The 115,343-nt window shown below is 57.4% G+C and carries 106 protein-coding genes and 3 pseudogenes (1 of these 109 running past the window's edge); 58 read left to right on the forward strand and 51 right to left on the reverse strand.

What is annotated here, in order from left to right:
* The 4 genes from B2S33_RS08725 to dnaA form a co-directional block, all read right to left on the reverse strand.
* A partial coding sequence (locus B2S33_RS08725; protein ID WP_288650169.1) for an ATP-binding protein occupies positions 1–828 on the reverse strand: 828 nt, incomplete at its 3' end.
* A gap of 4 nt (positions 829–832) precedes the next feature.
* Positions 833–1,936 carry a DNA replication/repair protein RecF gene (gene recF / locus B2S33_RS08730; protein ID WP_196128659.1) on the reverse strand — a complete coding sequence of 368 codons (1,104 nt, stop codon included), beginning with the start codon at positions 1,934–1,936 and terminating at the stop codon, positions 833–835.
* A 14-nt stretch (positions 1,937–1,950) separates the two neighbouring features.
* Positions 1,951–3,054: a DNA polymerase III subunit beta gene (dnaN, locus tag B2S33_RS08735; RefSeq protein WP_023532585.1), complete on the reverse strand. Its 1,104-nt coding sequence runs from the start codon at positions 3,052–3,054 to the stop codon at positions 1,951–1,953.
* A 40-nt stretch (positions 3,055–3,094) separates the two neighbouring features.
* Positions 3,095–4,621 (reverse strand): chromosomal replication initiator protein DnaA, encoded by a 1,527-nt coding sequence (dnaA, locus tag B2S33_RS08740; protein WP_288650170.1) that lies wholly within the window; start codon positions 4,619–4,621, stop codon positions 3,095–3,097.
* 598 nt (positions 4,622–5,219) lie between these two features.
* On the opposite strand from dnaA, the gene rpmH reads away from it, so the two are divergent.
* The 25 genes from rpmH (at position 5,220) to B2S33_RS21570 (ending at position 31,728) form a co-directional block, all read left to right on the forward strand.
* A complete protein-coding gene (gene rpmH, locus B2S33_RS08745) occupies positions 5,220–5,354 on the forward strand; it encodes a 50S ribosomal protein L34 (RefSeq protein ID WP_003253163.1) in 135 nt (44 codons plus the stop codon).
* 13 nt (positions 5,355–5,367) lie between these two features.
* Complete coding sequence (rnpA, locus tag B2S33_RS08750) at positions 5,368–5,772, forward strand: ribonuclease P protein component (RefSeq protein WP_027913306.1); 405 nt, start codon at positions 5,368–5,370, stop codon at positions 5,770–5,772.
* Positions 5,765–6,010, forward strand: coding sequence for a membrane protein insertion efficiency factor YidD (yidD, locus tag B2S33_RS08755; RefSeq protein WP_078477749.1), 246 nt, complete (start codon positions 5,765–5,767; stop codon positions 6,008–6,010). The genes rnpA and yidD overlap by 8 nt, the downstream gene beginning before the upstream one ends.
* Positions 6,011–6,012: 2 nt before the next feature.
* A complete protein-coding gene (yidC, locus tag B2S33_RS08760) occupies positions 6,013–7,701 on the forward strand; it encodes a membrane protein insertase YidC (RefSeq protein WP_028686811.1) in 1,689 nt (562 codons plus the stop codon).
* Between the two features lie 87 nt (positions 7,702–7,788).
* The gene (gene mnmE, locus B2S33_RS08765) at positions 7,789–9,159 is read left to right on the forward strand and encodes a tRNA uridine-5-carboxymethylaminomethyl(34) synthesis GTPase MnmE (RefSeq protein ID WP_288650171.1); all 1,371 of its coding nucleotides are present in this window, start codon (positions 7,789–7,791) and stop codon (positions 9,157–9,159) included.
* A 482-nt stretch (positions 9,160–9,641) separates the two neighbouring features.
* Positions 9,642–11,534, forward strand: a complete 1,893-nt coding sequence (mnmG, locus tag B2S33_RS08770) for a tRNA uridine-5-carboxymethylaminomethyl(34) synthesis enzyme MnmG (protein ID WP_145278754.1) — start codon at positions 9,642–9,644, stop codon at positions 11,532–11,534.
* The gene (gene rsmG / locus B2S33_RS08775) at positions 11,531–12,181 is read left to right on the forward strand and encodes a 16S rRNA (guanine(527)-N(7))-methyltransferase RsmG (protein ID WP_027913310.1); all 651 of its coding nucleotides are present in this window, start codon (positions 11,531–11,533) and stop codon (positions 12,179–12,181) included. Before mnmG ends, rsmG begins: the two co-directional genes overlap by 4 nt.
* An 18-nt stretch (positions 12,182–12,199) precedes the next feature.
* The gene (locus B2S33_RS08780; protein ID WP_023532809.1) at positions 12,200–12,991 is read left to right on the forward strand and encodes a ParA family protein; all 792 of its coding nucleotides are present in this window, start codon (positions 12,200–12,202) and stop codon (positions 12,989–12,991) included.
* 9 nt (positions 12,992–13,000) lie between these two features.
* On the forward strand, positions 13,001–13,873 hold the full coding sequence (locus B2S33_RS08785; protein WP_027913312.1) for a ParB/RepB/Spo0J family partition protein: 873 nt from the start codon (positions 13,001–13,003) through the stop codon (positions 13,871–13,873).
* A 148-nt stretch (positions 13,874–14,021) separates the two neighbouring features.
* The gene (locus B2S33_RS08790; RefSeq protein ID WP_023532288.1) at positions 14,022–14,429 is read left to right on the forward strand and encodes a F0F1 ATP synthase subunit I; all 408 of its coding nucleotides are present in this window, start codon (positions 14,022–14,024) and stop codon (positions 14,427–14,429) included.
* 16 nt (positions 14,430–14,445) lie between these two features.
* On the forward strand, positions 14,446–15,315 hold the full coding sequence (gene atpB / locus B2S33_RS08795; protein ID WP_023532311.1) for a F0F1 ATP synthase subunit A: 870 nt from the start codon (positions 14,446–14,448) through the stop codon (positions 15,313–15,315).
* Positions 15,316–15,460: 145 nt separating this feature from the next.
* Complete coding sequence (atpE, locus tag B2S33_RS08800) at positions 15,461–15,718, forward strand: F0F1 ATP synthase subunit C (RefSeq protein ID WP_003097235.1); 258 nt, start codon at positions 15,461–15,463, stop codon at positions 15,716–15,718.
* Positions 15,719–15,775: 57 nt separating this feature from the next.
* Complete coding sequence (locus B2S33_RS08805; RefSeq protein ID WP_011536505.1) at positions 15,776–16,246, forward strand: F0F1 ATP synthase subunit B; 471 nt, start codon at positions 15,776–15,778, stop codon at positions 16,244–16,246.
* A gap of 12 nt (positions 16,247–16,258) precedes the next feature.
* Complete coding sequence (locus B2S33_RS08810) at positions 16,259–16,795, forward strand: F0F1 ATP synthase subunit delta (RefSeq protein ID WP_023532623.1); 537 nt, start codon at positions 16,259–16,261, stop codon at positions 16,793–16,795.
* A gap of 21 nt (positions 16,796–16,816) precedes the next feature.
* A complete protein-coding gene (gene atpA, locus B2S33_RS08815; RefSeq protein WP_023532736.1) occupies positions 16,817–18,361 on the forward strand; it encodes a F0F1 ATP synthase subunit alpha in 1,545 nt (514 codons plus the stop codon).
* Between the two features lie 48 nt (positions 18,362–18,409).
* Positions 18,410–19,270, forward strand: a complete 861-nt coding sequence (atpG, locus tag B2S33_RS08820; RefSeq protein WP_023532742.1) for a F0F1 ATP synthase subunit gamma — start codon at positions 18,410–18,412, stop codon at positions 19,268–19,270.
* A 27-nt stretch (positions 19,271–19,297) separates the two neighbouring features.
* Positions 19,298–20,674: a F0F1 ATP synthase subunit beta gene (atpD, locus tag B2S33_RS08825; protein WP_023532615.1), complete on the forward strand. Its 1,377-nt coding sequence runs from the start codon at positions 19,298–19,300 to the stop codon at positions 20,672–20,674.
* Positions 20,675–20,718: 44 nt separating this feature from the next.
* On the forward strand, positions 20,719–21,138 hold the full coding sequence (locus B2S33_RS08830) for a F0F1 ATP synthase subunit epsilon (RefSeq protein WP_023532701.1): 420 nt from the start codon (positions 20,719–20,721) through the stop codon (positions 21,136–21,138).
* Positions 21,139–21,258: 120 nt separating this feature from the next.
* Positions 21,259–22,626, forward strand: coding sequence for a bifunctional UDP-N-acetylglucosamine diphosphorylase/glucosamine-1-phosphate N-acetyltransferase GlmU (gene glmU, locus B2S33_RS08835; RefSeq protein WP_280076440.1), 1,368 nt, complete (start codon positions 21,259–21,261; stop codon positions 22,624–22,626).
* 199 nt (positions 22,627–22,825) lie between these two features.
* Positions 22,826–23,599 (forward strand): DeoR/GlpR family DNA-binding transcription regulator, encoded by a 774-nt coding sequence (locus B2S33_RS08840; protein ID WP_288650172.1) that lies wholly within the window; start codon positions 22,826–22,828, stop codon positions 23,597–23,599.
* A 6-nt stretch (positions 23,600–23,605) separates the two neighbouring features.
* Positions 23,606–25,441, forward strand: coding sequence for a glutamine--fructose-6-phosphate transaminase (isomerizing) (gene glmS, locus B2S33_RS08845; RefSeq protein WP_145278762.1), 1,836 nt, complete (start codon positions 23,606–23,608; stop codon positions 25,439–25,441).
* A gap of 186 nt (positions 25,442–25,627) precedes the next feature.
* Complete coding sequence (locus tag B2S33_RS08850) at positions 25,628–26,542, forward strand: TnsA endonuclease N-terminal domain-containing protein (protein WP_100852561.1); 915 nt, start codon at positions 25,628–25,630, stop codon at positions 26,540–26,542.
* Positions 26,539–28,719, forward strand: a complete 2,181-nt coding sequence (locus B2S33_RS08855; RefSeq protein ID WP_100852560.1) for a Mu transposase C-terminal domain-containing protein — start codon at positions 26,539–26,541, stop codon at positions 28,717–28,719. The genes B2S33_RS08850 and B2S33_RS08855 overlap by 4 nt, the downstream gene beginning before the upstream one ends.
* Complete coding sequence (locus B2S33_RS08860; protein ID WP_100852559.1) at positions 28,719–30,176, forward strand: ATP-binding protein; 1,458 nt, start codon at positions 28,719–28,721, stop codon at positions 30,174–30,176. The genes B2S33_RS08855 and B2S33_RS08860 overlap by 1 nt, the downstream gene beginning before the upstream one ends.
* A gap of 19 nt (positions 30,177–30,195) precedes the next feature.
* Positions 30,196–31,728 (forward strand): TnsD family Tn7-like transposition protein, encoded by a 1,533-nt coding sequence (locus B2S33_RS21570; RefSeq protein ID WP_100852558.1) that lies wholly within the window; start codon positions 30,196–30,198, stop codon positions 31,726–31,728.
* Here B2S33_RS21570 and B2S33_RS08865 read toward each other — a convergent pair.
* Complete coding sequence (locus B2S33_RS08865; RefSeq protein WP_162497242.1) at positions 31,678–32,016, reverse strand: hypothetical protein; 339 nt, start codon at positions 32,014–32,016, stop codon at positions 31,678–31,680. The genes B2S33_RS21570 and B2S33_RS08865 overlap by 51 nt on opposite strands.
* A gap of 639 nt (positions 32,017–32,655) precedes the next feature.
* Positions 32,656–33,045: an antitoxin Xre-like helix-turn-helix domain-containing protein gene (locus B2S33_RS08870; protein ID WP_100852557.1), complete on the reverse strand. Its 390-nt coding sequence runs from the start codon at positions 33,043–33,045 to the stop codon at positions 32,656–32,658.
* Positions 33,046–33,327: 282 nt separating this feature from the next.
* Between B2S33_RS08870 and B2S33_RS08875 the strand changes: the two genes are divergently transcribed.
* The gene (locus tag B2S33_RS08875) at positions 33,328–36,306 is read left to right on the forward strand and encodes a TrlF family AAA-like ATPase (RefSeq protein ID WP_100852556.1); all 2,979 of its coding nucleotides are present in this window, start codon (positions 33,328–33,330) and stop codon (positions 36,304–36,306) included.
* 154 nt (positions 36,307–36,460) lie between these two features.
* Here B2S33_RS08875 and arsJ read toward each other — a convergent pair whose 3' ends face one another.
* Genes arsJ through B2S33_RS08915 form a run of 8 tightly spaced genes read right to left on the reverse strand, consistent with a single transcriptional unit; the run spans position 36,461 to position 42,324 of the window.
* Positions 36,461–37,693, reverse strand: coding sequence for an organoarsenical effux MFS transporter ArsJ (gene arsJ / locus B2S33_RS08880; protein ID WP_100852555.1), 1,233 nt, complete (start codon positions 37,691–37,693; stop codon positions 36,461–36,463).
* Between the two features lie 9 nt (positions 37,694–37,702).
* Positions 37,703–38,707, reverse strand: coding sequence for an ArsJ-associated glyceraldehyde-3-phosphate dehydrogenase (locus B2S33_RS08885; protein WP_100852554.1), 1,005 nt, complete (start codon positions 38,705–38,707; stop codon positions 37,703–37,705).
* Between the two features lie 32 nt (positions 38,708–38,739).
* Positions 38,740–39,243, reverse strand: a complete 504-nt coding sequence (locus B2S33_RS08890; protein ID WP_104963044.1) for a dual specificity protein phosphatase family protein — start codon at positions 39,241–39,243, stop codon at positions 38,740–38,742.
* A 12-nt stretch (positions 39,244–39,255) separates the two neighbouring features.
* Positions 39,256–39,972, reverse strand: a complete 717-nt coding sequence (gene arsH, locus B2S33_RS08895) for an arsenical resistance protein ArsH (RefSeq protein ID WP_100852552.1) — start codon at positions 39,970–39,972, stop codon at positions 39,256–39,258.
* 3 nt (positions 39,973–39,975) lie between these two features.
* Positions 39,976–41,037: an ACR3 family arsenite efflux transporter gene (arsB, locus tag B2S33_RS08900; protein ID WP_100852551.1), complete on the reverse strand. Its 1,062-nt coding sequence runs from the start codon at positions 41,035–41,037 to the stop codon at positions 39,976–39,978.
* Between the two features lie 18 nt (positions 41,038–41,055).
* The gene (locus B2S33_RS08905; protein WP_100852550.1) at positions 41,056–41,526 is read right to left on the reverse strand and encodes an arsenate reductase ArsC; all 471 of its coding nucleotides are present in this window, start codon (positions 41,524–41,526) and stop codon (positions 41,056–41,058) included.
* 19 nt (positions 41,527–41,545) lie between these two features.
* Complete coding sequence (locus B2S33_RS08910; protein ID WP_100852549.1) at positions 41,546–41,902, reverse strand: metalloregulator ArsR/SmtB family transcription factor; 357 nt, start codon at positions 41,900–41,902, stop codon at positions 41,546–41,548.
* Between the two features lie 8 nt (positions 41,903–41,910).
* Positions 41,911–42,324 carry an arsenate reductase ArsC gene (locus B2S33_RS08915; protein ID WP_100852548.1) on the reverse strand — a complete coding sequence of 138 codons (414 nt, stop codon included), beginning with the start codon at positions 42,322–42,324 and terminating at the stop codon, positions 41,911–41,913.
* Between the two features lie 115 nt (positions 42,325–42,439).
* On the opposite strand from B2S33_RS08915, the gene B2S33_RS08920 reads away from it, so the two are divergent.
* Positions 42,440–42,778 (forward strand): ArsR/SmtB family transcription factor, encoded by a 339-nt coding sequence (locus B2S33_RS08920; RefSeq protein ID WP_100852547.1) that lies wholly within the window; start codon positions 42,440–42,442, stop codon positions 42,776–42,778.
* Between the two features lie 42 nt (positions 42,779–42,820).
* Positions 42,821–43,864, forward strand: a pseudogene (locus tag B2S33_RS08925) (FAD-dependent oxidoreductase); the annotation flags it as partial.
* Here the strand turns inward: B2S33_RS08925 and B2S33_RS08930 are convergent.
* The 4 genes from B2S33_RS08930 to B2S33_RS08945 all read right to left on the reverse strand — a co-directional run bounded on the left by B2S33_RS08930 (position 43,839) and on the right by B2S33_RS08945 (position 47,697).
* Positions 43,839–44,363 carry an arsinothricin resistance N-acetyltransferase ArsN1 family A gene (locus B2S33_RS08930; protein ID WP_125921898.1) on the reverse strand — a complete coding sequence of 175 codons (525 nt, stop codon included), beginning with the start codon at positions 44,361–44,363 and terminating at the stop codon, positions 43,839–43,841. The pseudogene B2S33_RS08925 and the gene B2S33_RS08930 overlap by 26 nt on opposite strands.
* A 43-nt stretch (positions 44,364–44,406) precedes the next feature.
* Complete coding sequence (locus tag B2S33_RS08935; protein WP_100852545.1) at positions 44,407–44,904, reverse strand: MarR family winged helix-turn-helix transcriptional regulator; 498 nt, start codon at positions 44,902–44,904, stop codon at positions 44,407–44,409.
* Positions 44,905–45,300: 396 nt separating this feature from the next.
* Complete coding sequence (locus tag B2S33_RS08940) at positions 45,301–46,998, reverse strand: phosphoethanolamine transferase (RefSeq protein WP_104963042.1); 1,698 nt, start codon at positions 46,996–46,998, stop codon at positions 45,301–45,303.
* Positions 46,999–47,505: 507 nt separating this feature from the next.
* A complete protein-coding gene (locus B2S33_RS08945; protein WP_244891312.1) occupies positions 47,506–47,697 on the reverse strand; it encodes a hypothetical protein in 192 nt (63 codons plus the stop codon).
* Between B2S33_RS08945 and B2S33_RS08950 the strand changes: the two genes are divergently transcribed.
* The 3 genes from B2S33_RS08950 to B2S33_RS08960 all read left to right on the forward strand — a co-directional run bounded on the left by B2S33_RS08950 (position 47,635) and on the right by B2S33_RS08960 (position 49,304).
* Entirely contained in the window at positions 47,635–47,835 is a 201-nt protein-coding gene (locus B2S33_RS08950) for a zinc ribbon domain-containing protein (RefSeq protein WP_244891309.1), read from the forward strand. The genes B2S33_RS08945 and B2S33_RS08950 overlap by 63 nt on opposite strands.
* A gap of 55 nt (positions 47,836–47,890) precedes the next feature.
* Complete coding sequence (locus B2S33_RS08955) at positions 47,891–48,796, forward strand: cation diffusion facilitator family transporter (protein WP_094010862.1); 906 nt, start codon at positions 47,891–47,893, stop codon at positions 48,794–48,796.
* Positions 48,797–48,953: 157 nt separating this feature from the next.
* Positions 48,954–49,304: a DUF3147 family protein gene (locus tag B2S33_RS08960; RefSeq protein ID WP_094010861.1), complete on the forward strand. Its 351-nt coding sequence runs from the start codon at positions 48,954–48,956 to the stop codon at positions 49,302–49,304.
* A gap of 32 nt (positions 49,305–49,336) precedes the next feature.
* Here the strand turns inward: B2S33_RS08960 and B2S33_RS08965 are convergent, their stop codons facing one another.
* Entirely contained in the window at positions 49,337–49,663 is a 327-nt protein-coding gene (locus B2S33_RS08965; protein WP_094010860.1) for a DUF2790 domain-containing protein, read from the reverse strand.
* Between the two features lie 699 nt (positions 49,664–50,362).
* On the opposite strand from B2S33_RS08965, the gene B2S33_RS08970 reads away from it, so the two are divergent.
* A complete protein-coding gene (locus B2S33_RS08970) occupies positions 50,363–51,037 on the forward strand; it encodes a heavy metal response regulator transcription factor (RefSeq protein WP_094010859.1) in 675 nt (224 codons plus the stop codon).
* Complete coding sequence (locus B2S33_RS08975; protein WP_104963041.1) at positions 51,034–52,452, forward strand: heavy metal sensor histidine kinase; 1,419 nt, start codon at positions 51,034–51,036, stop codon at positions 52,450–52,452. Before B2S33_RS08970 ends, B2S33_RS08975 begins: the two co-directional genes overlap by 4 nt.
* Before the next feature lie 56 nt (positions 52,453–52,508).
* Here the strand turns inward: B2S33_RS08975 and B2S33_RS08980 are convergent, their stop codons facing one another.
* On the reverse strand, positions 52,509–53,096 hold the full coding sequence (locus B2S33_RS08980; protein WP_094010857.1) for a hypothetical protein: 588 nt from the start codon (positions 53,094–53,096) through the stop codon (positions 52,509–52,511).
* A 266-nt stretch (positions 53,097–53,362) separates the two neighbouring features.
* Between B2S33_RS08980 and B2S33_RS08985 the strand changes: the two genes are divergently transcribed.
* Positions 53,363–53,584: a hypothetical protein gene (locus B2S33_RS08985; RefSeq protein ID WP_094010856.1), complete on the forward strand. Its 222-nt coding sequence runs from the start codon at positions 53,363–53,365 to the stop codon at positions 53,582–53,584.
* 85 nt (positions 53,585–53,669) lie between these two features.
* On the opposite strand, the pseudogene B2S33_RS21480 reads toward B2S33_RS08985, so the two are convergent.
* The 6 genes and pseudogenes from B2S33_RS21480 to B2S33_RS09005 all read right to left on the reverse strand — a co-directional run.
* A pseudogene (locus tag B2S33_RS21480) lies at positions 53,670–54,127 on the reverse strand (phospholipid carrier-dependent glycosyltransferase); the annotation flags it as partial.
* Positions 54,128–54,129: 2 nt separating this feature from the next.
* Positions 54,130–54,318: pseudogene (locus B2S33_RS21485) on the reverse strand (hypothetical protein); the annotation flags it as partial.
* 206 nt (positions 54,319–54,524) lie between these two features.
* Entirely contained in the window at positions 54,525–54,848 is a 324-nt protein-coding gene (locus B2S33_RS08990) for a DUF2790 domain-containing protein (protein WP_094010855.1), read from the reverse strand.
* Positions 54,849–55,002: 154 nt separating this feature from the next.
* The gene (locus B2S33_RS08995) at positions 55,003–58,164 is read right to left on the reverse strand and encodes a CusA/CzcA family heavy metal efflux RND transporter (protein ID WP_094010854.1); all 3,162 of its coding nucleotides are present in this window, start codon (positions 58,162–58,164) and stop codon (positions 55,003–55,005) included.
* A gap of 24 nt (positions 58,165–58,188) precedes the next feature.
* The gene (locus B2S33_RS09000) at positions 58,189–59,469 is read right to left on the reverse strand and encodes an efflux RND transporter periplasmic adaptor subunit (protein ID WP_094010853.1); all 1,281 of its coding nucleotides are present in this window, start codon (positions 59,467–59,469) and stop codon (positions 58,189–58,191) included.
* A gap of 69 nt (positions 59,470–59,538) precedes the next feature.
* On the reverse strand, positions 59,539–60,810 hold the full coding sequence (locus B2S33_RS09005) for a TolC family protein (protein ID WP_104963040.1): 1,272 nt from the start codon (positions 60,808–60,810) through the stop codon (positions 59,539–59,541).
* Between the two features lie 402 nt (positions 60,811–61,212).
* Here B2S33_RS09005 and B2S33_RS09010 point away from each other — a divergent pair, with 402 nt between their 5' ends.
* The 3 genes from B2S33_RS09010 (at position 61,213) to B2S33_RS09020 (ending at position 64,471) form a co-directional block, all read left to right on the forward strand.
* Complete coding sequence (locus tag B2S33_RS09010; RefSeq protein WP_094010851.1) at positions 61,213–62,556, forward strand: OprD family porin; 1,344 nt, start codon at positions 61,213–61,215, stop codon at positions 62,554–62,556.
* Between the two features lie 489 nt (positions 62,557–63,045).
* A complete protein-coding gene (locus B2S33_RS09015; RefSeq protein WP_013974882.1) occupies positions 63,046–63,720 on the forward strand; it encodes a heavy metal response regulator transcription factor in 675 nt (224 codons plus the stop codon).
* A 355-nt stretch (positions 63,721–64,075) separates the two neighbouring features.
* On the forward strand, positions 64,076–64,471 hold the full coding sequence (locus tag B2S33_RS09020) for a hypothetical protein (RefSeq protein WP_230384856.1): 396 nt from the start codon (positions 64,076–64,078) through the stop codon (positions 64,469–64,471).
* Between the two features lie 582 nt (positions 64,472–65,053).
* Here the strand turns inward: B2S33_RS09020 and B2S33_RS09025 are convergent.
* From B2S33_RS09025 to B2S33_RS09060, 7 genes are all read right to left on the reverse strand, one after another.
* Complete coding sequence (locus B2S33_RS09025) at positions 65,054–65,380, reverse strand: four-helix bundle copper-binding protein (RefSeq protein ID WP_371928162.1); 327 nt, start codon at positions 65,378–65,380, stop codon at positions 65,054–65,056.
* A 159-nt stretch (positions 65,381–65,539) separates the two neighbouring features.
* Positions 65,540–65,893, reverse strand: coding sequence for a copper-binding protein (locus B2S33_RS09030; protein WP_094010849.1), 354 nt, complete (start codon positions 65,891–65,893; stop codon positions 65,540–65,542).
* Positions 65,890–69,048 carry an efflux RND transporter permease subunit gene (locus tag B2S33_RS09035; RefSeq protein WP_104963039.1) on the reverse strand — a complete coding sequence of 1,053 codons (3,159 nt, stop codon included), beginning with the start codon at positions 69,046–69,048 and terminating at the stop codon, positions 65,890–65,892. The genes B2S33_RS09030 and B2S33_RS09035 overlap by 4 nt, the downstream gene beginning before the upstream one ends.
* A complete protein-coding gene (locus B2S33_RS09040; RefSeq protein ID WP_100852537.1) occupies positions 69,045–70,508 on the reverse strand; it encodes an efflux RND transporter periplasmic adaptor subunit in 1,464 nt (487 codons plus the stop codon). Before B2S33_RS09040 ends, B2S33_RS09035 begins: the two co-directional genes overlap by 4 nt.
* Complete coding sequence (locus B2S33_RS09045) at positions 70,505–71,755, reverse strand: TolC family protein (protein WP_100852536.1); 1,251 nt, start codon at positions 71,753–71,755, stop codon at positions 70,505–70,507. Before B2S33_RS09045 ends, B2S33_RS09040 begins: the two co-directional genes overlap by 4 nt.
* Before the next feature lie 470 nt (positions 71,756–72,225).
* On the reverse strand, positions 72,226–73,632 hold the full coding sequence (locus tag B2S33_RS09055; protein WP_100852535.1) for a heavy metal sensor histidine kinase: 1,407 nt from the start codon (positions 73,630–73,632) through the stop codon (positions 72,226–72,228).
* The gene (locus tag B2S33_RS09060) at positions 73,632–74,309 is read right to left on the reverse strand and encodes a heavy metal response regulator transcription factor (protein ID WP_100852534.1); all 678 of its coding nucleotides are present in this window, start codon (positions 74,307–74,309) and stop codon (positions 73,632–73,634) included. Before B2S33_RS09060 ends, B2S33_RS09055 begins: the two co-directional genes overlap by 1 nt.
* A 165-nt stretch (positions 74,310–74,474) precedes the next feature.
* On the opposite strand from B2S33_RS09060, the gene B2S33_RS09065 reads away from it, so the two are divergent.
* From B2S33_RS09065 to B2S33_RS09090, 6 genes are all read left to right on the forward strand, one after another.
* A complete protein-coding gene (locus B2S33_RS09065; protein WP_100852533.1) occupies positions 74,475–74,681 on the forward strand; it encodes a co-regulatory protein PtrA N-terminal domain-containing protein in 207 nt (68 codons plus the stop codon).
* Between the two features lie 181 nt (positions 74,682–74,862).
* A complete protein-coding gene (locus B2S33_RS09070; RefSeq protein ID WP_100852532.1) occupies positions 74,863–76,728 on the forward strand; it encodes a copper resistance system multicopper oxidase in 1,866 nt (621 codons plus the stop codon).
* A gap of 14 nt (positions 76,729–76,742) precedes the next feature.
* Positions 76,743–77,018 (forward strand): hypothetical protein, encoded by a 276-nt coding sequence (locus B2S33_RS09075; RefSeq protein ID WP_100852698.1) that lies wholly within the window; start codon positions 76,743–76,745, stop codon positions 77,016–77,018.
* Positions 77,008–78,123 carry a copper resistance protein B gene (locus B2S33_RS09080; protein WP_104963038.1) on the forward strand — a complete coding sequence of 372 codons (1,116 nt, stop codon included), beginning with the start codon at positions 77,008–77,010 and terminating at the stop codon, positions 78,121–78,123. The genes B2S33_RS09075 and B2S33_RS09080 overlap by 11 nt, the downstream gene beginning before the upstream one ends.
* A 10-nt stretch (positions 78,124–78,133) precedes the next feature.
* On the forward strand, positions 78,134–78,916 hold the full coding sequence (locus tag B2S33_RS09085) for a c-type cytochrome (RefSeq protein ID WP_104963037.1): 783 nt from the start codon (positions 78,134–78,136) through the stop codon (positions 78,914–78,916).
* The gene (locus tag B2S33_RS09090; RefSeq protein ID WP_100852529.1) at positions 78,906–79,361 is read left to right on the forward strand and encodes a DUF411 domain-containing protein; all 456 of its coding nucleotides are present in this window, start codon (positions 78,906–78,908) and stop codon (positions 79,359–79,361) included. Before B2S33_RS09085 ends, B2S33_RS09090 begins: the two co-directional genes overlap by 11 nt.
* A gap of 105 nt (positions 79,362–79,466) precedes the next feature.
* Here the strand turns inward: B2S33_RS09090 and B2S33_RS09095 are convergent, their stop codons facing one another.
* Positions 79,467–79,655, reverse strand: a complete 189-nt coding sequence (locus B2S33_RS09095; protein ID WP_100852528.1) for an AbrB/MazE/SpoVT family DNA-binding domain-containing protein — start codon at positions 79,653–79,655, stop codon at positions 79,467–79,469.
* 133 nt (positions 79,656–79,788) lie between these two features.
* Positions 79,789–80,121: a DUF2790 domain-containing protein gene (locus tag B2S33_RS09100; protein ID WP_100852527.1), complete on the reverse strand. Its 333-nt coding sequence runs from the start codon at positions 80,119–80,121 to the stop codon at positions 79,789–79,791.
* Between the two features lie 667 nt (positions 80,122–80,788).
* Here B2S33_RS09100 and B2S33_RS09105 point away from each other — a divergent pair.
* Positions 80,789–82,840 carry a TonB-dependent receptor gene (locus B2S33_RS09105; protein WP_111475538.1) on the forward strand — a complete coding sequence of 684 codons (2,052 nt, stop codon included), beginning with the start codon at positions 80,789–80,791 and terminating at the stop codon, positions 82,838–82,840.
* A gap of 111 nt (positions 82,841–82,951) precedes the next feature.
* Complete coding sequence (gene cfaB / locus B2S33_RS09110) at positions 82,952–84,136, forward strand: C17 cyclopropane fatty acid synthase CfaB (RefSeq protein ID WP_128611072.1); 1,185 nt, start codon at positions 82,952–82,954, stop codon at positions 84,134–84,136.
* A gap of 67 nt (positions 84,137–84,203) precedes the next feature.
* On the opposite strand, the gene cls is transcribed toward cfaB, so the two are convergent.
* Positions 84,204–85,643 carry a cardiolipin synthase gene (gene cls, locus B2S33_RS09115; RefSeq protein ID WP_028686803.1) on the reverse strand — a complete coding sequence of 480 codons (1,440 nt, stop codon included), beginning with the start codon at positions 85,641–85,643 and terminating at the stop codon, positions 84,204–84,206.
* Between the two features lie 130 nt (positions 85,644–85,773).
* Here cls and B2S33_RS09120 point away from each other — a divergent pair, with 130 nt between their 5' ends.
* Positions 85,774–86,301, forward strand: coding sequence for a DUF3617 domain-containing protein (locus B2S33_RS09120; protein ID WP_027913319.1), 528 nt, complete (start codon positions 85,774–85,776; stop codon positions 86,299–86,301).
* On the opposite strand, the gene folE2 is transcribed toward B2S33_RS09120, so the two are convergent.
* Complete coding sequence (gene folE2, locus B2S33_RS09125) at positions 86,285–87,196, reverse strand: GTP cyclohydrolase FolE2 (RefSeq protein ID WP_145278765.1); 912 nt, start codon at positions 87,194–87,196, stop codon at positions 86,285–86,287. The two genes, B2S33_RS09120 and folE2, sit on opposite strands and share 17 nt — an antisense overlap.
* Positions 87,197–87,419: 223 nt before the next feature.
* Between folE2 and zigA the strand changes: the two genes are divergently transcribed.
* From zigA to B2S33_RS09140, 3 genes are read left to right on the forward strand one after another with little or no spacing between them, the layout of a single operon-like run.
* Complete coding sequence (gene zigA / locus B2S33_RS09130; protein WP_145278768.1) at positions 87,420–88,628, forward strand: zinc metallochaperone GTPase ZigA; 1,209 nt, start codon at positions 87,420–87,422, stop codon at positions 88,626–88,628.
* A 53-nt stretch (positions 88,629–88,681) separates the two neighbouring features.
* Positions 88,682–89,245 (forward strand): DUF1826 domain-containing protein, encoded by a 564-nt coding sequence (locus B2S33_RS09135; protein ID WP_042139011.1) that lies wholly within the window; start codon positions 88,682–88,684, stop codon positions 89,243–89,245.
* Positions 89,246–89,285: 40 nt separating this feature from the next.
* Positions 89,286–90,257, forward strand: coding sequence for a CobW family GTP-binding protein (locus B2S33_RS09140; RefSeq protein ID WP_288650175.1), 972 nt, complete (start codon positions 89,286–89,288; stop codon positions 90,255–90,257).
* Here the strand turns inward: B2S33_RS09140 and B2S33_RS09145 are convergent, their stop codons facing one another.
* Complete coding sequence (locus tag B2S33_RS09145; protein WP_110606333.1) at positions 90,258–90,650, reverse strand: DUF3301 domain-containing protein; 393 nt, start codon at positions 90,648–90,650, stop codon at positions 90,258–90,260.
* Between the two features lie 119 nt (positions 90,651–90,769).
* Between B2S33_RS09145 and pdxY the strand changes: the two genes are divergently transcribed.
* A complete protein-coding gene (gene pdxY / locus B2S33_RS09150; RefSeq protein WP_028686797.1) occupies positions 90,770–91,642 on the forward strand; it encodes a pyridoxal kinase PdxY in 873 nt (290 codons plus the stop codon).
* Here pdxY and B2S33_RS09155 read toward each other — a convergent pair.
* Positions 91,639–92,124, reverse strand: coding sequence for an acyl-CoA thioesterase (locus B2S33_RS09155; RefSeq protein ID WP_023532667.1), 486 nt, complete (start codon positions 92,122–92,124; stop codon positions 91,639–91,641). The two genes, pdxY and B2S33_RS09155, sit on opposite strands and share 4 nt — an antisense overlap.
* Before the next feature lie 330 nt (positions 92,125–92,454).
* On the opposite strand from B2S33_RS09155, the gene B2S33_RS09160 reads away from it, so the two are divergent.
* Positions 92,455–94,215 carry a cation:proton antiporter gene (locus B2S33_RS09160; RefSeq protein WP_028686796.1) on the forward strand — a complete coding sequence of 587 codons (1,761 nt, stop codon included), beginning with the start codon at positions 92,455–92,457 and terminating at the stop codon, positions 94,213–94,215.
* Between the two features lie 76 nt (positions 94,216–94,291).
* On the opposite strand, the gene B2S33_RS09165 is transcribed toward B2S33_RS09160, so the two are convergent.
* The 5 genes from B2S33_RS09165 to zwf form a co-directional block, all read right to left on the reverse strand.
* Positions 94,292–94,699 carry an SMI1/KNR4 family protein gene (locus B2S33_RS09165; RefSeq protein WP_280076446.1) on the reverse strand — a complete coding sequence of 136 codons (408 nt, stop codon included), beginning with the start codon at positions 94,697–94,699 and terminating at the stop codon, positions 94,292–94,294.
* 280 nt (positions 94,700–94,979) lie between these two features.
* Positions 94,980–95,834, reverse strand: coding sequence for a Tim44 domain-containing protein (locus tag B2S33_RS09170; RefSeq protein WP_288650176.1), 855 nt, complete (start codon positions 95,832–95,834; stop codon positions 94,980–94,982).
* 166 nt (positions 95,835–96,000) lie between these two features.
* A complete protein-coding gene (uvrD, locus tag B2S33_RS09175; protein WP_059183518.1) occupies positions 96,001–98,187 on the reverse strand; it encodes a DNA helicase II in 2,187 nt (728 codons plus the stop codon).
* A 137-nt stretch (positions 98,188–98,324) separates the two neighbouring features.
* Complete coding sequence (locus B2S33_RS09180; protein WP_027913328.1) at positions 98,325–98,639, reverse strand: hypothetical protein; 315 nt, start codon at positions 98,637–98,639, stop codon at positions 98,325–98,327.
* Between the two features lie 82 nt (positions 98,640–98,721).
* On the reverse strand, positions 98,722–100,164 hold the full coding sequence (zwf, locus tag B2S33_RS09185) for a glucose-6-phosphate dehydrogenase (RefSeq protein ID WP_280077914.1): 1,443 nt from the start codon (positions 100,162–100,164) through the stop codon (positions 98,722–98,724).
* A 104-nt stretch (positions 100,165–100,268) separates the two neighbouring features.
* On the opposite strand from zwf, the gene hexR reads away from it, so the two are divergent.
* Positions 100,269–101,135 (forward strand): transcriptional regulator HexR, encoded by an 867-nt coding sequence (hexR, locus tag B2S33_RS09190; protein WP_023532857.1) that lies wholly within the window; start codon positions 100,269–100,271, stop codon positions 101,133–101,135.
* Between the two features lie 122 nt (positions 101,136–101,257).
* Entirely contained in the window at positions 101,258–101,476 is a 219-nt protein-coding gene (locus B2S33_RS09195; RefSeq protein ID WP_080992801.1) for a PA3496 family putative envelope integrity protein, read from the forward strand.
* On the opposite strand, the gene B2S33_RS09200 is transcribed toward B2S33_RS09195, so the two are convergent.
* Positions 101,418–102,380 (reverse strand): LysR family transcriptional regulator, encoded by a 963-nt coding sequence (locus B2S33_RS09200; protein ID WP_027913330.1) that lies wholly within the window; start codon positions 102,378–102,380, stop codon positions 101,418–101,420. The genes B2S33_RS09195 and B2S33_RS09200 overlap by 59 nt on opposite strands.
* Positions 102,381–102,570: 190 nt before the next feature.
* Between B2S33_RS09200 and B2S33_RS09205 the strand changes: the two genes are divergently transcribed.
* Together B2S33_RS09205 and oadA are read left to right on the forward strand one after the other, a co-directional pair.
* Entirely contained in the window at positions 102,571–103,986 is a 1,416-nt protein-coding gene (locus tag B2S33_RS09205) for an acetyl-CoA carboxylase biotin carboxylase subunit (RefSeq protein WP_288650177.1), read from the forward strand.
* Between the two features lie 97 nt (positions 103,987–104,083).
* Positions 104,084–105,892 (forward strand): sodium-extruding oxaloacetate decarboxylase subunit alpha, encoded by a 1,809-nt coding sequence (gene oadA / locus B2S33_RS09210; RefSeq protein ID WP_196110271.1) that lies wholly within the window; start codon positions 104,084–104,086, stop codon positions 105,890–105,892.
* Positions 105,893–105,948: 56 nt separating this feature from the next.
* Here the strand turns inward: oadA and B2S33_RS09215 are convergent, their stop codons facing one another.
* The gene (locus tag B2S33_RS09215) at positions 105,949–106,641 is read right to left on the reverse strand and encodes a GNAT family N-acetyltransferase (protein WP_242809954.1); all 693 of its coding nucleotides are present in this window, start codon (positions 106,639–106,641) and stop codon (positions 105,949–105,951) included.
* A 6-nt stretch (positions 106,642–106,647) separates the two neighbouring features.
* Positions 106,648–107,094: a GNAT family N-acetyltransferase gene (locus B2S33_RS09220; protein ID WP_027913334.1), complete on the reverse strand. Its 447-nt coding sequence runs from the start codon at positions 107,092–107,094 to the stop codon at positions 106,648–106,650.
* Between the two features lie 124 nt (positions 107,095–107,218).
* Between B2S33_RS09220 and B2S33_RS09225 the strand changes: the two genes are divergently transcribed.
* The gene (locus B2S33_RS09225; RefSeq protein WP_288650178.1) at positions 107,219–108,748 is read left to right on the forward strand and encodes a PLP-dependent aminotransferase family protein; all 1,530 of its coding nucleotides are present in this window, start codon (positions 107,219–107,221) and stop codon (positions 108,746–108,748) included.
* A 49-nt stretch (positions 108,749–108,797) separates the two neighbouring features.
* On the opposite strand, the gene B2S33_RS09230 is transcribed toward B2S33_RS09225, so the two are convergent.
* The 4 genes from B2S33_RS09230 to aspA form a co-directional block, all read right to left on the reverse strand.
* Complete coding sequence (locus tag B2S33_RS09230; RefSeq protein WP_288650179.1) at positions 108,798–109,901, reverse strand: polyamine ABC transporter substrate-binding protein; 1,104 nt, start codon at positions 109,899–109,901, stop codon at positions 108,798–108,800.
* On the reverse strand, positions 109,901–110,944 hold the full coding sequence (locus B2S33_RS09235) for a histone deacetylase family protein (RefSeq protein WP_027913337.1): 1,044 nt from the start codon (positions 110,942–110,944) through the stop codon (positions 109,901–109,903). The genes B2S33_RS09230 and B2S33_RS09235 overlap by 1 nt, the downstream gene beginning before the upstream one ends.
* Positions 110,945–111,091: 147 nt before the next feature.
* Positions 111,092–112,084 (reverse strand): AraC family transcriptional regulator, encoded by a 993-nt coding sequence (locus B2S33_RS09240; protein ID WP_028686789.1) that lies wholly within the window; start codon positions 112,082–112,084, stop codon positions 111,092–111,094.
* Positions 112,085–112,261: 177 nt separating this feature from the next.
* Entirely contained in the window at positions 112,262–113,686 is a 1,425-nt protein-coding gene (gene aspA / locus B2S33_RS09245; RefSeq protein ID WP_023532531.1) for an aspartate ammonia-lyase, read from the reverse strand.
* Positions 113,687–113,868: 182 nt separating this feature from the next.
* Between aspA and B2S33_RS09250 the strand changes: the two genes are divergently transcribed.
* Positions 113,869–114,786, forward strand: coding sequence for a LysR substrate-binding domain-containing protein (locus B2S33_RS09250; protein WP_027913339.1), 918 nt, complete (start codon positions 113,869–113,871; stop codon positions 114,784–114,786).
* Positions 114,787–115,043: 257 nt separating this feature from the next.
* A protein-coding gene (gene purE, locus B2S33_RS09255) for a 5-(carboxyamino)imidazole ribonucleotide mutase (RefSeq protein ID WP_023532690.1) crosses the window boundary here: on the forward strand, positions 115,044–115,343 show its 5' portion. 192 nt of this gene lie beyond the right edge of the window; only the first 300 of its 492 coding nucleotides appear in the window; its start codon is at positions 115,044–115,046; the stop codon falls past the right edge of the window.

Below are 115,343 nucleotides of genomic sequence, written 5' to 3' on the forward strand. Positions count from 1 at the left end.
CGGGATGTTGTTGGTAAAGCACAGCAGGTTCTCGTTGAAGCTGTCGTTCCACTGGAGAGCAACTTCTACACCCACACCGTCTTCGCGCTGTACGCTGAAGTGGAACACCTGGGCGTTCACCGGCGTCTTGTTGGTATTCAGGTATTCGACGAATGCCCGCAGGCCGCCTTCGTACTTGAAGAACTCTTCCTTACCACTGCGCTCGTCTTTCAGCAGAATGCCGACGCCCGAGTTCAGGAAAGACAGCTCACGAATACGCTTGGCCAGGATGTCCCAGCTGAAGTGAATATTCTTGAATGTCTCTGCGGACGGCTTGAAGTGAATGTGAGTACCGGTCGTCTCACTTTCACCGACGATGGCCATCGGCGCCTGAGGCACACCGTGGACGTACGTCTGTTCCCAGATCTTGCCGCTGCGACGCACCGTCAGTATCAGTTGCTCGGACAACGCGTTGACGACCGAAACGCCTACCCCGTGCAATCCACCGGATACCTTGTAGGAGTTGTCATCGAACTTACCGCCTGCGTGCAGCACAGTCATGATGACTTCTGCTGCCGAAACGCCTTCTTCTTTATGCACGTCGACCGGAATGCCACGGCCGTTGTCACGCACGCTAATGGATTCATCAGGGTGAATAATTACTGTGATGTCGTCGCAGTGGCCGGCCAGGGCTTCGTCGATGGAGTTGTCGACCACCTCGAAGACCATGTGGTGCAGGCCGCTACCATCATCGGTGTCGCCAATGTACATGCCGGGACGCTTGCGCACGGCATCCAAACCTTTTAGCACCTTGATGCTGGAGGAGTCGTACGTCTGATTTTCGCTCATGCCTTCACTCCCGATGGTCGTGGGTCTGGGTGATACGGCCTTGTTCCACGTGGAACAAAGCAACCGGCGTTTCCGTCTGCCAGCCTTCCCTCAATAATTCATGATCTACACAGGTGATGAATACCTGGCAGCGTAATTCTTCAAGCAAGCGACATAGTGCGCGGCGATGTTGCTCATCGAGTTCCGACGGCAAATCGTCCACAAGATAAATGCAGTGGCCGCGTCGTGCTTGGCCAACCAAATGACCTTGAGCTATCCGCAGTGCGCATACCACCAGTTTTTGCTGGCCGCGGGACAGGATGTCTGCTGCGTTGTTTGCAGCTAATCGAAGTCGCAAATCTGCACGTTGCGGACCCGCCTGCGTGTGTCCCATCTGCTGGTCACGAAGGAGGGAAGTAGCCAACACATCCTGCAGCTCCCGGTCTTTGTCCCAGCCTCGGTAATAGCTCAGGGTAAGACCGTCTAGCTCAAGCAACTCACTCAAAGTCTTTTCGAATACAGGCTTCAGGGCCTTGATGTATTCGCGGCGGTATTCATCTATTTCGGCGCTGGCCAGGCATAACTCCCGGTCCCAAGCGGCTTGCGAAGCTGGGTCAAGTGTACCATGCCGCAACCATGAGTTCCGCTGCCTGAGGGCCTTCTGCAGGCGTTGCCACGCGGGCATGAAGCGAGGTTCCACGTGGAACACGCCCCAGTCGAGAAACTGTCGCCTGATCTTCGGGGCGCCTTCGAGGAGTCGAAAGCTGTCTGGGTTGATGAGCTGTAATGGAAGCAATTCAGCAAGCTGTGCAGCGCTACGCGCATTCTGCCCATCGATCCTGATGGTGAAATCACCCTGCCGCTCGCGAGACACCCCAAGGTTACAGGTACCGCCTTCGGCAAGGAGCACCTCCCCGAATACCGTACAAGAGGCTTGCTCGTACTGGATTACCGGGTTCAAGCGAGTGCTGCGAAAGGATCTAGCCAGACCGAGTAGATGAACAGCTTCAAGAAGGCTTGTCTTGCCGCTCCCGTTATCGCCATAGAGCACGTTGATACGCGGGGAAGGGGAGAGCGTCACCGGGTGCAGGTTTCGCACCCCGGTGACGATGATACGCCTAAGTGACATTTGGCCTGCTTTGCTTACAGCCGCATCGGCATGACAACGTACGAAGAGTCGTCATTGCCTGCCTCCTGCAGCAGTGCACTGCTGTTGGAGTCCGACAAAATCAGGCGCACCTGCTCAGTGGTCATGACGCCCAGCACATCCAGCAGGTAGCTGACGTTGAAACCGATCTCAAGCGAGCTACCGTCGTAGTCGACGCTGATTTCTTCCTCAGCCTCTTCCTGCTCGGGGTTGTTGGCCTGGATCTTCAACTGGCCGGCAGCGAGCAACAAGCGAATCCCGCGGTACTTTTCGTTGGACAGGATCGCGGTGCGGCTGAACGCCTCGCGCAAAGCTTGGCGATCACCAATCACCAATTTGTCACCGCCTTTGGGCAGCACACGCTCGTAATCAGGGAATTTACCGTCGACGAGCTTGGAGGTGAATGTGAACTCACCCGTCGTTGCGCGGATATGGTGTTGCCCAAGAACGATGCTGACCATGCCTTCAGGCTCGGTCAGCAAGCGAGCAAGCTCCAGAATACCTTTGCGCGGCACGATCACCTGGTGGCGGTCGTCCTGTTCGATCGGTGCACTCATCGAGCACAATGCCAGGCGGTGGCCATCAGTGGAAACGGCACGCAGGGTATTGCGCGACACCTCCAGCAGCATACCGTTAAGGTAGTAACGCACGTCTTGCTGGGCCATGGCGAAGCTGGTGCGTTCGATCAATCGACGCAGTTTGCTTTGTTCCAGATTGCACGTGAGCGAGCCTGGCCCTTCTTCCACGGTCGGGAAATCATTGGCAGGCAACGTCGACAGTGTGAAGCGGCTACGCCCGGCCTTGACCAGCAGTTTTTGCTCATCGAGCTTGATGTCGATCAGCACGTCACTGGGCAGGCTTTTGCAGATGTCCATCAGCTTGCGTGCTGGGACAGTGATCTCGCCAGGCTCGGCAGGTTCTTCCAGTTGCACGCGGCCCACCAGTTCAACCTCAAGGTCGGTACCGGTCAGCGACAGTTGCTGGCCTTGAACGACCAGCAAAACATTTGAAAGCACCGGCAACGTCTGCCGGCGCTCGACGACACCTGCCACCAGTTGCAGAGGTTTGAGCAAGGCTTCGCGTTGAATCGTGAAATGCATGGTCTAGTCCCTTGCCTTCATATGGCTGCGCTGACGGCCCTCAGGTCGTCAGCGTGCGCAGCAGGTTCTTGTAGTCCTCGCGGATATCCGCGTCGGATTCTTTCAGTTCATTGATCTTTCGGCAGGCATGCAGCACGGTCGTGTGGTCGCGCCCACCAAACATGTCGCCGATTTCTGGCAAGCTGTGGTTGGTCAGCTCCTTGGAGAGCGCCATCGCCACCTGACGTGGACGAGCTACCGAACGGGACCGGCGTTTGGACAACAGATCGGAGATCTTGATCTTGTAGTACTCGGCCACCGTACGCTGGATGTTATCCACACTCACCAGCTTGTCTTGCAGTGCCAGAAGGTCCTTCAGGGATTCGCGGATCAACTCGATGGTGATGTCGCGCCCCATGAAGTGTGAATGGGCGATCACGCGCTTCAGGGCGCCCTCCAGCTCACGCACGTTCGACCGAATACGCTGAGCGATGAAGAAGGCCGCATCGTGCGGCAGTTCCACCTTGGCCTGATCGGCCTTCTTCATCAGGATCGCGACGCGCGTTTCCAGTTCCGGCGGCTCCACGGCAACCGTGAGGCCCCAGCCAAAGCGCGATTTCAAACGTTCCTCGAGCCCTTCGATTTCCTTGGGATATCGATCGGAGGTGAGGATCACCTGCTGGCCACCTTCGAGCAGTGCGTTGAAGGTGTGGAAAAACTCTTCCTGTGAACGCTCCTTGCGCGCAAAGAACTGAATGTCATCGATGAGCAGCGCATCGACCGAACGGTAGAAGCGCTTGAACTCGTTGATTGCATTGAGCTGAAGTGCCTTGACCATATCGGCGACGAAGCGCTCGGAATGCAGGTACACCACCTTGGCATTCGGGTTCTTTCTAAGCAGGTGGTTACCCACGGCATGCATAAGGTGGGTTTTACCCAAGCCCACACCGCCATAGAGAAACAGGGGGTTATAACCATGCTTGGGGTTGTCGGCAACCTGCCAGGCGGCGGCACGGGCCAGCTGGTTCGACTTGCCTTCTACAAATGTGTCGAACGTGAACGTGCGGTTCAGGTAGCTGGTGTGCTTGAGAGCACCTTCCACCTGCACCGTCCGCTGCTCTGTCCTACCCGCGGGGGCCTGAGCAGGTTCGGCCATGGCATCGAAGCTATCCCTCGAAGAAGGCTCGGCCACGTCGTTGGCGTTTGCAGGCGCGGGGTCGGACGAGGCCACTGGAGCGGGCTCGGACGGCGTGATGGAGGGGGCCTTGTGCGTCGTTTGCACCAGAGAGGCTGCCACAGCCGCGCTCACTGGGGCATTAGGTGCCGCACGGGGGGCAGAGCTGCGCCGGCTGCCGATCAGCAGCGACAACGCAGGGGCGATGCCCGTGCCTTTTTCTCCCAAAAGCTCAAGCAAACGCCCCAGGTACTTTTCATTGACCCAATCGAGAACGAAACGGTTAGGCGCATAGACGCGCAACTCGTCGCCTTCGGCTTCGACCTGTAACGGACGGATCCAGGTGTTGAATTGCTGGGCAGGCAGTTCATCGCGCAGAAGCTCCACGCACTGCTGCCAAAGTTCCACTGACACGGATATCCCCTGAGCTTGAAAGCCACGAAGGCTGAAACAAACGGCCATTGTACCGGGCACGCGCTCAGTTATCCACATGCGGACACGCCGGCATGTATGGCAGAACTGTCATTCAATGACCGAAACACCACTTATACGCTGTGCATAAACCCTGTGGATAACTAGCCATGAGGGCTATGCACAACCCAGTGAATCGACCTGTGCATAACCTGCATGTGTATAAATAGCCCTTTTATGCACAGCTTAAATTCAGCTCTAGAACAGTTGCAGCACGGCTTCCGAACAGGGTTTAAAAATGCTGCGAAGCCCTGGCTATGAGGCCTTCAGCACGTTATCCACAGAAAGTTATCCACTTAAGAGCATTAAGATCTTTAGAGAAGCTTTTTATATGTCTTTCTTATTTTTCATGTTGAGCAATGGTGTCCTGCCCAGCCTCATGGAGATGTCAGTGCCGCTAGCCAATCCTTACGCCCGTTCATCCCACACCTAAAGGAAAGGTTGGTTGGAAATTGACCTATGGGCTTGCTTTCTCTAGAATCGCCGGTCTCTTAAAAGGGGGCCATCCCGGCCCGTCGTCGACAAACCCAGGTAACACGCCATGAAACGTACTTTCCAACCAAGCACCATCAAGCGCGCGCGCACTCACGGTTTCCGTGCCCGTATGGCTACTAAGAACGGCCGCGCTGTTCTGTCGCGTCGTCGTGCCAAAGGCCGTAAGCGTCTGGCCATTTGATTTTTCGGCACAGGTGGTGAGTCAGGACTTCAGTCGGGAAAAGCGACTGCTTACACCCCGGCATTTCAAAGCGGTCTTCGACTCCCCAACCGGCAAGGTTCCAGGGAAAAACCTGCTGATCCTTGCTCGCGAGAACGGTCTGGATCACCCGCGCCTTGGCCTGGTGATTGGCAAGAAAAGCGTCAAGCTCGCCGTTCAACGCAACCGCCTCAAGCGCTTGATGCGCGATTCCTTTCGTCTGAACCAGCATTCACTTGCCGGATTGGATATCGTGATCGTCGCGCGCAAGGGATTGGGTGAGATAGAAAACCCGGAATTGCACCAACACTTCGGCAAACTCTGGAAGCGCCTGGCGCGTAGCCGACCGGCACCAGCAGTCTCCGCCGATCGCGCAGGGGTAAGCAGCCAAGATGCGTAAACTGGCACTCGTTCCGATCCAGTTTTACCGTTATGCCATTAGTCCTCTGATGGCCAGCCACTGCCGTTTCTACCCCAGTTGCTCTTGTTACGCCTACGAAGCCATCGAAAACCACGGCCTCTGGCGTGGTGGATGGCTAGCCGTTCGTCGCCTGGGGCGTTGTCATCCGTGGAACGACGGCGGTTTCGACCCCGTTCCACCCGCTCCTTCCTCCCGAACTTCTTCGATAGCCGAGTAATCATGGATATTAAACGCACGATCCTGATCGTCGCCCTGGCAATCGTGTCCTACGTCATGGTCCTTAAATGGAACCAGGACTACGGCCAGGCTGCCCTGCCGACTCAGAATACTGCTGCCAGCACGACCAACCCTGGTTTGCCCGATGGCGTACCTGCCGGTGATTCCGGTGCGGGTGCCAGCGCCGATGTGCCAAGCGCCACTGCTGAAACCCACACCGCCGATCAGGCACCCGTGGCTGTCAGCAAGGACCTGATCCGGGTCAAGACCGATGTGCTGGACCTGGCTATCGATCCGGTAGGTGGTGACGTCGTCCAGTTGAACCTGCCGCAGTATCCACGCCGTCAGGACCATCCGGACATTCCGTTCCAACTGTTCGACAACGGTGGGGAGCGCGTCTATCTCGCGCAAAGCGGCTTGACTGGTGCCAACGGTCCAGATGCCCGCTCGACCGGTCGCCCCCTCTACGCTGCCGATCAGAAGCGTTATCAGTTGGCCGATGGTCAGGACCAGTTGGTGGTGGACCTGAAGTTCAGCGACAACGGGGTCAACTACATCAAGCGCTTCAGCTTCAAGCGCGGCGAATATGACCTGAACGTCAGCTACCTGATCGACAACCAGAGCAGCCAGGCTTGGAGCGGCAACATGTTCGCCCAGCTCAAGCGCGATGCCAGTTCCGATCCATCGTCGAGCACTGCCACGGGTACCGCGACCTACTTGGGTGCGGCCTTGTGGACACCTTCGGAGCCTTACAAAAAGGTCTCGATGAAGGACATCGACAAAGGTAGTTTGAAAGAAAATGTGTCCGGCGGCTGGGTAGCATGGCTTCAGCACTACTTCGTGACCGCATGGATCCCGGCCAAGTCCGACAACAACGTGGTGCAAACCCGCAAGGACAGCCAGGGTAATTACATCATCGGCTACACCGGCCCTGCTATCAGCGTGCCTGCTGGGGGCAAGGCTGAAACCAGCGCCATGCTGTATGCCGGTCCCAAGATCCAGTCCAAGCTCAAGGAGTTGTCCCCAGGCCTGGAACTGACCGTCGACTACGGCTTCCTGTGGTTCATCGCCCAGCCGATCTTCTGGCTCCTGCAACATATCCACAGCCTGCTGGGTAACTGGGGCTGGTCGATCATCGTGCTGACCATGCTCATCAAGGGCCTGTTCTTCCCGCTGTCCGCTGCCAGCTACCGTTCCATGGCACGTATGCGTGCGGTCTCGCCCAAGCTCGCAGCGCTCAAGGAACGCTTCGGCGATGATCGCCAGAAGATGTCCCAGGCGATGATGGAGCTGTACAAGAAAGAGAAGATCAACCCACTGGGCGGTTGCTTGCCGATCCTGGTTCAGATGCCAGTATTCCTGGCCCTTTACTGGGTACTGCTGGAAAGCGTCGAGATGCGTCAGGCACCTTGGATGCTGTGGATTACCGACCTGTCTATCAAGGATCCGTTCTTCATCCTGCCGATCATCATGGGCGCCACCATGTTCATCCAGCAGCGCCTGAACCCGACCCCGCCGGATCCGATGCAGGCCAAGGTGATGAAAATGATGCCGATCATCTTCACCTTCTTCTTCCTGTGGTTCCCAGCAGGTCTGGTGCTGTACTGGGTTGTGAACAACTGCCTGTCCATCACGCAGCAGTGGTACATCACGCGCAGCATCGAGGCTGCCAACAAGAAAGCGGCTGCCTGACGGGCTGCTACGCTAGCTTGTGAATAAAACGCCCCTTCGTGGGGCGTTTTTGCTATCTGTCGTTTTTGTCGTAGAGGCTTCCCCAGCATGAATACTGTGCGTGAAACCATTGCCGCCATCGCTACTGCCCAAGGCCGCGGCGGTGTAGGCATCGTAAGGTTGTCAGGGCCACTAGCTGCCAAGGCGGGCCAGTGGATAACCGGTCGCAGCCTGCAACCGCGTCATGCTCATTACGGGCCGTTCCGAGACGAGGAGGGGGTGGTACTGGATGAAGGTATCGCGCTGTTCTTTCCGGGGCCCCACTCATTCACCGGTGAAGATGTACTCGAGCTGCAAGGCCATGGCGGCCCCGTCGTTCTGGATATGCTGCTACAGCGCTGTGTACAACTGGGTTGTCGCCTGGCCAGGCCGGGTGAGTTCAGCGAGCGGGCATTTCTCAATGACAAGCTCGACCTGGCTCAAGCTGAGGCCATCGCCGACTTGATCGAAGCCAGCTCCAGCCAGGCAGCGCGAAACGCACTGCGATCGCTGCAGGGCGAATTCTCAAGACATGTCCACAGCCTTACCGAAGCGTTGATCGCGCTGCGCATCTACGTTGAGGCCGCCATTGATTTTCCCGAGGAGGAAATCGACTTTCTAGCCGATGGCCATGTGCTGTCGATGCTCGATGCCGTAAGGGATCATTTATCCACAGTACTGCGTGAGGCAGGCCAAGGTGCATTGCTGCGCGATGGCATGACAGTGGTCATCGCTGGGCGGCCCAATGCAGGCAAGTCGAGCCTGCTCAACCAGCTGGCGGGACGTGAAGCGGCGATCGTGACGGATATCGCCGGCACGACCCGGGATACCCTGCGCGAACATATCCACATCGACGGTATGCCGCTTCACGTGGTGGACACAGCCGGGCTACGTTCGACAGATGATCATGTGGAAAAGATCGGTGTGGAGCGCGCGCTACGAGCGATAAGTGAGGCAGACCGGATATTGCTGGTTGTGGACTCCACGGCCCCTGAAGCCGGCGATCCCTTCTCCCTGTGGCCCGAGTTTCTGGACCAGCGCCCGGATCCGGCACGGGTAACCCTCATACGCAACAAAGCGGATCTGAGCGGGGAGCCTGTCGCGCTGCACCAGGGCGAAGATGGACAAGCCACCATCACGCTGAGCGCCAACGGAGAGGGGGGAGGGCTGCAGCTGTTGCGCGACCATCTCAAGGCCTGCATGGGCTATGAACAGACCGCCGAAAGTGGTTTCAGCGCCCGTAGACGGCATCTGGATGCCTTGCGCCAGGCCAGTGAGCACCTGGAGCATGGCCGTGCGCAGCTGACCCTTGCCGGTGCAGGTGAGTTACTGGCAGAGGACCTGCGGCAGGCACAACAGGTGCTTGGGGAAATCACCGGAGCCTTCAGTTCCGATGACTTGTTGGGACGGATTTTCTCGAGTTTTTGCATCGGCAAGTAACAGACAAGCCAGGTCCCACATCAGCCAACCGCCTCTTTGAGGCGGTTTTTTTTGGCCCGAACAAAGCCTCCAGCAAGGCATAGCCTAAGAACGGCACCCGCTAAGCCCTGTGGAAAACCCTCGCTAAGCTCCGTTGATAAGCGGCACTTTTTCTTGAGGATAAATGGCCCTGTGGGTAACCATCACTTTAATCCACAGGCTATTCCTCGTTATCCCAAGCGCTCAGAGGGGGTAAGCCACAGGGTTCAGGATCTCTGTACAGCACGTGCTACATGGCCTTCAGAGCGTTATCCACAGATAGTGCTGTGCATAAGAATAAACATAAAAACAAAGCTTTTATAAATCTCTCTTCTTGATTTCTGTTGTATGCCATTCATCCACAGCCTGATCAAAATTTGCTCAGACGGTTTCATTGAGGGGGGTGATGTCCCTATACTTGTCGGCTTACCTTTTCTATTTGCACAACAGGCACGAGGTGCGTGGTGGATTTCCCTTCCCGTTTTGAAGTGATCGTCATCGGCGGCGGCCATGCCGGTACCGAGGCTGCGCTTGCGTCTGCACGCATGGGTGTGAAAACCCTGCTGCTGACCCACAACGTGGAAACCCTCGGGCACATGAGTTGCAACCCTGCCATTGGTGGCATCGGCAAGAGCCATCTGGTCAAGGAAATCGATGCCTTGGGCGGCGCCATGGCGCTGGCCACCGACAAGAGTGGTATTCAGTTTCGCGTGTTGAACAACCGCAAAGGCCCAGCCGTTCGCGCCACGCGTGCGCAGGCTGACCGCGCCATCTACAAGGCGGTGGTGCGTGAGATGTTGGAAAACCAGCCCAACCTGTGGATATTTCAGCAATCGTGTGACGACCTGATCGTTGAACAGGATGAAGTCAAAGGCGTGGTCACCCAGATGGGGCTGCGGTTCTTTGCAAACTCTGTCGTGCTCACCACCGGCACCTTCCTGGGCGGTTTGATCCATATCGGCATGCAGAACCACTCGGGTGGACGCGCAGGTGATCCGCCTTCCATCGCGTTGGCGCATCGCATGCGTGAATTGCCGCTACGCGTTGGCCGTCTGAAGACAGGTACGCCGCCTCGCATCGACGGCCGCTCCGTTGATTTCTCGGTCATGACCGAGCAGCCCGGCGACACGCCCATCCCGGTGATGTCGTTCATGGGCAATGCCGGCATGCACCCGCGCCAGGTGAGCTGCTACATCACTCACACCAACGCCCGCACACATGACATCATCGCTTCGAACCTTGACCGCTCGCCCATGTACTCGGGCGTCATCGAAGGGGTAGGGCCACGTTACTGCCCGTCGATCGAAGACAAGATCCACCGCTTTGCGGACAAGGAAAGCCATCAGGTATTCATCGAGCCTGAAGGCCTGACTACCCATGAGCTCTACCCCAACGGCATCTCCACGTCGCTGCCCTTCGATGTGCAGCTGGAATTGGTGCGCTCGATCCGCGGCATGGAAAACGCGCATATCGTTCGCCCAGGCTATGCCATCGAATATGACTACTTCGATCCGCGTGACCTGAAGTACAGCCTTGAAACCAAAGTCATTGGTGGGCTTTTCTTCGCTGGCCAGATCAACGGCACCACCGGTTACGAAGAAGCCGGTGCGCAAGGCCTGTTGGCCGGGACCAACGCCGCACTGCGCGCCCAGGGGCGCGAGACCTGGTGCCCGCGGCGCGATGAAGCCTATATCGGCGTGCTGGTCGATGACCTGATCACCTTGGGTACTCAAGAACCGTATCGGATGTTCACATCCCGTGCCGAATACCGGTTGATCCTGCGCGAGGACAACGCTGACCTGCGTCTGACTGAAAAAGGGCGAGCGCTGGGGTTGATCGACGACGAGCGCTGGGACGCCTTCTGCACCAAGCGCGACGGAATCGAAAAAGAAGAGCAGCGGCTGAAATCGACCTGGATAAGACCCAACACAGATCTAGGCCAAGCCGTTGTGGACAAGTTCGGTACGCCACTGAGCCACGAGTACAGCCTGCTGAACCTGTTGGCGCGGCCTGAAATCGACTACGCAGGGCTTATGGCGGCTACCGGCGGCGAGTCGATCGACCCACAGGTTGCCGAGCAGGTCGAGATTCGTACCAAATATGCGGGCTACATCGACCGTCAGCAGGACGAAATTGCTCGCCTTCGAGCCAGTGAGGACACGCGCCTGCCTGTGGATATCGAGTACGCCACGATTTCGGGGCTGTCCAAGGAGATTCAGGGGAAACTCAGCCAGACCCGTCCCGAAACCCTGGGGCAAGCCTCGCGCATTCCGGGCGTTACGCCGGCGGCCATTTCCCTGTTGCTCATTCACCTGAAGAAACGCGGCGCAGGCCGCGAGCTGGAGCAAAGCGTTTGAGTTCCCTGGTTACCTCGCAACATGCCGAAGAGTTGTCCACAGGTGCCCGCCAGTTGGGGGTGCCCCTGAGCCTTGAACACCATGAAAAACTGCTGGGCTACCTGGCCCTGTTGATCAAATGGAACAAGGCCTACAACCTCACCGCCGTCCGGGATCCGGACGAAATGGTTTCGCGTCACCTGCTCGACAGCCTCAGCGTGATGCCGTTTATCCACAGTGAGCGCAGCAACTGGCTGGATGTTGGCAGCGGCGGAGGCATGCCCGGTGTGCCCATGGCTATCCTGCATCCCGAAAAACGAATCACCGTGCTGGATGCCAACGGCAAGAAGACGCGCTTTTTGACCCAGGTGAAAATGGAACTCAAGCTGGACAACCTCACGGTTATCCACAGCAGGGTCGAGGGGTACACGCCGGCCCAGCCGTTCGACGGCATCATCTCCCGCGCTTTCAGCAGCATGGAGAATTTCACCAACTGGACCCGCCACCTGGGCGACACCGGGACGCAGTGGCTTGCAATGAAGGGGCTGCATCCTGCCGATGAACTGGTAGCATTGCCCGCAGACTTCACAGTGGAAAGCGAGCAGGCCCTGACCGTTCCGGGTTGCCAGGGCCAACGTCATCTGCTGATACTGCGCCGCAAGGCTTGATTGGGAACAGACGCATCAATGGCTAAGGTATTCGCAATCGCGAACCAGAAAGGTGGTGTGGGCAAGACCACCACCTGTATCAATCTCGCTGCCTCGCTGGTGGCGACCAAGCGCCGTGTGCTGCTGATCGACCTCGATCCGCAGGGCAATGCCACCATGGGCAGCGGCGTGGACAAGCACGAGCTCGAGCACTCTGTGTACGACCTGCTTATCGGAGAGTGTGACCTGGCCCAGGCCATGCACTATTCCGAGCATGGCGGGTTCCAGCTGTTGCCGGCCAACCGGGACCTGACCGCTGCCGAAGTGGTGCTGCTGGAGATGCAGGTCAAGGAAAGCCGCCTGCGCAATGCGCTGGCGCCCATTCGCGACAATTACGATTTCATCCTCATCGACTGCCCGCCTTCACTGTCGATGCTGACGCTCAATGCCCTGGTGGCTTCCGATGGCGTGATCATTCCCATGCAGTGCGAGTACTACGCGCTGGAAGGGCTGAGCGACCTTGTGGACAACATCAAGCGCATTGCCGCCAAGTTGAACCCCGCGCTCAAGATCGAGGGGTTGCTGCGAACCATGTATGATCCGCGGCTGAGCCTGAACAACGATGTATCGGCGCAGCTCAAGGAGCACTTCGGTTCGCAGTTGTACGACACCGTCATTCCTCGAAACATCCGCCTGGCCGAAGCACCCAGCTTCGGTATGCCGGCATTGGCCTACGACAAGCAATCGCGCGGCGCACAGGCCTACCTCGCCCTGGCGGGAGAATTGGTCCGTCGTCAACGCCGCCAGTCCCGCACTGCACAAGCAACTTAAGGAATCCGCATGGCCGTCAAGAAACGGGGTCTCGGACGTGGGTTGGATGCGCTGCTCAGCGGTCCAACCGTGAGCGCGCTCGAAGAGCAGGCTGTAAAGATCGACCTGAAGGAGCTTCAGCACCTGCCCGTCGAGCTGATTCAACGGGGCAAGTACCAGCCGCGTCGCGACATGGACCCGCAGGCGCTCGAAGAACTGGCACACTCGATCCGCAGCCATGGCGTGATGCAACCGATCGTGGTGCGGCCGGTTGGCGATGAGCGCTATGAGATCATCGCCGGTGAGCGGCGCTGGCGCGCGACTCAGCAAGCTGGGCTGGACACCATTCCGGCCATGGTCCGCGAGGTCCCTGACGAAGCGGCCATTGCCATGGCCCTTATCGAGAACATCCAGCGCGAGGACTTGAACCCTCTGGAAGAGGCGCTGGCCTTGCAGCGGTTGCAGCAGGAGTTCGAGCTGACCCAGCAGCAAGTGGCCGATGCGGTAGGCAAGTCACGGGTGACCGTGGCCAACCTGTTGCGGTTGATCACGTTGCCGGAGGCGATCAAGACCATGCTCGCCCATGGAGACCTGGAAATGGGTCACGCACGGGCTTTGCTAGGCCTGGAGGAGAATCGCCAGGAGGAAGGGGCGCGTCATGTTGTCGCACGTGGGCTGACCGTACGTCAGACCGAGGCACTGGTGCGCCAGTGGCTGAGCGACAAGCCTGATCCGGTAGAACCCGGCAAACCTGATCCGGACATTGCACGCCTGGAACAGCGGCTTGCAGAGCGTTTGGGCTCGGCTGTACAGATTCGCCACGGCACTAAAGGCAAGGGCCAACTGGTCATTCGCTACAACTCGCTCGATGAGTTGCAGGGCGTACTCGCACACATTCGCTGAAACAATTCCTGTTGTAGCGCGCAATCGGAAATCACTACGAATAGTTGAATAGGGGTTAATCCACCCCTATACTCTGCGCGCATTTTGTCGGCACAAATTATGCCAAGTCATCGCTGACTGGCGGGCCGATTCACGGGGAGCAGTTGTGATGGAAATCCGCACGCCAAACCGGTTGCCTTTCCATCGCTGGGCGGTTTTTCCGGTATTGCTGACGCAATTCGTCGTGCTGCTGCTGGCAACCTTGGTGTTGTGGCAGTTGGCTGGGACGGTCAGCGGATATTCAGGGCTCTGCGGAGGCCTGATTGCCTGGCTGCCCAATGTTTATTTCGCCTGGAAGGCTTTTCGCTTTAGCGGAGCTCGGGCGGCGCAGGCCATCGTCAAGTCGTTCTACGCTGGCGAGGCAGGCAAGATGATTTTGACGGCAGTGCTCTTCGCACTGACCTTCGCAGGAGTGAAGCCACTGGCGCCGCTGGCAGTATTCGGCGTCTTCGTGTTGACCCTTTTGGTCAGCTGGTTCGCGCCCCTGCTGATGAATAAAAGACTTTCGAGACCTTAGGGCGTTTGAGGCAACCATGGCAGCAGAAACCGCTTCGGGCTATATCCAGCACCACTTGCAGAACCTGACTTACGGTCAACTACCAGACGGCAGCTGGGGCTTCGCCCATTCGGCTGCAGAAGCCAAGGCTATGGGCTTCTGGGCATTCCACGTGGATACCCTGGGTTGGTCCGTCGCACTGGGTCTGATCTTCCTGTTCATCTTCCGCATGGCGGCCAAGAAGGCGACTTCCGGTCAACCGAGCGGCCTGCAGAACTTCGTCGAAGTGCTGGTGGACTTCGTCAACGGCAGCGTGAAGGACTCCTTCCACGGCCGTAGCCCGGTGATCGCGCCGCTGGCGCTGACCATCTTCGTCTGGGTATTCCTGATGAACGCCATCGACCTGGTACCGGTCGACTGGATTCCTCAGCTGGCCATCCTGATCTCGGGTGATCCGCACATTCCGTTCCGCGCCGTGTCGACCACCGACCCGAACGCGACCCTGGCCATGGCTTTCTGCGTGTTTGCGCTGATCATCTTCTACAGCATCAAGGTCAAGGGCCTGGGTGGCTTCATCGGTGAGTTGACCCTGCACCCGTTCGGCAGCAAGAACATCTTCCTGCAGATCCTGCTGATCCCGGTCAACTTCCTGCTGGAATTCGTGACCCTGATCGCCAAGCCGATCTCGCTGGCACTGCGTCTGTTCGGCAACATGTACGCCGGCGAACTGGTGTTCATCCTGATTGCCGTGATGTTCGGCGCCGGCATCCTGTGGCTCAGCGGCCTGGGTATCGTGCTGCAATGGGCGTGGGCTGTGTTCCACATCCTGATCATCACCCTGCAAGCCTTCATCTTCATGATGCTTACCATCGTCTACCTGTCGATGGCTCACGAAGATAACCATTAAGACCGCCTGGCGTGTCTGATAGCCTTCCCCGCTCGTTTGGGGGGAGGGCTTAAAAAGTCCGCAAGGGCATGCTGTACCAAACGATTCGTTTTACCGCTTCAAACTAAAAAACCTAACCAATACGACGTAAAAGTCGGGAGGAAAGATGGAAACTGTAGTTGGTCTGACCGCTATCGCTGTTGCTCTGCTGATCGGCCTGGGTGCTCTGGGTACCGCCATTGGTTTCGGCCTGCTGGGCGGCAAATTCCTGGAAGGCGCTGCTCGTCAGCCTGAGATGGTTCCGATGCTGCAGGTCAAAATGTTCATCGTTGCCGGTCTGCTCGACGCCGTCACCATGATCGGTGTTGGTATCGCTCTGTTCTTCACCTTCGCGAATCCCTTCGTTGGTCAAATCGCCGGCTAATCACTCGTTTCGACGAGTTGATTGGTGTGATGGACAAAGACCGAGCGAGGTGTTGGCGTGAACATTAATGCAACCCTGATTGGCCAATCCGTTGCTTTTCTGATTTTTGTACTCTTCTGCATGAAGTACGTATGGCCTCCGGTCATCACTGCTCTGCAAGAGCGTCAGAAGAAGATTGCAGACGGCTTGGACGCTGCCAACCGCGCAGCTCGCGACCTGGAGCTGGCCCAAGAAAAAGTGGGTCAGCAACTGCGTGAAGCAAAGGCACAGGCAGCTGAAATCATTGAGCAAAGCAAGAAACGCGCTGCTCAGCTTGTAGACGAAGCCCGTGAACAGGCTCGTGTCGAAGCTGACCGTGTGAAGGCTCAGGCTCAGGCCGAGATCGAACAGGAACTGAACAGCGTCAAAGACGCCCTGCGTGCCCAAGTGGGTGCCCTGGCTGTTGGCGGTGCTGAAAAGATCCTTGGCGCCACAATCGATCAAAACGCGCATGCAGAGCTGGTTAACAAACTGGCCGCTGAAATTTAAGCGAGGGCGATCATGGCAGAACTGACCACGTTGGCCCGACCTTACGCTAAGGCTGCCTTTGAGCATGCCCAGGCCCATCAGCAACTGGCCAATTGGTCAGCCATGCTCGGCCTGGCTGCTGCAGTGTCCGAAGACGACACCATGCAGCGCCTGCTCAAGGCCCCGCGACTGACAAGCGCAGAAAAGGCCGCCGCATTCATTGACGTTTGCGGTGACAAGTTCGATGCATCGGCACAGAATTTCATTCATGTTGCCGCGGAAAACGACCGTCTCCTGCTTCTGCCGGAGATTGCCGCTCTGTTCGACCTGTACAAGGCAGAACAAGAGAAATCCGTGGACGTGGAAGTCACCAGTGCTTTTGCGTTGAACCAAGAACAGCAAGACAAACTCGCCAAGGTTCTCAGTGCACGGCTCAGCCGGGAAGTGCGCCTGCACGCGTCGGAGGATGCCAGCCTGATCGGCGGCGTCGTCATCCGCGCCGGCGACCTGGTAATCGATGGCTCTGTTCGCGGCAAAATCGCGAAACTGGCCGAAGCATTGAAATCTTGAGTTTGAAGGGGCAGCAGAGCAATGCAGCAACTCAATCCTTCCGAAATTAGTGAAATCATCAAGGGTCGCATCGAGAAGCTCGATGTCGGCTCCCAAGCCCGTAACGAAGGTACCGTCGTAAGCGTTTCCGACGGTATCGTACGGATCCACGGTCTGGCCGACGCTATGTACGGCGAAATGATCGAGTTCCCGGGCGGCGTATACGGTATGGCACTGAACCTGGAGCAAGACTCCGTAGGTGCGGTGGTACTGGGTGCGTACACCTCCCTCGCCGAGGGCATGAGCGCCAAGTGCACCGGTCGCATCCTGGAAGTTCCGGTTGGTAAGGAACTGCTGGGTCGCGTCGTGGACGCACTGGGTAACCCGATCGACGGCAAAGGTCCGCTGAACAACACCGAGACCGACGCGGTCGAGAAAGTTGCTCCAGGCGTGATCTGGCGTAAGTCGGTAGACCAGCCTGTACAGACTGGCTACAAGTCGGTCGACGCCATGATCCCGGTTGGCCGTGGCCAGCGTGAGCTGATCATTGGTGACCGTCAGATCGGTAAGACTGCCATGGCGGTCGATGCGATCATCAACCAGAAAAACAGCGGTATCTTCTGCGTATACGTGGCCGTTGGCCAGAAGCAGTCGACCATCGCCAACGTCGTGCGCAAGCTCGAAGAAGCCGGTGCCCTGGCCAACACCATCGTTGTTGCCGCCAGCGCCTCGGAATCGGCTGCACTGCAGTTCCTGGCGCCGTACTCCGGCTGCACCATGGGCGAGTACTTCCGTGACCGCGGTGAAGACGCCCTGATCGTCTACGATGACCTGTCCAAGCAGGCTGTTGCGTACCGTCAGATCTCCCTGCTGCTGCGTCGTCCACCAGGACGTGAAGCGTACCCAGGCGACGTGTTCTATCTCCACTCCCGTCTGCTGGAGCGTGCATCGCGCGTTTCGGAAGAATACGTCGAGAAGTTCACCAATGGCGCAGTCACTGGCAAGACCGGTTCCCTGACCGCTCTGCCGATCATCGAAACCCAGGCTGGCGACGTTTCGGCGTTCGTTCCGACCAACGTGATTTCCATCACCGACGGTCAGATCTTCCTGGAATCGGCCATGTTCAACTCGGGCATCCGCCCTGCAGTGAACGCCGGTGTTTCGGTATCGCGTGTAGGTGGTGCCGCTCAGACCAAGATCATCAAGAAGCTGTCCGGGGGTATTCGTACCGCACTGGCTCAGTACCGTGAACTGGCGGCATTCGCCCAGTTCGCGTCCGATCTGGACGAAGCGACCCGCAAGCAGCTGGAGCATGGTCAGCGCGTTACCGAGCTGATGAAGCAGAAGCAGTACGCGCCGATGTCCATCGCGGACATGGCCCTGTCGCTGTACGCCGCTGAGCGTGGCTTCCTGACCGACGTAGAAGTCTCCAAGGTCGGCAGCTTCGAGCAAGCACTGATCGCCTTCTTCCACCGTGATCACGCCGAACTGATGGCGAAGATCAACGTGAAGGGTGACTTCAACGACGAAATCGACGCAGGCATGAAAGCCGGTATCGAGAAGTTCAAGGCCACCCAGACCTGGTAAGCCGCAGCGGGGGCCCAGGCCCCCGCTTGCTAACCTGATAGGTGATACATGGCAGGCGCAAAAGAGATTCGCAGTAAGATTGCGAGCATCAAAAGCACGCAAAAAATTACCAGCGCCATGGAAAAAGTGGCGGTCAGCAAAATGCGCAAGGCACAACAGCGCATGGCTGCTAGCCGTCCTTATGCGGAGCGTATCCGCCAGGTGATCGGTCATCTGGCCAACGCCAACCCGGAATACCGCCACCCGTTCATGATCGAGCGCCCTGTAAAGCGCGCCGGTTATATCGTGGTGAGCAGTGACCGTGGTCTGTGCGGTGGCTTGAATACCAACCTGTTCAAGGCCTTGGTCAAGGACATGAACGAAAACCGCGAACAGGGCGTGGAAATCGACCTGTGCGTGATCGGCAGCAAGGGTGCGACTTTCTTCCGTATCTTTGGCGGCAACGTAGTAGCCGCGATCAGCCACCTGGGCGAAGAGCCATCGATCAATGACTTGATCGGCTCCGTCAAGGTCATGCTGGACGCCTACCTCGATGGTCGTATCGATCGCCTTTCGGTGGTTTCGAACAAGTTCATCAACACCATGACCCAAAAGCCGACGGTCGAGCAATTGGTACCGTTGGTGGCAACCCCGGATCAGGAACTCAAGCATCACTGGGACTACCTGTACGAACCCGACGCAAAAGAGCTGCTGGACGGCTTGATGGTGCGTTACGTGGAGTCGCAGGTGTACCAGGCGGTGGTCGAGAACAATGCTGCTGAACAAGCAGCCCGGATGATCGCCATGAAGAACGCCACAGACAACGCCGGTGACCTGATCAGCGAACTCCAGCTGATCTACAACAAGGCGCGTCAGGCTGCGATCACCCAGGAGATCTCGGAAATCGTCGGCGGCGCTGCCGCGGTTTAACGGTTCAAAAATTCAGAGGATCCAGCTATGAGTAGCGGACGTATCGTTCAAATCATCGGCGCCGTCATCGACGTGGAATTCCCACGTGACGTCGTGCCGAGTGTTTACAACGCGCTGAAAGTACAAGGCGCGGAAACCACCCTGGAAGTTCAGCAGCAGCTGGGCGACGGCGTGGTTCGTACCATTGCGATGGGCTCGACCGAAGGTCTGAAGCGCGGTCTGGACGTCGTCGATACCGGCGCGGCCATTTCCGTTCCTGTCGGCAAGGCTACCCTGGGCCGCATCATGGACGTCCTGGGTAACCCAATCGACGAAGCCGGCCCGATCGGTGAAGAAGAGCGTCGTGGTATCCACCAGAAGGCGCCTTCGTTCGCTGACCAGGCAGGCGGCAACGACCTGCTGGAAACCGGCATCAAGGTTATCGACCTGGTTTGCCCGTTCGCCAAGGGTGGTAAAGTCGGTCTGTTCGGTGGTGCCGGTGTCGGCAAGACCGTGAACATGATGGAGCTGATCCGTAACATCGCCATCGAGCACAGCGGTTATTCCGTGTTCGCCGGTGTGGGTGAGCGTACTCGTGAGGGTAACGACTTCTACCACGAGATGAAGGACTCCAACGTTCTCGACAAAGTAGCGCTGGTCTATGGTCAGATGAACGAGCCACCAGGAAACCGTCTGCGCGTTGCGCTGACTGGCCTGACCATGGCTGAGAAATTCCGTGACGAAGGTAACGACGTTCTGCTGTTCGTCGACAACATCTATCGTTACACCTTGGCCGGTACCGAAGTATCCGCACTGCTGGGCCGTATGCCTTCGGCAGTAGGTTACCAGCCGACCCTGGCCGAAGAGATGGGCGTTCTGCAAGAGCGTATCACTTCGACCAAGGAAGGTTCGATCACCTCCATCCAGGCCGTTTACGTGCCTGCGGATGACTTGACCGACCCGTCGCCAGCGACCACCTTCGCCCACTTGGACGCCACCGTCGTTCTGTCCCGTGACATCGCCTCCCTGGGTATCTACCCAGCGGTCGACCCACTGGACTCGACTTCGCGCCAGCTGGACCCGAACGTGATCGGTACCGAGCACTACGAAACTGCCCGTCAGGTTCAGTATGTTCTGCAGCGCTACAAAGAGCTGAAAGACATCATTGCGATCCTGGGTATGGACGAACTGTCCGAGACCGACAAGCAACTGGTAGCGCGCGCTCGTAAGATCCAGCGCTTCCTGTCGCAGCCGTTCTTCGTGGCCGAGGTCTTCACCGGTTCGCCAGGCAAGTACGTTTCCCTGAAAGACACCATCGCTGGCTTCAGCGGCATCCTCAAAGGTGACTACGACCACCTGCCAGAACAAGCGTTCTACATGGTCGGCAGCATCGACGAAGCGATCGAGAAAGCCAAGAAACTGTAATCCCGGCGCTCCGCAAGGGGCGCTAATCAGGTTGAGGCAAGCAGATGGCTATGACAGTCCATTGCGATATCGTCAGCGCGGAAGGAGAAATCTTCTCCGGTCTGGTCGAGATGGTAGTAGCGCACGGCAACTTGGGCGATCTGGGTATCGCACCAGGTCACGCCCCGCTGATCACCAATCTCAAGCCGGGTCCGATCACGCTGACCAAGCAGGGTGGCACTCAAGAGGTGTACTACATCTCCGGTGGCTTCCTCGAAGTGCAGCCGAACATGGTGAAGGTTCTTGCCGACACCGTGCAACGTGCTGCCGACCTGGACGAAGCTCAGGCTCAGGAAGCCCTCAAGGCTGCCGAGAACGCGCTGAACACCAAAGGCTCGGACTTCGACTACGGCGCTGCTGCCGCACGTCTGGCCGAGGCTGCGGCTCAGCTGCGTACTGTCCAGCAGATGCGCAGAGGCAAGTGATCGGCTACGGCCATCATTTGTGTTGCGATTGAGTAAAAGGGTAGCCTCGGCTACCCTTTTTCTTTTTTCGATTTCCCCCTTTCGGTCAAGCAACTGACCGCCCAGGATTGGTAGCCAGTCATGTCCCTCGATATCGTTATTCTTGCCGCCGGCCAAGGCACCCGCATGCGCTCGTCGCTGCCCAAGGTACTGCACCCGGTAGCCGGCAACTCCATGCTCGGTCATGTTATCCACAGCGCTCGCCAGCTTCAGCCGCAGGGCATCCACGTGGTGATAGGCCATGGGGCAGAGTTGGTTCAGGCGAGACTGGCAGGCGACGACCTCAACTTTGTCATGCAGGACAAGCAACTGGGTACGGGGCATGCCTTGGCGCAAGCTTTGCCAGCACTGTCGTCGGACACCGTGCTGGTGCTGTATGGCGACGTTCCGCTCATCGAGGTACCGACCCTGCAACGTTTGTTGGCCAAAGCCAGCGAGCAGCAACTCGGTTTGCTCACGGTCACGCTCGAAGACCCGACGGGCTATGGCCGCATTGTGCGTGATGCGTATGGGCAAGTAACGGCCATCGTCGAGCATAAAGACGCTAACGAGGCGCAGAAGGCCATTCGTGAGGGCAACACCGGCATTCTGGCGCTTCCTGGCGCTCGCCTGGCGGATTGGATGGGCCGCTTGTCGAACAACAATGCCCAGGGCGAGTACTACCTGACGGATGTGATCGCCATGGCAGTCGCCGATGGCTTGATGGTTGCCACCGAGCAACCCGCCGATCCCATGGAAGTGCAGGGTGCCAATGACCGTCGTCAGCTTGCCGAACTGGAGCGTCACTACCAGTTGCGTGAAGGCCGCCGCCTGATGGCGCAGGGTGTGACCTTACGTGACCCTTCGCGTTTTGATGTCCGGGGCGAAGTGACGGTCGGCCGGGATGTGCTGATCGACATCAACGTCGTTCTGGAAGGCAAGGTTGTCATCGAAGACGACGTGCAGATTGGCCCTAATTGCGTGATCAAGGATTGCACGCTGCGCAAAGGTGCCGTGATCAAGGCCAACAGTCACCTTGAGGGTGCCGTCATGGGCGAGGGGAGTGATGCAGGTCCATTTGCACGCTTGCGTCCGGGGACCGTACTCGATGCCAAGGCCCATGTGGGTAACTTCGTCGAGTTGAAGAATGCTCATCTTGGTGAAGGCGCCAAGGCGGGGCACCTGTCGTACTTGGGTGATGCCGAAATCGGTGCCCGTACCAATATTGGTGCTGGCACCATCACCTGTAACTACGATGGCGCAAACAAATTCAAGACAGTGATGGGCGAAGACGTCTTCATCGGCTCCAACAGCGCCCTTGTCGCGCCTGTGGAAATCAAGGCCGGAGCCACGACTGCCGCGGGCTCGACGATCACTCAATGCGTGGAAGCAGGTGAGTTGGCGGTAGCACGCTCCCGTCAGCGCAACATCTCGGGGTGGAAGCGTCCAGAGAAAATCAAGAAGCCCTGATTTATCCACAGCTCTATCAAGGCCGGCCTTGTGCATAACAAGCCGGCCTTTTTATTTGTCCGGCATCAGATGGATAGCCAAAGCTGGGCTATGCCTCTGCACAGCGTTTTTTATCCACAGCGCTAAGACAGGTTGACGAACCCGAGCATTTAGGTTTTGATTGCGATCATTATCTTTCGAAACGAAACTTAAAGCGCCGATGTCGAAACGAAACACGCCACAACGTCGCCATAACATACTGGCCCTGCTCGCGGAGCAGGGTGAAGTCAGCGTGGACGCGCTGGCGAAGCGGTTTGACACGTCTGAGGTCACTATCCGCAAGGACCTGGCGGCACTTGAAACCAACGGCTTGTTGTTACGCCGGTACGGCGGTGCGGTAACCATGCCGCAGGAATTGCTGGCTGAGCCGGCACAACCCGTATCGGCCTACAAACGCGCCATTGCTCGCGCCGCCGTGAGCCTCATCCGCGAACACGCCCGGATCATCATCGACAGCGGTAGTACCACCGCTGCCATGATCCCTGAACTCGGACGCCAGCCTGGTCTGGTGGTCATGACCAATTCGCTCAATGTTGCCAGGGCCATCAGCGAACTCGAGCACGAGCCGGTGCTGCTGATGACGGGTGGCACCTGGGACCCACATTCCGAGTCCTTTCAGGGCCAGGTGGCCGAGCAGGTTCTGCGCTCGTATGACTTCGACCAATTGTTCATTGGGGCCGATGGCATCGACTTGGAACGCGGCACCACCACATTCAACGAGTTGCTGGGTCTGAGCCGAGTCATGGCCGAGGTCGCCCGTGAGGTGATCGTGATGGTCGAGTCGGACAAGGTCGGCCGCAAGATTCCCAACCTCGAACTGCCGTGGGGCAGGGTGCACACCCTGATCTCGGACGAACGCCTGTGCGAACAGGCACGCGAACAAATTAAAGCACGCGGCGTCAATTTGATCTGCGCCGCTATCAGTCAGGAGTAACCAAGCATGTGTGGAATCGTAGGTGCTGTGGCCGAACGCAACATTACCGCCATCCTTATCGAGGGCCTGAAGCGTCTTGAATACCGTGGGTATGACAGCGCAGGCCTGGCGGTGCTGACGCCGGAAGGCGAATTGCAACGCCGTCGCCGTATCGGCAAGGTCAGCGAGCTCGAAGCAGCCGTCGTGCTCGAGCCGATCGCAGGACGGCTCGGCATCGCGCATACGCGCTGGGCCACTCATGGCGCGCCTACCGAAACCAATGCCCACCCGCATTTCTCAGGCCATGACGTGGCCGTGGTGCACAACGGCATCATTGAGAATCACGAGGCGCTGCGCGAGGAACTGAAGGGATTGGGCTATGCCTTCGTGTCGCAGACCGATACCGAAGTGATCGTCCACCTGATCGACCATATCCTCAAGGGCATCCCCGACCTGGCAGACGCCTTGAAGGCTGCGGTCAAGCGCTTGCACGGCGCCTATGGCCTGGCGTTGATCAGCAAAAGCCAGCCGGACCGCCTGGTCGCTGCCCGTAGCGGCAGCCCATTGGTGATTGGCCTGGGGCTCGGTGAGAACTTCCTCGCCTCCGACCAGCTGGCCCTGCGACAGGTCACCGACCGCTTCATGTACCTCGAAGAAGGGGACATCGCCGAGATCCGTCGCGACCACGTCGCCATCTGGGACCATGATGGCCACCCCGTGCAGCGTGAAACCGTGCAGTACCACGAGGGTGCCGAGGCCGCCGACAAGGGCCAGTACCGCCACTTCATGCTTAAGGAAATCCACGAGCAACCACGCGTGGTGCAACGCACACTGGAAGGTCGCTTGGGCAGTGACCATGTGCTGGTCCAGGCATTCGGCCCGCAGGCAGCCGAGTTGTTCGGCAAAGTGCGCAATGTGCAGATCGTGGCCTGTGGTACCAGCTATCATGCTGGCATGGTTGCACGTTACTGGCTGGAAAGCCTGGCAGGGATCCCCTGCCAAGTAGAGGTGGCGAGCGAGTTCCGTTACCGCAAGGTGGTCGTGCAGCCCGATACGCTGTTCGTTTCCATCTCCCAGTCGGGCGAGACCGCCGATACCCTGGCAGCGCTGCGCAACGCCAAGGAGCTGGGCTTCCTTGGCAGCCTGGCGATCTGCAACGTGGGCATCAGCTCGCTGGTGCGTGAATCTGACCTGACGTTGCTGACCCTGGCCGGACCGGAAATCGGCGTCGCCTCGACAAAGGCCTTCACCACCCAGCTGGTGTCGTTGATGCTTCTGACCTTGGCCTTGGGCCAGGTGCACGGCACCTTGGACAAGGGCGTCGAAGCTGAGCTGGTCGAGGAGCTGCGCCGCTTGCCAACCCGTCTGGGTGAAGCATTGGCCATGGACGCAACCGTCGAGAAAATCGCCGAGCTGTTCGCAGACAAGCATCACACCTTGTTCCTGGGGCGCGGCGCTCAATATCCGGTGGCCATGGAGGGTGCGCTCAAGCTCAAGGAAATCTCCTATATCCACGCCGAAGCCTATCCTGCGGGCGAGCTCAAACATGGCCCACTGGCGCTTGTGGATAACGACATGCCCGTGGTGACCGTTGCGCCGAACAATGAACTGCTGGAGAAGCTCAAGTCCAACCTGCAGGAAGTGCGTGCACGCGGCGGTGAGCTGGTGGTCTTCGCTGACGAGCAAGCCGGCTTGAGCAACGGCGAAGGCACCCATGTGATTCCAGTCCCGCATATCGCGGATGCGCTGGCGCCGATTCTGTACACCATTCCTTTGCAGCTGCTCTCGTACTATGTCGCCGTGCTCAAAGGGACTGATGTTGACCAGCCGCGCAACTTGGCGAAGTCGGTGACGGTGGAGTAAAGGTAGCGTTTCAACAGTGCCGGCTGTTGCTTCCTAAAAAAGGGAGTAACAAAAAAAATTAAGTAGGTAACAAGCGAAATTAAGTAGGTAACAAGCCCCTCGGAGGCGTAAAATCGGGGTTCAAGCGGCTGTATAGCGGCCGCATCGTCGATTTGAAGCGATTTGCACTCCGAGGCTGGCGCCGCTATGAATCCCTCCCAGCCCAATCCGACACCTCCCGCGGCCTTCAATCCGCGTCGGGGAAAGCTTGTTAGCAGGGATTACCTCGAGAAGCTGATCAAAAAAGGCGTCGGCAGCGGTGAACGTGAGTCCTACCGGCCCTGGCTCAAAATCCGGTCGGTTCCTTCCAGGGGCACGTCCAGAGTCGTGCCTGGAGTCCGGGTCGCTCGCGGGCATCACTGCTTGTCCAATGGCGAATTCAGTTTCTTCGTCCTGATGGAGTTCAATCAAGACATCACGGACATCCGTGAGCAGTTCCCGCTGCTTGATTACGATGAGACCCACTCCATCGCGTTGCAAAAAAATATCAAGCCCGCCCGTTATATCGGTACGGATGTGCCGTTCGTTCACACCGCAGACTTCATGCTTAGCTACACCCGCGCTGGAGCTGATGCGACGACGCTTGTCGCAATTTCACTTAAATATCGAAGTGAAATAGCTAACGCTTCTGTCGAAAAGCGAAAGCGCATCTTCGAAAAGCAAGAAATCGAGAAAGAGTATTGGGCGCGGCGTGGAGTCGAATCGAAGCTATGCTTCTTCGAAGATCTTCCACACATGAAGATCAAGAATCTCATCATCATTCGAAGCTATGCCAATTTGCCTTTGTCTATTGCATCTGACAACAACGTCAAGAAGATTCTGCAGTTCCTGAGTGCTGCCGACCCAGTCGAAGTAGAGCGTATTTCACTGAGGCGATTGTTGAGGCTTATCAGTCAGAACGTATATATAGAATACTCGGTTGTAAAAGAGCTAGTTTTTTATCTTATTTGGCATAAGCGAATCATAGTTAATTTAGATGAGTTCGAACTTGGAATATCTAAGCCTCTGATGGGGCTAACAGTGCCCTCCACAGCGGTATATTTCGGTGAGGTCACGTTGTGAAATTGCCCATTAATTATGTCTTAGTCCCGGTACTCGAATCCGCCTTAATAAAGTCGGTCTCAAGGATTATAGATATTAACCATAGTACCGGGCAGGCGCTGATCATTGGGCTTGAGTACCCCTTGAAGAAGCCAGGCGTGATCGGCATTGAGGAGATTTCCTACGAGCTGGAGCAGGGAATCCTCCGAGTTGAGCAGGACCTCCCTGCGGCATACATGCTTAAGGATGAGGACGAGCTCAGTGATAAAGAAAAATTGTCACGCGAAAAAGCATGGAAGCTTATTAAAGACATCGTCGTAGATAAAACCGCCGGCGATATGTTTGTGGATGGTGGCTTCGGTAAGCTCGTAGCTGACCATGCGGCTAGGCTGAACGTTTCGCGAGTGATGATCTATAGGCTACTCTATAGATATTGGGCGCATGGTCAGTCCAAAAACGTATTCCTTTGGCAATCGACCAAGTGGGGCGCCCCAGGAAAACGGAAGGTCTACAAGGAGGGCGCTCAACCAGGGAGGCCGCCGCTCTACCGTGGAATCGTCAAGAAGGATCGAGCGATACGAATCAATGACTTTGACCTGATCTGCATTGAGACGTCCTTTCTAAGGTATGTCAACAAACAGGAGTCTTCAGTTAAGAAATCTTTCGACTGGATGATCCAAAACTATTATCGAGAGATACATTCAGATGGGACTGTCGGAGATGTCAAACGCGGTAAACATCCGACCATAACCCAGTTCAGACGATACTCGGGTCAATACTTCGATCGTCTGTCTATACTGAAGTCCCACGCCGGTGAGATTCGTTGGCTTAAAGACCATCGCGCTATTAAAGGTAGTGCTGTTGATGGTGTATCCGGCCCGGCTCATCGATACGAGATAGACGCCACTATTGCAGATATTTATCTCGTCCACCGTGTGAATAGAAATTGGATCATAGGAAGGCCTGTACTTTATATTGTAGTGGATGCCTATTCGCGCATGATTGTGGGAGTACACGTCGGACTCGAAGGTCCAAGCTGGGAGGGTGCTCGCCATGCGTTATACAACGCATTTACAAGCAAAGTGGATTATTGCAAGCGCTATGGCATAACAATCGATGAAGATGAGTGGCCGTGCCATCACATCCCGGCTGAGGTTTCAGCAGACCGGGCGGAGCTGCTTAGTCATGCAGGCGAGGAGTTTTCCAACACCCTTGATGTGATTTTGAAAATTGCGCCCCCTTACAGGCCTGATTGGAAGTCCATCGTAGAGAGTCGTTTCAAGCTCATTAATCAAGGGCTTAGCCTTAAGTTCATGCCGGGTGGCGTCGACGCTCGAAGAAACGAGCGTGGGGATCGCGATTATCAGCTGGATGCTCAGTACGATTTAGATCAGTTCACGTCAATCATTATTAATGAAATCCTCTACCACAACTCCACCCTACATTTACCACATCTCGCCACTAACGATATGGTCCGGGATGAGATAGATCTCTATCCGATCGATATTTGGAAGTGGGGAATGGAGAATAATCTCCTGAGGCTAAAGACTCGCACGGATACGGAGATCAAGATTGGTCTATTACCCTCCGCGCTAGCAACCGTACGCCGAGCGGGTATTTACTTCAAAGGGGTGTACTACACCTGCGCCCTGGCTCAGCGCGAGGAATGGTTTGCCAAAGCTCATAACTTCGGCGTCCAGCGGCTGAAGGTTTGGTATGACCCAAATAGCGTTGATAATGTTTGGATCCGTGATGGGGCGGGCTTCGTTCGCTTGGAAGTAGTTGAGTACCTGAAGGAAAAATATAGCGGTTTTCGGCTAGAGGAGGTTGAAGACCGGATTGCGATCTTGAAGCAAGTATCACCTGACAAAGAGTACGACCGGCTCAACAAAGCAGCTCGGACAAGAGATGCCAACGATGAAATATCCCAGCAAGCGAAAAAAATGAAACAGGCCTCGCCCGCTCCGCCATCCAAAGCTGCGGCAAAGGCCAATAAGTTAGTTAATCGCCGTTCAGAGGTAGTGGTGCTTCGGGCAGCAGACAGTGCTGATCTATCGCGATTGAAGACCGACGATTTGGCGCTCTCATCGCCACCTTCCGCTGAGCAATCGGATCAAGACGTCTCGACGCGCGAGCCCACAGCGCGCAAGAAGGTCGTTTTGAGTTTGATCTCCTCCAAGCTCAAAAGGCCTGAATAATGCTTCGCTCATCTGCTGCGATCTACACTCCGACCGGGCTCGCTCATTATGACGGCAACCCTCTGATAGAGGCGCTTCCCGCCATCCATGAAGATGAGGCTATAGGCGAACTGCTCTGCAATTTTCCCGAATTTCCCAGCGCGGCAGAGATGACATTGAGTGCAAAGCTCAGAGCGCACTGCGTTAGCCGTATTAGCGACATTGTTGTACCTATGGAACTGCATCTTCAGTTCGAAGCGTCCCTAAGCCAACTGATTAGGGCAGGCTACACTGCTCGAAACCCCTTTGATCGGAACGCTGTGGCCATGCTTCATGCAGCTGACGATTCTCAACTACGGCATTGCGGCTTCAAATCCTCTGCATCCTCGCTCGCAATTTTTGGGTTGAGTGGCATGGGGAAAACCACAATGCTAAACAGCGTGGTCAAGACCTATCCTCAAGTGATTGTCCACAAGCGATATGCCGGTAAGGCCTTGAATAGGACGCAGGTTGTCTGGCTAAAAATTGATTGTCCTCACGATGGCTCCCCGCGCGGTCTGTGTGCTGCTTTTTTCGCTGCGCTCGATGCAGCAATCGGCAGTGATTATACTGATAGGTACATGAAGCCAAGAGCGAGTGTCAGTATGCTGCTTCAGCACGTCAGTCAGCTCAGCCGCAGTTTCAATGTGGGCGTTTTAATTATTGACGAGTTACAGAATCTAAATTTGTTAGCTGATACTGAAGCAAAGCAGCGCATTCTCAATTTTTTCCTGACCCTATCTAATGATTCGGGCATACCGCTAGTTTATTCCGGCACGAACTCCACCTTCAAACTTTTCTCCAAGGTTGTTCGAAACGCAAGGCGTGCCCTTGGCATGAGCGATTATTACTTTGATCGGTTTCGGATCGACGACGACGAATGGAGTGCCTTGGTACAAACCTTCCTTGCCTACAATTGGACAAGGGAGCTGGTCCAATTCACGCCCGAGCTTAACGAAACATTGTACGACCTGAGCCAGGGGAATACTGATTTCCTAGCGAAATTGATGATGCTAACCCAGTGGTACGCACTATCGAACGACGAGAAAATTACCCCCGCCCTTTACCGAAAAGTCTATGAACGGCAGATGATCATTCTGCATAAGCCCATAGAGGCTCTACGCAGCCGTGATCCACTACAAATCGGCGATTTCGAAGACATGATGCCGGCCCGTGAACAAGTGGCGCAGATGCTCGCTGCGGCTCATCTGCGCCAGGCACGGCGAGCTGGATCGCTTATTCACCGTACCCCTCTGGCCGACCCTCTGTCGATTGACACAGCCGAGAAATCTGCTGGTCGCAGGCGCGGCCATTTGGCTGCAGTGGCTGATCCTTCGGTAGTTAGCGACGCGCAGCAGATCGCGGAATCCGATGACTGGGAAGCCACTGCTGCCGAGAAGGGCTTTACTACATTGGACGGCAAAATAGATCTTTGGTGATGGTAGGGAGCGGGATGATATGGCTTCTGTGCTGAACTTCCCTACGCCCCTTCCAGATGAAACTATCACCAGCCTGGTAACCCGTTACCATCAGATCTCTGGAGGTGTCGGGGTCCGGCGGACGCTGACTGATCTGTTTGGGAGCGTCACTCGCAGCTACGCATCTGACCTGCCGTGTTATCTGAGCCGCCTTGAAGCTTCGTCAGGCTTTGGCGGCCTGGCGGACAGCCATACGCTACTTCCATACTTCGAGCCTTTTCTTTCCCCTGGGATAGCCAGGCGGGCCAGGCAGCTGATGCAGTCGGCCCAGTCTGATGGGCTCAAGATGACGTTGGGTATCACAGCAGCTGGATTTGAGCGGTTCCGCGTCCGGCAATACTGCCCCCGATGTGTCGCCGTGGACGTTTCGGTACATGGGGTGTCTTACTGGCATGTCGGTCACCAAGCCACTGGCGTACATGTCTGCCCGGTCCATCATTGCTCCCTGCAGCGCGTTCTATCCGACCCACGGTTCGGCTATTTCAACCAGTTTTTTCTTCCCTCAGATGTGATTCGGCTTCGGGGACGTGAGGAGATCGAGTCTGCGCCTACTGCGTATTTCTGCCGGCTTGCGAAGCTTGCAGACATCGTGGATTGGGGGAGGTCCCACCCTCGAGCGATCTCCAGCCTGCTTCAGGCCCGCTATCTTTTATTCGTCTTAGACAGAGCTGGGTATATTTCGCGTGGGAGGGTGCGTGCTGGCATGCTTGCAGAGCATTTTCTAGAAGCTACTGAGCTATATCCGCCACGAGACGAATTTTGCAGGTTGTTCGAGCTCCACGGTGAAAAAGTAGTTTGGCCATTCAATTTGCTACGGGCACGCGCCTCAAGCCATCACCCCATTTTTTTCTATGTTTTCCTCAATTCATTTGGTGTAGACCTTCAATGCCTAATCCAAGACGATGCTGAAAGTGTGAAATTTTGCCCTGCTCCGTTACTCAAAGCCGTGTCTCAAGCGTCGCCTGCGCCCCATTTTGAGCTGGTCGCTAGACGACAATCCTTTACTACAAGCTACGCTATAGGTCCAGCTAAGAAGGCGCAAAATTATACTTGGCTATATCGTCACGACCGGGCATGGCTCCGAAACTATATTTCTTGTCATGCGAAGCGTTTGGCAGTTAACGATAACATTGACTGGGACGGGAGAGACCGTGAGCTAGTCGCAAGGTTGTCACGCGCTTTGGATGACTTATACGCGTTGCCAGGTAGGCCAGTTCTTATTTCACTAGCGGCTCTGTGTCGCGTCTTATCTGTACCTCCTGATGCGTTTCGACAGCAGCGGAAGCTGCCCAGGTCTACGGCGTTCATCAAGGCGTGTTTGGAAAGCCGGCATGATCATCAGCTCAGAAAGCTACACTGGGCCGCTCGTTTCCTAGCTATGAAAAATGTGAATATTACTCGGTCCAGCCTATTCAGGCAGGCTAACATAAGAGTATTGCATCTGGCGGAGAGTGAAGTTGCGTCAATCATTGTCGGCGCGACAGGCATTCATAGCGGTCATGAAATTGTCTAGGTTGCCGTACAGGAGATATGCGACCCGAGTGAATAACTGCATAGGTGTACGAGGCGAACTTTTTATGGCGGCTTCAGCTTGCAAGTAAATCCGTTCATCAATCGCCGTGGTAGGGTCTTCATTTATACAAAACTGGAAATAGCTACTAATTGATGGAGTTTCATAACCGTGAACCTCCAGAGAACGATTTATGGCGGGGATGGAAAAAACTCGAAACTCTTCGGGGGATGGTAAATTCAGTACGTCATAAACGAATTTAGAATAATTATGTTCGGATGAGCTTTGCACCGCATGCGCCTTGCCATAGCGCTCATGGGTTAGGCATGAACTTAGCTTCGTAATCTTGTGCCGCTGCAATGTTACTTTGCAGGTAGGGCAGTTCTCCAGCAAGGGCGATGCGTGTCGATGGCATACTTCAACGCCCAGCGGTCCTGGAGTTACATGGGTGCGGTGTATATAGGCGGTACCTAGGCGCTGCACATCTTCAATGACACATTGAGCGCATACCCTAAATGGTCCCCTGGGCAGTACAGACGCGGATCGGTATCGGACCCTATCGAACAATATAGCTATCGGATAGAGAGTATGCCTGCTCAAGGCATCAGGGCCAAAGATTCCGCGAAATGCCCTAGTGTCTCCTAACTTCAATACATTCAACTCGAACTCGGTGATCTCAAGATACCGGGACTCGTTTTCGACTATCCCGCAGAGTTCATTGTTTCTTAAGATGGTCGACGCAAAGTATTCCTCATCGAATGGCTCTGTGACCGGTGCATTTTTTGGTAGCAAGCAACACTCTCTTGAGAAAAGTAGATGGGAGATAGTACATCAGTGACTTCCGCGGTGACTTGGGATCACCTCAATGGGACCTCAGCATCCCCTTCGATGGAGCTGCGGTCTGCTACCCGCGAAAGCGTGCGCTGGGTATTAGCCACTCCACTGGAGGTGATCGAGCCGCTTGTAGGTTTCGTACAGTGTGATGAGGCTTCCTTTTGACATCACCTCTAAGGGGGAACGACCTTGGAAGAAGGCATTGTCGTTCTTCATGGAAGGAAAACCCTTCACGTTCGCTTGGTTGTCAAAGGTATTTCGTAAGGCGGCGTGGATGTTCAGCACCAAGCTGACACGCTGCAATTGGTCAGTGTCGAGGCGCAGCACGGCGTCAGGGTGGTGGGCGATACGCTTTCGCGAAGACGGCGAGATGCGGAGGATGCTGCACACCTGATCATGAGTGGCATTCCACTCCTCGAGCACCCGCAGCGCGGTTTTTAGGGCTACTGCCTGTTGATCATGAGTGAGCTCACTTGAGATCGCCACTAAAAACCGCCTCCTTTGTCGTCGATGCCGCTCCGGACCATGGCGCATGGGTCTGATATGCCAGGCGCTATTCACATTCCGCGAACCGTTGTTCAAAGCATAAGCTCCCGATCATTTGCTCACTAGTCCGTCTCATCTGGAAAGCGACCAGCTCGAGCACCACGTGGGAAGGACATGGCGCAGCGCCATCAAATAGCCATAGGAAACACCCATCGCTCTCGTTTAAGCTCCGATAAAACCTTCGCGGTCCAGGTATGGAGACTACGGCAATGGGGGCTTCAGATGATTAGCAGGGGATCTGAATGGCATCGGTGGGAGCCGCATATCCACGCTCCTGGTACGGTTCTTAATAACCGGTTTGGCTCAAACGATCCGTGGGAGGCCTACCTCAGCTCCCTTGAAGGGCTACAGCCTGCAGTCGAAGCGATCGCTGTGACTGACTACTATGTCACGGACACCTACGAGCAAATTCTCAAGCACAAAGAAGCCGGCCGTTTGCCGGGGGTTCAGCTCATCTTCCCCAACATCGAGCTTCGTCTGGATGTGTTCGCCAAAACGGGTTATGTGAACCTTCACCTTCTCGTCAGTCCTGAAGATCCCGATCACATAGATGAGATCAAGCGCATCCTCAAGCGGCTCCAGTTCCATGCCTTCGGTGACCGCTTCGATTGCACGCGAGAAGAGCTGATCAAGCTCGGTAAGTGTGCAGATCCCTTGATTGTGGATGAGCTCGCGGCGTTGCGGCATGGGGCGACGCAGTTCAAGGTCAATTTTGACCAGCTACGAAAGGTGCTTGGGGAAAGCGACTGGGCCAAAAAAAATACGTTGGTCGCTGTCGCGGGTAACGCGAGTGACGGTACGTCCGGGGTTAGACAGGCGGCCGATGCGACCCTGCGGCAAGAAATCGAGAAGTTTGCTCACATCATCTTTTCCAGCCATCCGGCCCAGCGTGAATTCTGGCTCGGCCAGCGACCTGCCATGACGGCTGAGGACCTGCGCCTTCGTTATGGTGGCTGCAAGCCATGCCTTCATGGCAGTGATTCACATGACCAGAAATCAATTGGTCAGCCGGTGGATAACCGGTTTTCTTGGATCAAAGGTGCGCTGGATTTTGATTCTCTTCGCCAAGCATGCATCGATCCAGAGGGACGAGCCTATGTAGGCGAGTTGCCGCCTCGATCGGCGCTGCCGTCCCAGGTCATTTCTCACGTGAGGATAAACCGCGCGGACTGGGCGGCGACTCCAGATATACCGCTCAATCCAGGCCTTGTTGCCATCATTGGGGCGAGAGGTTCGGGAAAAACGGCGCTGGCGGACATTATCGCTGCGGGCTGCGATGCGATCACCCAAGAGAGCTGGGACGCGGACGAAAATAGTAGTGCGTCATTTCTGGCCCGTGCTCGTAGGTTGATCGGCAACGCTTCTACGACCCTGACCTGGGGAGGTGGCGCGTCGGTTGAGCGCGCTTTAGATGGAAGAGATGCCAACGGGCATATGGCCTTCCCGCGAGCTCGTTACCTCTCGCAGCAGTTCGTCGAGGAGTTGTGCTCCGCGAAGGGCATGTCAGACGGCCTCGTTGATGAGATCCAGCGGGTAATTTTTGACTCCCATAGCCCCGACAGTCGAGACGGGGCGATTGACTTTGAACAGCTGCGAGAACAGCTGACAAGCCGTTTCCAGCAGTCGAGGGATCGAGAGGCTGCCGCGATAGATGACATCTCGGAGCGAATCGCCACTGAGTTTGAGAAAGAGAGCTCGGTTGCCTCGCTAGGCTTCCAGGTTGCGCAGAAAAAACAGCAGATCGCTGGATATTCTGTCGACTTGGCAAAGCTCGTCGTTCAGGGCACAGAGGCTCATGCGACACGGCATGCGCAGCTTAGCGCGGCCGCAGAGAAGATGCGCAGTCGGATTCAGGCCTACAGCAGTCAGCGGCGGACCTTCGTGGCCCTGCAAGACGAGGTCAAGAGTATGCGGGCCACTGGAGCGCCCGAAATGCTCCGGCAGGTTCAAGCCAGACATGCCAATAGTGGTTTAGGACAGGAGCAATGGGAACAGTTTCTTCTGGTCTACAAGGGGGATGTCGACAAGAGTCTTGCCGGATACATTCAGTGGTCTGATCAGGAGATCATCAAGCTACGTGGAGTACCACCGGTACCCGGTGACCCTCTGGTCCCGTTGATTGCCGACACTGTGGATCTTGCAACGCTTCCTCTGGCGCCTATCGCTGCTGAAATGACCCGCCTTGAAGCGTTGTTCAGCGCAGATAAGCTTATTCAAGAGCAATTCAAGGCGTTGACCGACCGTATTACTCAGGAAAACGCGACGCTCAAGGCTCTCGAAACCAAGCTCACAGATGCTCAAGGGGCGGAAGCCCGCCGCAAAGCACTGCAGGCTGAACGCAGTGAGACGTACGGCCGGGTGTTTGAGGCGATCATCAATGAGCAAGATGCCTTGGCCGATCTCTATGCACCTTTAATGGCTCGTCTTGGCGAATCCTCAGGGACCTTGAAAAAACTAGGCATCTTGGTTCGACGGACTGCCGACGTCGCCGCTTGGGGTGAAATTGGTGAAGAGAAGCTGCTTGATCGGCGCAAGGCAGGACCGTTCAACGGGCGCGGGTCGCTGATCACCGCGGCTACGAAGGATCTCAAAGCAGCTTGGGAGACTGGTTCGGCTCAGGACATCCAAGCGGCGATGGCAGCCTTCATGGACAAATATCGCAAGCACTTCATTGATCATGCTCCGGTTGCACAAGCCCAGCAGGCGGAGTTCCGCGCTTGGTCCAAGCAGTTCGCTACCTGGCTCTATAGCACCGACCACATGACTGTCAGTTACGAGATCCTGTACGACGGTATCGATATTAGAAAGCTTTCACCTGGCACGCGCGGGATCGTACTGCTACTGCTCTATCTCGCGCTCGATGATGCGGATGATCGCCCCCTGATCATTGACCAGCCGGAGGAGAACCTCGATCCCAAATCGGTCTTCGATGAGCTGGTCGACCTATTTATCGCGGCAAAAGCGAAACGTCAGGTGATCATGGTGACGCACAATGCCAACCTAGTGATCAACACTGATGCTGATCAGATCATCGTGGCATCCTCGGGGCCCAATACTCCAGGCGGCTTACCGCCTATCACGTATGTTTCGGGCGGCCTTGAGAACTGTGAAGTCCGGACAGCAGTGTGTGAGATCTTGGAAGGTGGTGATACCGCTTTCCAAGAGCGTGCCAGACGGTTGCGGGTACGCTTGGAAAGGTAGGGGTTGGCGTGGCGAGCGTTTATTGGCGGTTGCTTGCCACGCACGTGCCGGGAAGTTCTGGACTTTATCGCATCGTCGATGGACCTCCTGGCTCCAGCGCCTAAGCCGGCGCTGTGGCCAGGACTCCCCTGTCTGCTGGCTGTAGTGAGCGACCTCAGGCCAAGGTACTGGTCGTATTGCTTTGCTTTGGCAGTGCTATCGAGATGAGTGCAGCAGCGAATACGAACGTGCTGGAAATCCACAAGCATGCCTCCAGGCCAGAGGCTTGGAACACCCAACCTGAAAGCAACGTGCCGATCAGCCGGCCCAATGCGTTGGACATGTAGTAGAAACCTACGTCCAGGGAAACGCCGTCTTGCTTGGCATAGCTGACGATCAGGTAGCTGTGCAGCGATGAGTTCACCGCGAACAGCACACCGAACAGCATCAGCCCGCCGAGCAGCACTACCTGGGCCGACCAGCCTGCCGATAGGCCCAGACCAATGAGCGCGGGCAATCCAGCCAGGGCGATCGCCCAGATAAAGGCCGCTCGACCGTCGGGTACATGACCGCGCTTCTTGCCGGTGATGTGAGGAGCAAACGACTGGACGATGCCATAGCCAATGATCCACGCGGCCAAGAAGCCACCGACCAGCCAAAAGTCCCAGCCAAACGCGGTGCTCAAGTACACCGGCAGCGCCACGACGAACCAGACGTCCCTGGCACCGAAGAGAAACAGTCGTGCAGCCGAAAGGATGTTGATGGCCCGGCTCTTGGACAGCATGTCGCGGAACTTCGGCTTGGCCTTGGCTTTGCCCAAGTCCCTGTTCAGCAGCACTAGACTGCCGATCCAGATCAGGGCCAGTACTGCTGCCATAACCAGCACCGCCAGCGTGAAGCCAAGCAACGCGAGCAATGCTCCGCCGAGGAAAAAGCCCACGCCTTTGAGCGCGTTCTTCGAGCCCGTGAGGATGGCCACCCATTTGTAGAGAGTGCCTTGCTGGCTATCCGGTACCAGAAGCTTGATGGAGCTCTTGGCGCTCATCTTGTTCAGGTCCTTGGCGATGCCGGACAGCGCCTGGGCGGCCATCACCCACGGCACTGTCAGCCAGGCTGCCGGAACCGTGAGCATCAGCAAGGCCAGCACCTGCATGCCCAGGCCGATGTTCATGGTGCGGTTGAGCCCCAGGCGGGCGCCGAGGTAGCCGCCCACTAGGTTGGTGATGACGCCAAACACTTCGTAGAACAGGAACAGCGCGGCGATCTGCAGCGGCGTGTAGCCCAACGAATGGAAGTGCAGTACCACCAACATGCGCAATGCACCGTCGGTGAGGGTGAAGGCCCAGTAGTTGCCGGTAATCAGCAGGTACTGACGCACTTCCCCAGATAGGGCTGACAACGCCTTCATGATCGCCGTTTACTCCGCCGCGCCGACCAGTCGTGCCAGTTCTGCCGCACGGTTGGCATAGCCCCACTCGTTGTCGTACCAGGCATATATCTTCACCTGTGTACCATTGACCACCAAGGTCGACAGCGCGTCGATGATCGAGGAGCGTGGATCAGTGCGGTAGTCGATAGACACCAGGGGGCGCTCTTCGTAGCCAAGGATGTCTTTCAGTGGTCCATCGGCCGCCGCCTTCAGCAGCGCGTTAACCTCCTCAGCTGTCGTCTCGCGCTCGACTTCAAACACACAGTCGGTCAGCGAGGCGTTGGCCAGCGGTACACGCACGGCGTGACCATTCAGCTTGCCGCGTAGCTCGGGGAAGATCTCAGCGATCGCAGTAGCCGAACCCGTGGTGGTCGGGATCAGGCTCATGCCCGAGGCACGGGCGCGGCGCAGGTCCTTGTGCGGCGTATCGAGGATGCTCTGGGTGTTGGTGAGGTCGTGGATGGTGGTGATCGAACCGTGACGAATGCCCAGGTTCTCGTGAATCACCTTGACCACCGGTGCCAGGCAGTTGGTGGTGCAGGAGGCGGCGGTCACGATACGGTGCTGCGCCGGGTCGAACAGGTGCTGGTTGACGCCCATCACCACGTTCAGTGCACCCTTTTCCTTCACCGGAGCGCAGACCACCACGCGTTTGACGCCTTGATCCAGATAGGCCTGAAGCACGGCCACCGACTTCATCTTGCCGCTGGCCTCGATAACCAGATCGCAGCCCGACCAGTCGGTGTCGGCAATCGTCTTGTTCGCGGTGACCTTGATGCGCTTGCCCTCGATCATCACCGAGTCGCCTTCAGCACTCGCCTCACGATGCCAGCGCCCGTGCACCGAATCGAAGTTGATCAGGTGGGCGTGGGTCGCTGCGTCGCCGGCAGGGTCATTGATCTGCAGGAACTCGAATTCCGGCCAGTCCCAGGACGCGCGAAGCGCCAAGCGACCAATACGGCCAAACCCATTGATGCCTACTTTGATAGCCATGTTCTTGTTCTCGAATCGCGATTAGCGAAAGGTTAGAGGGTGTCGCTGAACTGGTTGATGTATCCAACGTGCGCAGGGTTCTGGATCGCACGCGGGCGCAGGGCCTGGACCTGGGCAACAGCTTCTTGCACAGGAATGCCGCACTCGATCATCAGACGGGCCGCAAACAGGCCGGTGCGTCCAGAGCCTCCCTTGCAGTGAATGGCGATCGTCTTACCGGTCATCACCAGCTCTTTCAGGCGTTCCCGGTGAGTGTCCCAGGCGGCAGCAAACGGCTCACCGGGTGCTTCGTCGTCCTCGACCGGCAGGTGGAACCATTCGAGGCCCAGCAGTTGACACTCCACGGGAAGCAGATCGATTTCGTTCTGCAGCAGTTCTTCACTCGGCATCAGAGTTACCAGCGCGCTCGCGCCGGCTTCGCGCAGCGTTTCCAACGCCTGAGATACCGATGTCTCTTTGGTACCTGGGCACGGAGTGAAGATCAGCTGGCCGACCAGTTCAGAATTAGCCAGCACGGAATACGGGTGCAATTGCATGCTCACAAAGCCTCAAATGGATCGTTGATTGACACGCTTGGATAGGTCTTCAGCCGACTCTTTACGTTCGGAGTAGCGATCGACCAGGTAGTCGGAACGATCACGAAGTAGCAGGGTGAACTTCACCAGTTCCTCCATCACGTCGACGACACGGTCGTAGTACGAAGAGGGCTTCATGCGGCCCGCCTCGTCGAATTCCAGATAGGCCTTCGGCACGGACGACTGGTTAGGGATAGTGAACATGCGCATCCAGCGGCCGAGGACGCGCAGCTGGTTGACCACGTTGAACGACTGCGAGCCGCCGCAGACCTGCATCACCGCGAGGGTTTTGCCTTGAGTGGGGCGCACTGCGCCCATGCTCAGTGGAATCCAGTCGATCTGCGACTTGAACACGCCGGTCATTGCACCGTGGCGTTCCGGCGAGCACCAGACCATGCCTTCGGACCACAGCACCAGATCGCGCAGCTCCTTGACCATGGGGTGGTCATCGGGCACGTCATCCGCCAGTGGCAGCCCGGTCGGGTTGAAGATCCGCGTCTCGGCACCGAAGTGCTCCAGCAGCCGTGCGGCTTCTTCCGTCAGCAGGCGGCTGAACGAGCGTTCGCGGGTCGATCCGTACAGCAGCAGAATGCGAGGCTTGTGGGTGGACTTTTGCTCGACTGCCAGTTTGTCTTCTGTCGGCAGGTCGACCAGATCGTTGTTGATATTGGGGATGTGGTGTTCGGTCATGATTTACTCCTGAGACAAGGCGCCAGATGGCTGATCGAACCAGCGGCGCTTGAGCCACAAGGCCACGCCCACCAGTGAGATCAGTACCGGCACTTCCACCAATGGCCCGATGACGGTGGCAAACGCGACCGGCGAGGCAAGACCGAAGGTGGCGATGGCCACGGCAATGGCCAGTTCGAAATTGTTGCTTGCTGCGGTGAATGCCAGTGCAGTGGTGCGCGGGTAGTCAGCTTCCAGCAGCTTGCCCATCCAGAAGCTGATGAAAAACATCACCACGAAGTAGATGGTCAGCGGGATAGCGATGCGCAGCACATCCAGCGGCAGTTGCAGCACCATGTCGCCTTTCAGGCTGAACATGGCGACGATGGTCAGCAGCAACGCCACGAGCGTCAGTGGACTGATCTTCGGGATGAAGCACTCCTGGTACCAGGTCTCGCCCTTGCTGCTGATCAGAATTTTGCGGGTCAGGAAACCGGCCAGGAACGGGATGCCCAGATAGATCAGTACCGATTGGGCGATTTCGAGGAAGCTGGTCTCGATGACGCTACCCTCAAGGCCAAACAGTGGCGGCAGCAAGCCCAGGAAGATCCAGGCGTACACGCTGAAGAACAGGATCTGGAAAATGCTGTTGAAGGCGACCAGGCCCGCCACGTACTGGTTGTTGCCACCGGCGATCTGGTTCCACACCAGGACCATGGCAATGCAGCGCGCCAATCCGATGAGGATCAGGCCGGTCATGTACTCAGGCTTGTCGGAAAGGAAGACAACGGCCAGCCCGAACATCAGGACCGGGCCGATCACCCAGTTCTGGATCAGGGACAACGTGAGGATGCGTTTGTCCTTGAAGACCTGCGGCAACTCCTCGTATTTCACCTTCGCCAGAGGTGGGTACATCATGACGATGAGGCCAATGGCGATGGGGATGTTTGTCGAGCCTACCGACAGGCTGTTCAGCCACTCTGGAAAACCCTGGAACAGACTGCCCAGACCAATGCCCAGGCCCATGGCCAGAAAGATCCAGACCGTCAGGTAGCGGTCGAGGAATGAAAGTCGGCTTTTGCTCATGGTGGATCTCCCTAAACGTCAGAGCGTTCCGATGCGGGCCAGCTCAACCTTGAGTTGGGCGGCATCCAGTTTTTCGAAAGGCAGCGCGAGGAATGCCTTGAGGCGTCGTTTGATCTGCTCAAGCGTGACGTCGAACGCTGCGTCCAATTCGGCGGTGTTGCCCTGCAGGTCCGAAGGGTCAGAAAGCCCCCAGTGGGCTTTCACAGCTGGTCCGAAGAACACGGGGCAGGCTTCGCCAGCGGCCTTGTCGCAGACGGTGATGACAAAGTCTGGTGCCAGCTCGGCATGCGCGTCGCTGGACTTGCTGCTGAGGCCCTCGGTGGAGATACCGGCACGCTGCAGCGCGGTGATGGAAAGCGGATGCACCTCGCCCTTTGGCTGGCTGCCGGCGCTGTAGGCCTTCATGCCGGCCGGTGCCAGATGATTGAAAACAGCCTCGGAGAGGATGCTGCGGCAGCTATTGGCGGTGCAGAGGAACAGAACTTTCATCGGTTTTTCTCGGCAATGATCAGCAGCAGGAGGCGACGCGTTGTGGGCGGTCACCCATGGTGTCCAGTCTTTTGGTGCTAGTACTCAGCCACTCGTGGTTGGCCTCCAGCGTCGTCGCCAGGACCTCACGTACCCAGGCGGGCAGCTCTGGATGCAGCCGGTAATAAACCCACTGGCCCTGACGGCGGTCTTCCAGCAGGTCACACGTACGCAGCTGCGCCAGGTGGCGGGAAACCTTGGGCTGGCTTTCTTGCAGCGCGCAGGTCAGTTCACAGACGCAGAGTTCTTCCTCGCGAGCGATCAGCAGCATCATCCGAATGCGGTTTTCGTCGGCGAGGCATTTGAAGACTTTGGTGGGGGTCAGCGAGTCAGTCATGGGGTTACTCAGTGTTTGGTTTTCACAAGGACGAACATCTTGATGCGTTCATGGATCTCGTGAAGCGCGTGTCGGAAAGCATCGTGTTTGTCACTGGTCACAGGGTCTTCGAAGTTCCACGCCAGAGCCTCGCCGAAGGCAGGCAACGTAAGGCACTCGTGGGCTGCCTTGTCGCACAGAGTAATCACGTAGTCGAACCGTTCCCCTGCGAACTCGTCGATGGACTTGCTGCGCAAAGCGCTGGTATCGATAGCGAGGTGCTCAAGGGCGGCATAGGTACGCGGGTCGACCTCGCCAGGCTGGGTCCCGGCGCTGAAAGCTTCGAAGTGAACAGGGTCTGTATGCCGGAGCAAAGCTTCGGCGAGCTGGGAGCGAGCGGCGTTTGCGGTGCAAACAAACAGAACGCGGGTCTTGCCAGTCATCACTTGGTACCCTGAGTGTATATGGTTTTTCGAATATACGCTTTTTCGAATGTATCGCAACCCCTCGATGATGGGTGGCTTTACATGTGCGCGTTCATGCACATATATTGGCTGCATGACGACCAACCAAAATCTCCGTGCTCAAGCCATCGAAGCCGCCATCGAGTCGCTAGACGAGACCTTCTTCAAAGCGCTTTGCGAGCCTTCCAGAGTCGCGGTTTTCAAGCGCGTACTTTTGCTCGGCCGGGCGGATGTCGGCGAAATCGCCAAAGAGCTGCCACAGGAGCGCTCGGTGATCTCCAGGCACCTGCAGGTATTGCATGAAGCCAAGATCGTGAAGGCCACCAAGGTGGGTCGGCAGGTGTTCTATGAAGTGAATGGTGGGGCGATCGTCGAGCGACTGGAAGGCCTGCTCCAGCGAACCAAAGGTCTGGTTTCGATCTGCTGTCCGTAGCACGGGCTTTTTTTGCTCTTATATATGTATGAGTGCGCACATATGAATGATTCGAATCGCGTTCTGGATGTGGTCGTCATCGGTGGTGGGCAAGCAGGTTTGGCGACTGGCTGGCATTTACAGCAGCACGGCTTGGATTACCTCATCCTGGATGAGCAGACATCCCCAGGCGGGAATTGGCGTAACTACTACGAAAGCCTGCAGTTGTTTTCACCAGCGGAGTACTCCGCGCTGCCGGGGCGGGCGTTTCCTGGCAATCCCAAGGGCTACCCGCTGCGAGACGAAGTGGTGCAGTACCTGGAGAAATACGCCGCCGAGTTTCAGCTGCCTTTTCAGGGCGGTACCCGTGTGGTGGCGGTCGTACTTAAGGACAAGGCATTTGAGATTCGCACCGCCAACGGAGCGACTTTAACTGCGCGTGCTGTGGTAGTGGCATCAGGGGGCTTCAGCCGTCCTTTCATGCCTGACATTCCTGGGCTGGAGAACTTTTCAGGATACTGTCTGCATAGCTCGGCTTATCGAACACCTGAGGCCTTTGACGGCCAGCGTGTTGTCGTTGTGGGGGCAGCTAACTCCGCTGTTCAGATTGCCTATGAACTTGCAGGCGTTGCACAGGTAGTGCTGGCTACCCGCGAGAAGATCCGCTTCTTCCCTCAGCGGATTCTGGGACTCGATTTTCACACTTGGTTGAAATTCACCCGGTTGGAGCACACGCGCTGGTTGAGTGACCAGAGCACGCCTGTGCTGGATACCGGCAAGTACCGGAAGGCCTTGGATACCGGGCGGCTCCAGCGCAAAGCGATGTTCCAGCAGGTGGTGCCTGACGGCGTCGTCTGGCCGGATGGAACCACCCATCAGACCGATGCGCTGATCTTCGCCACCGGTTTCCGGCCGAACCTGGCGTTTCTGGCACAGCTTCCAGTCGCCGACCGGCAAGGTCGTGTCCTGCAGCAAGACGGCGTGGCAGATCAGGTGCCCGGCCTGTACTTCGTCGGGCTGCCCAAGCAAAGGAACTTCGCCTCGGCAACCCTCAGGGGGGTAGGGACTGACGCGGGCTATCTCATGCCTCAACTGCTCCGTCATCTAGAACGGGTTGGTTCGACGGAAACACCCGTTCAACGATCGCGCAATCCAGCCAGCGGCCTTCAAGGCAAGCGTGCTTCTCATAGACGCCAATCGTCCTGAAGCCGCAGGACTGGCAGAGCGCGAGGCTCGCCTCGTTGAAGGTGAAAATGCGGGAAAGGACCTTCCAGAAACCACGTGCCTCTGCCTCGCTGAGCAATGCCTTGAGCAGCAGCTTGCCGATACCACGTCTGCGGACGTCACGATGAAGATAGATTGAGAAGTCGGCGATGCCGGCGTAGCAGGAACGCGCGCGGTAACTGCTCAGGTTTGCCCACGCCACTACCGCCCCGTCGAGCTCGACGACCAGCACCGGATAGCGTGACATATCGGCAACCCACGGCTGTATATCAGTTTCAGTACGCGGCTGGGTCTCGAACGTAGAGCTGCGGTCTTCGATCCCCTGGTTGTAGATCTCGGCAATGGCCTGAACATCACCGGTTTCAGCGAGGCGAATGTGCATCCGGCTTCCTTTGGTGAAATGGAACAACTTTGTTAAAGAGGTTTCACTTTTTTTGCGGCTGGGCTGGGCAGCATTCGGTGGCCAAGCCACAACGTAGTTTGGCAGCACGAGTCAATTGGCGTAGCAGCGTCAGGGCCCCTTGACGTACTTCTGGCGGCAGACAGCTGATCATTGCCTTCTCTTCGGCGATCAGGCTGGCACGAATCCGCTCGTACAGCTCGCCGCCGGCTTCGGTGGCTTGCACCTGGACCGCCCGACGATCTTCTGGATCCTCTACTCGGGTGACATACCCCTTTCGCTCCAGGGTATCGACGACACGACTGGCTGTGCTCTTGTCCAGGAACATCTGCTCGGCCAGGACCTGGAGACGCAGTGGTCCCAGCTTCACCAAAGCTTCAACCGCGTGGCACTGAGTGACCGATACGTCGTAGCAGCAAATGCGGTCGCGATCCCTGAATTGGTAAATGCGCACCAGCTGGGCAAGTGCCTCGTAGAGATCTTCGGCATCCCGGCTGAGATCGCCGCTGTGCTTATCCGACATGGCATTTCCAATTAGTTGTTACTCACAACGTTATGGTTGAAGAACGCGGTCATCAACATTGACCAGCAGATTGATTGTGGTTGATCGTTTACGCGGATGGGTTATCGGTATGCAGATAAAAAAGCAGCTCCGAAGAGCTGCTTTTCTGCCCTACTCCCCCTTTTTATGCTTGTGGGGTTTCAGGTCTGGGTGATCCTTCTGCTTCTCAGGCGTGACCCGCTGCCTCTTGTCCGGAGTGCCATCTTCGTTGGTGCGTTTAGGGCCTGGCTTGATGCTCATGCAAATTTCCTTTTCCGCTTGGGTTGTTGAGTACTGCTATGTAGTTAGTCGAGCTTCTGGCTGCTGTCAAAGCAGCTCGATGTGGAAGCGCTGTCGACCTCACGCGTTCAGTCCGTATTAGAGGCCTGAGTAGGTGCTTCCGGTCAAAGTCTTGCAAGGGGCCGTAAAATCCAGAGCTGAGCTATACGAGGATGTCTGGACGCTCATCATCCCGAGTACGGTGTGGAACAGGTTGTCGCGGCTCAGTGGCGAGCTTGCCTGTACTTTCAAGCAGCCCACATTAAGGCGTTCGCTTTTCGCGAAAGCGTCAGACATCCAGAGCACCAATGGCACCTTGGTTTGCTCATCTGGTGCCATCGCATAGGGCAGCCCATGCAGGTAAAGACCAGCCTCTCCCAGTGACTCCCCGTGGTCCGAAACGTACATCAGCGCAGTGTCGAATTTGTTGTTCGCGGCCAGAATATCGATCAGGCCAGCCGTGACGTAGTCGGTGTAGAGGATCGAATTGTCGTAGGCATTGATCACCTCCTGCTGCTTACATTTGTCGAGCTCATTGGTCTCGCAGACCGGCCCGAATTTCTTGAACTGCGGGAGGTAGCGCTTGTAGTAAGCCGGGCCGTGACTACCTTTGTAGTGGAGCACCAGGACTGCATCGCCTTCCTGACGCTTGATGAAGTCCTCCATCTCCGAGAGCAATACACCGTCCTTGCACTCGTCGCTGCTGCACAGCTGAGCATCTGCGTGTTGGGTAGCCTTGTGGTTTGGCACCCGATCACAGACCCCTTTGCAGCCCGAATTGTTATCAGTCCACATGACACTGATGCCTGCGCGCTGAAGCACATCGAGCAGCCCTTCTCGACTCTTGGCCAAGCCATCCTTGTACTTATCCCTACCGACGTCCAAGAACATGCATGGCAGCGAAACCGCGGTGGCGGTGCCGCACGAGCTCACATTCGAGAAGCTGATGACATTGCGCTTTTCCAGCTCTGGATTCGTATTGCGGGAGTAACCATTAAGGGAGAAGTTGGCGGAACGTGCGGTCTCCCCCACTGCCAGTACCAGCAGCTTGGGTTTGCGAGCCGCTCCCTGCCTGGTCACCAGGGCGTCGGTACCGATGGAGGTCAGTGCTTTCGGTGTGGCCAGCTTGCGTTTCAGGTAACCATGACCGGCAGCAAACAAATTGGTGGGAACCAGAATGAGCCGGATCTCTCGATTGTTGCGTAGGAGGGAGGCATAAGACTGGTACTGGCTCAGCACGACACCAGCAAGGGTTACCAGTGTGAGCGACAGGACGATGAGTCTGCTACCCAACGCTTTGGTCCAGGGCTTGCGCCGCAGGGGCACCAGACAGATCAGGTAGACGGGCAATACCCCTACCATTGCCACCCAGAGGCCAAGCTTCCAGTTCAGTAGCTCGGACACCTCACCGACGTCGGTCTCCACGACGTTGGTGAACATCGTGTAATCAATGACGATACCGTAAGTACTCATGAAGTAGCTGGCGAACGACGCGCTGATCAGCACCAGGCACAGCAGAGGTTTTGCGAGTCTTGACCATGACAGCAAGCTAAGTACGGTGAACACCCAAACGAACACTACGACTGGCAGGCTGGCGGCGAGCAACCAGTTAACTTCATTAGTGTTGAATGCCAGGCGCCAGAGCACACGCCAAAGCTCAGCGTTCGCGAATAGCAACAACCATAAAGTTACTAGCGCGACGAGTGAATTGGTGCTAATGCCTTCCTGTCTAACATTGCGAATAGCATGGATCCATTTACTTAACAGGTTGTGAATAATGGATTTAGAAGGTGTCATTATCGAACTCTAGAGAGCTGCTCATCCATGGCGCTGGTTATGAATAGTCGGGAGCTAAATGGCAAGCCATCGACAGACACAGAGCGAATCAGGGCGTACAGAGCGCCAGAGACCTTGATCCCCTTAGCCTGAGGACGCTTAGGATGTGTGAGGCATAGGATTAAATGAGAAATTAGTTCTCGCTAGGCGCATTATTTCCGCCACACGATAACGTCATGATGACTTCGCGATTACAATGCTGACAGAATCGCGATAATGACTTTTTCGATTGTAAATGCTCAGGCTATGATAAAAAATCGGATAAGTCCGACTTTTTGAGCAGTCAATGCCGCCCGGTGAATTAAATTAAATTTCATAAACAAACCAGCTTCGTTTTGTCGTACGCTAACTTTGAACTTTTACTTTAACTTAAAAGTCATTCTAGCGAGCAGAACACTTCTTTCACCTTTTGCTCGTGCTGATGTCACCTATCGATGAGGGACGAACACCATGAGTTTTCTCAAAAATTTATTGGGTGGCCACCACGGCCGTGGAAACCACGGCGGTGGCAAGCATCACGGTAGTGGGCACGGGAGTGATCGACATGACCGGCATGGTCGCTTCGAGCAGCAGCAATCCTGCGACGGTAATGACCGGGTGATTGAGGATGGTCGCGCAATAGCTCAAGCCCCAATCAAAGATCTGCAGACTTGCAGGCACTGCCGGACCGCAAACGCCCCGTCCGCACGCTTTTGTCTAAACTGCGGAACACCACTATCGAGTGGTTGCACGGCCTGCGGCTCGTCCCTGACAGCAGGAGCAAAATTCTGCAGCCAGTGCGGCCAGGCAACCCCTTAGCGCCTGACCACTCTGGAAATCCAACGCGACCACTACCCTGTGCAAGGAGAAATACGTGGGATCGAATCATGATCATGGCAGTGCCGCGGTTCGTGAGGGGCATCAGAAGAAACTAGTCATGGCATTGATCCTGACCGGTAGCTTCATGATCGCTGAAGTGATCGGCGCATGGATTACCGGCAGCCTGGCGTTGCTGTCGGATGCGTCTCACATGTTCACCGACACCGCCGCTTTGGCAATTTCGTTGATTGCGCTTCAGATCGCCAAGCGGCCGGCGGATCAGAAAAGAACCTTTGGCTATGCGCGGTTGGAGATCCTAGCCTCCACGTTCAACGCCGTGCTGCTCTTCCTGGTGGCGATGTACATCTTGTACGAGGCCTACCAGCGCTTCTTCATGCCGGCGGAGATCGCCACCGGGGCGATGATGTGGATTGCAATTGCCGGCCTGATCATCAACCTGATTTCAATGCGACTGCTGGCATCTGCCAGCAACGAGAGCCTCAACGTCAAAGGCGCCTACCTCGAAGTCTGGAGCGACATGCTCGGATCGTTGGGCGTGATCATCGCCGCCCTCATTATCCGCTTTACCGGCTGGATCTGGGTCGACACGGTTGTTGCCGTAGCGATCGGCCTTTGGGTATTGCCGCGGACGTGGCAATTGCTTCGAGAGAGCTTGGGGATTCTTATGGAAGGTGTACCCCGGGGACTCAACGTGGCGGCAATCGAGGCCACGATCCTCAAGGTCGAAGGCGTCACGGATGTACATGACTTACACGTTTGGGCTGTCAGCAGCGGAAGCAACGTGATGACGTCGCACGTGGTCGTCCGAGACGCAGCAGATGGAGATGCTGTGCTAGCGGCCGTCGTGGATGCAGTCAGCGACGCGTTCGAAATCCATCACTGCACTATTCAGATCGAGCGCGCAGCTTTCCACGAGAACGTCCCTTCGCCGTCGCATTAATCGGCCGATAGACACCTGATCAACACACCGCCTTCAACGTCGGGGGTGGTGTTGTCGAGGATTAGGCAAGGATGGATTGGCGACAGCAGAAGCACTTCATGAGTGCCTGGTGAATGATCCCGGAAGATCCATTCCACTAGCTCAAGTAGGTTCAGCGATGACTTGGATCATTACGAAGTACCTGGTCACTGCCGCGATAGTAATTCTCGTGTCTGAGCTGGCAAAGCGCAGTGACAAGCTGGGCGGCTTGGTTGCCGCCCTGCCATTGGTCACCGTCTTGACGCTCATCTGGCTCTACTTGGAAAACCAGAGCATGGAGAAGATTTCCAATCATGCCTGGTACACGTTCTGGTATGTGATTCCAACGCTGCCGATGTTTATCGCGTTTCCGGCACTGCTGCCCAAGTTGGGATTCTGGTCAACACTTATCTCCAGCATCCTCATCACCATGGCGAGCTTCGGAGGCTTTGCCCTACTTCTAAGGCGATTGGGCATCGAGTTGCTTTGAGTCGGGTGTAGAGGAAAGCACTCAGCCACCGCTTACCGGCTGTTGATGCACTCACCTTTCACGAGGTAGCGAACCATGTGCAGTTCGCCCTTGGAATCCTCGTAAGTCATCATGCTTCTCACATTCCCGCAGTACCGCACGCTAGGCGAGACGTACACCAACTTGCCAACGTCCAAATCCATACCGTATGCGTAGTCTTCAAGCTCGGGCATGGGTTTCTTCACGCTCTGTGCATAGCGTTCCGTAGCCTTCCTGGCAGACTGCTCAAGATCGTCGTTGATCAGAACGCTGCTATGGGCATTTGTCGACAGTGCAGAGAAAAGCATGAACGCAGCAATAGCCGATATAGTTGTTTTCATGAGAAGTCCATTTATAAAAAAGCGCCCATGGCGGGGCGCTAAAATTCACCTTACCAAAGGAGCGTATGGTTCCAAGGTGAATGCATTGGCGTGAGCAGGGTTTCGTTACTCCCGCCATGCTGCTTCAGATGAGACTGACCCAAAGCAGCGCTGCCTGTGTGCTGCACTTAAACTAGCAAAAGCGGCTAACGACAAGATGATTGTGAAATTACAATTTGGACATGTAATAGATTGTAAAGTAATTATCCTTGCCTGAGTAAGATGAAAAGCCAAGCATGCTCGCCGGTTTAAGCCCGTTATTTATGGGGAGAACGATCGGTGGCTTGCTACCACTCGTAGCTTGAGCTTGAAGGAGTAAACGCCACAAAAGCTGAGCAGCTTGGCAGAAACACCACTCCTCTCGGCCGAATCCGCCTGTCAGGCGTGAGGACTGCAAACCGCTGCAAGCCACAGAATCCGCTAAGCTCAGTAGGGAAAGCCGTCATGACTGTCAGCAATCTTGCGGCTACATTACAAATTTGTAGGATTTCGCCGCGGCCAGCGTCTTCGCGTTAAGATTCAAGCGTCCTCAGGTGACCCCGGCGTATGGACAGAGGTAGCGACCACCAGATGCCATGCACTCAGCCGAACCTTCAAACTGCCTGCAACCACAGTCTTGGCGGATTAGGCCAATTCCTTCCTCACACCTTGAGATAAGTTATGCGCGTGCTAGTTGTGGAAGACGAAATTAAAACTGCCGAATATCTTCAGCAGGGCCTATCCGAAAGCGGGTATGTCGTAGATATCGTGCACAATGGTGTTGACGCCCTGCACTTGTTCAATACTAACGTCTATTCGTTGGTTCTGCTGGACGTAAACCTTCCTGGCATCGACGGTTGGGACCTTTTGGAAACCATCAGGAAAACCAGCCGGGTCCGCATCATCATGCTGACCGCTCGTGGTCGCATCAACGACAAGCTCAAAGGCTTGGATGGCGGAGCCGACGATTACCTTGTCAAACCCTTCGAATTCCCGGAGCTGCTCGCTCGAATCCGTTCGCTGCAGCGGCGTGGTGATGAATTAGTCGAGAAGAGTTCGCTGAAAATTGCCGACTTGGAACTCGACTCAGTGCGCCATCGGGTTTTCCGCGCTGGCACACGCATCGACCTTACCACCAAGGAATTTTCGCTCCTGCACCTGCTTATGAGCAGGACGGGCGAAGCGTTGACTCGTTCCCAGATCATTTCGTTGGTCTGGGACATGAATTTTGACTGCGATACCAACGTCATCGATGTCGCTATCCGGCGCCTTCGCTCGAAGATCGATGACCCGTTTGAAACCAAGCTCATTCACACGCTTCGTGGCGTAGGGTACGTTTTTGAGGAACGCGCATGAGGCCATTCAGCCTGGCTGCAAAGCTGGGATTAAAAGTGGGGTTGATGAGCGCAGCGTTGCTGCTTCTATTCGCCACTTTCGGGTATCTGATGGTGGGCCAGGCGCTGGAGCGAAATGCCCGCAGTGACCTGGAAGTGAAGATGGCAGGCATGGCTCACAACCTGTCCATGATTTCCGACATCTCAGGAGTCAACGCTGACGCACATCAGCTTGTGGATCTGGTGATGGGCCACAACAACCTGTACGTCAGCATTTTTGAGTCGGCGCAGAGTGAGATGCCCCTGCTCTCGATAGGCTCGAAGCAGGTCAACGTGGAGGTGCACAAGTTTCAACCATCCGCACAGCCGAAGGAACATGAGTGGCGCGACACCCAGGACCGCCCCTTGCTGACAGCTTCTCGCACCATGAATTTGGGCGACGGAACCGAAGTCAGCGTGTACATGACTATGGACCAGTCGTCCAATGAAGCGCTGCTTGATGCATTGCTCACCTGGGCCCTGATGATTTCCCCGCTCATCATCGCGCTGATCCTCGCAATCGGCTGGTGGACCGTACGCAGAGGTCTGCTGCCTCTGACCAAGTTCCTGAAAGTCGCCTCGAAGATCTCCACCGAGAGCCTCGACCATCGTCTGCCGACTAATGGAATGCCAGCAGAACTCAAAGAGCTCGCCGACGGTATCAACATCATGCTGGCTCGCCTGGATGACGGGGTTCAGCAGCTCTCGCAGTTTTCTGACGATCTTGCTCACGAACTGCGAGCGCCGCTATCCAACCTGATGGGTAAAGCCCAAGTTGCACTGACCAGAGAGCGATCGCTTCCCGAGTACAGGGAAGTGCTGGAGTCGTGCACAGAAGAGCTGGACCGCATGAGCCGCATGGTTTCCGACATGCTGTTCCTCGCTCAGGTCAGTCATCCAGCATCCATGGTGGAGTTCGAACCTGTGTCCCTGGTCGATGAAGTTCAGCGGGTGTGTGATCTCTTCAGCATTTCGGCAGAGGATGGCGAGATCCAGCTGCAGATCTCTGGCAGTGATGACGTGGTGCGCGGTAACCGCCTGATGATTCAACGAGCCGTCTCGAATCTGGTGTCAAATGCGATTCGCTACTGCCCTCGCGGTCGCACGGTCTACGTGAAAGTGCAACGCGGTGGTAGCGGCACGACCTTGAGCGTCGGCAACCCGGGCCGCGGGATCGCCAAGGAACACCATGCGCATTTGTTTGAACGGTTCTACCGCGTAGATAAGAGCCGAGCACGAAGCGAAGGGGGGACCGGTCTTGGCCTTGCCATCGTGCAGTCGATCATGAGCCTGCATCAAGGCTCGGCGAGCGTGGAAGTGACCGAGGAAAATTTCACCTGGTTCCACCTTCACTTTCCCGAAGCCCAGCTAAAGCAGCCGGCAAAGACCGCTGCTTGAAGCGCGCCCACTTGAAAAGGCCCGTCAATCGACGGGCCTTTTGTCTATGCAATGCCTCAGTGCCTAAGCACCACAGGGTCCATAGGTGACCGCAGAATTACCGACTTTATGATCTTTTGCTCTTCTGGGTTGGCGTTTCTCCACAGGTGGGAGAAGTATTGGGCATTCACTTTTTCCTGGGCGCTCACACTGCCGGCGGCCTCAATGAATTGCATGGTCGAGTACACACAGAGCAGTGCCAGGATAAAGAATGCTGTCGCCACCACCATGACATAGCGCTTGGCCAGCACCGGTGCTTGCTTTAGCTCCAGGATCGAGGCATTCGCTGATTTTGTCGCGGCAGTGAGCTCCGAAATCAGCGGTTGGATGGCGGTCTCGACTCCACGAGCGGCAGCGGAATATGCCTCTGCCGCAGCGCGTATGGCGACCTCTTCGGCATTGGACCAGGCTTTCTCAGCCTTTCGTACCTCCTCCTGAATCTGCCGACTGACAAGGTCAACCTCCTCCACCAGCTCGTTCGACTTTTCCAGAACGGCGTTGCAGGCCCTGGTCTGGGAGGCCAGCTCATCGAGCTGAACTGTGAGTTTTTCAGTGCTTCGACGGAAGTCACCGATGGCAACAGCCCAAGACTCTATGTCATTCATGGCTATCTCCTAGGGCGGCCGGTAACGCCGCACTGATTTATTTTGTTAGATGTCAAATATGTAATTTAAGAAGCAGTTTGAAGTCACCCTCGGCACAAGCGAGGTAGACATGATCCTTCCAGATTTGCAGATTTGGCGCATCCCGCCAGCCGCCCAAATTACGGAATTGTAATTATTGACTCACCTTGTCGTTAGCTTCGCGTTCCTAAACTACAAACCAACAAAGGCCGTCAGTCAGGCAGGCCTAGTAAGAACCGAGGCACACAATGAAATTTGTCAAATCTATCGCTATTGGCAGCCTGCTGCTTGGTCTCATGGGTACCGCTTACGCTGAAGGTGGTTACGAGCGAGCGAAACAGTTCCAGGAAAACTTCCGAAATGAACAGGCTCGCCTATGGAACGATGACTCTTCGGACCAGAACAAAAAACAAGTCGCTCAAGAGCAAAAGAAAGAAAGCAAGGATGGTAAGGAACAAGCCGATAACTAAACGGCGGTTAAATAGGACTTCAAATGACGAGAGCAATCGACAAAAAAGCCAGGGTAAATCCTGGTTTTTTTGTGTCTGGAATTTTACCTTCGTTTGTACGAGGCGTTTCCGCATTACTTTCTCCGACCAGACCTTCGGTACCTTGCTTGGCGTCTTTCCAACGGCACAGCAACAGCTGACTGGCGTTCGCTTCGGTGATCTCGACACAGCCCAGGTTGGCAGGCAGCTCAGCATTGCTGTCGTGTAAGCGCCGGGACAGGTAGAAAGAGCTGTCACGAGGCCACTTTGCTGGGTACTGGATGTTTTCGGACTTCCCGCTGCTGTAGAACTCCGAGGAATACGAGCGGCGACCAGGGTAGATCAGAGGGGCCGATGGAGCACATTCAACCAGGCCTGAACGACATCTCGCTGGTTCTGGGGCCTCTGCATCAACACCCCGGCATAGATGATGTCGACGCCGATGATTGGCAGTATCAACGCTCGCGGCGGCGCCCTGGTGATCCTTCGGCCAACCTCATTGATCCGACCGGACAGGAGCAACGCCGAGACACGTACAGAACCAGCGGCAGCCTGTCGATCAGCCCTAGTTTTCCTGCGAGCGCTCCGGCTCCGAGCAGGGCACCACAGATCAGCGCGAAAACCAGCTCGGTGTTCATGCCAAAGATGCCGTCGTACTCATGGCTCAGCCCTTCATGCCCTGCTTGGTCATCTGGGCGTTCAAGCGAACTTTTCATAACTCGTCCCTTCTGGGGGGCAAGACTATAAACTGCCCTGTGCAGTTGGAAGACATTACTGTTGTGTAGCTGAGATTTATTTCACAGCTAACCCAGGGGCAGTCATTAAGGCATCTAGCCTAAATGACGTTCATCGAGCTCAATAAAAAATGCCAGGCACTGCCTGGCATTTATGAATTCTCTAAGTGTTCTACTCACAGCAATTACTACTTGTTGTTGATGCATTGCGAGTACATGGAGTAGCGAACCGTCTTAAGCGTACCCTGAGAGTCCTCGAAGGTCATCAATCGCGGGTAAACTTGGCAGGTACGCGGGTCTTGGGACTGACGCACGAATTTCGCAACATCGATCTTCATGCCGTAATTGTAGTCCTGGATCTCCGGCATCGGTTTGCCATTTCTCTCGGCATAGTTCGCTACAGCAGTCTGATGCTCCTTGATGTATTGCAGCTGCTTGCTTTCAGAGTAAGTATAAGCCTGCGAAGCCATCGAAAACATAACAAGTGCAGCAGCAAAAATTAGCTTTTTCATAGGAACCTCTCAAATTCAAATCATCTCGGCGTAACTTTAGCAACGCACAGGCATCACCGGCATGACGAGAAACTTACAATTTTGAAAGGTAAGTGCATCAGCTTCATATAAAAAAGCCCACAGCACGGGTTGTGGGCTTCTTTATCAGTGGCTATCAGCTAACCACTTCGGCCTCATCGCCATCTTCATCTTTTCGGTGTGCCCAATGATACAGAGCAGGCAGTACCAGCAAGGTCAACGCGGTGGAGGACAGAATCCCGCCAATCACCACCGTTGCCAGCGGCCGTTGAACCTCGGCACCTGTACCGGTGGCCAAGGCCATCGGAATGAAGCCCAGGGAAGCCACCAGCGCAGTCATCAGCACAGGTCGCAGTCGGGTCAGAGCTCCTTCGTCAACGGCCTGCCTGAGCGTTCGTCCCTCTTCTCGCAACCCGCGAATGAAGGCAATCATCACCAGGCCGTTCAGTACCGCGACGCCGGAGAGAGCGATGAAGCCTACCCCTGCCGAGATCGAGAGCGGGATATCACGCAGCCAAAGGGCCACGACCCCGCCAGTGAGAGCGAATGGAATACCGGTGAAGACCAGCATGCCGTCCTTCAGGTTGTTGAACATCAAGAACAGCAAGGTCATTACCAGCAGCAAGGCTACTGGAACCACAATCTGCAGGCGCTTGGCTGCAGACTGCAACTGCTCGAACTGGCCGCCCCAACTGGTCCAGTAACCTGCTGGGATTTCCACCTTCGTTGACAGGGTAGATGCCGCCTCATCAACAAACGACCCAAGGTCACGGCCCCGAACGTTGGCGCTTACAATAACCAAGCGCTTACCGTTCTCGCGGCTGATCTGGTTCGGGCCCAACTGCAAGTCCAGCTTAGCGACCTGCGAAAGTGGAATGAAACCGATCTGATTGGCGCCCTGAGCCGCATTGGCAGGCACAGGAATCAACAAGCTAGACATACCCGCGACGTCGGTACGTATGGCCTCAGGCAGGCGCACCACCATGTCGAATCGGCGATCACCCTCGTACAACGTTCCCGCTTTACGACCACCCACAGCAATCGCGATCGAATTCTGCACGTCCCCAATGCTCAGGCCATAGCGTGCTGCTTTTTCCCGGTCGATGTTAATGGTCAGCACCGGCAGACCTGTGGTCTGCTCAACCTTGACCTCCGAGGAGCCTGGTACCGCTTTGAGCGCTGCGGCGATCTTATTGGCCGTGCTGTTGAGCACGTCCATGTCGTCACCATAAACCTTCACCGCAACATCGCTGCGCACCCCGGAGATCAGTTCGTTGAAACGGAGCTGGATAGGCTGGGAGAGTTCATAGTTGCTGCCCGGGACACTGGCTGCCGCCTTCTGAACCTCGGCAATGAGTTCCTCTCGCGACTTGTCGGGATCGGCCCATTGGTCCTTTGGTTTGAGCATGACGTAGGCGTCGGAGATATTTGGCGGCATTGGGTCAGAGGCGATTTCAGCCGTACCGGTTCGGCCGAACATACGCTCAACTTCCGGTACCTGCTCGATGACTGCTTTTTCCAAACGCTCCTGCATATCCACCGACTGGCTGAGGCTAGTTCCCGGTACGCGCAAGGCTTGAAGAGCGAAGTCCCCCTCACTGAGACTTGGGATGAACTCGCTTCCCATGCGACTGGCAAGTACACCGCTGAGAACGACCAGTGCTACTGCTGCGGAGAAAGCGATATTCCGATGCCCAAGCACCCACTGCAGCACAGGCTCATAACGTAGCCGCGCAGTGCGCATAACAACGCCCTCTTCCTCCTTGACCTTGCCCGTGACGAACATGGCGATCGCCGCAGGCACGAAGGTAACGGAGAGGATCATTGCACCCAATAGCGCCATCACAACGGTGAATGCCATGGGGTGGAACATTTTGCCCTCCACGCCGGTGAGAGCGAAGATGGGCAGGTACACCACCATAATGATCAGCTGCCCGAAGATCAGTGGCCGACGCGCTTCGCGGGCAGCGGCAAAGACCTCATGGAAGCGTTCGGTTTTGGTGAGCATACGGCCATGTTTGTGCTGCGCATGGGCCAATCGACGGATCGCGTTCTCCACGATAACCACGGCCCCGTCTACGATGATGCCGAAGTCGAGTGCTCCCAGACTCATCAGGTTGGCACTGACCTTGTTGTTGAACATGCCAGTGAAGGTGAACAGCATGGAGAGTGGGATGACCATCGCGGTAATCAGCGCAGCACGGATGTTGCCGAGGAACAGGAAGAGGATGGCGATAACCAGGATCGCGCCTTCCACCAGGTTCTTCTTCACCGTCGCAATGGCTTTTTCAACCAAGTTGGTACGGTCGTAAACGGTGACGGCAACCACGCCCTTTGGCAGGGTACGGTTGATATCCGCGAGCTTCGCGGCGACAGCTTGGGACACAGTACGGCTGTTCTCACCGATAAGCATAAACACGGTACCGAGCACGACCTCGCGGCCATTCTCGGTAGCAGCACCCGTACGGAGCTCTTTACCGATGCTGACGTCGGCAACATTGCTGATGCGAATCGGTGCACCATCCACACTGGTGATTACGATGCTGGCGATGTCTTCGATATCGCGGACTTGGCCAGGTGCACGGATGAGCAGCTGCTCGCCATTACGCTCGATGTAACCGGCGCCGACGTTGGCGTTGTTGCTTTCCAACGCTGCGACCAAATCATTCAGGGTCAGCTTGTAGGTAGCCAGGCGCTTCGGATCCGGCGCAACAAGGAACTGTTTGGCAAAGCCACCGATGGTGTTGATCTCTGCAACGCCGGGTACGTTGCGCAGCTGAGGCTTGATGATCCAGTCCTGGATCACCCGCAGGTCGGTGGGCGTGTAGGGCGTACCGTCTTCTTTGACCGCGCCATCTTCGGCTTCTACGGTCCACAGGAAGATCTCCCCGAGCCCGGTGGATACCGGCCCCATGACAGCTTCTACACCCTCTGGCAGCTGTTCCTTCGCAACCTGCAGCCGCTCGTTAATCAGCTGGCGGGCAAAGAAAATGTCGGTGCCATCCTTGAAGATCACGGTGACCTGAGACAGGCCAGAGCGAGACAAGGAACGGGTCTGCTGAAGGCCTGGAAGACCAGCCATGGCTGTTTCAACTGGAAACGTGATCCGCTGCTCAGTTTCCAATGGGGAATAGCCAGGCGCTGCAGTATTGATCTGCACCTGGACGTTGGTGATGTCAGGAACGGCATCGATCGGCAGTTTCTGGTAGCTGTAGATGCCGATACCGGCCATGATCAGGACAGCGATCATCACAACGATCCGCTGTTCAATGGCAAATCTGATGATACGTTCAAACATGAGAAATCATCCTGTCAGTTCGCATCAGTGGCTGTGCTCGGCAGAGGCTTTGCCGAGCTCAGACTTGAGTGTGAAGCTGCCATTGGTAGCCACGTGAGCGCCCGCTTCGATACCGTCCGTGATTTCCACGTACCCACTGTCGCGGCGGCCCAGCTTTACTGGGCGGGTGTCGAAGCCCTCGGCGGTGCGTACGAAGACCGAAGGTTTGTCATCAACGGTCTGCACGGCGTGTTCCGGGACAGCCACCGCCACGCGAGCAGTCTGGGAAGTGACTGCGATGTTGACGAAAAGACCAGGGCGCCAGGCCCCGTTGGGATTGGTCAAGGTAACGCGGACGGTCGCTGCTCGATTTTGCTCGCCCAACAGGCTGCCGACATAACCCACCTTGCCCTCGACCTCCACATTCATGTCAGGTGAGGAAACCTTCACGGCGCGGCCGGTAGTGACCTTGGCCAAATCGGTAGGCGGTACAGCGAAAGTGGCCCAGACTTGGTTGAGGTCGGACAGAATGAAGGCGTTAGTCGCCTCGCTGACGACTTCACCGACGGTCAAGTGCTTCTCCACCACTACGGCGTCAAAGGGAGCCCTGAGTTCGTAGCGGTTACCACCGACAGAGTTCACCGAGGCGCCGATCGCGCCGACCTTCTGTTTGGCGTTGGCTAACGAGATCTCCGCTTCCTGCAGCGCCTGGCGAGCCTGGAGGTAGTCCTGCTCCGCAGAAATCTTGTCCTGCCAGAGCTGCTTCTCTCGATCGAAGGTCACTCGCGCCAGTTCGACACGACGCTGTGCAGCCTGTTGCTCGCTGCGTAGGTCAGAGATCTGTTGGCTGGCAATCACTGCAAGGACTTGGCCCTTCTTGACGGACTCACCCAAATTCGCCTGGACTGTTTCGACAACGCCTGGAACGCGAGGAACAACGTGCGCAGTGCGGTCCTCGTCAAAACGAATCTCACCCGGGAAGCTCACGACGGTTCCCAGATCACGAGGCGCAGCCGATTCCAGAGTCACGCCCGCTGCTTTGATCTGTTCAGCACTGAGGGTCAGCTTGCCCTCTTCCTCACCCCGCTCTTCACTGTGGCCCTCTTCGCCATGACCTTCTTCACCGTGCCCCTCTTCACCATGCTCCGCATCACTTTTCTCTTTTTTAGCTGATCCGGCCTTCTTTTCATGGCCATGACCATCGTCAGTACCATGTTCTGCGTTAGTCGCCGCTTGTTGATCGGAACTGCTGTTCCAGGCGAGGCCGCCAAATCCAAGGATTGCCACAGCGGCCACCGCGAGGGCGATCTTGCGTTTGTTTTCCATTGCTACTCCTGCTGATCGTAGGCACCGGCATGTTTAAACGCCGACTGCCGAGAAAAATGTATGGCCCGTTCAGCGCGCGCCGGCGGTCGAGCCGACTTCGCCATAAACCCTTTCTACTTGCGCACGCGCATTGGTCGCCGCTGCCAGCGAGTCGAGATACTGGCCACGAGCAAGGATCAAGGTGCGCTGGGCGTCCAGTACTTCGATAAAGCCGAATTTCCCCATCTCGAATCCGCGGGTTGCGGTATCCACGGCCTGCTGGGCTGAGGGCAGAATGGTCTTGTCGTAGGACTCAACTTCTTGCATGGCGGTGGACCACTGGTTCAGCGCGGTTTGGGTTTGGGCGCGCAGTCTCAACTCGACAGCGTTACGCAGGTCGCGGGCCTGATCGGCACGTCGAGAAGCGGAAAGAATGTTGCCTTGGTTACGATCAAACAGCGGCAAAGGCATGGACAGACCAACGACATTGACTCGCTCGCGCACCGAGCGGTCGTACTGGCTACCCACGCTTACCGTGAGGTTTGGAATACGCTGAGCTTTTTCTGCGCCAAGCGAGGCATCGCTCTTATCAATCTGCACCACTGCCTGGCGCATTTCCGGAGTCTGATCGAGCTTTGCCAGCAACTCTTCAGTGCGCGGCGGCAAGCCAGGAGACAAGGTTGGTGATTCAAGGCGATCGAATATGGTCACAGAACTCCCCGTGACTTGGGCGAGTTGCTGGTAAGCGTTCGCTTTTTCCGTTTCGGCGCGACGGACCTGCAACCGGGCTTCAGCCAGTTGAACCTGGGCGCGGGTAGCCTCCACAGGTGAAGATTTACCTGCGCGAACTCGACCATCGACAATGCGAAGGCCGCGCTCAGTAAGTTCAAGGGATTGTTTAGCGAGGTCGAGTCCGGTTTGGGCTCGTAATGCAGCGTAAAACGCCTGCACGACGTCTGCACGCAGACCATTCACGCGTCGGTCCAGTTCCAGTTGTGCAACACTCTGGCCGTATGTGGCGACATCTACGCGGGCTCCCCGCTTACCACCGAGCTCCAAGGTCTGACTTAGCGTAACGGTAGTTGTGCTGGTGTTACGCCGTGTGTCCTCCATCTCATACGAGATTTCGGGATTTGGAATCAGCCCGGCTTGCTTGCGCGCACCGTCCGCGATGCCAATTTCCTGACGTGCCGCCGCGAGGTCTGGGTTGGCATCCATTGCCGTCGACAGCGCTTGGGGCAAGCTGATGCTTTGGGCAAATGCAGTGGGTGCCAGCAACCCGGAAATCACCGCATAGAGAGCGGCAATTTTCCACGGTGAGATGTAGGTCTTGGATAAGACATTGCGGTTATACCGGAGCACTTTCTTGGTCCTCGTGCACAAACTTCGTTAGCTTGGCCAGAACGCCGAAATAGCTGCCAAGCCCCACTGGATTAGGTGATGGCACTCTAAAGAGCGCTAGCTATCAGAGGGGTGGCTAGAAAATTACAATTTCGTAAGAAAAGCTTGTAATGCCCGAAAACGCTGATGACACAGTCGAACCATCGAATTTCATTGCGAACGCGAGAGATGGCTAGCATGCGGCGTCAATGACCAAAATAACGACCAGATGACGAAATTGTAATTATCCTATCACCATCCCGTTATCTTCCGCCTGCAAATATGAGCTCGGCGCTACGCGAGGCGCGCCGCCGGCTCAGAGCTTATAACGACACCCGCGCCGGAAAACATAATAAAAACTGCCGTAAATCAAAGGAGCATCGGATGAAAATCAAAGTACCACTGTATTTGGCGGCAGTTTCGGCGCTGTCTGGAAGCTATGCAGTTACTGCTCAAGCTGAAGATAAGCCCGAAGGTTTCATCGAAGGTAGCAGCCTTACAGTGCTCAACCGCAACTTCTATTTCAATCGTGATAACCGCGACAGCTCGGCCCCCACTTACAACAGCGGCAAGGGCAACACCAATGGCTACTCCGAGGCCTGGGCGCACGGGATCATCACCAAATTCAACTCTGGTTTTACCCAAGGGACGGTCGGCGTTGGTGTTGACGCCTTTGCCATGATCGGGCTTAAGCTCGATACTGGTGACGGGCGCAACGGCGGTCGTAGTTCATTCGACGTGATGCCTGTTGATAACAAAGGCGAAGCTCGCGACGAATACACCAAGGTTGGCGGGGCGGCTAAAGTTCGCTTGTTTGATACGGTCGTGAAAGTTGGTGATGTTTTCCCGTCGACGCCAGTTGTTGCATCAGGCGACTCGCGCCTGTTGCCTGAAAGCTTCCGCGGTGTGACCGTTGAGAACACCAGCATCCAGGGCCTCACCCTGCAGGGTGGCCGACTGCATGCGATGAGCCAGCCGGTCTCCAGCAATCTGAATGATAACTTCGCAACTTTCTACGGTGGCCCGGTTAACTCGCCTTGGGTAGGCTACGGTGGCGGTGATTACGCGATCAACGATAACTGGACCCTGAGCGTATACGCCAGTCAGTTGAAAGAAGTCTGGAACCAGTACTACGCTGGCACCAGCTTCGCCTATCCACTGAACGACGACCTTGCGCTGATTGGCGGCTTCAACTATTACAAAGCCGTGGATGAAGGGAAGCAGCGCCTAGGCGAGTTTGACAACGATATCTGGAGTGCCAAGGTCGGTGTCCGTTACGGCGCTCACACCCTGGCCCTGTCGCACCAACGCAACAACGGCGACGATGATTTCGACTACCTACGTCAGTCAGACTCGATTTTCGTCGACAACTCTATCCAGTACAGCGACTTCAACTCGCCGAAAGAGCGTTCCTGGATGCTGCGCTACGACCTGAACTTCACCAGCTACGGCATTCCTGGTCTGACGTTCATGACCCGCTACGCCAGAGGCTCGGGCGCAGACTACTCGAACGCCAACCAGTTCTACATGCGCACCGACGCCAACGGTGATCCGCTCACCAATCAGAAACGTTGGGAACGTGACGTAGAGGTTAAATATGTCGTGCAAACCGGTCCAGCAAAAGACCTGTCCTTCCGGTTGCGCCAGGCCACCACGCGTGCCACTGCATTCGAATCGGATCTGGATGAAACTCGCGTGATCATTGAGTACCCGCTTTCGATTCTGTGATTCTCTAAGGGGATCAGTTTATTCGTAAACTGGTCTCTTCAGAAAAATGTGCATTACGAATTCACCTTGAGTGGCTTAAGTGCTCCTTTGGTAAAAGGTGGATATTTGGCGCCCTTTGGGCGCCTTTTTTTACCTAAAATTCAATCAACCGTTCGAGTGTACGCATTGCATGCCGGTGAAACTCATGGCTGCACCAATGACCAGTTTCCTCGACATGAGTAACTTCGCCGTCATCTGAACGGAACAAAGTCAACACAAAGAAGAAAACAACCCCATACTTAATAAGGTCAAATTACCTATTGGAGAGAGGCCCTGCACCTGTCAAACCCAAACCGCGAAAAGATATACCTCCAGACTATCAATCATATTACCTGGAAATTACAAATCCGTTATTTAGGCCCCGCCCCGCTCATTTTGATTTACCATTCTTTTCAATAATTCCGGCGCGCGTGCGCGGTTAATTTCTCAGTGATATCGAGACAAAATCCCATGCGAATTCTGGTAATTGAGGACGAAGTAAAAACTGCGGAATATGTGCGTCAAGGCCTTACAGAATGCGGTTATGTCGTCGATTGCGTGCATACCGGGTCAGATGGGCTATTCCTAGCCAAGCAACACGAATACGAGTTGATTATTCTTGATATCAATCTGCCAGAAATGGATGGGTGGCAGGTACTTGAGCTTTTGAGGCGTAAGAATTGCCCCTCACGCATCATGATGCTCACGGCGAGAAGTCGTTTGGCAGATAAGGTCCGGGGTCTGGAGAACGGTGCAGATGACTACCTGATCAAACCATTTGAGTTCCCAGAACTGCTAGCCCGGGTTCGCGCGTTAATGCGCAGGTCTGAACACCCTGCATCTGTGGAGATTATTCGTGTCGCTGACCTGGAGCTAGACCAGAGCCGTCACAGGGCCTTCAGGGACGGCCAGCGTATTGATCTGACGACGAAAGAGTTTGCACTTCTGCACTACCTAATGCGCAACACCGGCGTGGTGCTCAGCCGCACACAGATCATCTCACAGGTCTGGGACATGAACTTCGACTGCGATACAAACGTTGTAGAAGTGTCGATTCGAAGACTTAGAGCCAAGATCGATGACCCTTTCGAGACGAAGCTGATCCATACGCTTCGAGGTGTGGGCTATGTGCTTGAGAAGCGTTGATCGCCCGCTCCTTAGTCATGAAAATAGAGCCAGTGATCATGCATGTAAGTCGAGCCATACTGTTTTTGACCCTTAGCGCGCGTTTCCTCACTAAACGTATGAGGTGTGCTGGACAGGAGGTATAGCATAGATTATCAACAGGTAACGGAAGGCCAAGCTTATGCCAGAGCTGACGCACGCTCAGCTGACATTGTCTTCAACAGCCACCAGGCTTACCTCTGATACCGTGTGCCGGCGATGAGGTTAACCTCCCGACTACAGCACCAAGCAGGAAGCTCAGTCGCCGCTCAACGATGATGGCGGCCACCGGCTTTTCTGGCTCGTTGCGGGGCTGCTGACGGTCATTGCCTTCGTCATGGCCACCCTCTCTGTGCATCTTCTCACCTCGCTCAAGGAACTTGGCCTTCCAACGGTCACGGTGTTGGCCGTGGGGATGGTCATTGGGCCGGCCCAGGTGGTGGCCAGAGTATTGGAGTTCTCGCTTGCTCGGCATCTTCACCCAACCTGGTCGGCCCGTGCCGGCGTGTTGGTGAGCTTCATCGGCATCTGCTTATTCATTCCTGGCGTGCCTTCGCTGGCATTCCCTACAGCAGCGCTGTATCGCGCCGGCATCGGGATTCTCACTATTGCAAGAGGCATCTTGCCTCTGGTGCTGTTTGGCCCCAAGGGTATCGCGCACGCATGGGAGCATTGGCTCGCCCAATGCTCCTGGTGCAGGCCGCGGGGCCGTTTGCTATGGCCTTTGTGCTGAGTACTCAAGGCGCACCTGTGATGCACTTGCTCATGGCGGCGATGGTCGCTGTCGCGCTAGGTAGCAGTTTCAAACAGCCCCCTCAACCCAGTGCAACGTAGGCGAAGCTGGTGATTCTGCCCTCAAATGGGGGTACCCGCTAGATTTCACCCCTCGCTTTGCCTTTGACTCTGCCTGGGGGTATACCGCCTGGGGATAATCGGCCTGCTTTGTCTTTGCGGATTGCCCTGCCAATTGACAGGCCTACATAAGCCGCTTCCAATGCCCTCAACGTAGAACCATTCGCTCCGGCCGAAGCTGGCTGGTGGGCGTGAGCCAAGAGGCGTATCCTGCAAGTGCTTGCTCCGAGACTTGTTGGCCTACAGCCTCCCCTTGGAGACATCTGATAGCCCGCCGCCCAGGCGGGCTTCTTTGCTACCAGATCTGTAAACCAGCGCCTTTGGTTGGCTAGCCCAAGCTAGGCTCTGCCAGGGCACTTCCCCATCAGCGATCTACCCGTCGCCCCTAGGCACGACGGTTATCGACGTACCCAAATCCTTTATGAGGCGCGTGGAAAGCAGGCGGAGGTTAGGCGAGATTCGCTTACGCAGCCATTGCTTCGCAGGATTCTGCGCAGGTCATGCAGGCCTGTGCGCACTGCTGACAGTGGTCTGCCTGATGCTTACCGCACTCCTCTCCGCAGGCTCGGCAAATTTTGGCGCATAGGGCACAAAGTTTTTTGGCGAGCACGCTTTCTCGTGCCATCAAGGTAGCGGCAAGCTTGCACATATCTGCGCAATCCCTGTCCAGCTTGATGCAGTCAACCATCATTTTTACGTCCTGTTCTTGCAGGCAGGCTGACGCGCAGCCTTCACAGGCCAGCGCACAGCGCAGGCATTCCGAGATACATTCTTCAAAGCGACTGTTCATGGTCATATCTCCGGTATCGGGTGGATGTGATGCCAACGTACCGTCTCATGACGGTATGTAGCGTTCGACCTGACGGGGTCCTGAAGATTGATTACATTTGTGTAAGCTTGTCCGAATTATCTCGTGTGAAGGCCTGCCCGATCATTTAAGGCTGGATAATCACTGTTTCTGGACGCTCACGATTCTCGCGGTGCTTCCTTCCATACGGAACCCAAATTTCACCTTGTCTCCTACGTTCAAGCCCTTCAAATGCGCAGGCTCAGCTTGGAATCCCATGGTCATCGCCGGCCATTTGAGCTCTGCTACCGGGCCGTGCGCCAAGGTGATTTTCCCGCTTTGAGGATCCAGCGCCTTTATTGTCCCCTCAGCATGCGCAGTGGGTGCCGCCTGGCTGCCTTGGCCACCCTCGGCGGAAGCTGGCATTTTCTTCATGTCCATACCGTTCATGTCCTGGGCTTGCACGCTGGCGGCGAAAGCTGTGACCAGGCCTGCGATAACAATTAGCTTTTTCATTGGATTTTTCCTGAGAGGTTGGGGGTAGTTACAGCAAGTTCGCGGCGACGGATCAGCCAGTACGCCGCAGGGATTACAAAAAGGGAAAGCAAGGGGGCGGTGAGCATGCCGCCCACCATGGGCACCGCGATGCGGCTCATGACCTCGCTGCCGGTACCGCTGCTCCAGAGGATGGGCAGCAGGCCTGCAACGATGACCGCCACAGTCATTGCCTTGGGCCTGATGCGTTGCACCGCGCCCTCACGGATTGCGTCGAGCAGCGCTTCTCGTGTGGTTTCGCCGTTGGCCTGACGCTCAGCCCAAGCGTTATTCAGGTAGATGAGCATGATCACTCCGAACTCCGCCGCTACGCCTGCCAGGGCAATGAAGCCAACGCCTGTGGCCACCGACAGGTTGTAGCCCAGCAGGTACAGCAGCCAAACGCCTCCGGTTAGCGCGAACGGTAACGTGCCCATGATGAGCAGCGCCTCACCGAGGCGGCCAAAAGTCAGATAGAGCAGCACGAAGATGATGGCCAGCGTCGCCGGCACCACCCAGGCCAGACGGGCGTTCGCCCGCTCCAGGTATTCGAACTGCCCGGAGTAGCTCAAGCTCATGCCTGGATCGAGCTTTACCTCGCTGTCGATCGCCTGACGTAGGTCTGCGACAACAGACGAAAGGTCCCGGCCGCGCACATCGATGTACACCCAGCCCGAGGGGCGAGCATTCTCGCTCTTCAACATTGGCGGGCCATCAGCAATACGTATGCGGGCCACGCTGCCGAGCGTCAGCTGGCCACCCTGCGAGGTGTAGATCGGCAGTTGACGCAGCGCTTCCACCGAATCACGCCATTCGCGTGGATAGCGTAAGCTGATGGGATAACGAGCCAAGCCTTCAACCGTTTCCCCAATGGTTTCGCCACCAATGGCGCCGGCCACGATGGCCTGTACGTCGGTAATGTTCAGACCGTAACGGGCTGCGGCATGGCGGTCGATATCCAGATCAATGTAGCGACCGCCAGTCAAACGCTCCGCCAGCGCCGAAGCCACTCCAGGCACCTTCTTCGCTGCCCGCTCCACAGCGAGCGTAGCCCGGTCTATCTGGTCCAAGTCGCTTCCGGCAACCTTTACGCCGATTGGGCTCTTGATGCCGGTGGCCAGCATATCGATGCGGTTGCGGATTGGCGGGATCCAGATGTTGGTCAGCCCAGGCACACGCACAGTGCGATCAAGCTCCTCGATGAGCCTCTCCGTGGTCATTCCAGGACGCCACTCACTCTTGGGCTTGAGCCGAACGGTGGTCTCGAACATTTCCAGCGGTGCCGGGTCGGTAGCTGACTCGGCGCGGCCAGCTTTACCAAAGACACTGGCCACTTCGGGAACGGTTCGAATCAGACGATCCGTTCGCTGCAACAGCTCTGAAGCTTTCTGTGCCGAGAGTCCAGGCAAGGCTGAAGGCATGTAGAGCAGATCACCTTCATCGAGCGGAGGAAGGAACTCGCCCCCAAGATGATTCAAGGGCCACAGACTGCTGAGCAGGATGAGCAATGCTCCAGCGAGGGTAACCAGAGGCCGGCGCAGGACGACCTCCAATGCTGGACGGTACAGCCGGATGAGGCCCCGGTTGAGCGGGTTGCGCTGTTCCGCAGGTAGTGGCCCTCTAATCCAGTACCCCATCAGCACCGGTATCAGGGTCACCGATAGCGCAGCCGCCGCTGCCATCGCGTAGGTCTTGGTAAAGGCCAGGGGTGCAAAGAGGCGACCCTCCTGAGCTTGCAGCGTGAACACCGGGATGAACGATAGCGTGATGATCATCAGACTGAAGAACAGTGCCGGTCCTACCTCGACGGCCGCCTCCGTCATTACCTTCCAATGCGCTTCGCCTCGCAACGGCTGACCAGGATGTCGAGCATGCCAAGCCTCAACGCGTTTGTGGGCGTTCTCGATCATGACCACGGCAGCGTCCACCATTGCACCGATGGCAATAGCGATTCCGCCAAGGGACATGATGTTGGCGTTAATGCCCTGATGACGCATCACGATCAGCGCAATCAGGATTCCGACGGGCAGCGCCACGATGGCCACCAACGACGAGCGCAGGTGCCAGAGAAACGCTGCGCATACCAACGCCACTACCACGAATTCCTCGATCAGCTTGTGACTGAGGTTCCCCACGGCACGGTCGATCAACTGGCTACGGTCGTAGACGGTGACAAGCTCCACCCCGGCTGGCAGGCCTTTCTTCAGGGTTTCGAGCTTGGCCTTGACGTGGGCAATGGCCTCACGAGCATTCTTGCCGCTGCGCAGGATTACCACACCTCCCACGGCTTCGCCGAGGCCGTCCAGTTCGCCTATGCCTCTGCGGGCTGCCGGACCTATCTGCACCGTAGCGACGTCGCCTACTGTCACCGGCACGCCCTTGGTAGCCAGTCGCAGCGGTATCGCCCTGAAATCATCCAGTGATCGCAGATAGCCGGCCGCACGTACCATGAATTCCGCTTCGCCCTGCTCCAGTACACCGCCACCGGTCTCCTGGTTGGCCTTGCCTATAGCCTCCACCACCTCAGCCTGGGTGATACCGAGGCTGGCTATGCGCAGCGGATCGAGCACGACCTGATACTGCTTGACCATACCGCCGATGGTGGCCACCTCAGCGACATCCGGTAGCGTCTTGAGCTCATAGCGCAGGAACCAGTCCTGAAGGCTGCGCAGTTGCGACAGGTCATGGCCGCCGTTGCGATCGACCAACGCATACTGATAAATCCAGCCCACCCCGGTGGCGTCAGGACCCAGTACCGGCTTGGCTGCCGCAGGTAATCGCGATTGCGCCTGGCTCAGGTACTCAAGCACCCGTGAGCGCGCCCAATACAGATCGGTGCCGTCCTCGAACAGCACATAGACGAAGCTGTCACCGAAGGCGGAGAAGCCGCGAACCGTTTTGGCCCCCGGAACCGAGAGCATGGTAGTGGTCAGCGGATAGGTCACCTGATTCTCAACGATCTGGGGAGCCTGGCCTGGGTAGGACGTGCGGATGATCACCTGCACGTCCGACAGGTCGGGCAAGGCGTCGATTGGCAGGCTACGCACCGAGACGAAGCCCCATGCCACCAGAAACAGCGTGGCGAGGAGCACCAGCACACGGTTGCCTACCGACCAGCGGATCAGTTTGGCAATCATGGTTGGCCCTCCACCACGTTGATCTGCTCAACTACCATGCCCTCGTCGCGTTCGCGTATGCCAAAGCGAATCTGCACACCGACCTTGAGGCCATTAAGGAGAGACTGATTAGCCACAGGAAAGGTCATGGTCATCCCTGGCATGCCCAGGGTGATGAAAGGACCGTGGGCAACGGTGAGCTGGGTGCCGTCTATCTGCACGACACGGCCATCCGCTTCATGCAGGGCTGGCCCCGCATTAGGCTGACTATCCTGCGCCGTCGCCGCCTCGATGCCTTTCAAATTAGCGTCGGAGTCCAACAGGAATTGCCCGGACGCGACGATGCGCTGTCCTGCCTGAAGGCCCTGCAACACCGCAACTTTCCCTCTGCTCTCCTGGCCCAACACGACTTCCACCGGCCGGAAGCGACCACCGTCCTCAGCCAGCATCAACAGGTCTCGCTTGCCGGTGCGGATGACCGCCTCGGCAGGCACCAAGAGGCTTTGCTCGGAAGACTCGCCGGGATGGAGAGCCACTTGAGCGGTCATCCCAGGACGAAGCCGTCCATCCGGGTTGGGCAACTCGATACGCAGGCGCAACGTGCGGCTCTGCAAATCGGCATCGGCCAATAGCGCGGTCAACTTGCCCGGTACGGGATCGCCCGGGAACGCTGGCAATCGCGCCTGCACAGGCTGGCCTTCGCGAAGGCCCTGAGCCTGGGCTTCCGGCACAGCCGCTTCCAGCCAGACGTTGGCCACTCCATTGATCCTCGCCAAGGTAGCACCCGGCATCAGGGTCATTCCGGGTCGCAAATCGAGAACCTGGATGACTCCGGCCGTGGGTGCGGAGAGTGTGACCGAGAGCTGCACCTTCCCAGTGCTCGCGACCCGGTTGATCAGGTCGGCCGGCATGCCGGCGAGCACAAGCCGCTGTCGTGCCGCCGCCGTCAGCTGCGCGTCGCCGGAATGCCGCAGCGCCAGGTATTCCTCCTGCAAACCAGCCCACTCCGGGGTTAGCACATCGGCTAGAGGAGCCCCTTTGGCAACGATGTCGCCCGTCGCTCGACCATAGACGCGCTCGACGTAGCCGCCAGTCCGGGCCTGCAATACGCTGAAGTCGCGTTCGTCGAACGTTAGAACGCCGCTCACACTCAGGGTCCGTTCTAGCCGGCCAGCCGTCACCGTCGCCAATCGAATCCCAAGGTTTTGCTGGAGCCCAGCCGAGACCTGAACCGCAGGCTGCTCCTCGCCAGCCGTGTCATCCGAATACTTGGGCACGAGCGGCATGTCCATGAACGGCGATTTTCCGGGCGCCGGGAAGTGCTGCTGGGGATACATCGGGTCATACCAGTACAGCGCTTTTTTTTCCTCACCTACTGGCTGGGATGGGGAATACGCACCTCTTCCACCTAGCCAGAAGCCCGCGCCTATCCCAATAGCAAGGGCAGCAGCCACGAGCAAACCAATCGACCTATTCCTCATGCCCGCACCTCTCCATAAACGAAATGCAGACGCGCTGCTGTTGCCGCCAACTGTCCTTGCAGGTCCACATCCTGTAGCAGCGCTTCCACACGCTGCCGGCGTGCCCACAGCACTTCACTCAACGGCGAATTACCGGCGCGGTAGTCCGCCAGAGCGAGGCGTACCCGGTCCTCGGCCAGGGGCAAAAGTGTTTCGCGACTGCGCCGTACAGCCCGTTGCAAGCGTTGGTACTCGGCAAGGTCTGTTTCAAGCTGAGCTTGATGCTCGCGCAGGGCAGCGTCCTGCTCATTTTCCAATTGGCGAACTTGTGCGCGTCGTGCCGCAATCATTGGGTCTTGCCGGGAGCTGGTGAACAACGGCAACTGGAAGCTGACTTGCAGGCTGACCATGTTGCTGAAGTCCGGGCCACGGCGCTGATAATCCACCCCCCAGGACCAATCCGATTTCTTCTCCGCCTGAGCCTGATGCACCTGGGCTTGAGCCTCGCGTGTCATGGCGTGGTAGGTATTGAGCTCCGGATGGGCATGGACGGAGTGCAGGTATTCAGCTGCGTCTACAGGCCAGACAGGGAACGTCGGCGCGCCTACTTCGGCGTCCTGCCCAATCCAGCGCTTCAGCGCGGCTCGCGCCTGAGCTGATTGACTCAACAGAACGTCTTTCTGCTCGTCCAGCTGCGCGGCTTCTTGCTTGGGAGCCAGCGTATCGGCGGTGGAGCCTGCACCACCGGCCAGGCGGGCCCGCACCGTGGAAGCCAGCAGCTGGTTTTCTTTGTAGAAGGCGTCGAACTGTTCAAGCTTTCGCTGCACGGTGTATGCAGCCACCCAAGCCTGTGCGGTTGCCGCCCGAACTTTCAGCCGTTCGAACAGCGCCTCGGCATCGGCTCGCTCGACCGTAGCCTGCGCTGTCTCTATGCGAGCTTTGCGTTTGTCCCGGTTCGGTACTTCTTGGGACAGGCCAACCACCTGCATGGTCATGAAGTCTCTGTTCATGCTCCAGCGGTCGGTGCCTTCAATCGGCAGGTTCTGTACCCCAAGATTCAGGCGCGGATCGGGAAGTTCGCCCGCTGGAATGACTGCGCTGCGCGCAGCTGATGCCTGCTCCTGGCGGGCCTGTAGAGAGGGAGCGTTGCGTTCAGCCAGTTGCAGCGCATCATCCAGCGACAGCGTTGCAGCCTGTGCCGAGACAGCCGGCAGCAGTATGGAAAAGACGGCCGTGGTTATCCGTCCCTGAAAACGTTGGGGAGTCATGAAAATGATTCCTCGAAAGATCAGCGCCCAGGCGCATGCGATCGCCCCGCTGCTAGGCGGAACGACGATGTGAAATTAAGAGGGAATCAGACGCGGGGAGGCCGCCATGGATCGGGGGGAGAGCCTGTCGCTATGCCTACCGCGTAGGTATCGGCAGGTCGTGGCTTAGCAAAGGTCAGCCCAGGCGTCAGGAAGCTGAGCTGCACGGTACTGGCAGTCCTGCACTCCTGGCCGACCTTGCAGGATTTGGCGTGATCGCCGGCCTTGCCCAGGTCTTGGTCCTGGCAGCAGTCATGATCCATACCCGCCATCATTTCCATGCCCATGGTCTGCATTGGGCAAGGTTCAGTCGCCGAATCGATGCCCGCCATCCCGTTAAGCGGAAGCGCCACGATAAGCATCAGGATGGTGAGCAGTCGAATGAACCGATTCATGATGGGCGAGTATAGGTTACCGGGATGAGTTCAGCATTAAGGGGTTGGGGCTGCACTAACCAACCGCTTGGAGGCTGGGAGACTGATGAAGAAGGTTGTGACACCCTCCGCTGAAGTACACCAGATTCGTCCGCTGTGAGCCTCGATGATAGAGCGGGTTATGGACAAACCCAGGCCTGCATTGCTTGGGCCGCCTTCGCGCCTGGCTGGATCGGCTCGATAGAATCGGTCGAAGATCTTGCCAATGTGCTGGGGATCGATGGTTACCCCGCTGTTACGCACGGAAAGCGTCACCCTTTCAGGCGTCTGCTCGATCTGCACTGATATCTCGTTGCCTTCCGGGGTGTAGCGCAACGCGTTGGATAGGAGGTTGGAAAGCGCCCGGTCAATCATCAGGCGATCGCCACGAACCTTACCCTGCCCGTGCAGGGTCAGCTGGGTGCCTTGATCCTCAGCCAGGAACTGGTAGTACTCGAACAGCTTGGATACGAGTTCAGAGAGCTCCACATCGATCTGCTCGGGCACGATCAGACCGTTATCAGCCTTGGCGAGGAACAGCATGTCGTCGATCATGCGCGACATGCGCTTGAGGTCTTCCAGGTTCGAATAGAGGTTTTCCTCATAGGCATCCAAGTCACGCTTCTTGGTGAGCACCACTTCGGTATGGGTCAGAAGGTTGCTGACTGGCGTTCTCAACTCGTGAGCGATATCGGCAGAGAAGTTGGACAACCGAACGAATGCATCTTCCAATCGTCCCAGCATCCCGTTGAAAGACAGGATGAGCTCCTGAAGCTCTAGCGGCACGGGCTCCAGGGGAATGCGCTCGCGGAGCGATCGTGCCGACATCCCGGTGGCCACTTTGGTGATTTGTCCAACAGGCCGAAGCCCACTCTTGGCCACGACCCAGCCCAAGCCTGCGCTCACAATCGCGCTGATCACCAGGCCAATTCCGAACCACCATTGCAGGGTGACAAAGAAATGCGCGTGAGTGGTGACATCGAGCATCAGCACGGCCGTCACCGGTTCCGGCTCGCCTGCAATGGTCAGCTGGGCGGTAATGCCGCGAAAGTTCTGCGATTCATCCTGCCATTCCCAGACCGCACCCCGGTGCGCCTGCTCGAATCGCTGAGGAATTTGGGAGGCTTTGGGGTCTGAAAAAAGGACCGTACCGTCAGCCTTGGTGATTTTCGCCGACAAATCCTGATGTGCGCCGAGCAATGCCCGCAGCTGCTGCTCCTGATCGTGGAGCCCGCCTCGCGCTGCTGAGATGGACAGGATATGACGCGTTGACTCCAGCTTTTCGGAAAGCGCCTGCTCATCCAGCATCCGGAAATGGTGCTGACTGAGCCCGTAGAAAGCCACGCCGGCAACCACCAGGACAGCAGTCACCGCGAACATGAACATCAGGGTCAGTCGCTTGACGAGCGATGATTGCGGGCGCATCACTCGGGCACATCCATCATGTAGCCCATGCCTCGGGCGGTATGGATGAGCTTTGGCGCAAAGTCGTCATCTATTTTGGCCCGCAATCGGCGAATCGCTACCTCGATCACGTTGGTGTCACTGTCGAAATTCATGTCCCAGACCTGGGAAGCGATCAGCGACTTGGGGAGCACCTCGCCGCGTCGGCGCATGAGCAGCTCCAACAGGCAAAACTCCTTGGCAGTAAGGTCAATCCGCTTGCCGTTTCGCGTAGCTCGACGCTTGAGCAGGTCTACCTCAAGGTCTGCCATCTTCATGGTGGTTTGAGCAGAACCACCATTGCCTCTGCGCAGCAACGTGCGAACCCGAGCCAGTAGCTCCGAGAACGCAAAGGGCTTCACCAGGTAATCATCAGCGCCCAGTTCCAAACCTTTCACGCGGTCGTCTACGCCGTCTCGGGCCGTCAAGAAAAGGACTGGCACATCCTGACCCGCCGCACGGATCTTGCGCAGGACCTCCCAGCCATCGAGCCCCGGCATCATCACGTCGAGGATCAGCAAGTCATACGCTTCGCTCTGTGCCTGTTGCAGGGCGTCAGTGCCTGTCATCACCCGGTCAACGGTGAAGCCGGCTTCTGTCAGGCCTTGCTGGAGGTAGACACCGGTTTTCGGCTCATCTTCGGCTACGAGTAATTTCATCTGCTCTCATCCACGCGGGGTGCATCTCCAGTTTGCAGGAAAAAAGACGCCCAACCAGAAGCTGACGGAAAAGTAATGTCGAGATCAGTTTTCTGACAGCACCGCGAAGCTAACTTGACCCTGTACCTGACGCCATGAGGCGCAGAACCCACTGAGGATCTCCAGATGAACATGGTCAAAGCAATTGTGATGGTCGTCACCTTTGGCGCGGCAGGCCTCGCCCTGGCAGAGGGCGGCGCGGACCGGACCTTTGCGCGGATGGAAGCGGCTCGCCAAAGCTCCATGCAGGCCTACCAGGTTGCGCAGCAGAAGAAAGAGCAGACGCCGGTCGCCGCCCAGTCCAGCAAGCACGCTGGCCACGAGAGCTGCTGATCCGAGCTTACAGAAATGTAATCACCCCGGAATCTGAACTATGGCAGTTTCAGACTACGGCCTCTCATCAGCCTCGCGCAGTGGCGCAAGTCTAAGAGACTGGTGAGAGCTCCAATGAACCCAACGGCTGCGCCATCGAGCAGCCTGGATATCAGCGATCTACCTGACTGGACGCAACGGCATGCAAAGCAAAACCACGAGACGATCATTCGTCAAAGGCCTGGCCGCTACCGGACTTCTGGGTGGGCTGGGCATGTGGCGCGCGCCGGTCTGGGCCGTGACCAGCCCTGGCCAACCGAACGTGCTCACCGGCACGGACTTCGACCTGTATATCGGTGAACTGCCCGTCAACATCACGGGTGCAGCTCGTACGGCCATGGCCATCAACGGCTCCGTGCCAGGGCCGATCCTGCGATGGCGCGAAGGCGACACCGTGACGCTGCGCGTACGCAACCGGCTGAAACAAGACACCTCCATTCACTGGCACGGCATCATCCTGCCCGCCAACATGGACGGTGTGCCGGGCTTGAGCTTCCACGGCATCGCTCCCGATGGCATGTACGAATACAAGTTCAAGGTCCACCAGAACGGCACCTACTGGTATCACAGCCACTCAGGCTTCCAGGAACAGTCCGGGGTCTATGGGGCGTTGGTGATCGATGCCAAGGATCCAGAGCCGTTTGTGTACGACCGTGATTACGTCGTCATGCTCAGCGATTGGACAGATGAAGACCCGGCGCGGGTGCTCTCCAAACTCAAGAAGCAATCTGACTACTACAACTTCCACAAGCGTACGGTCAGCGACTTCGTTGACGATGTGAGCGAGAAAGGCTGGTCGGCCGCTGTAGCGGATCGGAAGATGTGGGCTGAAATGAAGATGAGCCCCACCGACCTCGCTGATGTGAGCGGGTATACCTACACCTACCTCATGAACGGCCAGGCTCCGAACGGCAACTGGACGGGTATCTTCAAGCCCGGCGAGAAGATCCGCCTGCGCTTTATCAACGGCTCGGCCATGACCTATTTCGATGTCCGCATTCCTGGGCTCAAGATGACGGTTGTGGCTGCTGACGGCCAGTACGTCAAACCCGTATCGGTCGATGAGTTCCGGATTGCCGTTGCCGAAACCTACGATGTCATCGTCGAACCTGAAAACGAGCAGGCCTATACGATCTTCGCGCAATCCATGGACCGTACCGGGTACTCCCGAGGCACCCTGGCGGTTCGTGAAGGCTTGCAAGCGCCCGTACCGGAGGTAGATCCGCGCCCGATCATCGCCATGAGCGATATGGGCATGGACCACGGCAGCATGGGCGGAATGGATCACGGCAGCATGGCTGGCATGGACCAAGGCAACATGGCCGGCATGGACCACAGCAAGATGGCTGGGATGGACCATGGCAGCATGGCCGGCATGGACCACAGCAAGATGGCTGGAATGGACCATAGCAACATGGCCGGCATGGATCACAGCACGATGGCTGGGATGAGTCATGAGGGCATGGCCGGCATGAGCGGTGCAATGCAGAGCCATCCGGCTTCCGAGACCAACAACCCGTTGGTCGATATGCAGACCATGTCGCCGACCCCGAAACTGAACGATCCGGGAATTGGCCTGCGCAACAACGGGCGCCGAGTGCTGACCTACGCCGATTTGCGGAGCACCTTCATCGATCCCGATGGTCGAGAGCCTGGACGCACAATCGAACTGCACCTTACCGGCCACATGGAGAAGTTCGCGTGGTCGTTCGACGGTATCAAATTCTCCGACGCTGAACCGCTGCGGTTGAAATATGGCGAGCGTCTTCGCATCACCTTGGTCAACGACACTATGATGACTCACCCCATCCATCTCCACGGTATGTGGAGTGATCTGGAGGACGAGAACGGCAACTTCATGGTTCGCAAGCACACCATCGACATGCCACCTGGCTCAAAACGAAGCTATCGCGTCACCGCAGATGCCTTGGGACGTTGGGCCTATCACTGTCACCTACTGTTCCACATGGAAATGGGCATGTTCCGAGAAGTCCGTGTGGACGAATGAACTGGAGATTTGAGATGAGCAAACCAATGAAACGAAGCGCCTTTTTCCTCTCCGCTGCGGTGGTCGGCATGTTGGCTGTTTATGCCCCGTCGTCGTGGTCTAGCGACAACCATGATCAGCATTCCCAGAAATCCACCGAGGCCGGTAAAGCCAAAGGCTCGCAGGACAAGCAGGGCCAGGGGATGAACCATGAAGGCATGGACCATGGGTCCATGGAAGGTATGGACCACGACAAAATGATGGAATCGCATGGCAGCGACAAAGCTAAGGCAGGGAAAGATGGTCAATAGCCTTGGGCGGCCTTCGCTGCTGGCCCTGACTGTTTCAATCGGCATGCTGGGCGTAACGCCCAGCTTCGCCGCTGAAGAAATGGATCACTCGGGCATGGATCATTCGAAAATGGGGCACGGTTCCATGCAAATGGAAGCTGCTCCGTCCGAATCGATGCCGGCGATGGATCACAGCAAGATGGGGATGAGCAAACAGCAGAAACAGCCTGCCCCTGTTGATCACAGCCAGATGGGGCATGCTCAAAGCCAGAGCAAATCCAGCCCGGTGGACCATAGCAAGATGGACCACAGCAAAATGGGCCATGGAAACATGAAGGGCATGGATCACGGTTCAATGAAGGGCATGGACCATTCCCAGATGAATCATGGTTCAGCGACTTCTCCGACCACAACGAGCCGCACGCCGATTCCAGTGCTCACTGATGCCGACCGCGAGGCAGCCTTTCCGCCTTTGGGTGGCCACCAGGTGCACGACAGCGGAATCAACAGCTTCTTCCTGTTGGACCAGCTCGAATACCAGAACGCCGATGAGGGCAGCACCCTGGCTTGGGATGCATCTGGCTGGGTAGGTGGCGACATCAATCGACTCTGGGTTCGCTCGGAAGGCGAGCGCACCAACGGGGTAACCGAAGACGCTGAGCTGCAACTGCTATACGGGCGCTCGGTCAGTCCTTGGTGGGACGTGGTCGCCGGGGTCCGTCAGGATTTCAAACCGGAATCACCGCAGACCTGGGCAGCCTTTGGTATTCAGGGCATGGCCTTGTATGACTTCGAGGCCGAAGCTACGGCGTTCATTGGCGAAAACGGCCAGACTGCTGCGCGTCTTGAAGGCGAATACGACATCCTGCTGACCAATCGCTTGATTTTGCAGCCCACGGCTGAGGCGAACTTCTATGGCAAGAACGATCCTGAGCGGGGTGTTGGCTCGGGTCTGGCCAATACCGAAGTCGGGCTGCGTCTACGGTATGAAATCGTCCGCCAGTTTGCCCCGTACATAGGCGTTACCTGGAGCCGCTCCTACGGCAACACCGCTGACTTCATCCGAGACGAGGGTGGAGATGTTAATGAGGCACGCTTCGTTGCCGGTATCAGGATGTGGTTCTGAGAATTCCAACATGAAAAGAACAATTACAACGCTGCTTGTGGCCGGTGCTGTCGGAAGTGCTGCGGTATTGGGCACCGCGTATTTCGGCTTGGTGAATGTCGGCGCCGATGATCCTCACTTCCCGGCTGTCCATTCGTTTCTCGCCATGGCTCGCGACAGGTCGATTGAGGTTCGAGCGCGAGACATTGAAGTGCCTGACCTGAAGGACGCTGCGTTGATCAAGGCAGGCGCAGGCAACTACAACGCCATGTGCATTGGGTGCCACCTCGCCCCTGGCGTTGGGAAGACAGAACTTAGCCAAGCGCTATACCCGTCGCCACCTGACCTCACCAAGGTGGGTGTCGGAGGCGATCCGGCTGCCGCATTCTGGACGATCAAGCACGGTATCAAAGCCACCGGCATGCCCGCTTGGGGCAAGAGCATGGGTGATGAGTACATCTGGGGAATCGTCGCGTTCCTGGATCAACTTCCCCAAATGAATCCCGAGCAGTACATGGCTTTGGTGGCCACGAGCGGTGGCCACCAGCACGGCGGCGGTGAAAGCGATATGCATAACCATGAGGGCCAGCACGGCGGGAGCGGTCATGCCGAGCATGGCGATCACGACGAAGCGGCAGACGACGATCATGCCCAGGCAGCTCACGACCATGGAGCTGCACCCGCAGGCGCCGCCCAAGCCGCAGATCATCACGGCGACCACAATGCGGCCGAAGCCCATTCGGACGCCCACCCGAAACCGTCGACAAAGACGCATGTTCACAAAGACGGTAAGGAGCACACTCATGCCAACTAACCGGATACTCGTTCGTCTAGCCGCTATCGCTGGGCTGCTGGTCACCTCGGCGACCTACGCTGCCGAGCCTTTGTCCATCGACGTTCACCGAGACGCGAACTGCGGTTGCTGCAAGAAATGGATCACGTACCTGGAAGCCAATGGTTTCAAAGTGACCGACCATGTTGAGACGGACATGAGGGCAGTGAAACAGAAGCTGGGCGTAGCGCCACGGTTAGCGTCCTGCCACACAGCCGTGATTGACGGAAAGTTTGTTGAAGGTCACGTGCCAGCTGAGCAGATTCGAGAACTCAAGGAGCGGAACGATCTGGAAGGGATCGCCGTGCCAGGAATGCCAGCTGGATCCCCAGGCATGGAGGTTGATGGCGTAAGCCATGCTTACCAAGTCATTGGGTTAACCAAAAGCGGCGAGGACCTAGTAGTCGCCAGCTATCCAGCCAAATAACGCACCGACCACAAGGACGGCAGTAGGCTGACTGCCGTCCCATATTTCCCCGCTCGAAAGCGTCATCAGCTCAACACGACGGCACAGAGGGCCTGCAAAGCGTACCTAATCAGATTCACGGCGCTCGCGGACTGGCTTGAGTACGATATCGCCGTTGATAAGCTCGATGGAGAGCCTGTCGCCCGTCGTGATCCCTAGCTCGCGCAGAATGTCGTCGGGTAATTCCACAATCACATCGCCGGAGCCGTCGCCGGGATCAAGGCACTTAACCGTGGTGCGCGCTGATTCAGTCATTGGTCTCTCCTGCCTGAGCTACCAATCCTCATCGTACTCCACCAGTCATGAAAGCCGGTAACCAGGCGATCGCCGGAATTGACGCTTCAACCCGGCTTTTTATCAGTGTAACTCCTGCCCGCTTGATCAGTGCTCAGTTCTGGCCCCGGCAACCGATACCAGCGGTCCGGTACTCAAGGATTTTCAGGTCTCCATTGGAATCCTCGTAGTTCATCTGTGCTGGCATCACGTCACAGCTCGCCTTGGTCGATGTCATGCTGATTACCCTCGCCACGTCGAGCCGCATCCCGTAGCGATAATGGATCACCTCCGGTGGCTTCTTATCATTGGCGGCTGCATAAGCTCGCATAGCTTGCTCATTGGCCTGAATCATCTTCCCGTATAGACGGTCGGATCCTCCTTCGGCGATCGCGGCTGAGGAGGCCACAATGGCCAGGATGGCGGTGATGTTTCTAACGACTTTCATTTCAATCACTCCAAGAGACATGATTGAAGCTTAAGACTCTGCAGCTGTCATACACGTGAGCCGTGGATTACATCTGAGTAAGCTCGAGGAGAGCGAGATGCTGCATTGCAAGATGGTTTTTCACTAGGGTTGTCCAGCCTAGACTGCGAGCCGGCGGCGACTGAAAGCAGGGGAAAGCGGTATTGTTACTTAGTTTTTTAGCAAAACGTGGACCCGAAAAAACCAGCGCCGACGCCTCTGTTACCTTGTTATTTTCGCAAATTTCCGTCGACAGATTCGTCTCAGGTCAGCAAAAGGCAGTGGGTTTTGTTACTAGCTTATTTAGGAAACAACACCGGCATACTGTCCTGCTCCTGAGCAGGGCTAGCCGTGAAACATGGCAGGTGATCATCGGATCAACCCGCAGCTAAGACCCCCGTATCACGGGGGTTTTTTTATCGATGATTTTTATACGGTTGTGCTTCAGGGTTGGATGCGGCTGAACCCTTCACCTAACAACCCCTAAGGCCTATCTCGAATCTGGGTGCGTTGAACATTGGGCGGTTGGAATTGAGTTGATATATCATAACGTTTAATTAGTTATGATATAACGTGTTAATAGCTCTGCATGATTTTCCCGAGCTTTGCGCACCTGATCCCACCCCTGTCTACTCACCTAGGAGCACCCATGCGAGTCACCCCGGCCTCCCTTGCCATGTTCACGGTAATGGTTACCCCTGAACTGTTCGCCGACCAAACAGGCAGCTCCACGATCACCCTTGGCGCCGTGAACATTACGCAGGACGCTAAGGTGGCCCTGAGCACCGAGAACGTGCTCACGTCGGTCGATGTGCTCGGCGGTGATCAGGTAGAGGACAAGAACGTCATGAACAGCTGGCAACTGCTGGGCCAGATGCCGGGCATTCAGCTCACCGAAACAGGGCAGGGGGCCGAATCGGGCAAGGTTACGTTCCGCGCTTTCAACGGCGAAGGGTACATCAACGGTATCAAGACATTGATCGATGGCATCCCGAGCAACGTCAACAGCGGTAACCAGCGCTTCATCGACATGATCTTTCCCCTGGACATCGACTACATCGAAGTGGTCCGGGGCACGAACGACCCTCGTTACGGGTTGCACAACATTGCGGGCAACATCAATTTCGCCACGCGCCAAGGCGGCAACTATGTCGATAGCCGGCTGACCTATGGCAGCTTCGACACCCGTGAAGTGCAGTTGGCGGTCGGGCACGAGGAGGGGAATTTTGCCCAGAACTACATCCTTGCCAAGCAGGACAGCAATGGCTACCGCGATCACAGCAACTCGAACAAATACGCACTGGGGGGTAAGTGGTTCGTCAGCAACGACGAGCAGAATTTCCGCATTGGGCTGATCGCGCGCTTGTACCATCACCAGGCCCAGGAGTCCGGGTTTCTCACCCGTGACCAGATGCACGCCAGCCGTACACAATCACCGGCCAAGAACGCTAATGACGGTGATGACCGCGACATGAAGCACCTCAGCCTGCACGCGGATTGGCAGCTCAATGATGACTTGAGCCTTAGCAGCAAGCTGTATTACAACGGCTACAACGATGATCGCACCGTTACCTTCACGGACTATCGCCCAGGTAATGCGCCCCGTCAGCGTCGGCAATGGGACGAACAGCAGACGGGCATCCTCAATAACCTGACATGGCGCGTTAACGAGCACCTCACCCTCGATGGCGGCGTCAACTACGAAGAGCAGGACAATACCTACCGTCGCCAGCGCTATAGCTTCAGCGTTCCGACCCACTTCGATACCGTACCGGCCCGCGTGCAGAATGACGATCGCTATACCCTGCGCAACACCGGTGCCTATGTTCAGGCCGTTATCCAGCCCATCGAGTCACTGAAGATCATCCCGGCCATGCGGGTGGACCAGTTCACCGGTAGTACGCAGCTCTTGGGTGGCGTCAAAGGCTCGCTGCAAGACTACGGCTGGATCCGACAGCCCAAGCTGAGCGTGATCTATAGCGTTACCCCCGATATCGACGTTTACGCCAATTGGGGGCGTACCTTCCAGATACTCACCGGCTCGACCGAGCCCGCCTACTTGACCCCTGGGCAGCCTTCATACGACCCGTCGATCAACACAGGCAAAGAGGTCGGTATCAAGTTCAGACCGTTCGAGGGCGCCCAAGCGCGAGTGGCGATCTGGCAGCAGGATGCTACCGATGAAGTGGCAAACATGCCCAGCACCGGCACCACGGTCGGGTTGGGTGAAACGCGCCGTCGCGGCGTGGATTTGCAGATCAATGCTCAACTGGATGATCAGTGGACTGTCTATGCCTCCCACGCCATCCAGGAAGCAAAGGTGGTCAAAGCGTTTTCTGCCGCAGGGCAATCACTCTCGGGTAAGGAAGTGTTCTCCACGCCTCGGTACGTGAGCACCGTGGGCGTCGATTATCGTTATAACGATGACTGGAAGTTCGGTCTGCAGGGCAGGGCGCAAGGGAGCTACTACATCGACGAGCTCAATGAGCAAGGCAAATACGGTGGGTTTGTCGTTGCGGACGCCAGCGTCAGCTACCGCATCACGTCCGCTGCCAGCGTCGATGTGCAGGTCAAGAACCTGCTGGACCGCAAATACGAATACGTCTGGTACGACAACTTCTTCTGGGGCGGTGACGACCAGGCGATGTTTTCGCCAGCACCTGGTCGGTCGGCATTCGTTTCCCTGAATCTGAAGCTGTAGACCTCGGCTTAAACTTTCGTTTTACAGACAGCTCCTACAGATGGTCTACGCTGAACCGGTGGCTTTCGAAATGTCTTGGGTCTTGCCCCGTACATGGGAAGGAAGGGTTACATGCTTGCTCAGCTTCCGCCGGCTTTGCAGAGTCTACACCTGCCGTTGCGTCTCAAATTGTGGGACGGCAACCATTTCGACCTGGGCCCCAGCCCGCAAGTGACCATCCTGGTCAAGGAGCCTCAGCTCATCTCCCAACTCACCCATCCAAGCATGGATGAGTTGGGCACCGCTTTCGTGGAAGGCAAGCTCGAACTCGAAGGCGACATCGGTGAGGCCATCCGTGTCTGCGATGAACTCAGCGAAGCACTGCTACCCGATGATAGCGATCATGCTCCCCAGCGCCTGGCGCATGACAAGCGAACCGATGCCGAAGCCATTTCCTACCACTACGATGTGTCCAACGACTTTTACCGGTTATGGCTGGACCAGGACATGGTTTATTCCTGCGCCTATTTCCGTGAGCCGGACAATACACTGCAACAGGCCCAGCAAGACAAGTTCGATCATCTGTGCCGCAAGCTGCGCTTGGCTGCCGGTGATTACTTGCTGGACGTGGGGTGTGGATGGGGAGGTCTGGCGCGCTTCGCTGCACGTGAATATGGGGCGAACGTGTTGGGCATCACGTTGAGCAAAGAGCAGCTCAAGCTGGGCAGGGAACGGGTGGAGGCCGAGGGCCTGTCCGACAGCGTAGACCTGCAGATTCTTGATTACCGTGACCTGCCACAAGACGGGCGCTTCGATAAGGTCGTCAGCGTGGGCATGTTCGAGCATGTGGGTCATGCCAATCTACCGTTGTATTGCAAGACGCTGTTCGGCGCAGTGCGCGAAGGCGGCCTCGTCATGAACCATGGCATCACGGCCAAGCATGTGGATGGCCGCCCGGTGGGTCGGGGGGCTGGAGAGTTCATTGACCGTTATGTGTTCCCCCACGGCGAGCTGCCCCACTTGTCGATGATCAGCGCCGCTGTCTGTGAGGCAGGGTTGGAAGTGGTGGATGTGGAAAGCTTGCGCATGCATTACGCCAAGACCCTGCATCACTGGAGCGAGAACCTGGAAAACCAACTGCACAATGCAGCTGCGCTGGTCCCTGAAAAAACATTGCGTATCTGGCGCCTTTATTTGGCAGGTTGCGCGTACGCTTTCGAGAAAGGCTGGATCAACCTGCATCAGATATTGGCGGTCAAACCCTACGCGGATGGCCACCATGACCTACCTTGGACGCGTGAGCACCTTTACCGCTAGCGCCTACCAAACGTGTGCCAAGCGTGACCGACCTCACTTCAAGAGTGAGGTCGCCCCTTGGCGCGCTTTACAATACCGGTGAAATCAACCTTGCGATGCGCATGCCCACTTGCTGTAACCGATGGGTGGCCTCTGTTTCCTCGACCGTAATCTCCCGCGCGTTGGCAAAGTCTTTGTTGAGCATGCGTTCGACCGTATCGGCGAATGCCTTGTCGATGGTGAGCAACGTGATCTCGAAGTTGAGACGGAACGATCGATTATCGAGATTGGCGCTGCCGACAGCACTTATGTCGTCATCCACCAACACGACCTTCTGGTGCAGGAACCCAGGTTGATAACGGAACATGCGAACACCGGCGCGCACCGCTTCGAATGCGAACAGGCTGGAGGCGGCGTATACGATCTTGTGGTCCGGGCGAGACGGGATCAGGACCCGCACATCTACACCGCGTAGTGCCGCCAAACGCAGGGCGGCGAATACCGCTTCATCGGGCACGAAATACGGGCTGGTTATCCAGACTCGATGCTTGGCCGAGTGGATTGCCTCTAGAAAGAACAGCGAGCAGGTTTCCTTGGAGTCTGCAGGGCCGCTGGCCAATGCCTGGCACAGCACACCGTCATCGGGATAGGTGTCCTGGAGGATCAGGGGAGGCAACTGCCGGGTTACCCAGTACCAATCTTCAGCGAACGATTCCTGTAGGCACGCTAGCACTGGCCCGCTGATTTGCACGTGTGTATCTCGCCAGGGTGAAAGCTTGGGGTTGGCCCCCAGGTACTCGTCGCCGACATTGTGACCACCTACAAAGCCGACCAACCCATCTACCACGACGATCTTGCGGTGATTGCGGAAGTTGACTTGAAGGCGATTGAACAGGCCCCGACGGGTAGCGAATGCATGTATTTGCACACCTCCCGCACGAAGCTGCTGGCTGTAGTGGCGGGGCAGGGAATGGCTGCCGACACCGTCATACAATACAAATACCTGAACGCCTTCGGCCGCCTTGCGCAGCAGCAATTGTTGCAAGGCTCGCCCAAGTGCATCGTCATGGATGATGAAAAACTGCACCAGTACGACGCGTGTCGCTTTATCGATGGCTTCGAAAACCGCCTCGAACGTGCGCTTGCCATCAATCAACAGCTCGACCTGATTATTGGCCAGACATGGCATTCGACTGAGTTTGGGCATGGCGCGCAAAGCGGCGTAGCTGTCCGATGCGCGCGCGGCCAGCGCTTCTTCGACCCATGGGCGCCAATTCAAACTGGCCATGGCGACATGCATTTCCTGATTGGCTTGGCGCCTGGCCTTGATGTAGGCATTGAAAGAGCGCGCACCGAATATCAGGTAGGGGATAAGCGTCAGGTAGGGAATGAAAAAAAGTGGCATTGCCCAGGCAATGGCGCCTTGAGCAGTACGGACTGTGAACAACGCATGCAGCGCGGCGATAATACCCAGCAGATGAATCACGCCGAGTAGGTAGCCAAAAAAAAGGGGGCTGTGGTAATCCATATGCATCCTGCTCGTTGAATACACCTTAGGTAACAGAACACGAACGTGGTTCGCCTGCAACAAGCGGTTCGTTTCAACGTCTAACCCAAACATCGTCGGGATGACCGACATTTCCAGGAGTGTGATTTCCATGAAAATTCGTATGCCGTTGCTGGCGCTGGCCTTGTGCGCAGGCAGCGTCACAGCCCAGGCCCAGATGCTTCAACCCGGCTTGTGGGAGCTGACCACTAGCAATATGCAGGTCGACGGTAAGCCGCTACCTGATATGGATTTCATGCTCAGCCAGTTGAAGAACCTACCGCCCGATCAACGGGCGATGATGGAAGGCATGCTTGCCAAGCAAGGTGTCACTGTAGGTGGTAAAGGGGTGCGCTCCTGCCTCACCCCTCAGCAGGTGGCAACCAACGACATTCCGCTGCAGGATCCAAAGTCCGGCTGCACTCAGAAGATCACTGACCGCACCGGTAACGTTTGGAAGTTTCAATTCAGCTGCCCCAAAGCCCAGGGTAATGGCCAGGCCACCTTCCTGAGTGACAAGGAGTTCACCACCCAAGTGAGTGGCACGTTCAATGCGTCGGGTGTTCAGCAGCAGGGCAGCATGAATACACGTGCGGTATGGCTGGGCAATGATTGCGGTACGGTCAAGCCTCGGACGTGATGTTCCACTGCCACTGGCCAGTTGCTACGGCGTCGTGGGCATGCAGACTTTCAGCATGTTCCACGCGCGTCTTGAACCCTTTAATCCATTCGATAGTACTTAGCGCTTGATACAAGCGTCTCGCTGCGTCCTCGCAAAACATCAGGTTCTGTCCGTTCGCCAACGCAAATGCTTGTTCATCGGCGCGCTTTACCGCAGTTTGTACCGCAGTGCCCAAGGCTTGCTCGGCCGCATCTATGACCTCGGTTATGGGAAGCTCAGGATGATTATCCTCAAGCCTAACGCTTATCTTCGCCATGCTCCTCTGGCTGTGAGGCGTTGCTACGATGCCATCCGAAGTCCCTAACCATGCCAATACCTCTTCGCTGTCCAAAGTTCCTGAGCCGAATCGAGCGTGGAACCGTTGCTGGATAAGCTGTCGAGCGAGCGCTGCCGAGCATGGGCATGTAGACGAATAAGGCACTAAAACAGATAGTTCCACGTGGAACATTTCACGTTCGATCCGTGCATCGATCTCGACGTCATAGCTTTTCCACCCAGCCAGAGGACTAACCAGCGCAGGCCGCCTGAGTAGGTGTTGGAAGCTCAGGCGCACATATGCCGCAGATGATTGCCCATCATGGCTGCTGAGAAAACTCGCCAAAAGGCGACGCAGCGATAGCGGGCGCAGCGGCTCATGCTCAAGATCTTCAAGCGCTAGGTACAGACGCGACATGTGTATGCCGCGTGAGCTGCCATCTACCAAATTCACCCCAGCATCCACTGTAGCCGCTACCTGACGGCCTCCAATCTGCATTGGCATGGCTATCCCACACATTCCTACCCAGTCCAACGGTGTGGTTGAGTTCATGTGTTGTGCAGCGACGTCAGGAAGCTGGGGCTGGAATTGGGACATGGGATTTCCAAGGCTATGCGTGTATGTGGAACATTGGGTCCACTGCTGATGGGTCGTGTGAGGTAACGGCAGAGCCGTTGGTACTGCGCTGTGAAATGAGCTGGTCAATTCCCAGTTCACCGCACCGAGCATTCGTCAGGAACCGCTTGGCTAAATTGTATTGTTACTTTATAACATTATGCAATGCATCGTTTCGAATGCGCCTGTGTGATGAGGTTTTGCCATGTCCAATCGTCTTCCTGTCACTGTGCTCTCCGGTTTTCTGGGCGCAGGCAAAAGCACGCTTCTCAACCATGTGCTGCGCAATCGCGAAGCGCTTCGTGTCGCGGTTATCGTCAATGACATGAGTGAGATCAACATTGACGCCAGCGAAGTTCAGCGCAATGTCACCCTTAACCGCGCCGAAGAAAAGCTGGTGGAAATGAGCAATGGCTGCATCTGCTGCACGTTGCGTGAAGATCTGCTTGAAGAGGTTGCACGGCTGGCCGAGGCGGGGCGCTTCGATTACCTGCTGATTGAATCGACCGGTATCTCAGAGCCGTTGCCTGTGGCTGAAACCTTTACCTTTCGTGATGAGCAAGGCCGCAGCCTGTCGGATCTGGCGCGTCTCGACACCATGGTCACCGTGGTGGATGCCTTGAATTTCATGCGGGATTACCAAGCCGCAGAGAGCCTGGAAAGCAGTGGCCAGGCATTGGGGGATGACGATGAACGTTCGATCAGCGACTTGCTGATCGAGCAGGTAGAGTTCGCTGACGTGGTGCTGTTGAGCAAAATCGATCTGGTTAGTCAGGCCGAGCGGGAGGAGCTTTCAGCTATCCTCCGGAGCCTGAACCGCCGAGCCCAGATCATTCCCATGGTCATGGGTCAGGTTCCCCTTGCCAGGATTCTGGATACTGGCTTGTTCGACTTCGACCAGGCGGCGCAAGCGCCTGGCTGGCTGAAGGAGCTGCGCGGTGAACATACACCGGAAACAGAAGAATATGGCATCCAAGCCACTACCTGGACCGCACGCCGGCCTTTTCATCCGCAGCGGTTCCATGACTTTGTACACACACCCTGGAGTAATGGCCGGTTACTGCGTTCCAAAGGGTTCTTCTGGTTGGCGAGCAAATATAAAGAAGCGGGCAGTTGGTCCCAGGCAGGCGGCATGATGCGCCATGGGCTGGCGGGTCGTTGGTGGTGTTTCGTTCCCCGTGAACAGTGGCCTGAGGATGTGGATAACGTTGCTGCCATTCTCGAACATTGGTTACCGGATACTGGCGACTGCCGGCAGGAATTGGTATTCATAGGGCAAAATATGGACGTGGCCAAATTATCCACAGCCCTTGATCAGTGCCTGTTGACGGATGAAGAAATGGCACTCGAGCCCATGGGTTGGCTGCGTTTTCCTGACCCATTCGGCCCCTGGGACGAACAGGTGGCAGCGTGAGTACGTCAGTGGCTGTGGATATCCGCCAGGTGTTTGGACACACGCCTCAATCAATGGCAGAAGTCCTGCAAGAGGGTGTCAACCTCGCAGTCTGGCAGCGGCAACTTCCACCTCAGCTGCAAGACTTTTCAGAGGTTGTGGCGGGGCTTGGAGGATCGATAACAGACCAGCGTGTGATCGAGGTCGACGAGCATCAGGTCCCAGTGATTGAGGGGCTGCTGTACGAGGCTGTGGATATCCACGGCTATGACGCTTTCGTCGCGGATGTCACGTGGTTGGTTTCGGCTTATAGCTGTTTGCTTGGAGCGCATCGCGTAGGTTTGCGCATACGTGCACTGACCAGTCCGATGTGCCCACGCTTTCATGTGGATAACGTTCCACTGAGGCTAATTACCACTTACGCGGGTCCGGGGAGTGAATATCTACCGGAGCAGGCAGTAGCGCGAGCTGCGTTGTCCACAGGCAATGCTGCTGTGGATAAGGTGATGCGACTGAATACAGGTGACGTTGCCTTGTTCAAGGGCGAGCGCTGGGAGGGCAATGAAGGCGCAGGCGTCGTACATCGTTCCCCGTCAGGTCCACCGCGACTGTTGCTTACGCTTGACTGGCTAGCCTGACAGCGCATAGTTGAGCAAACCGCCTGCTTGAAGAACCATCATGCTTCGCAATATTCCCACCCATGTCATTGCTGGCCCGCTGGGGGCCGGCAAAACGACGGTGATTCATCACCTGCTACAGCAAAAGCCTGACCACGAACGCTGGGCCGTATTGGTCAATGAATTCGGGGCAGTAGGGCTGGATGCGGCACTCTTGTCCACAAGCCAGAACGGTATCTCTATCGCCGAAGTCGCAGGAGGCTGCTTGTGCTGCGTCAATGGGGTTCCGTTCCAGGTAGGGCTGGGTAGGCTTCTGCGCCAGTGCAAGCCGCACAGACTGTTCATAGAGCCCTCCGGGCTGGGCCATCCTCTTCAATTGCTTGATCAATTGGCCCAAGCGCCTTGGACTGATGTGCTGACAATTCAGCCGTTGATAGTCGTCATCACACCCGCATCTCTGCGCAGTGGCAGGCCGTTACCAACTGCTCAATCAGCCGCGTTGGAAGCCTGTGAAACCCTGGTTATCAATAAGTCGGAGTCTGTGGATAAAGATTTCAAGCTGTTGATAAATAAAGAATTCCCAGGGAAAAGGCTGATATGGACGATGCAAGGTCAGCTTCCTTTCAATAGTCTGCCTGTCTATCAAAACAAGATTGTTGACAGCCCTGATAGCGATATCGGGATTGTCGACAATCCACCGAATGCCATGCGTGCTCTTTGGGCAGACCGGCGCGAGCCGATACGTCAGGTAGTTCAAGGAGAGGATGGATGGAGCATAGGCTGGCGCTGGCACCCCCAGCAGCGCTTTTATCCACAGGCCATAGATGAGCTATTGAAGTCGCTGAAGTGGAGGCGTGCCAAGGGTGTTATCCACACAGCACAAGGCAGATGCTCGTTCAATGCACTCGAAGGCAAGTTGGCGCCCTGGCAGCCCAGTGAATGGACAGCCGACAGTCGCATGGAATTGATTTTCGAGAAGCCTCAGCCTGTGGACGAGTTGGAAGCCCGCTTGCAGAGCTGCCTCATGCCTTGATCAGTTGTGCCAACGGTCATGTTGCTGGCGCCACTGCTGCATTTCGATCACATTGTCCGCCCGCGGGGGCGTCTTGATTTCGAAGGGGTAGGGTGCCAGCTCTATCTGCATGCTGTGCGCGCCGAACTGAGTCACGGTACCAGGGTGACGTTGCTCCCCTGTCACGGTAAATTCGAAGCCATAGAGACGTGCCAGGCGCTTGCGACCCTTGGCATCATGCACGAAGGCAATACGTTTGAGCGCGACGGCGTCATCGAGCAACTGAAGGTCAAGCTTTGCGCAATGCTGTTTGACCCTTTCCAAGGCCTTCTCGCGCAGACCGTGGTTGTGCCACAGCCAAGCGCCTGCCGTGGCCATCACCATCAGGACTAACAGGTTCTCCAGGGTCAACATGTGCGTAGGCTCCCAACCGATCGATTCAGCTTAACTGCGTCCCTGGCCTGTCGTACAGGTGGCAATCACGTTCATACTGCGCGTTGCATGATTCTTGAACAGCTTTGGAAATGACTCGCATGAAACGTACCCCGCACCTGCTCGCCATCCAGTCCCATGTGGTGTTCGGCCACGCCGGCAACAGCGCTGCGGTATTCCCCATGCAGCGTATCGGCATCAATGTGTGGCCGCTCAACACGGTGCAGTTCTCCAATCACACTCAGTATGGCCAGTGGAGCGGAGACGTGCTTGCTCCAACGCAAATTCCAGCGTTGGTGGAAGGCATTTCCAACATCGGTGAGCTGGGGGAGTGTGATGCCGTGCTCTCGGGCTACCTCGGCAGTGCCGAGCAGGGGCGCGCGATTCTGGAAGGCGTGGCGCGAATAAAGGCCGTCAACCCGAGGGCGATGTACCTGTGCGATCCAGTCATGGGCCATCCTGAAAAGGGGTGCATCGTATCGCCACAGGTTAGCCAGTTTTTGCTGGAACAAGCGGTCACAAAGGCTGACATCCTGTGCCCTAACCAGCTGGAGCTGGACAGCTTCTGTGGCCGGCGCGCGGCATCACTGGAGGATTGCGTAGGCATGGCTCGCAGTCTTCTGCTCAAAGGGCCCAAGGTTGTGCTGGTCAAGCACCTGGCTTACCCGGGGCGCGCAGAGGACCAGTTCGAGATGCTGTTGGTGACGGCCGAACACAGCTGGCATTTGCGCCGCCCGCTGCTGGCCTTCCCCAAGCAACCGGTAGGCGTGGGTGACCTGACTTCCGGTTTGTTCATGGCGCGGGTGCTGCTTGGCGACAGCTGGGAACAGGCATTCGAGTTTGCAGCCTCCGCCGTACATGAAGTACTGCTGGAAACTCAGGCCTGCGCCAGTTACGAGCTGCAGCTGATACGTGCCCAGGACCGCATCGCCCACCCGCGCGTACGTTTTGAAGCGAGGTTGTTGAACGCCTAGACGCCGTCGGTTTTCAGGTTCTGATAGCGCTTTTCCAGTTCCTGGCGAATCTGCCGTCGCTGCTGGCCTTGCAGGAATCGGCGTTTCTCTTCGCTACTCTGCGGTTGACGCGGGGGAACCGAAACTGGCCGTCGATTATCGTCCACGGCCACCATGGTGAAAAAGCAGCTGTTGGAATGGCGCACCGAGCGTTCACGGATGTTCTCGGTAACGACCTTGATACCGACCTCCATGGAAGTATTGCCGGTGTAGTTCACCGACGCCAGGAAAGTGACCAGCTCGCCTACATGCACCGGCTCGCGAAAGATGACCTGGTCGACTGACAGCGTGACTACATAGGAGCCTGCATAGCGGCTGGCACACGCATACGCGACTTCGTCGAGGTACTTGAGCAGCGTTCCGCCATGTACGTTGCCAGAGAAATTCGCCATGTCGGGTGTCATCAAGACGGTCATGCTCAGCTGGGCGTTTCCAGGTTCCATAAAATGCTCACGGTAAGAGTGTGCGCAATCGCGCCAAAGGCTAGCAGGCGCTCTGTTCTGTTGAAGCGACAGCCTGCGTTTAACGGGACGCTCCCATGCTTTGAAGCGTCACGCTGTTTATGCCAGTGACGGCCTGATAGCAGTCGATCTGTTTCATCATATTGCATCGACAGTTCATGGGAAGGCGCGATGTTAATCTGAGTACGCCCATGCAACATGGGCACGCTTTCAATGAATACAGTGTGTACTCGCTGCTTGCTTGGGCCCGCCTCGGCGCAGGCGCGACCTGCCCGTTAGCACAGCCCAAGACGAGAGAAGGAGAATCACGTCATGCATGCCATCAGCTTCATTCAGGACCTGGCGGTCATCATGCTGGTTGCAGGCGTGGTCACCATTGTTTTTCACCGTCTCAAGCAGCCAGTGGTGCTCGGTTATATCGTCGCCGGTTTCATCATAGGCCCCCACACGCCCCCCTTCGGCCTGATTCACGACGAAGACACCATCAAAACGCTCGCCGAGCTTGGCGTGATTTTCCTGATGTTTTGCCTGGGCCTCGAGTTCAGCCTGCGCAAGCTGTTCAAAGTTGGCGCCACGGCCTTCATAGCAGCTTTTCTGGAAATCGTATTGATGATCTGGATCGGCTTCGAGATTGGGCGTTGGTTCGGCTGGAACACCATGGACTCCTTGTTCCTGGGCGCCATTCTCGCCATTTCCTCGACCACGATCATCGTCAAGGCCCTCAATGACCTGAAGATGAAGAACGAACGGTTTGCACAGCTGATATTCGGCGTGTTGATTGTCGAAGACATCCTGGGTATCGGCATCATCGCACTGCTGTCGGGTATCGCCGTCAGCGGCACCGTCAGTTCGGGGGAGGTCTTTTCAACCGTCGGCAAGCTGTCCTTGTTCATGATCGTTGCCTTGGTGATCGGCATTCTTCTGGTACCGCGCGTACTGGCTTATGTGGCCAAGTTCGAAAGTAACGAGATGCTGCTCATCACAGTGCTGGGTCTGTGCTTCGGATTCTGTCTGCTGGTCGTGAAACTCGAATACAGCATGGTCTTGGGGGCTTTCCTGATTGGTGCCATCATGGCCGAGTCGCGGCAGTTGTTGAAAATCGAGCGTCTGATCGAACCTGTCAGGGATTTGTTCAGCGCCATATTCTTCGTCGCAATTGGCTTGATGATCGATCCGCAGGTATTGGTCGACTACGCTTGGCCGATTGTGGTCATTACCTTGGCCGTTGTACTGGGCAAGATGCTGTCCTGTGGCATGGGCGCTTTCATCGCGGGAAACGACGGGCGCACCTCGTTGCGGGTGGGTATGGGCCTGTCTCAGATCGGCGAGTTTTCATTCATCATTGCGGCCTTAGGGATGACCCTGCAGGTCACCAGCGACTTCCTCTACCCGGTGGCGGTCGCCGTCTCGGCCATTACCACGCTACTGACACCGTATCTGATTCGTGCCGCTGATCCGCTGTCGATAAAACTGGGTAACGTAGTGCCTGGGCGGCTGGCTCGCGTGCTGTCCTTGTATGGGGAGTGGCTGCGCAACATCCAGCCTCAGGGCCAGAGTGCCCTGGTGGCGGCGATGATACGGCGCATATTGTTGCAGGTCGGCGTGAACCTGGCGTTGGTCATCGCCATATTCTTCAGCGGCGGTTACTTCGCAGGGCGGCTTGGCACTTGGCTCAGCCAGTGGATCAGCGATGTGAGCCAGCAGAAGGCGGTGATCTGGGGGGCTGCATTACTGCTTTCGCTACCTTTTCTGATCGCGGCTTACCGCAAACTCAAAGCGCTATCGATGCTGCTGGCCGAAATGGGCGTCAAGCCTGAAATGGCTGGGCGCCATACTCAGCGCGTACGGCGCGTGATTGCTGAAGTCATTCCGCTGATTTCGCTGCTGGTGATCTTTTTGCTGCTGTCGGCGTTGTCGGCGAGCATTCTACCCACCAACGAGCTATTGCTGATCATTGCCATCGTGGCAGCGGTGGTGGTCGCTTTGTTATGGCGTTGGTTCATCCGGGTGCATACACGCATGCAGATTGCGTTACTCGAAACGCTGGAGAACAATCGGGACAACGGCCACTGACCCCAGTGGCGTCTGCTGCAGACGGGCCGTAATCACGGCCCGCAAGGTCCTTCGACCGAGGTGGGGGTGAGGCTGATCAGCTCTCTAGCCACACGTCCCGTGCCCAATGCCAAACCGATTCCCAGTTGTCCTCACCGACGAGTTCCTCATCGGCATCCCACAGCACCACGGTGCCATCTTCCTCGACGCAATAGTAATTGTCGCCATCCTGGCACAGCGGAATCAGTTCCCGAGGCACCCCGGCGTCCCAGGCATTTGCAGCAACGTCCGGGAGGTAGGTGTGTGACTGAGGGTCAGTCACCGTGACAGGTTCCAGCGAGCCATAGACCACATCGCTGACGTTCAGCAGGAACTCCTTGAACACGAACGGAATGTTGATGAACAGCTGCTCTTCGATTTCAACCAACTGATCCTCGTCTGGAAGCTCAAGGGGGACCGGTACTGGCTCGTTGGCTTCACGGAGTTGTTCAATCACTTCTTCCACGATTCACTTCCTCTGACCTAGATGACAACGCTGCGGGTTATACCCTAGTAGTGCGCTATGGCAAAAGCAAAAACCCCGGTAGGCCCGGAATGCTGTTCACTTGAAATGGTTGGGGCCGCTTTACGGCCCATCGCGGCACAAGGCCGCTCCTACATTGACCGCGTGGCACCCGAATTGACGGCATCACGAGACCTTACAGGAGCGGCCTTTTGCCGCGATGGGCTGCAGAGCAGCCCCAAAAGTAATAGCTTACGGATACGCCCGTGGTTTTTGGACCGGATTAACCGTTTTGACGGATACCCGCGACCAGCCAAGGCTGGTTTTCGCCCTTGGCACGTACCATGTGCCAGCTTTCGCTGAACTGTTCACCTTGGTCGAAGCGCGAGTTCTTCGATACGCCGCGGAAGGTGAGAGTAGCGTCAGTACGGTCGTCACGCTCATCGACGCCGTCCAGCTGTACATCGAGGTTGTCGATGTAGGTGGACTGGAAGCCATCACCCAGCTCGGCACGCTCGCGCTTGAGGAACTCGAGCATCTGCGGGGTTACGAACTCGGCGATCTTGTCCATTTCATTGGCGTCCCAGTGCTGCTGCAGCGACTGGAAGTGATTGCGGGCAGCTGCCAGGAAGCTTTGTTCATTGAACCAGGCTGGCGCGTTGATGACAGGCGATGGCGCTGCCGCCGGCGCAGTCGAACCGCCGAAGATGTTTGGCTGTGCAGGCTGACCCTGTGCTTCACGCTGCATGGGGGCATTGCCAGGCATGGCCATGTGTGGCTGCTGCTGACGTCGCCGTGCGGCGATGAAGCGGAACACCAGGAAGGCGATGAGCGCGATGATCAGGAAGTCCATGATCTGGAAGCCTTCGAAGCCGTCACCCATGAACATGGATGCCAGCAGACCACCGGCGGCCAAGCCCGCCAGAGGGCCCAACCAGCGCGAAGCACCGCTGGCGGCGGCCGGTGCGCGGCCAGGAGCGGTCGGCCCGGCGGCAGGCGTGTTCGGCGTAGCTTGACGGGTCTGGTGAATGGGCGCGGAGCCAGCGCTCTTGCCGCCGCCGAATCGCTTGGCGTTGGCGTCCAGGCTCAGCGTCAGGCCGACGCAGAGCGCCAGTGCGATGCTAAGAAAACGTTGCATAAATGGGATATCCCCTGTTGTGGATTGCACGCGCGTCATGGTGCACATGTTCCAAGGCATATGACCAGCGACATAATGTTTCGAGCTTTTGCTTGGTATGACCTATTTGAGCAAGCAACGGCGCAGGCGTTCAAACCTGGGTGCGCCCCTGGCCCGATGCTTGCCTTCAGATGGCTTCAAGCTTGGCGTAGCCCATCATCAACCACTTGCTGCCTTCGGCAAAATTGACCTGTACACGTGCCTGGGCCCCGGAGCCTTCGAAATTCAGGATGACCCCTTCACCGAAAACGGAATGCTGTACACGCTGGCCAAGGCTGAATGCGGTTTCGGGAATATCCGCATTGGCAAACAGGTGGCTGTTGAGGGCGGTCTTCGGGGTGCCGAACGGGCGGCTGACGCTGTTCGACAGACGTACTTCCTGCACCAGACCAGCAGGAATCTCGCGTACGAAGCGAGATACCTTGTTGTAGGTTTCACTACCGTACAGCCGTCTTGTCTCGGCATAGGTCATGACCAGCTGACGCATGGCGCGGGTGATGCCCACGTAGGCCAAGCGACGTTCTTCTTCAAGACGACCTGGCTCCTCCAGGCTCATCTTGTGCGGGAACAGGCCTTCCTCCATGCCCACCAGGAACACGTAGGGGAACTCCAGGCCTTTGGCACTGTGCAAGGTCATCAGCTGCACACTGTCCTCGTGCTCGTCAGCCTGCGTATCGCCGGCTTCTAGCGAAGCGTGCCCCAGGAAGGCGGACAGTGGGGAGAGGTCGGCGTCTTCTTCGGTCGATTCGAAGTTGCGCGCTGCGCTAACCAGTTCCTCAAGGTTTTCCACCCGTGCCTGACCCTTTTCACCTTTTTCTTCCTGGTGATAGATGATCAGCCCGGATTGTTCGAGGGTGGTTTGCGTCATGGTATGCAGCGGCATGTCTTCGACTTTGGCTGCAAGCCCGTCGATCAGCTCGATGAATGCACCCAGGGCGCTGGCAGCCCGGCCCTTGAGCGCCTTTGCTGCGATAAGCTGACACATCGCCTGCCACATCGATACCTGGCTGTGACGTGCATGCTCGCGAATGGCCTCGACGGTTTTCTCGCCAATACCGCGCGGCGGCACGTTGATCACGCGCTCCAGCGCGGCATCGTTACCGCGGCCTTCAATCAGTCGCAGGTAGGCCATGGCATTCTTGATCTCTGCCCGCTCGAAGAAGCGCTGGCCACCATAGATGCGGTACGGAATCCGCTCGCGCAGCAAGGCTTCCTCAAGCACCCGCGACTGGGCGTTCGAGCGATACAGAATAGCCATTTCGTCACGCGCGTTGCCTTGCTTGATCAGGCTTTCAATGGTCTCGACCACATAACGCGCTTCGTCATGTTCGTTGTAGGCGGCGTACAGCGTAATGGGTTCACCCTCACCCATGTCGGTCCACAATTCCTTGCCCAAACGCCCGCTGTTATTAGCGATCAGGGCGTTGGCAGCCTTGAGGATGCCACCGGTGGAGCGGTAGTTCTGCTCCAGGCGGATCGTCTCGGCATCTGGGAAGTCGGCCGTGTACTGGTGGATGTTCTCGATCTTCGCCCCGCGCCAGCCATAGATCGACTGATCGTCATCACCCACCGCCATCAGGCTGTCACCACCGCGGGCCAGCAGACGTAGCCAGGCGTACTGCACGGCGTTGGTGTCCTGGAACTCATCGACCAGTACGTGACGGAAGCGGCGCTGGTAGTGGGCCAACAGGCCTGGGTGATCGCGCCACAAATCCAGGGCGCGCAGCAGCAGCTCGGAAAAATCGATGACACCCGCGCGCTCGCAGGCCTGCTCATAGGCGGTATAGACGTCGCGCATGGTGGTCAAGAACAGGTCGCCGCCTGGCTGAATGTGCTGCGGGCGCAGGCCTTCGTCTTTCTGGCCGTTGATGAACCATTGAGCCTGGCGTGCCGGCCACTTCTGTTCGTCCAGCCCCAACTCGCGCATCACCCGTTTGACCAGGCGCTGCTGATCGTCGCTGTCCAGAATCTGGAAGTTCTGCACAAGCCCCGCTTCCTGCCAGTGAGCACGCAAGAGCCGATGCGCCAGACCGTGGAATGTCCCCACCCACATTCCTGCAGGGTTGATGCCCAACAGTTGCTCGATCCGGTGGCGCATTTCCGCAGCAGCCTTGTTGGTGAAGGTCACCGACAGGATCGAATGCGGCGATGCCTGCTCCACCTGGATAAGCCAGGCGATGCGGTGCACCAGCACACGTGTTTTACCGGAACCGGCGCCAGCAAGCACCAGTTGACGCCCAACCGTGGCCGCTACAGCCTGGCGTTGGGCGTCATTGAGGGAATTCAGCAGGAGGGAGAGGTCATCTGTGCTCATCTCGACATTCTAGGGGGAGGCCGAGCCAGGGGCAAACACCTACTGTATAAATGTTCACCTTCATCCCCTGCCGTTCATCGCGACCATCGCGCCCGGGTCAAGCCAAGGCTCGATCCTGGGCGTCCGGGCCGCCTACATCAGTTGGGCGCTTGAATGTCCTCGATGGCGATCCGCAGGTTGTCACTTCCGTGAATGATTTCCAGCGTCTTGAAACCGCTCGCGCCCTCATGGACGTACTCAACGGTCTTTTCGGTCATCACTGACATGGCGATGACACCGGTGTCTACCAGCTTGAGTTCCAGGACCTCCCAGCCACCTCGGTGGCGTCTGACCGGTTCGACCAGCACTGGTTCGTACGCCGGGCTGGGAACGGTGACGACGCCGTGAACCCTGAAGGACGTTTGGCCGCCAGCGGTCTGGTTGTAAGCAACGAAGTTCTTGAGTGTGCTCATGGGAGCCTCCTTGATGATAAGTAGCGCAAACGCGCATCGCTACTGTCGCTGCTTTCAAGGAAACCTTCGATTGGGCAACGCTTCATGCATGCCAGTGTCTGCCGTGTCGGGCCAGTAGGCTATTGGCCTGCTCCGGGCCACTGCTCCCGGCAGGATACGAGCGCGGGGCCTGGAAATGCTCCTCCCAGCCTTCGATGATGGGGTCAATCCACGCCCAGGCAGCTTCTACTTCATCCCGGCGCATGAACAAGGTCGAATCGCCTTCGAGTACGTCCAGCAGCAAGCGTTCGTAGGCCTCCCAGCGGCGCGTCTGGCTGAAAACCTGGGCCAGGTTCAAGTCCAGATCGACCGGCCCCAGGCGCATGCCCTTGCCTGGGGTCTTGGTCATCATCCGCAGGCTGATCCGCTCGTCTGGCTGCAACTGGATCAGTAGCTGGTTCACCTGACCCCCTTCGAACAGTTCGTGCGGAACGGGTTTGAACTGGAGCACAATTTGCGAAGAACGCCTTGCCATGCGTTTACCTGTACGCAAATAGAACGGCACCCCGGCCCAGCGCCAGTTGTCGATGTGTGCTTCTAAGGCGACAAAGGTCTCGGTGTCGCTGTCATTGTCGACGTCTTTTTCGAAGTAGTACGCGCATACCTCCTGACCGCCGATGTGCCCGGCACCGTACTGACCTCGAACGGTTTTCTCCTGAACGTCTTGCCCAGTAATCGGCTGAAGCGCCCGCAGTATTTTCACCTTCTCGTCACGCACTGCCTCCGCCTCGAACTGGGCCGGCGGTTCCATGGCTACCAGGCAGAGCAGCTGGAGCAGATGGTTTTGCAACATGTCGCGCATTGCGCCTGCACGATCGTAGTAGCCGCCACGGTTTTCTACGCCCAGCGTCTCGCCGACACTTATCTGGACGTGATCGACCTGGCCGTTGCGCCAGACGGGTTCGAGCAGTGCGTTGGCGAACCGCAGCGCCATGAGGTTCTGTACGGTTTCCTTGCCCAGGTAATGGTCGATACGAAAAACCTGTCGCTCTTCAAATACCGCTCCGATCGCTTCGTTGATGGCAGTGGCCGACGACAAGGACTGACCGATCGGCTTTTCCAGCACGATACGTGCTTCGCTGTCGGCGAGACCGGCGATGTGCAGATGACTTGCAATGGGAGCGAACAACGAAGGCGCGGTGGCAAGGTAGAAGATCCGCATCAGGCCCCCTGGCTCACCCAGGTAGCGCGCCAGCCGAACGAAATCAGCACTCTGTGTCGCATCCATCGCGAAATAGTCGACCCGTGCACAAAACCGACGCCAGATTTCTTCGTCGAAGTCGCGGCGAGCGATTTGTGCCCGACAATGTCGCTCTGCAAGTTTGAGGTAGTCATCGCGCAGCAGGTGGCGTCTGGCCAGGGCGATTATCCGCACGGCTGGGTCCAGACGGCTTTCGCGAAACAGGTGGTAGAGCGCTGGCAGCAACTTGTGCAGGGCCAGGTCACCCGTGCCACCGAAGACCAGAATGTCGCAAGGAATAGTCAAACCACCACGCTCCACGTTCGTTTAACTGGGCGGGTTGCCGTCCATGTAGTATAACTACAAGAAAGCTACAACCCGGCCAGTCGATCATAACCCGAGTCCAGCCCGTGAATCTGTTGCAACATATCGCCCAATCGCGCCACCTGCTGCGCAAATCGGAACTGAAAGTGGCCGATCATGTGCTGCTGGACCCAGCCGCCGTCATGCACAGCTCGATGGCAGACCTGGCCCACAGTGTCGGCATCAGTGAACCGACCATTGTGCGTTTTTGCAGGGCCATCGGGTGCTCGGGTTTCCAGGACCTGAAGTTGAAACTGGCGCAGAGCCTGGCCGCCGGGGCCAGTTTTGGTCAGTTCGCTATTCATGAAGACGACTCCGTCGCCGATTACAGCCTGAAGATATTCGACACGACCTTGCATACCCTGATGGAGGTACGCGAGCACCTTGACCCACAGGCGCTGCAGCAGGCCGTCAGCGCCATGGCACAGGCGCAGCGTGTGGAGTTCTATGGTTTCGGCGCATCCGGGGCCGTGGCAGCAGATGCCCAGCACAAGTTCTTCCGTTTGCTGCTCAGCGCGGCGGCGTACTCCGACCCGCACATGCAGGCCATGTCTGCGGTGACGCTCAAGCCTGGCGATGTGGCGGTGTGCATTTCGCAATCAGGCCGTTCGAAGGACTTGCTGATCACGGCCAACCTGGTCCGCGAAAGCGGCGCCAATCTGATCACGCTGTGCCCCAGCCAGACCCCGTTGGCCGAACTGTCCACGGTCAACCTGGCCATTGACGTTCACGAAGACACCGAGATCTATACGCCCCTGACCTCGCGCATTGCCCATCTGGTGGTCATCGACGTGCTGGCCATGGGCGTTGCCATGGCGCGCGGGCCAAGCCTGGTCAACCACCTCAAGAGCGTGAAGCGCAGCCTGCGTAGCCTGCGACTGTCGCCCAAGTCGATCAAGGCTCATGACGACTGAGGCCTGCTTCGGTTCTTCGAGTAGAAGCCATCATCGGTCACGACGCTGTCATCATCGCGCCTCCAAACGGTAAAACCGCTGGGTCAGTCTGAGCCTTCCGCATCCTTTCTGGGAATCAGGCAATGGCTCGTGACCACGACGGTATCTACCAACCTAACGCCAAGGCTCGCAAGCAGCAGGAAAAGGACCAGCGACGCATGGCGTATCGCCGCGCCATCGAAAGCTACTGTGACCAACGGCAGCTCCTGCGTGATGTCGCCGATTACCCTGACTTCGAAGGGCTCACTGCCTGGCAGACAGCGGCACCGACTGACCTGAAAATCGCTCGACCAATGCGCTGATCAGTGACCGCTCGCTGCGTATGAACGCCTGAAAGGCGAGTGCGACCGGCGATTGCCGCTTGGCCTTGGATTGAACGACGCACCAGCTGCGGTACAGCGGTAATTCTTCGACGGGCAGTTCGATTAGGTTTCTCGTGGCCAGCTCCATGTTCACGGCATGGCGGGTCAACAACGCGATGCCCAGCCCGGCGATCACGCATTCACGCTGGGCATCGGCCGAGGCCACTTCGAGGGTTTGCGTGAAGTGCACGCGCTTTTCCTTGAAATATTCCTCACAGGCCTTGCGTGTGCCTGAGCCTTGTTCGCGTACCAGCAGCGTGTGGGGCTCGAGGTCCTGCAGGCGCAGCTGCGGCAGCCTGCACAGGGCATGCTCGGGCGGTGCGACGGCGATGATCGGGTTGTTCAGGAACGGCAGGAAGTCCAGCCCCATGTCCTGCGGCACCATGGACATGATGATCAGGTCATCACGGTTATCGGACAGCCGCCTGATGGCCTGTGCCCGGTTGACCACGGTCAAGGTCAAGTTGACCTCCGGATGGCGCTGCTTGAATGCCGCGAACAGATGCGGCACGAAGTACTTGGCGCTGGACTCGATCGCCAGCTTCAACTGCCCTTGCAAAGACCCCTGCATGTCCGACAACTGCATATCCAGGCTTTCCAGACGCCCGAAGATGTCGTGACTGGCGCGTTGCAGCGCTTCGGCGGCTTCCGTGAGGTACAACTTCTTGCCCACGTATTCGAACAACGGCTGGCCAATCAGCTCTTCGAGTTGGCGGATCTGTAGACTAACGGCGGGTTGCGTGAGTGCCATCTCTTCGGCCGCGCGGCTATAGGAGCGAAGGTCACACACCTCATTGAAGATCTGCAACTGGCGCAATGTCATACGCATCAAGGACTTACGCATTTTATTCGTCTCGTCGGCAATACCTTGTAACTTCACTATAAGCTTTTGCTAATACTGCCCCTAACAAATATTGATTTTTGTTTATCGACCTACAGCGCTAGGGTGAATCTGCGACTGGCCAAACAACAACGGGTCACGCGCCGACCGGTAGAACCGTGTCGACTGTTCATACGGCTTTGGGAAGAATCCAGTGATAAAAAAAATCCTGATCGCCAACCGAGGTGAAATTGCAGTTCGGATCGTGCGCGCTTGCGCCGAAATGGGCATCCGCTCGGTAGCGATCTTTTCCGACGCCGACCGGCATGCGCTGCATGTAAAGCGTGCAGACGAGGCTTACAGCATTGGCGCAGAGCCACTGGCCGGTTATTTGAACCCGCGCAAGCTGGTGAACCTGGCCGTGGAAACGGGCTGCGATGCCCTGCACCCTGGCTATGGTTTTCTCTCGGAAAACGCGGAGTTGGCCGAGATCTGCGCCGAGCGCGGGATCAAGTTCATCGGGCCCGCTGCCGACGTGATTCGCCGCATGGGCGACAAGACCGAAGCGCGCCGCACCATGATCGCCGCAGGCGTTCCGGTCACCCCTGGCACAGAGGGTAACGTCGCCGACATTCACGAGGCGCTCAGTGAAGGCGACCGCATTGGTTATCCGGTCATGCTCAAGGCGACGTCGGGCGGTGGCGGCCGTGGTATCCGCCGCTGCAACAGCCGTGAAGAATTGGAGCAGAACTTCCCGCGTGTGATCTCCGAGGCCACCAAGGCATTCGGTTCAGCAGAAGTGTTCTTGGAAAAGTGCATCGTCAACCCCAAGCACATCGAGGCGCAGATTCTCGGCGACAGCTTTGGCAACGTCGTGCACTTGTTCGAGCGCGACTGCTCCATCCAGCGGCGTAACCAGAAGCTCATCGAAATTGCTCCGAGCCCTCAACTCACGCCCGAGCAACGCGCGTACATCGGCGACCTGGCAGTGCGTGCAGCCAAGGCGGTGGACTACGAGAATGCCGGTACCGTGGAGTTTCTGCTGGCCGGTGGCGAAGTGTACTTCATGGAAATGAACACACGCGTGCAGGTCGAGCACACCATCACCGAGGAAATCACCGGTATCGATATCGTGCGTGAGCAGATCCGCATCGCATCGGGCCTGCCCCTGTCGGTGAAGCAGGAAGATATCCAGCACCGTGGTTATGCCCTGCAGTTTCGGATCAATGCCGAAGACCCGAAGAACAACTTCCTGCCCAGCTTTGGCAAGATCACCCGTTATTACGCGCCGGGTGGCCCAGGTGTACGTACCGATACCGCCATTTACACCGGCTACACCATTCCACCGTTCTACGACTCGATGTGCCTGAAGCTGGTGGTGTGGGCATTGACGTGGGAAGAGGCCATGGATCGCGGCCTGCGGGCCTTGGATGACATGCGCGTTCAGGGGGTCAAGACCACCGCGGCGTACTACCAGGAAATCCTGCGTAATCCGGAATTTCGTAGCGGTCAGTTCAACACCAGCTTCGTTGAGACCCACCCGGAGCTGACCAACTATTCGATCAAGCGCAAACCCGAAGAGCTGGCCCTGGCCATCGCTGCCGCCATCGCCGCCCACGCAGGCATTTGAATACAGCTGCACGCTGCGAACCCAGATTGCCAGCCGGCGCCAACGCGTCTGTGCAGGCCGACTGAGGCGCGAAGCTTGCCGCGACGAGGAGATAACAATGTCCAAGAAGATTCACGTAACCGATACGATCCTGCGCGACGCCCACCAGTCCCTGTTGGCCACCCGCATGCGCACCGAAGACATGCTGCCGATCTGCGAGAAACTCGACAAGGTCGGTTATTGGTCACTGGAAGTCTGGGGTGGCGCCACCTTCGATGCTTGTGTGCGTTTCTTGAAGGAAGACCCGTGGGAGCGCCTGCGCAAGCTGCGTGCAGCACTGCCCAACACGCGCCTGCAAATGCTGCTGCGCGGCCAGAACCTGCTGGGTTACCGTCACTACAGCGACGATGTGGTCAGGGCATTCGTCGCCAAGGCCGCCGTCAATGGCATCGATGTATTCCGCATCTTCGACGCCATGAACGATGTGCGTAACCTGCGTGTGGCCATCGAGGCGGTCAAAGCCTCGGGCAAGCACGCCCAGGGGACCATCGCCTACACCACCAGCCCGGTGCACACCATCGAGGCGTTCGTGAATCAGGCCAGGCAGATGGAGGCCATGGGTTGCGACTCGATCGCCATCAAGGACATGGCCGGCCTGCTCACCCCGTTTGCCACCGGCGAGTTGGTCAAGGCACTCAAAGCCGAGCAGTCGCTGCCGGTCTTCATTCACTCGCACGACACCGCGGGCCTGGCTGCCATGTGTCAGCTCAAGGCTGTGGAAAACGGCGCTGATCACATCGACACCGCCATTTCCAGCTTCGCCTGGGGCACCAGCCATCCGGGTACCGAGTCCATGGTGGCGGCGCTCAAAGGCAGCGAGTTCGATACCGGGCTGGACCTGGAGCTGCTGCAGGAGATCGGCCTGTATTTCTATGCCGTACGCAAGAAATATCACCAGTTCGAAAGCGAGTTCACTGCCGTGGATACCCGCGTGCAGGTCAACCAGGTGCCAGGCGGCATGATTTCCAACCTGGCCAACCAGCTCAAGGAGCAGGGCGCGCTGAACCGCATGAACGAAGTGCTGGCGGAAATCCCGCGTGTGCGTGAAGACCTGGGCTTTCCACCGCTGGTTACCCCCACTTCGCAGATCGTCGGCACCCAGGCATTCTTCAACGTACTGGCCGGTGAGCGCTACAAGACCATCACCAACGAGGTGAAGCTGTACCTGCAAGGCGGTTACGGCAAGGCGCCGGGGGTGGTCAACGAGCAACTGCGTCGGCAAGCGATCGGCAGCGAAGAGGTGATCGATGTACGCCCGGCCGATCTGCTCAAACCGGAGATGACCAAGCTGCGTGCCGACATCGGGGCCCTGGCGCGCTGTGAAGAGGACGTGCTGACGTTCGCCATGTTCCCGGACATTGGCCGCAAATTCCTGGAAGAGCGCGAGGCCGGCACCCTGGCCCCCGAAGCGCTGCTGCCTATCCCTGAAGCCGGCGCCGTTTCCGCCCCGGGCGGAGAAGGCGTACCAACCGAATTCGTGATCGATGTGCACGGTGAAACCTACCGCGTGGACATCACCGGTGTAGGCGTCAAGGCAGAGGGCAAGCGTCACTTCTACCTGTCGATCGACGGCATGCCGGAAGAGGTGGTGTTCGAGCCGCTCAACGAGTTCGTCAGCGGCGGTAGCAGCAAGCGCAAGCAGGCCAGCGCCCCGGGCCATGTCAGCACCACCATGCCTGGCAACATCGTCGATGTGCTGGTCAAGGAAGGCGATACGGTCAAAGCCGGGCAGGCTGTGCTCATCACCGAGGCGATGAAAATGGAAACCGAAGTGCAGGCGGCTATCGCGGGCAAGGTCGTGGCCATCCACGTGGCCAAGGGCGATCGCGTGACGCCGGGCGAAATCCTGATCGAGATCGAGGGCTGAACCTGATCCCTTGACCATGGGTTAACCTCGGGGGAGCGCAATGCTCCCCTTTTTTATCAGGGTACGTTGCTACAAGGGCTTGCCAGGCGGCATGCCTCGAGCGTTCGCAACTGACCTGCCGGGCTTTGGTTCTCAGCGCTCAACCAGCGCTCGAAAGCGGCGGCCACCTGCGGCCACTCGTCATCGGTAATCGAATACCAGGCGGTATCCCGGTTGTGATCCTTAACCACCAGATGCTTTCGAAACACGCCTTCGAAAACGAAGCCCAATCGCTCAGCTGCGCGTCTGGAGCGAGCATTGGCGTTGTTGCACTTCCATTCGAGGCGTCGGTTACCGAGCGCAAAGCCAAGTCTTGCCAGCAGATACACCGCCTCGGTGCCCTTGGGCGTTCGCTGCATCGCGGCTCCGAAGGCAACGTGACCAATCTCGATGCGACCATGATCGGGCACGATCGACATCAAGCTGAGCAGCCCCTGCGCCTGGCCCGAGGTGCGATCGATGACGGTGAAGAACAGTGGGTCTGTACCCGCAGCGTTGGCTTGCAGCCAACGGTCGAACCCAGCGCGCTCGGCAAATGGGCCATAAGGCAGGTAGTCCCACAGCGCTGGATCGGCAGCCGCACCTTGCAGCACCTCCCATAGATCGTCGCCATGCCGTGCAGGCTCGAGTTTCTCCAGGCGAATGAAATGCCCATCGATAGGCTGCGCCGTGGGCGCGCTGGCCGGCTTCCAGTTCAATGCATCGCTCATGCTGGCCTAAACCCCTTTACGGAATTGAATGAACCCTGAGCGCTCGGCTACCCGCTCATACAGGTCGATGGCAGTGGAGTTGGTTTCATGGGTTAACCAGTGCACCTTGGTGCAGCCGTCCGCGCTCGCCGCCTGATAGACGTGCTGAATCAGTTGGCGGCCAATACCCAAGCCACGCTGCTCGCCAGCCACGTACAGGTCTTGCAGGTAGCAGGCATTCTCGATGCTCCAGTTGGAACGATGGTAGATGAAGTTGACCATGCCCACCGCTTTCTCATCCAGCCAGGCGAGCGCCGAGTGCGTGGGCTCGCGAGTATCGAGCAGACGCCCCCAGGTCGTGAGACTGACCGTCTCGGACAGTTCTGTCTTGTAGAACTGCAAGTAGGCCTGCCACAGGGCAAGCCAAGTGGCGTGGTCGTTGGCAGTTACCGGGCGTACGGTAATGTTCGTCATGGTCTATCCCTTGGCGGCTGGCACGTGTGCGCAGCCTGTTCGATTGCAGGTATAAGGGTGATGCTATGCACAAGATTGGCTCTCGGTAAGAGCCATTTACTCCGCTTTTGATAGAGCCAATGCCGTGAGCGAGTTGCATCACGATCTTTCCTTCGACCCTGCCGGGATCACGCTAGACCGCCGTCTGGGGCTCAGCCAGCAGTTGTATCAAGCCCTACGGGAACGAATGCTCGATGGTCGCCTGGGCAGCGGTACTCGGCTGCCTGCAACCCGGGAAATAGCCAGGATGTTGGGCATTTCGCGCAACAGCGTTGTCCAGGCCTACGAGCAGCTTCACGCGGAGGGTTTCATCGAGTCGCGGGTCGGTGATGGGACCTATGTAGGAACATCGAGCAAACTGTCCACACACCTATCCACAGGCTTATACCCTGGGTTATCAACAAGGTTATCCACAAACTCTTCGTCTGATACTGAGGATTTATCCAGTTACAGCCGTGCTGATGCCGCCTTGCAACTGCTCGAAAAACATCATCTGGCACCCCCCAGAGGTGGCAAGCCACGAGCGTTTCGCGTCGGCCTGCCCGCGTTCGACCTATTTCCTTTCGACGTCTGGGCCAAGCTGCAAGCGGCTTTCTGGCGTAATCCGTCCCCAGCCAGGTTGAGCTATGGGGACCCGGCGGGTGAACCCGCCTTGCGTGAGCTGATCGCTACTTACATGCGCCGTTCGCGAGGGCTGAATTGTACAGCTGCACAAATTGTGATCACCCATGGCGCACAGGACGCCATCAGTCTTTGTTCACAGTTGCTGCTAGGCGCTGGCGATACCGTGGCTGTGGAAAACCCGGGCTATCGCGCCGCAGGCCATGCCTTTGCTTTGAGCGGAGCTGAGGTAAGGGGTATCGCCGTTGATGCACAGGGAATGGATTGCACCGAGCTCGAACGGCTGGAAAAATGTCGGCTGGCCTACGTGACTCCGGCTCACCAGTACCCGACAGGTGTCACCATGAGCCTGGCCCGACGCCTACAGCTGCTGGCTTGGGCTCGCCGTACCCAGGGCTGGATCATCGAAGACGATTACGACGGCGAGTACCGTTACAGCGGTGCGCCCCTGGCGCCCTTGGCTGCGCTGGACCAACATGGACGGGTCCTGTACGTCGGTACCTTCGGCAAGATCGCTTTCCCAGCCTTGCGCCTTGGTTATCTTGTGTTACCGCCCGCATTGGCCGAACCCTTCAGCCAGGGCAGGGCGCTGGCCTCCCGGCATTCGGAAATCAGCAGTCAATGCGTGATGGCGGAGTTCATGGCGCGTGGGCATTTTCAGCGGCATATAAGGCGCATGCGCAAGGCCGCCCTTGCACGGCGCGACGCGATACTGGCCGGGTGGCCTACCGGTATCCAAGGCATGGGCGCCATGCCGGATATCGCAGCTGGCCTGCATGTCACACTGGCTGTGGATAACGTCAGCCGGGAAAGGGCGTTGGTGGCCCAGGCCGAAGCCGTTGGCGTGGAAGTGACGCCCTTGAGCCATTTTTGGCTGGATGACAGCACGTGCCCTGTGGATAAACGGGCAGGGCTGGTAGTGGGCTTTGCGGCAGTGCCTGAAAGGGAAATCGCCGAGGCCTTGCTGAAGCTACGCAAGGCCTGGCGGTCTTGAACGGCGCACCGTGAAGAGCGGCTGGGGCCACGACCCCAGCCGCAGGTGGTCATGATCCGGACTTGATGCGTGTCCATGCCCGTGTGCGTGCGCGCTCTGCATCGCGAGCCAGTGGCTTTAGCGTATACAGCTTGGTCATTGCATCGGCGGTTGGATACAAGTTGGGGTTGTTGCGAATCGCTGGGCTCACCTTGTCCGTAGCGTCTTTATTCGGGTTCGGATAGCCCACGAAGTCACTGATCGGCGCAATCACTTCAGGCCGGAACAGGTAATTGATAAAGGCGTGAGCGTCCTGCGGATTGGCAGCATTTTTTGGAATTGCCAGCATGTCGAACCAGATCGGCGCCCCTTCCTTGGGCAGGCGCATGTCCACCACGACACCGTTGTTGGCCTCGCGGGCACGGTTGGCAGCCTGCGAGAAACTGCCGCTGTAGCCCACAGCGACGCAGATGTCACCGTTGGCCATGTCTGCCATGTACTTGGAGGAGTGGAAGTAGGTGACGGATGGGCGAATTTTCAGCAACAGGGCTTCGGCTTTCTTGTAGTCCTGCGGGTGTTCGCTGTTGGGCGGCAGGCCCAGGTATTGAAGGGCCAGCGGCATGATCTCGGAGGGTGAGTCGAGCAGGGCCACGCCACATTGCTTGAGCTTGGCGATGTTCTCTTCCTTGAAGATCAGGTCCCAACTGTCCACAGGTGCGTTTTCCCCCAGCGCAGCCTTGACCTTGGCCGGGTTGAAGCCGATCAGTATGGTGCCGTACATGTACGGCACGGCAAAGCGGTTACCGGGGTCGTTGGCTTCGATCAACTTCATCAGGGCCGGGTCCAGGTGCTGCCAGTTCGGCAGTTTGCTGCGATCGAGCGGCTGGAATACGCCGGCCTCGATCTGCTTGGCCAGAAACACGTTGGACGGCACCACCACATCGTAACCAGAGTTGCCGGTCAGCAACTTGGCTTCCAGCGCTTCATTGGTGTCGAAGATGTCATACACCAGCTTCACACCGCTGTCCTTCTGGAAGTCGGTCAGCGTCTGCGGGGTGATGTAGTCGAACCAGTTGTACACGCGCAGCGTGCGCTGTTCGGCCTGGGCGGGCAGGGTGCCTGCGCACAGTACCGCAGCGACGAGAGGGGCGAGTAGCTGTTTGATCGTGGCCATTATCGAGCTCCGGGTTGTGCGCGCTGGAAGCCTTCGAGCACGTTGACGGCGTTGATGCCGATTTCTTCCACGGCATAGCCACCTTCCATCACGAACAGGGTGGGCTTGCCGAGCTGCGCGATGCGCTTGCCCATCTCCAGGTAATCAGGGCTGTCGAGCTTGAACTGGGAGATCGGATCATCCTTGAACGTGTCCACCCCCAGCGACACCACCACTACCTCAGGCTCATACGCGGCGATGCGTTCGCAAGCGTCTTCCAGGGCTGCGCGCCAGGTCGACCAGTCACTGCCTGCCGGTAGCGGATAATTCACATTGCAGCCCTCGCCGGCACCCGCCCCGGTTTCGTCGGCATAGCCCAGGAAGAAGGGGAATTCGTCCTGAGGATCACCATGGATGGAGGCGAAGAAAACATCGGCGCGGCTGTAGAAAATGTCTTGGGTACCATTGCCGTGGTGGTAGTCCACGTCGAGGATGGCAACCTTTGCCCGTCCTTGGTCGATGAAGGCCTGGGCAGCGATGGCTGCATTGTTCAGGTAGCAGTAGCCCCCCATGACGTCGCCTGCCGCGTGATGCCCCGGTGGACGACACAATGCGAACGCGGCGTGGGCACCCTGCTCGATGGCCGCTTGCGCCGTGAGCGCGACCTGGGCTGCGCTGTAGGCGGCCTGCCAGGTGCCTGCCGTGATCGGAGCACCTGCATCGAAGCTGTAGTAACCAAGCTCGCCGTGCAACCCTGTAGGCTTGACCGCCCGCAGCGTGCGAGCAGGCCAGGTATAGGGGAGCAGATCGCCCTCCTGGCCCATGGCCGCCCAGCGCGCCCAGGCGCCTTCGAAGAAGTCGAGATAATCGGCGCTGTGCACGCGCAGCAATGGCGTACGGCCAAAATCATCAGGGCCTTTGACCTCACCCAGCTCGCGTTTGCGGACTTGGGCCAGGACATGGTCGGCACGCGAAGGCATCTCGAAGCAAGGCATGAGCTTGCCATCGATCAGCTCGCAGCGGCCATGGTGCAGGCGGTGATCATCGGAATAGATCGTCAGCATTGTTGTTCTCCGGTGGGTACTGGCGTGCCTTCATTGTCACGAACGGGCCGCTCAGCGAGAACATCTGAACCGGCCAAAAGGGGATAGATATGGCCAACGTCGAACACCTTCATCGTGTGGGCAGCTACCCTAGGCCTACCAGCAGGCTTACCCGCGAAACCGAGTCGGCGCCACGCCACTCCAGCGCACAAAGGCGTGACGGAAACTGGCCGTCTCGCTGTACCCAAGCGTTTCGGCAATGCGGTGGATCGGCATGTGCCCGTCGGCGAGCAGTTCCTTGGCCCGTTCGAACTTCAACTCATCGAGCAATTGCTGATAGCTGCTGCCCAGCGCCTGCAGGTGACGGCGAAGTGTACGGGACGAGCAATTCATCTGCCGTGCCAGGCCCTCCAGGCCCGGCGCCGCTTCCAGTTGGTTGACAAGCAGTTGGCGAACGCGCCCCAACCATGCCTGCCGGCCGGTGAATTCTAGGTTCAGGCGTCGGCATCGCTCCTTCATGGCCTTGTGGGTGATCGGGTCGGCCAGAGGCAGTGGCGCGTTCAGCCAGTGCCGCTCGAAGGCGAAGGCGTTGTCAGGCGAGGCGAAGGTGATTGGGCACTGAAACAGGCGCCTGTAGCGCGCGTGGTAACCCGGGCGCAGGTGCTCGAAGCGCGCCCCAAGCAGCGGCAGATCATGGCCTAGCAAGTCGTCGCAGATGACCTTCAACGACACCAGGCAGAATTCGGCGTTGAAAGCGCTCAGCGCAGGACTATCCCGGTAATCGCTGGCGCTGAGCCAGACACGGTGGCCGTCGTCGAGCAGGCGCAAGGTGAAAACTGTTCCCAGCAGTGCCGGATACTGCAATGCCAGGCCCAGGGCGTCACCCAAAGTGGCACTGGACAGCAGCGCGTACCCCAGCATGCCGTAGGCAGACACGCGCATGCGCTGGCCCAACTCCAGGCCAATGTCCTCCCGGCGGGCCACGGCGTTGGCACAGACCTGCAGTTCCTGCTGGGTCGTGATGCGTGCATCGGCATGGCCAAGGTCCGCTGGGCCTATGCCGCTGCCGGCTAGCAGCTCCGAGGCCTCGCAGCCTTGGGCCTGAAAGACGTTGAGGATCAGCGAAACCGCGTTGAGGGTAGTCAGGTGGCTGTGCAGCATGCGGAGTGGTCCCGTGGGTCTGGGACGCATTATCGAGCAAGTTGTATGCCGAGTGTCGTCGATGGCTGCCAATCGGCACCGGGCGGGCAAAAAAAAGCCCGAAGCATACGCCCGGGCTTAGGAAAGGTTGAGAGGTGTCTAGTCCCTCGACCTGGTGAGACGGTTACAGCGTTCTGGTCAGGCCTTCAGCGGAACCAGACGCGGGGCGATCATGTTTTCCGGACGCAGGATGTCGTCGAGCATCGCGTCGTCCAGCAGCTTCTCTTCACGCACCAGCTCAAGCACACCGCGGCCGGTTTCCAGGGCAACGCGAGCGATACGGGTGGCGTTTTCGTAGCCGATGTAAGGGTTCAGGGCGGTGACCAGGCCGATCGAGTGCTCGACCAGTTCACGGCAGCGCTGTTCGTTGGCGGTGATGCCGACGATGCAATGCTCGCGCAGCATGTCCATGGCGCGTTGCAGCAGGCGAATCGAGTCGAAGATCTTGTAGGCGATCAACGGCTCCATCACGTTCAGCTGAAGCTGGCCGCCTTCGGCCGCGACGGTCAGGGCCAGGTCGTTGCCCATGATGGCAAAGGCCACTTGGTTTACGGCTTCCGGGATCACCGGGTTCACCTTGCCTGGCATGATCGAGCTGCCGGGCTGACGAGCCGGCAGGTTGATCTCGTTGATGCCGGTACGTGGGCCGCTGGACAGCAGGCGCAGGTCGTTGCAGATCTTCGACAACTTGACCGCGGTGCGTTTGAGCATGCCGGAGAACAGTACGAAGGCGCCCATGTCGGAGGTGGCTTCGATGAGGTCCGCAGCCGGTACCAGCGGCTGGCCACTGATGGTTGCCAGACGCTGTACAGCCAGGGCCTGGTAGCCCGGGTCGGCGTTGATGCCGGTACCAATCGCGGTGCCACCCAGGTTGATCTCGGTGAGCAGCTCAGGTGCCAGCGAGCGCAGACGCTGCAGGTCTTCGGTCATGGTGGTGGCGAAGGCGCGGAATTCCTGGCCCAGGGTCATCGGCACGGCATCCTGCAGCTGGGTGCGACCCATCTTCAGTACGTGGTCGAATTCCTTGCCTTTGGCGGCGAAGGCCTGGATCAGGCTCTCAAGGCTGGCCAGCAGGGCGTCGTGACCCAGCAGCAAGCCCAGGCGAATAGCAGTGGGGTAGGCGTCGTTGGTCGACTGCGCCATGTTCACATCGTTGTTGGGGTGCAGGTACTGGTACTCACCTTTCTGGTGACCCATGGCCTCCAACGCGACGTTGGCGATGACTTCGTTGGCGTTCATGTTGGTGGAGGTACCGGCACCCCCTTGGATCATGTCGACCACGAACTGCTCGTGGTAGTCGCCCTTGATCAGACGGGCGCAGGCTGCACTGATGGCAGCGTGCTTGGCATCGCTCAGGTGGCCCAGCTCACGGTTGGCGTCGGCAGCGGCCTGCTTGACCATGGCCAGGGCCACGACCAGCTTGGGGTAGTGCGACAGAGGAACGCCAGAGAGGTGGAAGTTGTTGGCAGCGCGCAGGGTCTGGATGCCGTAGTAGGCATCGGCAGGAACTTCAAGGGTGCCCAACAGATCTTTTTCGACGCGGAACGATGCAGCAGCGGACATGATAAATATCATCTCGAGTTTGACCCGGCACATGCCGGAATGGCGCCAATCCTAGGCCCTAAGGTGTTTTTGCGGCCAATGCTGTTGCACGCTAACCTATGCACAAACGGCATAGTGATAGATGTGACGCCGATTGATTTTCGAGCGTGTTCCATTTTGGTGCACGGCAGGGGAGCGGCCCGATGAACCTAGAAAGCAAATGGCTGGAGGACTTCAGTGCCCTGGCCTCGACCCGCAGTTTTTCCCAGGCGGCGGAGCGGCGCTTCGTAACGCAGCCGGCCTTCAGCCGGCGGATTCGTAGCCTGGAGGCGGCCCTGGGCCTTACCCTGGTCAACCGATCCCGCACCCCCATCGAGCTGACAGAGGCGGGCCAGCTGTTTTTGGTAACGGCCCGCACGGTTGTCGACCAGCTGAGCGAAATTCTTCGCCATTTGCATCATCTTGAAGGTGGTCAGGGCGAAGTGATTCAAGTGGCAGCCGCGCACTCGCTCGCATCGGGCTTCTTCCCACGCTGGGTGGCCCAACTGCGCAACGATGGGCTGAACATCGCCACCCGGCTTGTTGCCACCAACGTCGGCGATGCAGTGCATGCCTTGAGGGAAGGCGGCTGCGACCTGATGCTAGCGTTCTACGACCCTGACGCAGCCTTGCAGATGGATGCCGAAATCTTTCCCTCGCTGCACATGGGCACCACCGAAATGCTGCCCGTTTGTGCCGTGGATGCAGAAGGCAAACCGTTGTTTACCCTGGAGGGTGAAACCAGCGTGCCATTATTGGCCTACAGCGCCGGGGCCTTCCTGGGTCGTTCGGTGAACCTGCTGCTGCGCCAGCGCAATCTGCGTTACACCACCGTCTATGAAACCGCCATGGCTGACAGCCTCAAGAGCATGGCCCTGGAGGGGATGGGGGTGGCATGGGTACCGCGCCTGTCCATGCGCGGCGAACTGGAGCGTGGAGAACTTGCGATCTGTGGTGGCAGCCAGTGGCACGTGCCGCTGGAAATTCGCCTGTACCGCTGCGCCTTGGTCCGCAAGGCCAACGTCCGTTTGCTGTGGCGCAAACTGGAGTCGACCGGCGTCCAGGGCGAGGCATCAATTTGAAGTGTATTTCAGATAATCCGCGATTCTTGTCGCTGTAGCCATAGCCGTTCGAGCGGGAAAACTTGTCCCGCGAGACAGCTTGCCCTTTGATCCGGCATGTGCTTATGGGGGTGGGCGCTCCCTCCTTGAATACGCTACAATCCTGCGCCTTCGGCCGACCCGGTCGATTCATAATCCGTATGACGAGCCACGCCGGTCCACCTGCGTGGCTTGTTGCTTTTAGCGCGCCAGAAGGCGCTTGCAGGAGAGGCTCGACGATGAGTGCACTGGTTGGCGTGATCATGGGCTCCAAGTCCGATTGGTCCACCCTTAGCCACACCGCCGATATGCTGGAAAAACTCGGCATTCCTTACGAGGTGAAGGTGGTTTCCGCCCACCGTACGCCGGATCTGCTGTTCCAGTACGCCGAAGAGGCTGATGGCCGGGGCATCGAGGTGATCATCGCCGGTGCCGGTGGTGCAGCCCACTTGCCTGGCATGTGCGCGGCCAAGACCCACCTGCCGGTGCTGGGCGTGCCAGTGCAGTCGTCGATGCTTTCGGGCGTTGATTCGTTGCTG

Origin of the sequence: Pseudomonas sp. UBA5568 (assembly GCF_002425525.1) — a bacterium.
In the GTDB taxonomy this organism is placed as follows: Bacteria; Pseudomonadota; Gammaproteobacteria; order Pseudomonadales; family Pseudomonadaceae; genus Aquipseudomonas; species Aquipseudomonas fulva.

What these genes read in the sequence shown, in the direction of transcription:
- recF (WP_196128659.1), bottom strand. Translation starts at nt 1,936, where the DNA reads ATGTCACTTAGGCGTATCATCGTCACCGGGGTGCGAAACCTGCACCCG.
- dnaN (WP_023532585.1), bottom strand. Translation starts at nt 3,054, where the DNA reads ATGCATTTCACGATTCAACGCGAAGCCTTGCTCAAACCTCTGCAACTG.
- rpmH (WP_003253163.1), top strand. Translation starts at nt 5,220, where the DNA reads ATGAAACGTACTTTCCAACCAAGCACCATCAAGCGCGCGCGCACTCAC.
- yidD (WP_078477749.1), top strand. Translation starts at nt 5,765, where the DNA reads ATGCGTAAACTGGCACTCGTTCCGATCCAGTTTTACCGTTATGCCATT.
- yidC (WP_028686811.1), top strand. Translation starts at nt 6,013, where the DNA reads ATGGATATTAAACGCACGATCCTGATCGTCGCCCTGGCAATCGTGTCC.
- mnmE (WP_288650171.1), top strand. Translation starts at nt 7,789, where the DNA reads ATGAATACTGTGCGTGAAACCATTGCCGCCATCGCTACTGCCCAAGGC.
- B2S33_RS08780 (WP_023532809.1), top strand. Translation starts at nt 12,200, where the DNA reads ATGGCTAAGGTATTCGCAATCGCGAACCAGAAAGGTGGTGTGGGCAAG.
- B2S33_RS08785 (WP_027913312.1), top strand. Translation starts at nt 13,001, where the DNA reads ATGGCCGTCAAGAAACGGGGTCTCGGACGTGGGTTGGATGCGCTGCTC.
- B2S33_RS08790 (WP_023532288.1), top strand. Translation starts at nt 14,022, where the DNA reads ATGGAAATCCGCACGCCAAACCGGTTGCCTTTCCATCGCTGGGCGGTT.
- atpB (WP_023532311.1), top strand. Translation starts at nt 14,446, where the DNA reads ATGGCAGCAGAAACCGCTTCGGGCTATATCCAGCACCACTTGCAGAAC.
- atpE (WP_003097235.1), top strand. Translation starts at nt 15,461, where the DNA reads ATGGAAACTGTAGTTGGTCTGACCGCTATCGCTGTTGCTCTGCTGATC.
- B2S33_RS08810 (WP_023532623.1), top strand. Translation starts at nt 16,259, where the DNA reads ATGGCAGAACTGACCACGTTGGCCCGACCTTACGCTAAGGCTGCCTTT.
- atpA (WP_023532736.1), top strand. Translation starts at nt 16,817, where the DNA reads ATGCAGCAACTCAATCCTTCCGAAATTAGTGAAATCATCAAGGGTCGC.
- atpG (WP_023532742.1), top strand. Translation starts at nt 18,410, where the DNA reads ATGGCAGGCGCAAAAGAGATTCGCAGTAAGATTGCGAGCATCAAAAGC.
- atpD (WP_023532615.1), top strand. Translation starts at nt 19,298, where the DNA reads ATGAGTAGCGGACGTATCGTTCAAATCATCGGCGCCGTCATCGACGTG.
- B2S33_RS08830 (WP_023532701.1), top strand. Translation starts at nt 20,719, where the DNA reads ATGGCTATGACAGTCCATTGCGATATCGTCAGCGCGGAAGGAGAAATC.
- glmU (WP_280076440.1), top strand. Translation starts at nt 21,259, where the DNA reads ATGTCCCTCGATATCGTTATTCTTGCCGCCGGCCAAGGCACCCGCATG.
- B2S33_RS08840 (WP_288650172.1), top strand. Translation starts at nt 22,826, where the DNA reads ATGTCGAAACGAAACACGCCACAACGTCGCCATAACATACTGGCCCTG.
- glmS (WP_145278762.1), top strand. Translation starts at nt 23,606, where the DNA reads ATGTGTGGAATCGTAGGTGCTGTGGCCGAACGCAACATTACCGCCATC.
- B2S33_RS08850 (WP_100852561.1), top strand. Translation starts at nt 25,628, where the DNA reads ATGAATCCCTCCCAGCCCAATCCGACACCTCCCGCGGCCTTCAATCCG.
- B2S33_RS08860 (WP_100852559.1), top strand. Translation starts at nt 28,719, where the DNA reads ATGCTTCGCTCATCTGCTGCGATCTACACTCCGACCGGGCTCGCTCAT.
- B2S33_RS21570 (WP_100852558.1), top strand. Translation starts at nt 30,196, where the DNA reads ATGGCTTCTGTGCTGAACTTCCCTACGCCCCTTCCAGATGAAACTATC.
- B2S33_RS08875 (WP_100852556.1), top strand. Translation starts at nt 33,328, where the DNA reads ATGATTAGCAGGGGATCTGAATGGCATCGGTGGGAGCCGCATATCCAC.
- arsJ (WP_100852555.1), bottom strand. Translation starts at nt 37,693, where the DNA reads ATGAAGGCGTTGTCAGCCCTATCTGGGGAAGTGCGTCAGTACCTGCTG.
- B2S33_RS08885 (WP_100852554.1), bottom strand. Translation starts at nt 38,707, where the DNA reads ATGGCTATCAAAGTAGGCATCAATGGGTTTGGCCGTATTGGTCGCTTG.
- B2S33_RS08890 (WP_104963044.1), bottom strand. Translation starts at nt 39,243, where the DNA reads ATGCAATTGCACCCGTATTCCGTGCTGGCTAATTCTGAACTGGTCGGC.
- arsH (WP_100852552.1), bottom strand. Translation starts at nt 39,972, where the DNA reads ATGACCGAACACCACATCCCCAATATCAACAACGATCTGGTCGACCTG.
- arsB (WP_100852551.1), bottom strand. Translation starts at nt 41,037, where the DNA reads ATGAGCAAAAGCCGACTTTCATTCCTCGACCGCTACCTGACGGTCTGG.
- B2S33_RS08905 (WP_100852550.1), bottom strand. Translation starts at nt 41,526, where the DNA reads ATGAAAGTTCTGTTCCTCTGCACCGCCAATAGCTGCCGCAGCATCCTC.
- B2S33_RS08910 (WP_100852549.1), bottom strand. Translation starts at nt 41,902, where the DNA reads ATGACTGACTCGCTGACCCCCACCAAAGTCTTCAAATGCCTCGCCGAC.
- B2S33_RS08915 (WP_100852548.1), bottom strand. Translation starts at nt 42,324, where the DNA reads ATGACTGGCAAGACCCGCGTTCTGTTTGTTTGCACCGCAAACGCCGCT.
- B2S33_RS08920 (WP_100852547.1), top strand. Translation starts at nt 42,440, where the DNA reads ATGACGACCAACCAAAATCTCCGTGCTCAAGCCATCGAAGCCGCCATC.
- B2S33_RS08930 (WP_125921898.1), bottom strand. Translation starts at nt 44,363, where the DNA reads ATGCACATTCGCCTCGCTGAAACCGGTGATGTTCAGGCCATTGCCGAG.
- B2S33_RS08935 (WP_100852545.1), bottom strand. Translation starts at nt 44,904, where the DNA reads ATGTCGGATAAGCACAGCGGCGATCTCAGCCGGGATGCCGAAGATCTC.
- B2S33_RS08940 (WP_104963042.1), bottom strand. Translation starts at nt 46,998, where the DNA reads ATGACACCTTCTAAATCCATTATTCACAACCTGTTAAGTAAATGGATC.
- B2S33_RS08960 (WP_094010861.1), top strand. Translation starts at nt 48,954, where the DNA reads ATGACTTGGATCATTACGAAGTACCTGGTCACTGCCGCGATAGTAATT.
- B2S33_RS08965 (WP_094010860.1), bottom strand. Translation starts at nt 49,663, where the DNA reads ATGAAAACAACTATATCGGCTATTGCTGCGTTCATGCTTTTCTCTGCA.
- B2S33_RS08970 (WP_094010859.1), top strand. Translation starts at nt 50,363, where the DNA reads ATGCGCGTGCTAGTTGTGGAAGACGAAATTAAAACTGCCGAATATCTT.
- B2S33_RS08975 (WP_104963041.1), top strand. Translation starts at nt 51,034, where the DNA reads ATGAGGCCATTCAGCCTGGCTGCAAAGCTGGGATTAAAAGTGGGGTTG.
- B2S33_RS08980 (WP_094010857.1), bottom strand. Translation starts at nt 53,096, where the DNA reads ATGAATGACATAGAGTCTTGGGCTGTTGCCATCGGTGACTTCCGTCGA.
- B2S33_RS08985 (WP_094010856.1), top strand. Translation starts at nt 53,363, where the DNA reads ATGAAATTTGTCAAATCTATCGCTATTGGCAGCCTGCTGCTTGGTCTC.
- B2S33_RS08990 (WP_094010855.1), bottom strand. Translation starts at nt 54,848, where the DNA reads ATGAAAAAGCTAATTTTTGCTGCTGCACTTGTTATGTTTTCGATGGCT.
- B2S33_RS08995 (WP_094010854.1), bottom strand. Translation starts at nt 58,164, where the DNA reads ATGTTTGAACGTATCATCAGATTTGCCATTGAACAGCGGATCGTTGTG.
- B2S33_RS09000 (WP_094010853.1), bottom strand. Translation starts at nt 59,469, where the DNA reads ATGGAAAACAAACGCAAGATCGCCCTCGCGGTGGCCGCTGTGGCAATC.
- B2S33_RS09010 (WP_094010851.1), top strand. Translation starts at nt 61,213, where the DNA reads ATGAAAATCAAAGTACCACTGTATTTGGCGGCAGTTTCGGCGCTGTCT.
- B2S33_RS09015 (WP_013974882.1), top strand. Translation starts at nt 63,046, where the DNA reads ATGCGAATTCTGGTAATTGAGGACGAAGTAAAAACTGCGGAATATGTG.
- B2S33_RS09020 (WP_230384856.1), top strand. Translation starts at nt 64,076, where the DNA reads ATGGCCACCCTCTCTGTGCATCTTCTCACCTCGCTCAAGGAACTTGGC.
- B2S33_RS09025 (WP_371928162.1), bottom strand. Translation starts at nt 65,380, where the DNA reads ATGAACAGTCGCTTTGAAGAATGTATCTCGGAATGCCTGCGCTGTGCG.
- B2S33_RS09030 (WP_094010849.1), bottom strand. Translation starts at nt 65,893, where the DNA reads ATGAAAAAGCTAATTGTTATCGCAGGCCTGGTCACAGCTTTCGCCGCC.
- B2S33_RS09035 (WP_104963039.1), bottom strand. Translation starts at nt 69,048, where the DNA reads ATGATTGCCAAACTGATCCGCTGGTCGGTAGGCAACCGTGTGCTGGTG.
- B2S33_RS09040 (WP_100852537.1), bottom strand. Translation starts at nt 70,508, where the DNA reads ATGAGGAATAGGTCGATTGGTTTGCTCGTGGCTGCTGCCCTTGCTATT.
- B2S33_RS09045 (WP_100852536.1), bottom strand. Translation starts at nt 71,755, where the DNA reads ATGACTCCCCAACGTTTTCAGGGACGGATAACCACGGCCGTCTTTTCC.
- B2S33_RS09055 (WP_100852535.1), bottom strand. Translation starts at nt 73,632, where the DNA reads ATGCGCCCGCAATCATCGCTCGTCAAGCGACTGACCCTGATGTTCATG.
- B2S33_RS09060 (WP_100852534.1), bottom strand. Translation starts at nt 74,309, where the DNA reads ATGAAATTACTCGTAGCCGAAGATGAGCCGAAAACCGGTGTCTACCTC.
- B2S33_RS09065 (WP_100852533.1), top strand. Translation starts at nt 74,475, where the DNA reads ATGAACATGGTCAAAGCAATTGTGATGGTCGTCACCTTTGGCGCGGCA.
- B2S33_RS09070 (WP_100852532.1), top strand. Translation starts at nt 74,863, where the DNA reads ATGCAAAGCAAAACCACGAGACGATCATTCGTCAAAGGCCTGGCCGCT.
- B2S33_RS09075 (WP_100852698.1), top strand. Translation starts at nt 76,743, where the DNA reads ATGAGCAAACCAATGAAACGAAGCGCCTTTTTCCTCTCCGCTGCGGTG.
- B2S33_RS09080 (WP_104963038.1), top strand. Translation starts at nt 77,008, where the DNA reads ATGGTCAATAGCCTTGGGCGGCCTTCGCTGCTGGCCCTGACTGTTTCA.
- B2S33_RS09085 (WP_104963037.1), top strand. Translation starts at nt 78,134, where the DNA reads ATGAAAAGAACAATTACAACGCTGCTTGTGGCCGGTGCTGTCGGAAGT.
- B2S33_RS09090 (WP_100852529.1), top strand. Translation starts at nt 78,906, where the DNA reads ATGCCAACTAACCGGATACTCGTTCGTCTAGCCGCTATCGCTGGGCTG.
- B2S33_RS09095 (WP_100852528.1), bottom strand. Translation starts at nt 79,655, where the DNA reads ATGACTGAATCAGCGCGCACCACGGTTAAGTGCCTTGATCCCGGCGAC.
- B2S33_RS09100 (WP_100852527.1), bottom strand. Translation starts at nt 80,121, where the DNA reads ATGAAAGTCGTTAGAAACATCACCGCCATCCTGGCCATTGTGGCCTCC.
- B2S33_RS09105 (WP_111475538.1), top strand. Translation starts at nt 80,789, where the DNA reads ATGCGAGTCACCCCGGCCTCCCTTGCCATGTTCACGGTAATGGTTACC.
- cfaB (WP_128611072.1), top strand. Translation starts at nt 82,952, where the DNA reads ATGCTTGCTCAGCTTCCGCCGGCTTTGCAGAGTCTACACCTGCCGTTG.
- cls (WP_028686803.1), bottom strand. Translation starts at nt 85,643, where the DNA reads ATGGATTACCACAGCCCCCTTTTTTTTGGCTACCTACTCGGCGTGATT.
- B2S33_RS09120 (WP_027913319.1), top strand. Translation starts at nt 85,774, where the DNA reads ATGAAAATTCGTATGCCGTTGCTGGCGCTGGCCTTGTGCGCAGGCAGC.
- folE2 (WP_145278765.1), bottom strand. Translation starts at nt 87,196, where the DNA reads ATGTCCCAATTCCAGCCCCAGCTTCCTGACGTCGCTGCACAACACATG.
- zigA (WP_145278768.1), top strand. Translation starts at nt 87,420, where the DNA reads ATGTCCAATCGTCTTCCTGTCACTGTGCTCTCCGGTTTTCTGGGCGCA.
- B2S33_RS09135 (WP_042139011.1), top strand. Translation starts at nt 88,682, where the DNA reads ATGGCAGAAGTCCTGCAAGAGGGTGTCAACCTCGCAGTCTGGCAGCGG.
- B2S33_RS09140 (WP_288650175.1), top strand. Translation starts at nt 89,286, where the DNA reads ATGCTTCGCAATATTCCCACCCATGTCATTGCTGGCCCGCTGGGGGCC.
- B2S33_RS09145 (WP_110606333.1), bottom strand. Translation starts at nt 90,650, where the DNA reads ATGTTGACCCTGGAGAACCTGTTAGTCCTGATGGTGATGGCCACGGCA.
- pdxY (WP_028686797.1), top strand. Translation starts at nt 90,770, where the DNA reads ATGAAACGTACCCCGCACCTGCTCGCCATCCAGTCCCATGTGGTGTTC.
- B2S33_RS09155 (WP_023532667.1), bottom strand. Translation starts at nt 92,124, where the DNA reads ATGGAACCTGGAAACGCCCAGCTGAGCATGACCGTCTTGATGACACCC.
- B2S33_RS09160 (WP_028686796.1), top strand. Translation starts at nt 92,455, where the DNA reads ATGCATGCCATCAGCTTCATTCAGGACCTGGCGGTCATCATGCTGGTT.
- B2S33_RS09170 (WP_288650176.1), bottom strand. Translation starts at nt 95,834, where the DNA reads ATGCAACGTTTTCTTAGCATCGCACTGGCGCTCTGCGTCGGCCTGACG.
- uvrD (WP_059183518.1), bottom strand. Translation starts at nt 98,187, where the DNA reads ATGAGCACAGATGACCTCTCCCTCCTGCTGAATTCCCTCAATGACGCC.
- B2S33_RS09180 (WP_027913328.1), bottom strand. Translation starts at nt 98,639, where the DNA reads ATGAGCACACTCAAGAACTTCGTTGCTTACAACCAGACCGCTGGCGGC.
- B2S33_RS09195 (WP_080992801.1), top strand. Translation starts at nt 101,258, where the DNA reads ATGGCTCGTGACCACGACGGTATCTACCAACCTAACGCCAAGGCTCGC.
- B2S33_RS09200 (WP_027913330.1), bottom strand. Translation starts at nt 102,380, where the DNA reads ATGCGTAAGTCCTTGATGCGTATGACATTGCGCCAGTTGCAGATCTTC.
- oadA (WP_196110271.1), top strand. Translation starts at nt 104,084, where the DNA reads ATGTCCAAGAAGATTCACGTAACCGATACGATCCTGCGCGACGCCCAC.
- B2S33_RS09215 (WP_242809954.1), bottom strand. Translation starts at nt 106,641, where the DNA reads ATGAGCGATGCATTGAACTGGAAGCCGGCCAGCGCGCCCACGGCGCAG.
- B2S33_RS09220 (WP_027913334.1), bottom strand. Translation starts at nt 107,094, where the DNA reads ATGACGAACATTACCGTACGCCCGGTAACTGCCAACGACCACGCCACT.
- B2S33_RS09230 (WP_288650179.1), bottom strand. Translation starts at nt 109,901, where the DNA reads ATGGCCACGATCAAACAGCTACTCGCCCCTCTCGTCGCTGCGGTACTG.
- B2S33_RS09235 (WP_027913337.1), bottom strand. Translation starts at nt 110,944, where the DNA reads ATGCTGACGATCTATTCCGATGATCACCGCCTGCACCATGGCCGCTGC.
- B2S33_RS09240 (WP_028686789.1), bottom strand. Translation starts at nt 112,084, where the DNA reads ATGCTGCACAGCCACCTGACTACCCTCAACGCGGTTTCGCTGATCCTC.
- aspA (WP_023532531.1), bottom strand. Translation starts at nt 113,686, where the DNA reads ATGTCCGCTGCTGCATCGTTCCGCGTCGAAAAAGATCTGTTGGGCACC.
- B2S33_RS09250 (WP_027913339.1), top strand. Translation starts at nt 113,869, where the DNA reads ATGAACCTAGAAAGCAAATGGCTGGAGGACTTCAGTGCCCTGGCCTCG.